The organism is Saccharothrix sp. S26 (assembly GCF_021390395.1).
In the GTDB taxonomy this organism is placed as follows: Bacteria; Actinomycetota; Actinomycetes; order Mycobacteriales; family Pseudonocardiaceae; genus Actinosynnema.
In genome coordinates this window covers 57,061-172,403 of record NZ_JAJUWT010000001.1, presented here as the reverse complement: position 1 = coordinate 172,403, position 115,343 = coordinate 57,061, and the positions used below count along the sequence as shown (strand labels likewise).

Annotated in this window: 89 protein-coding genes and 4 pseudogenes (2 of these 93 only partly in view); 37 read left to right on the top strand and 56 right to left on the bottom strand. The window is 69.4% G+C overall.

Features of this window, described 5'->3' with window-relative positions:
- Positions 1-777, bottom strand: partial view of a sensor histidine kinase gene (locus LZG04_RS00760; protein WP_233812293.1) — the 5' portion only. Its footprint begins 354 nt before the window's first position; 777 of the gene's 1,131 nt are visible here — the first part of the coding sequence; its start codon is at positions 775-777; the stop codon falls past the left edge of the window.
- 75 nt (positions 778-852) lie between these two features.
- Here LZG04_RS00760 and LZG04_RS00755 point away from each other — a divergent pair, with 75 nt between their 5' ends.
- Positions 853-1,524, top strand: a complete 672-nt coding sequence (locus tag LZG04_RS00755) for a dihydrofolate reductase family protein (protein ID WP_233812292.1) — start codon at positions 853-855, stop codon at positions 1,522-1,524.
- Here LZG04_RS00755 and LZG04_RS00750 read toward each other — a convergent pair.
- Together LZG04_RS00750 and LZG04_RS00745 are read right to left on the bottom strand one after the other, a co-directional pair.
- Positions 1,506-1,898 (bottom strand): DoxX family protein, encoded by a 393-nt coding sequence (locus LZG04_RS00750; RefSeq protein ID WP_233812291.1) that lies wholly within the window; start codon positions 1,896-1,898, stop codon positions 1,506-1,508. The genes LZG04_RS00755 and LZG04_RS00750 overlap by 19 nt on opposite strands.
- Positions 1,891-2,634 (bottom strand): CDP-alcohol phosphatidyltransferase family protein, encoded by a 744-nt coding sequence (locus LZG04_RS00745; protein WP_233812290.1) that lies wholly within the window; start codon positions 2,632-2,634, stop codon positions 1,891-1,893. The genes LZG04_RS00750 and LZG04_RS00745 overlap by 8 nt, the downstream gene beginning before the upstream one ends.
- 31 nt (positions 2,635-2,665) lie before the next feature.
- On the opposite strand from LZG04_RS00745, the gene LZG04_RS00740 reads away from it, so the two are divergent.
- Positions 2,666-3,634 carry a zinc-binding alcohol dehydrogenase gene (locus tag LZG04_RS00740; RefSeq protein WP_233812289.1) on the top strand — a complete coding sequence of 323 codons (969 nt, stop codon included), beginning with the start codon at positions 2,666-2,668 and terminating at the stop codon, positions 3,632-3,634.
- Entirely contained in the window at positions 3,621-4,304 is a 684-nt protein-coding gene (locus LZG04_RS00735; RefSeq protein WP_233812288.1) for a creatininase family protein, read from the top strand. The genes LZG04_RS00740 and LZG04_RS00735 overlap by 14 nt, the downstream gene beginning before the upstream one ends.
- Here LZG04_RS00735 and LZG04_RS00730 read toward each other — a convergent pair.
- The 4 genes from LZG04_RS00730 to LZG04_RS00715 are packed head-to-tail and all read right to left on the bottom strand — an operon-like array spanning position 4,233 to position 7,334.
- Entirely contained in the window at positions 4,233-5,165 is a 933-nt protein-coding gene (locus tag LZG04_RS00730) for a lysylphosphatidylglycerol synthase transmembrane domain-containing protein (RefSeq protein WP_233812287.1), read from the bottom strand. The two genes, LZG04_RS00735 and LZG04_RS00730, sit on opposite strands and share 72 nt — an antisense overlap.
- Positions 5,162-5,941, bottom strand: coding sequence for a class I SAM-dependent methyltransferase (locus tag LZG04_RS00725; protein WP_233812286.1), 780 nt, complete (start codon positions 5,939-5,941; stop codon positions 5,162-5,164). The genes LZG04_RS00730 and LZG04_RS00725 overlap by 4 nt, the downstream gene beginning before the upstream one ends.
- Positions 5,938-6,939, bottom strand: coding sequence for a glycosyltransferase family 4 protein (locus tag LZG04_RS00720; protein WP_233812285.1), 1,002 nt, complete (start codon positions 6,937-6,939; stop codon positions 5,938-5,940). Before LZG04_RS00720 ends, LZG04_RS00725 begins: the two co-directional genes overlap by 4 nt.
- Positions 6,936-7,334 carry a 6-carboxytetrahydropterin synthase gene (locus tag LZG04_RS00715; RefSeq protein WP_233812581.1) on the bottom strand — a complete coding sequence of 133 codons (399 nt, stop codon included), beginning with the start codon at positions 7,332-7,334 and terminating at the stop codon, positions 6,936-6,938. The genes LZG04_RS00720 and LZG04_RS00715 overlap by 4 nt, the downstream gene beginning before the upstream one ends.
- Positions 7,335-7,425: 91 nt before the next feature.
- Between LZG04_RS00715 and LZG04_RS00710 the strand changes: the two genes are divergently transcribed.
- The 3 genes from LZG04_RS00710 (at position 7,426) to LZG04_RS00700 (ending at position 10,870) form a co-directional block, all read left to right on the top strand.
- Positions 7,426-8,073: a GTP cyclohydrolase II gene (locus LZG04_RS00710; protein WP_233812284.1), complete on the top strand. Its 648-nt coding sequence runs from the start codon at positions 7,426-7,428 to the stop codon at positions 8,071-8,073.
- Positions 8,074-8,147: 74 nt separating this feature from the next.
- Positions 8,148-9,401, top strand: coding sequence for a hypothetical protein (locus LZG04_RS00705; protein WP_233812283.1), 1,254 nt, complete (start codon positions 8,148-8,150; stop codon positions 9,399-9,401).
- Positions 9,402-9,643: 242 nt separating this feature from the next.
- A complete protein-coding gene (locus LZG04_RS00700) occupies positions 9,644-10,870 on the top strand; it encodes a hypothetical protein (RefSeq protein ID WP_233812282.1) in 1,227 nt (408 codons plus the stop codon).
- 7 nt (positions 10,871-10,877) lie between these two features.
- Here LZG04_RS00700 and LZG04_RS00695 read toward each other — a convergent pair whose 3' ends face one another.
- The 4 genes from LZG04_RS00695 to LZG04_RS00680 are packed head-to-tail and all read right to left on the bottom strand — an operon-like array spanning position 10,878 to position 14,958.
- Positions 10,878-11,900 (bottom strand): LacI family DNA-binding transcriptional regulator, encoded by a 1,023-nt coding sequence (locus tag LZG04_RS00695; RefSeq protein WP_233812281.1) that lies wholly within the window; start codon positions 11,898-11,900, stop codon positions 10,878-10,880.
- A gap of 7 nt (positions 11,901-11,907) precedes the next feature.
- A complete protein-coding gene (locus tag LZG04_RS00690; RefSeq protein ID WP_233812280.1) occupies positions 11,908-12,741 on the bottom strand; it encodes a carbohydrate ABC transporter permease in 834 nt (277 codons plus the stop codon).
- A complete protein-coding gene (locus LZG04_RS00685; RefSeq protein WP_233812279.1) occupies positions 12,738-13,652 on the bottom strand; it encodes a carbohydrate ABC transporter permease in 915 nt (304 codons plus the stop codon). Before LZG04_RS00685 ends, LZG04_RS00690 begins: the two co-directional genes overlap by 4 nt.
- Before the next feature lie 19 nt (positions 13,653-13,671).
- Complete coding sequence (locus LZG04_RS00680) at positions 13,672-14,958, bottom strand: ABC transporter substrate-binding protein (RefSeq protein WP_233812278.1); 1,287 nt, start codon at positions 14,956-14,958, stop codon at positions 13,672-13,674.
- Between the two features lie 168 nt (positions 14,959-15,126).
- Between LZG04_RS00680 and LZG04_RS00675 the strand changes: the two genes are divergently transcribed.
- Positions 15,127-17,172, top strand: coding sequence for a beta-galactosidase (locus LZG04_RS00675; protein ID WP_233812277.1), 2,046 nt, complete (start codon positions 15,127-15,129; stop codon positions 17,170-17,172).
- 4 nt (positions 17,173-17,176) lie between these two features.
- Here the strand turns inward: LZG04_RS00675 and LZG04_RS00670 are convergent, their stop codons facing one another.
- Complete coding sequence (locus LZG04_RS00670; RefSeq protein ID WP_233812276.1) at positions 17,177-17,893, bottom strand: hypothetical protein; 717 nt, start codon at positions 17,891-17,893, stop codon at positions 17,177-17,179.
- 83 nt (positions 17,894-17,976) lie between these two features.
- Here LZG04_RS00670 and LZG04_RS00665 point away from each other — a divergent pair, with 83 nt between their 5' ends.
- Both LZG04_RS00665 and LZG04_RS00660 read left to right on the top strand, forming a co-directional pair.
- On the top strand, positions 17,977-18,300 hold the full coding sequence (locus LZG04_RS00665) for a PadR family transcriptional regulator (protein ID WP_233812275.1): 324 nt from the start codon (positions 17,977-17,979) through the stop codon (positions 18,298-18,300).
- On the top strand, positions 18,297-19,415 hold the full coding sequence (locus LZG04_RS00660; protein ID WP_233812274.1) for a hypothetical protein: 1,119 nt from the start codon (positions 18,297-18,299) through the stop codon (positions 19,413-19,415). Before LZG04_RS00665 ends, LZG04_RS00660 begins: the two co-directional genes overlap by 4 nt.
- A 16-nt stretch (positions 19,416-19,431) precedes the next feature.
- Here LZG04_RS00660 and LZG04_RS00655 read toward each other — a convergent pair whose 3' ends face one another.
- Positions 19,432-20,319, bottom strand: a complete 888-nt coding sequence (locus tag LZG04_RS00655; RefSeq protein ID WP_233812273.1) for a substrate-binding domain-containing protein — start codon at positions 20,317-20,319, stop codon at positions 19,432-19,434.
- Positions 20,320-20,505: 186 nt separating this feature from the next.
- On the opposite strand from LZG04_RS00655, the gene LZG04_RS00650 reads away from it, so the two are divergent.
- From LZG04_RS00650 to LZG04_RS00640, 3 genes are all read left to right on the top strand, one after another.
- Positions 20,506-20,877, top strand: a complete 372-nt coding sequence (locus LZG04_RS00650; RefSeq protein ID WP_233812272.1) for a YciI family protein — start codon at positions 20,506-20,508, stop codon at positions 20,875-20,877.
- Entirely contained in the window at positions 20,874-22,136 is a 1,263-nt protein-coding gene (locus LZG04_RS00645) for an RNA polymerase sigma factor (protein WP_233812271.1), read from the top strand. Before LZG04_RS00650 ends, LZG04_RS00645 begins: the two co-directional genes overlap by 4 nt.
- A gap of 70 nt (positions 22,137-22,206) precedes the next feature.
- Positions 22,207-22,899 (top strand): dihydrofolate reductase family protein, encoded by a 693-nt coding sequence (locus LZG04_RS00640; RefSeq protein WP_233812270.1) that lies wholly within the window; start codon positions 22,207-22,209, stop codon positions 22,897-22,899.
- 42 nt (positions 22,900-22,941) lie between these two features.
- Here LZG04_RS00640 and LZG04_RS00635 read toward each other — a convergent pair whose 3' ends face one another.
- A complete protein-coding gene (locus LZG04_RS00635; RefSeq protein ID WP_233812269.1) occupies positions 22,942-23,808 on the bottom strand; it encodes a helix-turn-helix domain-containing protein in 867 nt (288 codons plus the stop codon).
- 98 nt (positions 23,809-23,906) lie between these two features.
- On the opposite strand from LZG04_RS00635, the gene LZG04_RS00630 reads away from it, so the two are divergent.
- The gene (locus tag LZG04_RS00630; protein ID WP_233812268.1) at positions 23,907-24,671 is read left to right on the top strand and encodes an NAD(P)H-dependent oxidoreductase; all 765 of its coding nucleotides are present in this window, start codon (positions 23,907-23,909) and stop codon (positions 24,669-24,671) included.
- A 40-nt stretch (positions 24,672-24,711) separates the two neighbouring features.
- On the opposite strand, the gene LZG04_RS00625 is transcribed toward LZG04_RS00630, so the two are convergent.
- Positions 24,712-26,724, bottom strand: a complete 2,013-nt coding sequence (locus LZG04_RS00625) for a cellulose binding domain-containing protein (RefSeq protein ID WP_233812267.1) — start codon at positions 26,722-26,724, stop codon at positions 24,712-24,714.
- Between the two features lie 237 nt (positions 26,725-26,961).
- Positions 26,962-27,315 (bottom strand): helix-turn-helix domain-containing protein, encoded by a 354-nt coding sequence (locus LZG04_RS00620; RefSeq protein ID WP_233812266.1) that lies wholly within the window; start codon positions 27,313-27,315, stop codon positions 26,962-26,964.
- Positions 27,316-27,394: 79 nt separating this feature from the next.
- Between LZG04_RS00620 and LZG04_RS00615 the strand changes: the two genes are divergently transcribed.
- The gene (locus tag LZG04_RS00615; RefSeq protein WP_233812265.1) at positions 27,395-27,805 is read left to right on the top strand and encodes a RidA family protein; all 411 of its coding nucleotides are present in this window, start codon (positions 27,395-27,397) and stop codon (positions 27,803-27,805) included.
- Positions 27,806-27,847: 42 nt separating this feature from the next.
- Here LZG04_RS00615 and LZG04_RS42925 read toward each other — a convergent pair.
- Positions 27,848-27,997: pseudogene (locus LZG04_RS42925) on the bottom strand (response regulator transcription factor); the annotation flags it as partial.
- A 70-nt stretch (positions 27,998-28,067) separates the two neighbouring features.
- On the opposite strand from LZG04_RS42925, the gene LZG04_RS00610 reads away from it, so the two are divergent.
- Positions 28,068-28,406 carry a proprotein convertase P-domain-containing protein gene (locus LZG04_RS00610; protein ID WP_233812264.1) on the top strand — a complete coding sequence of 113 codons (339 nt, stop codon included), beginning with the start codon at positions 28,068-28,070 and terminating at the stop codon, positions 28,404-28,406.
- Here the strand turns inward: LZG04_RS00610 and LZG04_RS00605 are convergent.
- On the bottom strand, positions 28,403-29,326 hold the full coding sequence (locus tag LZG04_RS00605; protein WP_233812263.1) for a hypothetical protein: 924 nt from the start codon (positions 29,324-29,326) through the stop codon (positions 28,403-28,405). The two genes, LZG04_RS00610 and LZG04_RS00605, sit on opposite strands and share 4 nt — an antisense overlap.
- Positions 29,327-29,414: 88 nt before the next feature.
- Entirely contained in the window at positions 29,415-29,996 is a 582-nt protein-coding gene (locus LZG04_RS00600) for a hypothetical protein (RefSeq protein ID WP_233812262.1), read from the bottom strand.
- 150 nt (positions 29,997-30,146) lie between these two features.
- Between LZG04_RS00600 and LZG04_RS00595 the strand changes: the two genes are divergently transcribed.
- On the top strand, positions 30,147-33,095 hold the full coding sequence (locus tag LZG04_RS00595) for a tetratricopeptide repeat protein (protein WP_233812261.1): 2,949 nt from the start codon (positions 30,147-30,149) through the stop codon (positions 33,093-33,095).
- A gap of 46 nt (positions 33,096-33,141) precedes the next feature.
- On the opposite strand, the gene LZG04_RS00590 is transcribed toward LZG04_RS00595, so the two are convergent.
- Positions 33,142-34,359: a helix-turn-helix transcriptional regulator gene (locus LZG04_RS00590; protein ID WP_233812260.1), complete on the bottom strand. Its 1,218-nt coding sequence runs from the start codon at positions 34,357-34,359 to the stop codon at positions 33,142-33,144.
- A 110-nt stretch (positions 34,360-34,469) separates the two neighbouring features.
- Positions 34,470-34,649 carry a hypothetical protein gene (locus LZG04_RS00585; RefSeq protein WP_233812259.1) on the bottom strand — a complete coding sequence of 60 codons (180 nt, stop codon included), beginning with the start codon at positions 34,647-34,649 and terminating at the stop codon, positions 34,470-34,472.
- A gap of 246 nt (positions 34,650-34,895) precedes the next feature.
- On the opposite strand from LZG04_RS00585, the gene LZG04_RS00580 reads away from it, so the two are divergent.
- Positions 34,896-35,780 (top strand): toll/interleukin-1 receptor domain-containing protein, encoded by an 885-nt coding sequence (locus LZG04_RS00580; protein ID WP_233812258.1) that lies wholly within the window; start codon positions 34,896-34,898, stop codon positions 35,778-35,780.
- A gap of 47 nt (positions 35,781-35,827) precedes the next feature.
- Here LZG04_RS00580 and LZG04_RS00575 read toward each other — a convergent pair whose 3' ends face one another.
- The 9 genes from LZG04_RS00575 to LZG04_RS00535 all read right to left on the bottom strand — a co-directional run bounded on the left by LZG04_RS00575 (position 35,828) and on the right by LZG04_RS00535 (position 50,731).
- Complete coding sequence (locus tag LZG04_RS00575) at positions 35,828-38,917, bottom strand: ATP-binding protein (RefSeq protein ID WP_233812257.1); 3,090 nt, start codon at positions 38,915-38,917, stop codon at positions 35,828-35,830.
- On the bottom strand, positions 38,914-39,375 hold the full coding sequence (locus tag LZG04_RS00570) for a hypothetical protein (RefSeq protein ID WP_233812256.1): 462 nt from the start codon (positions 39,373-39,375) through the stop codon (positions 38,914-38,916). The genes LZG04_RS00575 and LZG04_RS00570 overlap by 4 nt, the downstream gene beginning before the upstream one ends.
- 158 nt (positions 39,376-39,533) lie before the next feature.
- The gene (locus LZG04_RS00565; protein WP_233812255.1) at positions 39,534-41,147 is read right to left on the bottom strand and encodes a KGGVGR-motif variant AAA ATPase; all 1,614 of its coding nucleotides are present in this window, start codon (positions 41,145-41,147) and stop codon (positions 39,534-39,536) included.
- Positions 41,147-41,737, bottom strand: a complete 591-nt coding sequence (locus LZG04_RS00560; RefSeq protein ID WP_233812254.1) for a TIR domain-containing protein — start codon at positions 41,735-41,737, stop codon at positions 41,147-41,149. Before LZG04_RS00560 ends, LZG04_RS00565 begins: the two co-directional genes overlap by 1 nt.
- 287 nt (positions 41,738-42,024) lie before the next feature.
- Positions 42,025-44,961 carry a type I restriction endonuclease subunit R gene (locus tag LZG04_RS00555; RefSeq protein WP_233812253.1) on the bottom strand — a complete coding sequence of 979 codons (2,937 nt, stop codon included), beginning with the start codon at positions 44,959-44,961 and terminating at the stop codon, positions 42,025-42,027.
- Positions 44,958-46,130: a restriction endonuclease subunit S gene (locus LZG04_RS00550; protein ID WP_233812252.1), complete on the bottom strand. Its 1,173-nt coding sequence runs from the start codon at positions 46,128-46,130 to the stop codon at positions 44,958-44,960. Before LZG04_RS00550 ends, LZG04_RS00555 begins: the two co-directional genes overlap by 4 nt.
- Entirely contained in the window at positions 46,127-47,626 is a 1,500-nt protein-coding gene (locus LZG04_RS00545; protein WP_233812251.1) for a class I SAM-dependent DNA methyltransferase, read from the bottom strand. Before LZG04_RS00545 ends, LZG04_RS00550 begins: the two co-directional genes overlap by 4 nt.
- Complete coding sequence (locus LZG04_RS00540; RefSeq protein ID WP_233812250.1) at positions 47,623-49,122, bottom strand: class I SAM-dependent DNA methyltransferase; 1,500 nt, start codon at positions 49,120-49,122, stop codon at positions 47,623-47,625. Before LZG04_RS00540 ends, LZG04_RS00545 begins: the two co-directional genes overlap by 4 nt.
- 247 nt (positions 49,123-49,369) lie before the next feature.
- Positions 49,370-50,731 (bottom strand): helicase-associated domain-containing protein, encoded by a 1,362-nt coding sequence (locus LZG04_RS00535; protein WP_233812249.1) that lies wholly within the window; start codon positions 50,729-50,731, stop codon positions 49,370-49,372.
- A gap of 280 nt (positions 50,732-51,011) precedes the next feature.
- Here LZG04_RS00535 and LZG04_RS00530 point away from each other — a divergent pair, with 280 nt between their 5' ends.
- The gene (locus LZG04_RS00530; protein WP_233812248.1) at positions 51,012-51,704 is read left to right on the top strand and encodes a hypothetical protein; all 693 of its coding nucleotides are present in this window, start codon (positions 51,012-51,014) and stop codon (positions 51,702-51,704) included.
- A gap of 218 nt (positions 51,705-51,922) precedes the next feature.
- On the opposite strand, the gene LZG04_RS00525 is transcribed toward LZG04_RS00530, so the two are convergent.
- The 4 genes from LZG04_RS00525 to LZG04_RS00510 form a co-directional block, all read right to left on the bottom strand.
- Positions 51,923-55,174, bottom strand: a complete 3,252-nt coding sequence (locus LZG04_RS00525; protein ID WP_233812247.1) for a helicase HerA domain-containing protein — start codon at positions 55,172-55,174, stop codon at positions 51,923-51,925.
- Positions 55,171-55,779, bottom strand: coding sequence for a hypothetical protein (locus LZG04_RS00520; RefSeq protein ID WP_233812246.1), 609 nt, complete (start codon positions 55,777-55,779; stop codon positions 55,171-55,173). Before LZG04_RS00520 ends, LZG04_RS00525 begins: the two co-directional genes overlap by 4 nt.
- Before the next feature lie 19 nt (positions 55,780-55,798).
- Entirely contained in the window at positions 55,799-56,707 is a 909-nt protein-coding gene (locus tag LZG04_RS00515; RefSeq protein WP_233812245.1) for a hypothetical protein, read from the bottom strand.
- Positions 56,708-56,820: 113 nt separating this feature from the next.
- Positions 56,821-57,336 (bottom strand): DUF4365 domain-containing protein, encoded by a 516-nt coding sequence (locus tag LZG04_RS00510; RefSeq protein ID WP_233812244.1) that lies wholly within the window; start codon positions 57,334-57,336, stop codon positions 56,821-56,823.
- Positions 57,337-57,677: 341 nt separating this feature from the next.
- Between LZG04_RS00510 and LZG04_RS00505 the strand changes: the two genes are divergently transcribed.
- Positions 57,678-58,040, top strand: coding sequence for a hypothetical protein (locus LZG04_RS00505; protein ID WP_233812243.1), 363 nt, complete (start codon positions 57,678-57,680; stop codon positions 58,038-58,040).
- A complete protein-coding gene (locus LZG04_RS00500; RefSeq protein ID WP_233812242.1) occupies positions 58,037-58,195 on the top strand; it encodes a hypothetical protein in 159 nt (52 codons plus the stop codon). Before LZG04_RS00505 ends, LZG04_RS00500 begins: the two co-directional genes overlap by 4 nt.
- A 677-nt stretch (positions 58,196-58,872) precedes the next feature.
- Here LZG04_RS00500 and LZG04_RS00495 read toward each other — a convergent pair.
- The 13 genes and pseudogenes from LZG04_RS00495 to LZG04_RS00440 all read right to left on the bottom strand — a co-directional run bounded on the left by LZG04_RS00495 (position 58,873) and on the right by LZG04_RS00440 (position 76,533).
- Complete coding sequence (locus LZG04_RS00495; RefSeq protein ID WP_233812241.1) at positions 58,873-59,211, bottom strand: hypothetical protein; 339 nt, start codon at positions 59,209-59,211, stop codon at positions 58,873-58,875.
- Entirely contained in the window at positions 59,208-60,485 is a 1,278-nt protein-coding gene (locus tag LZG04_RS00490) for a WXG100 family type VII secretion target (RefSeq protein ID WP_233812240.1), read from the bottom strand. Before LZG04_RS00490 ends, LZG04_RS00495 begins: the two co-directional genes overlap by 4 nt.
- Before the next feature lie 458 nt (positions 60,486-60,943).
- The gene (locus LZG04_RS00485; RefSeq protein WP_233812239.1) at positions 60,944-61,660 is read right to left on the bottom strand and encodes a hypothetical protein; all 717 of its coding nucleotides are present in this window, start codon (positions 61,658-61,660) and stop codon (positions 60,944-60,946) included.
- Between the two features lie 9 nt (positions 61,661-61,669).
- Positions 61,670-68,509 (bottom strand): RHS repeat-associated core domain-containing protein, encoded by a 6,840-nt coding sequence (locus LZG04_RS00480; protein ID WP_233812238.1) that lies wholly within the window; start codon positions 68,507-68,509, stop codon positions 61,670-61,672.
- Positions 68,510-68,560: 51 nt separating this feature from the next.
- On the bottom strand, positions 68,561-72,109 hold the full coding sequence (locus LZG04_RS00475; RefSeq protein ID WP_233812237.1) for a LamG-like jellyroll fold domain-containing protein: 3,549 nt from the start codon (positions 72,107-72,109) through the stop codon (positions 68,561-68,563).
- Between the two features lie 119 nt (positions 72,110-72,228).
- Positions 72,229-72,522, bottom strand: a pseudogene (locus tag LZG04_RS00470) (integrase core domain-containing protein); the annotation flags it as partial.
- A 6-nt stretch (positions 72,523-72,528) separates the two neighbouring features.
- A complete protein-coding gene (locus tag LZG04_RS00465) occupies positions 72,529-73,275 on the bottom strand; it encodes a transposase (RefSeq protein WP_233812236.1) in 747 nt (248 codons plus the stop codon).
- Positions 73,272-73,925, bottom strand: a complete 654-nt coding sequence (locus LZG04_RS42920; protein ID WP_374202779.1) for a transposase — start codon at positions 73,923-73,925, stop codon at positions 73,272-73,274. Before LZG04_RS42920 ends, LZG04_RS00465 begins: the two co-directional genes overlap by 4 nt.
- Positions 73,926-74,238: 313 nt before the next feature.
- Positions 74,239-74,462: pseudogene (locus LZG04_RS00460) on the bottom strand (IS481 family transposase); the annotation flags it as partial.
- Positions 74,463-74,861: 399 nt separating this feature from the next.
- Positions 74,862-75,185 carry a hypothetical protein gene (locus LZG04_RS00455; RefSeq protein ID WP_233812235.1) on the bottom strand — a complete coding sequence of 108 codons (324 nt, stop codon included), beginning with the start codon at positions 75,183-75,185 and terminating at the stop codon, positions 74,862-74,864.
- A gap of 16 nt (positions 75,186-75,201) precedes the next feature.
- Complete coding sequence (locus LZG04_RS00450) at positions 75,202-75,612, bottom strand: YbaB/EbfC family nucleoid-associated protein (RefSeq protein WP_233812234.1); 411 nt, start codon at positions 75,610-75,612, stop codon at positions 75,202-75,204.
- An 8-nt stretch (positions 75,613-75,620) separates the two neighbouring features.
- Positions 75,621-76,274 (bottom strand): WXG100 family type VII secretion target, encoded by a 654-nt coding sequence (locus LZG04_RS00445; protein WP_233812233.1) that lies wholly within the window; start codon positions 76,272-76,274, stop codon positions 75,621-75,623.
- 16 nt (positions 76,275-76,290) lie between these two features.
- Complete coding sequence (locus tag LZG04_RS00440) at positions 76,291-76,533, bottom strand: hypothetical protein (RefSeq protein ID WP_233812232.1); 243 nt, start codon at positions 76,531-76,533, stop codon at positions 76,291-76,293.
- A 1,244-nt stretch (positions 76,534-77,777) separates the two neighbouring features.
- Here LZG04_RS00440 and LZG04_RS00435 point away from each other — a divergent pair.
- From LZG04_RS00435 to LZG04_RS00420, 4 genes are read left to right on the top strand one after another with little or no spacing between them, the layout of a single operon-like run.
- On the top strand, positions 77,778-83,975 hold the full coding sequence (locus LZG04_RS00435; protein WP_233812231.1) for a protein kinase: 6,198 nt from the start codon (positions 77,778-77,780) through the stop codon (positions 83,973-83,975).
- Positions 83,976-83,998: 23 nt separating this feature from the next.
- On the top strand, positions 83,999-86,881 hold the full coding sequence (locus tag LZG04_RS00430) for a DEAD/DEAH box helicase (protein ID WP_233812230.1): 2,883 nt from the start codon (positions 83,999-84,001) through the stop codon (positions 86,879-86,881).
- Positions 86,881-91,011, top strand: a complete 4,131-nt coding sequence (locus LZG04_RS00425; protein ID WP_233812229.1) for an Eco57I restriction-modification methylase domain-containing protein — start codon at positions 86,881-86,883, stop codon at positions 91,009-91,011. The genes LZG04_RS00430 and LZG04_RS00425 overlap by 1 nt, the downstream gene beginning before the upstream one ends.
- Positions 91,012-91,017: 6 nt before the next feature.
- Complete coding sequence (locus tag LZG04_RS00420) at positions 91,018-93,159, top strand: DEAD/DEAH box helicase (RefSeq protein ID WP_233812228.1); 2,142 nt, start codon at positions 91,018-91,020, stop codon at positions 93,157-93,159.
- Here LZG04_RS00420 and LZG04_RS00415 read toward each other — a convergent pair.
- On the bottom strand, positions 93,156-94,808 hold the full coding sequence (locus tag LZG04_RS00415) for an N-6 DNA methylase (protein ID WP_233812227.1): 1,653 nt from the start codon (positions 94,806-94,808) through the stop codon (positions 93,156-93,158). The genes LZG04_RS00420 and LZG04_RS00415 overlap by 4 nt on opposite strands.
- Before the next feature lie 222 nt (positions 94,809-95,030).
- Here LZG04_RS00415 and LZG04_RS00410 point away from each other — a divergent pair, with 222 nt between their 5' ends.
- From LZG04_RS00410 to LZG04_RS00400, 3 genes are all read left to right on the top strand, one after another.
- Entirely contained in the window at positions 95,031-95,282 is a 252-nt protein-coding gene (locus LZG04_RS00410; RefSeq protein WP_233812226.1) for a hypothetical protein, read from the top strand.
- Positions 95,283-95,924: 642 nt separating this feature from the next.
- Complete coding sequence (fxlM, locus tag LZG04_RS00405) at positions 95,925-97,190, top strand: methyltransferase, FxLD system (RefSeq protein WP_308198892.1); 1,266 nt, start codon at positions 95,925-95,927, stop codon at positions 97,188-97,190.
- Positions 97,191-97,387: 197 nt separating this feature from the next.
- A complete protein-coding gene (locus tag LZG04_RS00400; RefSeq protein ID WP_233812224.1) occupies positions 97,388-97,573 on the top strand; it encodes a hypothetical protein in 186 nt (61 codons plus the stop codon).
- A gap of 20 nt (positions 97,574-97,593) precedes the next feature.
- On the opposite strand, the gene LZG04_RS00395 is transcribed toward LZG04_RS00400, so the two are convergent.
- From LZG04_RS00395 to LZG04_RS00380, 4 genes are read right to left on the bottom strand one after another with little or no spacing between them, the layout of a single operon-like run.
- Positions 97,594-98,088, bottom strand: coding sequence for an NUDIX hydrolase (locus LZG04_RS00395; RefSeq protein ID WP_233812223.1), 495 nt, complete (start codon positions 98,086-98,088; stop codon positions 97,594-97,596).
- 56 nt (positions 98,089-98,144) lie between these two features.
- Positions 98,145-98,987 carry an endonuclease/exonuclease/phosphatase family protein gene (locus LZG04_RS00390; protein WP_233812222.1) on the bottom strand — a complete coding sequence of 281 codons (843 nt, stop codon included), beginning with the start codon at positions 98,985-98,987 and terminating at the stop codon, positions 98,145-98,147.
- The gene (gene tmk / locus LZG04_RS00385; RefSeq protein ID WP_233812221.1) at positions 98,978-99,649 is read right to left on the bottom strand and encodes a dTMP kinase; all 672 of its coding nucleotides are present in this window, start codon (positions 99,647-99,649) and stop codon (positions 98,978-98,980) included. Before tmk ends, LZG04_RS00390 begins: the two co-directional genes overlap by 10 nt.
- Positions 99,646-100,761 (bottom strand): radical SAM protein, encoded by a 1,116-nt coding sequence (locus LZG04_RS00380; RefSeq protein WP_233812220.1) that lies wholly within the window; start codon positions 100,759-100,761, stop codon positions 99,646-99,648. Before LZG04_RS00380 ends, tmk begins: the two co-directional genes overlap by 4 nt.
- A gap of 183 nt (positions 100,762-100,944) precedes the next feature.
- On the opposite strand from LZG04_RS00380, the gene LZG04_RS00375 reads away from it, so the two are divergent.
- Positions 100,945-101,994: a LysR family transcriptional regulator gene (locus LZG04_RS00375; protein ID WP_233812219.1), complete on the top strand. Its 1,050-nt coding sequence runs from the start codon at positions 100,945-100,947 to the stop codon at positions 101,992-101,994.
- On the opposite strand, the gene LZG04_RS00370 is transcribed toward LZG04_RS00375, so the two are convergent.
- From LZG04_RS00370 to LZG04_RS00360, 3 genes are read right to left on the bottom strand one after another with little or no spacing between them, the layout of a single operon-like run.
- Positions 101,983-102,870: a lipopolysaccharide assembly protein LapB gene (locus tag LZG04_RS00370; protein ID WP_233812218.1), complete on the bottom strand. Its 888-nt coding sequence runs from the start codon at positions 102,868-102,870 to the stop codon at positions 101,983-101,985. The two genes, LZG04_RS00375 and LZG04_RS00370, sit on opposite strands and share 12 nt — an antisense overlap.
- The gene (locus LZG04_RS00365) at positions 102,867-103,115 is read right to left on the bottom strand and encodes a transcriptional regulator (protein ID WP_233812217.1); all 249 of its coding nucleotides are present in this window, start codon (positions 103,113-103,115) and stop codon (positions 102,867-102,869) included. Before LZG04_RS00365 ends, LZG04_RS00370 begins: the two co-directional genes overlap by 4 nt.
- Positions 103,116-103,147: 32 nt before the next feature.
- Positions 103,148-103,969, bottom strand: coding sequence for a helix-turn-helix transcriptional regulator (locus LZG04_RS00360; protein ID WP_233812216.1), 822 nt, complete (start codon positions 103,967-103,969; stop codon positions 103,148-103,150).
- A gap of 273 nt (positions 103,970-104,242) precedes the next feature.
- Here LZG04_RS00360 and LZG04_RS00355 point away from each other — a divergent pair, with 273 nt between their 5' ends.
- Positions 104,243-104,905, top strand: coding sequence for an HAD family hydrolase (locus LZG04_RS00355; protein WP_233812215.1), 663 nt, complete (start codon positions 104,243-104,245; stop codon positions 104,903-104,905).
- 1 nt (position 104,906) lies between these two features.
- Here the strand turns inward: LZG04_RS00355 and LZG04_RS00350 are convergent, their stop codons facing one another.
- Positions 104,907-106,076: a hypothetical protein gene (locus LZG04_RS00350; protein ID WP_233812214.1), complete on the bottom strand. Its 1,170-nt coding sequence runs from the start codon at positions 106,074-106,076 to the stop codon at positions 104,907-104,909.
- A 343-nt stretch (positions 106,077-106,419) separates the two neighbouring features.
- Here LZG04_RS00350 and LZG04_RS00345 point away from each other — a divergent pair, with 343 nt between their 5' ends.
- From LZG04_RS00345 to LZG04_RS00315, 8 genes and pseudogenes are all read left to right on the top strand, one after another.
- Positions 106,420-106,980, top strand: a complete 561-nt coding sequence (locus tag LZG04_RS00345; RefSeq protein ID WP_233812213.1) for a hypothetical protein — start codon at positions 106,420-106,422, stop codon at positions 106,978-106,980.
- A 124-nt stretch (positions 106,981-107,104) separates the two neighbouring features.
- Entirely contained in the window at positions 107,105-107,815 is a 711-nt protein-coding gene (locus LZG04_RS00340; RefSeq protein ID WP_233812212.1) for an SAF domain-containing protein, read from the top strand.
- Between the two features lie 381 nt (positions 107,816-108,196).
- Positions 108,197-109,009 (top strand): annotated as a pseudogene (locus LZG04_RS00335) (TRM11 family methyltransferase); the annotation flags it as partial.
- A complete protein-coding gene (locus tag LZG04_RS00330) occupies positions 109,006-110,475 on the top strand; it encodes a DNA cytosine methyltransferase (RefSeq protein WP_233812211.1) in 1,470 nt (489 codons plus the stop codon). The pseudogene LZG04_RS00335 and the gene LZG04_RS00330, both read left to right, overlap by 4 nt.
- A gap of 459 nt (positions 110,476-110,934) precedes the next feature.
- Complete coding sequence (locus LZG04_RS00325; RefSeq protein ID WP_233812210.1) at positions 110,935-112,143, top strand: site-specific integrase; 1,209 nt, start codon at positions 110,935-110,937, stop codon at positions 112,141-112,143.
- A 133-nt stretch (positions 112,144-112,276) separates the two neighbouring features.
- Positions 112,277-113,281 (top strand): hypothetical protein, encoded by a 1,005-nt coding sequence (locus tag LZG04_RS00320; RefSeq protein WP_233812209.1) that lies wholly within the window; start codon positions 112,277-112,279, stop codon positions 113,279-113,281.
- Between the two features lie 298 nt (positions 113,282-113,579).
- On the top strand, positions 113,580-113,708 hold the full coding sequence (locus LZG04_RS41410; RefSeq protein WP_267934418.1) for a hypothetical protein: 129 nt from the start codon (positions 113,580-113,582) through the stop codon (positions 113,706-113,708).
- 481 nt (positions 113,709-114,189) lie between these two features.
- A protein-coding gene (locus LZG04_RS00315) for a hypothetical protein (protein ID WP_233812208.1) crosses the window boundary here: on the top strand, positions 114,190-115,343 show its 5' portion. 58 nt of this gene lie beyond the right edge of the window; only the first 1,154 of its 1,212 coding nucleotides appear in the window; the start codon lies at positions 114,190-114,192; the stop codon falls past the right edge of the window.

The following is a 115,343-nucleotide window of genomic DNA, read 5'->3' as shown; positions in this document are numbered from 1 at the left end:
GGCGAGCTGTTCGAGGTCGGCGATGCGCGGGTTGGGCGCGAGGTCGGCCGATTCGCCCCGCCGCAGGACGCGCACCATCGCGCGCATCTCGGTGAGGGCGCGCGATGCCTCCGCCTCGATCAGGCGCAACGCGTCGGTCGCGGCGTCGGGCCGCGTCGCCGCCGTGGCGAGGCCCGCCTGGGCGCGGACCGCGATCGCGGACACGTGGTGGGCGACGGTGTCGTGCAGGTCGCGGGCCAGCCGTTCCCGTTCCAGCAGCTTGACCCGGTCGAGCTCGCGGGTGCGCAACCGGGACCGGTAGCGCATGGCCACGCCCAGGGCGGTGGCCGCGAGCAGCACGGCCAGCCCGCCGACGACGTCGGCGACGGCCAGGTCGCGCACCACCGCGGACAGGCACGCGCTGCCGACCGTGAGCCCCAGGCCGAGCACGGCTTCGCGCCCGGAACCCCACCTGACCACCGAGTACACCAGGATCAGCAGGAACGCGGTGGTGTAGGGCTCGCCGCGGTCGTGGCCGGTGACCAGCGAGACCACACCCGTGACGCCGAACGCGACGACGAGCACGAGCAGCGGCCTGGTCCGCCGCCACAGCACGGTGGGCACCAGGGCGATCACGACGACCGCCCAGAGCGGCCGCCACGGCAGGTCCGTCCGCAGGGCCGCTTCCAGCGCCGCCGCGGGCACCAGGACGCCCACGAGCGCCCAGTCCCGCCACACCCGCGCGGGCGGCTGCTGGGGCCGGGGCTCGGCCCACGTGGACCGGAGGACGTCCTGCACCCGCTGATGGTACGAGAGCGCGGCCCGCGCCGGATCGGCCCGAAGCACGCCGGCAGCCGTCGGTACGGTGGGTCCGTGACCCGCCCGTACGTCCTGCTCAGCGTGGCCGTCAGCGTGGACGGTTACATCGACGACCGCAGCGCGCAGCGGTTCCCGCTGTCCAACGCCGAGGACTTCGACCACGTCGACCAGGTGCGCGCGGAGTCCGGCGCGATCCTGGTCGGCGCGGCCACGATCCGCCGCGACAACCCGCGCCTGCTGGTCAACTGCGCGCGCCGCCGGGCCGACCGGGTGGCCCGGGGCCGCCCCGAGCACCCGGTGAAGGTCACCGTGACCGGCAGCGGCGACCTCGACCCGACGTCCGAGTTCTGGCACCGCGGCGGCGACAAGGTCGTCTACACCGCGGACTCCGGCCACCGGCGCGCGGTCGCGGCCGTCGGCGAGCTGGCGGACGTGGTGTCGCTGGGTCCGTCGGTCGACTTCGGCGCGTTGCTGGACGACCTCGGCGCGCGGGGCGTGGACCGGCTGATGGTGGAGGGCGGCGGCCGGGTCCACACCGCGTTCCTGTCCGCCGGGCTGGCCGACGAGATCCGCATGGCGGTCGCGCCGATGCTGATCGGGCAGGCCGCCGCGCCCCGGTTCGTCAACCCGGCGCGGTTCCCCGGCGGTCCGGCGCGCCGGTTCCACCTGGAGGACGTGACCAAGGTCGGCGACGTGGCCGTGCTGCGCTACTTCCCGAAGCGCTGAACCAACGCGCGAACCGTGTCACGACGGCCCCACGCGACCACGGCCGCCGGCGCGAGCAGCACCGCGGGCAGCACCGCGCCGTCGGAGTCGCCCAGCACGACCAGCTCCGTGAAGACCGCACCGGCCATCACGCCGACCAGGCCCAGCGCGGCGAGCCCGCACAGCCGGGGCACGAGCAGGCCCAGCGCGCCGGCCGCCTCCAGCACGCCGGTCACGTACCGCAGCCACTGGCCCGAGCCGATCCTGTCGAACTTGCCCACGAAGTCGTCGCCGAGCAGCGACACACCGCTGTAGGCGAAGTACGCGGCCAGCAGCACCTGCAACACCCACAGGGCGATGTTGCCGACGACGTTCGGGCGGGCTGCGTCAGCCATGGCCGACTCCTTCCGGTGCGGTGGGGGCGGTGCGCCACAACCAGGCGACGTCACGGCCGAACGACCAGGTCAGCGAGGCCAGCGCGAGTCCGACGAGGACGGTCGGGTGCGGCGGCAGGTCGGAGGTGGCCACGACCAGCGCGATCCCCTGCACGGCGGCCACCACCTTGCGCGCCTGGCTCGGTGGCAGCGCACCGCGCAGCCGCGGCACGACCCACGACGCCGCGACGAACGCGTACCGCAGCGCACCCATCACCATCACCCACGGCCCGAGGGTGACCGCCACGTGCACGCTCAGCACCAGGATCAGGAACGCGTCGACCTCCATGTCGAACCGCGCGCCCAACGCCGACGCCGTGCCGGTGCGGCGGGCCACCCGCCCGTCCACGAAGTCCAACGCCAGCGCCACGGTCGCGAGCACGACGAGCAGCGTGGTGTGGTGCCCGCCGTCGGCCACGAGCGCCGTGACGCCACCGACGAGCAGGCCCCTGGCCGACGTGACGCGATCGGCGGGCCCGAACGCGGACCGGGCCCGTCGCACCGCACCGCTGAGCAACGCCTGGTTGCCCACCGCGTACGCGATGCCCGCGAGCCAGCCCAGCGTGCCCAGCCCGACCGCGCACTCCAGGACGCCGAGGACGATCACCTGCACGCCGGCCCACGCGACGGTCTCGGTGCCGGCTTGCCGCTGAGCCCAGGGTGTCGGCGAGGTGGCGCTGTGGTGGAGTGTCGTCATCGTGCCCCTCGTCGGTCGGAGGTTGTAACAGGTGACACGCTCTGCGAGGGCCCTTTGGTTCACCTCGGCGGGAAAAAGTGAGATCCGCGCCGTGCCGCTGGCCGAGCCGGGGCCCGACGACGCGCTGGTGCGCACGCTGTACTCGGGGATCAGCCGGGGCACGGAGAGCCTGGTTCTGCGCGGCGGGGTGCCGGAAAGCCAGCACGAGGTGATGCGCGCGCCGTTCCAGGACGGGCGGTTCCCGTGGCCGGTGAAGTACGGCTACCTCAACGTCGGCGTGGTGGAGCGGGGGCCGCTGCTCGGTCGCACGGTGTTCTGCCTGTATCCACACCAGACGCACTACGTGGTGCCGGCCGACGCCGTCACGCCCGTGCCGGACACCGTGCCCGCCGCCCGCGCGGTGCTGGCGGGCACGGTGGAGACGGCGGTGAACGCGCTGTGGGACGCCAAGCCGTTGGTCGGCGACCGGGTCGCGGTCGTCGGCGGTGGGATGGTGGGGTGCGCCGTGGCCGCCCTGCTGGCCCGGTTCCCGGGCGTGCGGCCGCAACTCGTCGACACCGATCCGGCGCGTGCGGCGGTGGCCGACGCGCTGGGGATCCGGTTCGCGTCACCCGAGGAGGCGGAGGGCGGCTGCGACCTGGTCGTGCACGCGAGCGCGTCCGAGGAGGGGCTGTCCCGGTCGTTGGCGTTGCTCGCGCCGGAAGGGCAGGTGCTGGAGCTGAGCTGGTACGGCGACCGGCGGGTCGCGGTGCCGCTGGGCGAGTTCTTCCACTCGCGTCGGCTGCGGCTGCGCAGCAGCCAGGTGGGCGTGGTGGCGCGGCCGGACCGCACGTACCGCGAGCGGATGGCGTTGGCGCTGGACCTGCTCGCCGACCCGGTGTTCGACGCGCTGATCACGGGCGAGAGCCGGTTCGACGACCTGCCGTCGCTGCTGGCCGGTGGCGAGCTGCCGCCGCTGTGCCACCGCGTTGACTACGGTTCCGGGCATGTTCCTGCCTGACACCACCGAAGACGTGCGGGCGCGCGGGGCGACCGCGGCGGTGCTGCCGGTCGGCAGCCACGAGCAGCACGGCCCTCACCTGCCGTTGGCCACGGACACGATCGTCGCGTGCACGATCGCGCGGGCCGTCGCCGAGGCGCACCCGGTGCAGGTGCTGCCGCCGATCACGATCTCGTGCTCGCACGAGCACTCGGCCTGGCCGGGCACGGTGAGCATCTCGGCGCGCACGCTGTACTCGGTGGTGCGGGACGTGGCGGACTCGTTGCGCCGGTCGGGCGTGCCGCACCTGGTGCTGGTCAGCGGGCACGGCGGGAACTACGTGCTGGCGAACGTGGTGCAGGAGTCGGAGGGGATGGCGTTGTTCCCCGGCAGCGGCGACTGGGCCGCGGCACGGACCGCCGCCGGGCTGGAGACGACGTCCCGCGGCGACATGCACGCCGGTGAGCTGGAGACGTCCATCCTGCTGCACGCCCACCCGGAGCTGGTGCGGCCCGGGTACGAGGCGGGCGACCACCTGGCCGACGACCGGCCGCACCTGCTCACGCTGGGCCTGGGGGCGTACACGACGTCCGGGGTGGTGGGGCGGCCTTCGGCGGCGTCAGCCGACAAGGGCCGGGACGTGCTCGCGTCCCTGGTCGGGTCGTTCGGGCCGTACCTGGCGCTGTGGTGACGGCCGGAACAGGGTGATCGCGCCGGGCAGGCTGCCGACCAGCGCCAGGACGCCGTAGACGACACCGGTCGCGAGCCCCTGCGCGGCACCGAGCCCGGCCGCCCCGAACGCCACCGCGAGGAACGCCTCCCGCGGCCCGAAGCCGCCGACGTTCAGCGGGACGGCCATGACCAGCAGGGCGAGCACCACCAGCGGGACGAGCCGGGTGAGCGGCGCCTGCACGCCGGCCGCACGGGCCGCGACCACGAACAACGCCACGTGCCCGCCCAGCACCGCGACGGAGAGCAGGGTGACCTTCGGCAGGACGTCGAGGTTGACCAGGCCGGTGCGCGCGTCGGCCCACGTCGTCCGCGCCGCCCGGCGGACCTTCGCCGACCCGCAGGCCGCGAGGAGCACCAGCGCGAGCGCCGACAGCCCCCAGCCCGGCACCTCGACCGGCACGTTCCCGCTGATCAGCACGGCCATCCCGACGGCCACCAGCACCACCTGCCCGGCCGCCCGCTCGAACACCACCGCCCGCACCCCTCGGCCGACGTCCCCGACCTGCCGCCCGTGGCTGACGGCCCGGTGCACGTCCCCGAGGACGCCGGCGGGCAGGACGGCGTTGAGCAGCAGGCCGCGGTAGTAGTCGGCCACGGCGGTGCCCAGGGTGAGCGGCAACCCGAGCCGGCGAGCGATGAGGCACCACCGCCACGCGCAGGCCACCGTGGTCACCGCCCCGACGCCCAACGCCGCCGCCACGGCCCGCCCGTCCACCGCCCGCAGCCCGTCCAGGAACGCCTCGGCCCCCAACCGCCACCCCAAGACCGCCAGGATCGCGACCGCGCCACCGAGCCGCACCCAAGGCCCCAGCCGCCTCACCGCGGCACCGCCAAGAGGTCCGTGTGGTGGACCACCACACGAGGGCCGTTCTCCAGCTTCCGCCGCAGGTAGTCCGGTGCCTCGGCGGCCAGGCCGGGCTCCTGCTCCACCGCCGCCGCGACCCACCCGCGCAGCCACTCCCCCGCCAACGCGGCCTGGTCCGCGCCCAACCGCCACGGGCTGGGGCTCGTCGTCACCTCGGCACCCCGCCGTTCGAACGCCTCCACCGCGACCGCGACGGAGTCCGGCCCCAACAGGCGACGCCCGTCGACCACCCGCCGCTGGTGCGCGTTGAACGCCGCCTCGAACTCCGCGTCCGCCGGCTCCGCCGGGTCGAACTCCACCCGGCCCGCCACCGACAGCGTGAACAGCGCCGGGCACCCCGCGTCCGCGCAGGCGCCGACCAGCCCCTCGACCTCCTCCCGCGTCAGCAGGTCCAGCAGTGCCGACGCGGTGACCAGCGACGTCCCGGCCAGGTCCGCGCCGGTCAACCCGGTGACGTCACCCTCGTGGGTCTCGATCGTCACCCCGCTCACGGTCGCCGCCGCGATGCTGAGCAGCCGGGGGTCGCGGTCGTGCAGCACCCAGTGCTGCGGACCGCCCAGCCGGCCGGCGAGCCATCGTCCCAACGATCCCGTTCCACACCCGAGATCACGCACGACGAGGGGGTCGCGGTTCAGATCGATCTCCCGGAGCCGGTCGACCAGGTCGAGCGCGCGGGCCTCCGCGTCGGCCTTCTCGCGCAGGGACAGCCATTCCGGGGCGAAGGTGCTCATGGCCGCAGACTAGCCAGCACCTCGGCCAGGCCGGCCGCCGTTTCGTCCCATGTGGACAGCTCACGGCGACGTGCCGCGGCACGCCCGCGCAGCTCACGCCGCCACCCGTCGTCGGTCAGCCACCGCCGCAACGCCCCGCCGAACGCCGCCACGTCACCCGCCGGCAGCAGCACCCCGCCGTCACCCAACGCGTCCGGCACGGCGCTCGCCACCACGGGCACGCCGCGCGCCAACGCCTCGGTCACCACCATGCCGTACGTCTCGGCCAACGACGCCAGCACGAACAGGTCCGCCGTCGTGTACGCGCGCTCCAGCGCCGGACCACCCAGCGGCCCGGTCAGCTCGATGCGCGCACCCAGGCCGTGCCGGTCGATCAGCTCCTCCACAGGCCACCGCCGCGGCCCGACGAACGCGCACGTCCACGGCAGGTCGGCCACCGTCGCCAGGGCGCGCACCAGCACGTCGTGCCCCTTGCGCGGCGTCACGGAGGCCACGCAGAGCAGCCGTGACGCGCCGTCCGTGCCGGTCGCCGGCGGCGCGGGATCGGTACCCGGCACGACGACGTGGACGCGCGCGAGCCCGTGGTGCGCGGCCAGCCGCCGTGCCGCCGACGGGCTCGTGGCCACGACGGCGGCGACGGCGCGCAGGCACTCCCGTTCCGCCGCGTCCAACCGGGACGCCACCGCGGGCTCCAGACCGGTCTCCTCGGCCAACGGCAGGTGCACCAGGACCACCAGCCGCAACCGGTGGGCGTGCGGCACGACGAGCTCCGGCACACCGCACGCCACCAGCCCGTCGAGCACGACCACCGAGCCGTCCCGGACCCCGGCCAACGCCCGCCCCAACGCCGCGCGGTCGGCGGGCGCTGGCCTCGGCCACGCGCCGGGCACGACGATCTCCCGCACCCCGCCCGACGCCCGAATCACCCGCCGGTCGTAGGCGTTGCCGCCGCTGGGCGAGGCGGGGTCATCCACGGGCCGGACGAAGTGGACCGTCACAGCGCGCGTTCGTAGCTCGCCCAGGCGACGTGCGACTCGTGCAGCGTGACCTCGATGCCGGACAGGCCCCGCGCGCCCTCGCCGAGCGACCCGGCGTCCACGGCCTCCGCCAACTCGTCCGCGATGTGCTTGGCCAGGAACTCGGTGGAGGTGTTGACGCCCGCGAACTCCGGCACCTCGTCGAGGTTGCGGTAGTTGAGCTCGGCGAGCACGGCGCGCAACCGCTCGGTCGCCAGTCCGATGTCGACGACGATGTTGTCGGCGTCGAGGACGTCCCGTTTGAACCTCGCGTCCACCACGAACGTCGCCCCGTGCAGGCGTTGCGCCGGACCGAAGACCTCGCCGCGGAAGCTGTGGGCGACCATCACGTGATCGCGAACGGTGATGCTGAACAGGGTGACCTCCGCCGATCGTGCGAGCTACGGTGCAACTCCGGCCGAGCGTAGTGAACGCCCGGCCGGTGTCTGGGGTGGACGAAGGAGCCGGATGCGCGACGAGGCGTTCAACGACGACGAAGTGGCGGAGTCCGACCTGGTCACGCGCCGCGGCACGTTCCGCGCGGTCGCGTTCCGGGCCGACGGGCACGAGCACTTGGCGTTGGTCCACGGCCCGCTCGGGTCGCGGGAGGACGTGCTCGTGCGCGTGCACTCGGAGTGCATGACGGGCGACATCTTCGGCGCGATGCGCTGCGAGTGCGGCGACCAGCTGGACGCGGCGCTGGACCGGATCGTCGCCGAGGGCAGCGGCGTCCTGATCTACCTGCGCGGCCACGAGGGGCGCGGCATCGGCCTGGTCGCCAAGGTGCGCACGCACGTGCTGCAGGACGAGCAGGGCCTGGACACGCTCGACTCGGCGACCACGCTGGGCCTGCCGGTCGACGTCCGCGACTACACCGCGGCCGCGCGCGTCCTCAAGCACCTGCGCGTGGGGTCCGTGCGGCTGATGTCGAACAACCCCGACAAGATCACGGCGTTGGAGGCGGCGGGCATCGAGGTCACGGCCCGCGTCCCGCACCTGGCCCCGCCCAACCCGCACAACATCGGCTACCTCACCGCGAAGCGCGACCGGCTCGGCCACGACCTGCCGCAGGTCGACACCTTCGCCACCGACTTCCCCACCACCGCGGACCGCTGACGCGCGCACGCGGTGATCCACGCCTACGCGCACGGCCCGGTCCGGTCGCGTGGCGGAAGACCTAGGGTCGACGGGTGCCCATCTCATTCGACACGACCGGCCTCCACCAACACGACCGGACCACCTGGGTGAACCCCGCCACCGGCGACCAGGTCAGCCTCAGCTACTTCGACCTCGTGCCGGACCTGCCCGCGTCGTTGGACGACCTGCCGAAGCTGCGGCACGACCTGACCGTGGCGACCGGCGAGGTCGGCTGCCTGATCGAGGCGCACCCCGTGCGGCTCGGCGACGTGCCCGCGTTGTTCCAGGTCGTGAAGGTTCCGCTGCCGAACCAGCCGTCCGGGCAGGTTTTCATCGGCTCGTTCACCGTGCCCAAGGCCGAGTGCAGCGCCGTGCTCAAGCTCCAGGCGGCCGAGCGGGGCATGACCGGGATGCGGGAGGCCGTGCTGGTGGCGCAGCTCGGGTTCGACGGCTGGGTGATGCCGCACCCGTACGCGCCGGAGGTGCAGGGGCGGTTGCCGTTCCACAAGGGCGACGACCCCCGGTACGACCCGCAGTTCGCCGACCACCCGTTGTCCCGCGTTCGGGCGTGGGCGCACCACGTCATCCGCACCGCGCGCGTGGACCCGCGGTTCGCCGCGCTGCCGCCGTTCCCCGGACCGCCGGCCGCCGCCGCGCCCGCGGTGGGGTCGACGTTGACGACCGTGGTGCCCGGTCTGCCGGTCGGCGGCTACCTGCCCCTGTGGATCGACGACGAGTGCACGTTCTGGCGGATGACCGAGCCGGACGCGGTGCTGGGCAAGCTGGGCCTGGGCGTGCTCGCGCGCACGCCGTTGACCGACCGGCGGTTCCGCGACCTGGTCGCGCTGGACGCGGAGTCGTCCACGATCATGCTGCTCGACCGCTACCGGTCCGAGGACGGCGGCATCGCGAGCGAGGTGGCCGGGTTGACGCGCGTGACCGGCCTCGAAGCGCACGAGGCGTTGACCGCGGACACGCTGCTGGAGGCGTTCCGCTGGGTCGGCCGGGTCAGCGCGGCGGCGGCCGAGCGGGGTGAGCACGTCACCGTGGAGCCCGGCGCGCACACCGCGGACCTGGCTGAGCCGTACGTGTTGCTGGCCGTGGAGGAGCACGAGGGCCGGCCGGTCTCGATCGCCCGGACCGCCCCGACCCCGCCCGCCGGGACCCCGATGTGGCTGGGCCAGGCGTCGCTCACGGCGCCGGCGACCCGCGAGTCGATCGGGGCGGGCGGCCTGCTGGCCATGTACGCGATGAACACGTGGGGCGAACACCCCCTCCGCCTCTGCCTGACCTTCACCCCCCGCTGACCGGGGAGCCCGACTCCACCCCGCACGTCGGGCGCTCGCGGGCGGGCGTTTGGGTGAGGTGGGGGCGGCGTGAGACGCTGAGGGGACACAGCCCGCGTCCGGGCTGGTCACTCACGGTTCACGCATCCGGCCACCGGCATCGACCGGGCCAGCGGTGGACGCTTCGCGCACGGCACGCTCCACCGCTCTCACCCCGCGCCAAGCGGGTTCTCACGGCATCGACGTCCACACCACCGTGTGGCTTGCGCGGCCGTCCCGACTCACCCCCACGGGAGCACGCCATCAGCCTCTCCACTCCGCTGCCGCCCGCCGTCGGCGCGCCCCGCGCGCTCACCGACGTGTACGGGCCCGGCGTCGCCCTCTGCGCCCGCCCGGCCGTCGCCGACCCCCGGCACCGCACCACCGTCGACGCGCTGTCGGCCCGCCCGATCGCGGTGGCCGGCGACACCCCGGTCATCTGCAGCGCGGGCGGCACCGACCCGGCGCTGCTGGCGCAGCTGCGCGACGGCGGCCTGCCGGTCGGCGACGACCTGCGCGAGTTCCGCGACGAGGCCGGGTTCGCCGCCCGCGTCACCGAGGCCATGGCCGACGGCCTGTCGATCTCGATGGAGTACCCCCACCCGACCGCGCTGTGCCCCGACGAACGGGTGGTCAAGACCGCCCACCTGGTCGGCTACCTGAACAACAAGGCCACCATCAGCACGTTCGTGGCCCCGCGCTTCCACGCCCGCCGCAGCGTCGTCACGCGCGCCGAGCTCGCCGAGGCCACACCGGCGGAGAAGTCCTGGGTGCTCAAGGCCGCCACGAACGACGCGCACGGCGGCAGCCTCGACGTCTACCTGCACGAGGCGGGCGAGCGGGTCGCGTTGCCGGCGTTCACCGACCTGCTCGGCGAGTTCGTGGTCGAGGAGTACCTGTACCTGGCGCGCAACTGGGGCGTGCAGCTCTGCGTGGGCCCGGACGCCGTCGCCCGCCTGATCGCCGTCACCGAACAGCGCGTCGACGACGCCGGCGTGTACGTCGGCGGCCGGTTCGGGCTGGTCAGCGCGCCGCCGGCAGACCTGCTCGCGGAGTGCCTCGCGATCACCCAACGCGCCGCCGACGTCGGCTACCGCGGTCTGTGCAGCCTGGACTGCGCCGAGACGCTGGACGGACAACCGGTCATGCTCGACCTGAACTTCCGGATCACCAGCGGCTCGATCCCGCTGCTGGCGCTGCGGTCGGTCCGCCCCGACGCCCTCGACGGCTGCGCCGAGTCGGTGAAGCTGACCGCCGCCGCCCCGCTGGCCGAGCTGCTCGCCCACGTCCGCCCGGCCCTGAACGCGGGCGGCGTGCTCATCACCTCCGGCCACGACACCACCCGCACCGACAACCCCGTGGCGTTGAGCACCCTGCAACTGCTCGTCCACGGCGACGACCCGGACGACGTCACGGCCCGTCGCCGCGCGCTGGAGTCGTTCGGCCGCTGAACCGGCGTCACGTCGAGGCGCGCACGACCAGTTCGGTCGGCAGGATGGAGGCGGCGGGTGGTTCGCCCTGGATCTGCTCCAGCAGCAGGCGCACCATCTCGCGGGTGATGCGCTGGAACGGTTGGCGCACGGTGGTCAGCGCGGGGCGGGTGGAGGTGGCGATGCTGGAGTCGTCGAACCCGCCCACCGCCACGTCCTCGGGCACGCGGCGGCCGGAGTCGTGCAGCACGTTCAGCGCACCGGCGGCCATCAGGTCGGACGCGACGAACACCGCGTCCAGGTCCGGCGCACGGCCCAGCAGCGACGCCATCGCCGCCTCACCACCCGCACGGCTGTAGTCGCCGTGCGCGATCAGGTCCGGTGACGCGTCGGGACCGAGCACGTCCCGGTACCCGGCGAGCCGCTCGACGCCGCCGGGCGTGTCGGGCGGACCGGTGATGGTGGCGATCCGCCGACGCCCGCGCGACCGCAGGTGCTCGACCATCAGCCGCGCGCCCGAGCGGTCGTCGGCCGCCGCGTACGCCACCTGTCCCTCGTGCCCGATCGGCTTGCCGCAGGCCACGACCGGGATGCCCGAGTCGCGCAGCTCCTCCAACAGCGGGTTGCCGGTGTGCGACGACACCAGCAGCACCCCGTCGACGTGACCCGCGGCGATGAACCGGCTCGTGCGCTTGCGCTCCACCTCGGTGCTGGCGGTCATCAGCAGCACCGGCACGTCGAGCTCCGCCAGCTCCTGCGTGCAGCCCTGGAGCAGGATGCTGAAGTTCGGATCCTCGAACAGCCGCTGCTGCGGTTCGGTGAGCACGAACGCCACCGAGTGCGCGCGTTGCGTGACGAGGCTGCGCGCGGCCGGGTTGGCGACGTACCCGGTGGTCCGCACGGCCTTCAGCACGGCCTCCAACGCGGCGGGGCTGACGTTGCGCCCGCCGTTGAGCGCGCGCGACACCGTGCCGCGCGACACCCCCGCGGCGGCCGCCACGTCGTGGATGGTCGGCCGGTTCCGCGCCGCCTTGCTGCGCTCGACGCTCATGACTCCCTCATGCTTTCACCGCTCCGGAGAGCAAGTCGATGCGCCAGTATCGCTGCAACGTGAGGAACAGCGCGATCAGAGGCAGCACCGACACCAGCGCACCGGTGACGACCAGCGTGTACAGCGCGGGCGTGGTGTTGCCCTGCTTGAGCATCGTGTACAGGCCGAGCGTGACCGGGAACTTCCCGTCGTCACCCAGCATGATGTAGGGCAGCATGAAGTTGTTCCAGATCGACACGAACTGGAACAGGAACACCGTGACCAGGCCCGGGACCATCATGGGCAGCGCCACGGAGGTCAGGATGCGCAGCTCGCTCGCCCCGTCGGTGCGGGCCGCCTCGACCACGTCCTCGGGCACGGACGCGGCGGCGTAGACGCGGGCCAGGTAGATGCCGTACGGGCTGATCACACCCGGCACCAGCACCGACAGGTAGGTGTCGGTCAGGCCGACCTTCGACAGCAGCAGGTACTGCGGGATGGCCAGCACCACGGCGGGCACGAGCACGCCCGCGAGCAACCCGTTGAAGATCAACGCCCGGCCCCGGAACGAGTACTTGGCCAGCGCGTACCCGGTCACGCCGGACAACGCGGCCGACAGCAGCGCCCCCAGGCCCGCGTACAGGGCGGAGTTCGCCATCCACCGCCAGAACACGCCGTCGCGGTAGGAGCCGAGCTCGCCGAGGTTCGCCAACAGCGACGTCCCCACCGACAACGTCGTGGTGGAGAACAGCTCGCCGGTGCTCTTCGTCGCGGCGACCACCACCCACGCCACCGGGAACAGGCAGTACGCCGCACCCACGAGCAGCACGAACGTCGGCAGCCCGCCCAGGCGCGCCCTCACCGCTCACCCCCGAACGCCCGCGACCGCGTCACCCGCAGCAGCACGAACGACAGCGCGAACATCGCCGCGGCGATCAGCACGGACGTCGCGGCGGCGGAGTAGATGTCACCGCGGCCGAACGCGTCCTGGTAGACCTTCATCAACGGCGTCCAGGTGAGCGAGAGCGAGTTGGTCAGCGGCGCCAGCGTGGTCGGCTCCACGAACACCTGGAGCGTCGCGATGATCGAGAACAGCGACGTCAGCACCAGCGCGGGCGCGAGCAGCGGGATCTTGATCCGCACGGCGACCTGCCACGGCGTGCAGCCGTCGATGCGGGCGGCCTCGTACAGGTCGCGCGGGATCGACCGCAGCGCGGTGTAGAGGACGACCATGTTGTAGCCGACCCCGCCCCACACCGCGATGTTGGCCACCGCGAAGTAGATCCCGGCCGGTGACAGCAGGTTCACCCCGGGCAGCGACAACGCGTCCAGCAGCTGGTTGAGCGGGCTGGTGCCGGGCAGGTACAGGAACCCCCACAGCAGCGACGCGATCACGACGGGGATCGCGTAGGGCAGGAAGATCGCGATCCGGCTGAACCCGCGGGCGCGCACCCGGTCCTCGTCCAGCAGCAGCGCGAACACCAGGGCCAGGCCCAGCATCGTGGGCACGAGGATCGCGCCGTAGGCCACCACCCGCACCGCGCCCGCGCCGAGCTCCGCGTCGGTCAGGGCGCGCACGTAGTTGTCCAGGCCCACGAACACCTCGGACCGGCTGCCCCGGCCCAGCCCCAGCCCCTTGACCTCGGTGCGGAACAGGCTCAGGTACACCGTGTACGCGATCGGCAGCGCGAACACCAGCACGAACAACACCACCGCGGGCGCCACGAAGGCGTACGGCGCCAGCTTCGGCGCCGTGCCACCCCGCCCGGTCATCCGGGTCGACTCCACGAACTCAGCCGCCGACCTTGAAGCCGTTGGCCTTCATGTCGTCCACGGTCGCGCCCTGCATCTTCGCCAGCGCGGGCACCAGGTCGCCGCCGCCGCTGATCGCCTCGCCGATCGCGTTGCGGTACGCGGTGTAGGTGACGTTGACGTTCGGTCCCCAGGTGAAGCCGGAGGACGTGGCGGCGATCTCCGCGGCCTTGGTGTAGAAGTCCGGCTGGTTGGGGAAGAACGCGGGCGGGTTAGTCAGGGCCTCCTGCGCCGACGTGGCCGCCGGGTAGATGGCGCTCTGCGTGACCAGGCCCTCGACCGCGGCCGGGTCGGTGTTCAGCCACACCGCGAACTCGGTGGCCGCCTTCTGGTGCTTGGACCCCGCGGTCACGGCCGTGGTGGACCCGCCCCAGCTGCCGGTGCGCGGCTCGGCCGCGTCCCACTGCGGCATCGGGGCCATGGCCCACTTGCCCAGGGTGCTCTCCGCGTTGCCCTTGAGCACGCCGGGTGCCCACACCGCGCTCAGCCAACCGACCTGCGTGCCGTCGTTGAGCGCCTTGTTCCACTCGGGGGTGTACATCGGGGACTTGTCGATCGCGCCCTCGCGGATCAGCCCGCTCCAGTACTGCGCCACCTTCTTGGTGGCGGCGTCGTCCACGGTCACCTTCCAGGTGTCGCCGTCGACCGACCACCACGAGCCGCCCGCCTGCTGCACGAGGCCCGCGAACCAGCCGGGGTCGTTGGAGGAGAACGTGCCGAGGAACTTGTCCGGGGCCTTGGCCCGCAGGTCACGGGCGGTCTGCGCGTACTCGTCCCAGGTCGTGGGAACCTTGAGGCCGTACTCGGCGAACAGGTCGGCGCGGTAGTAGAACATCATCGGCCCGGAGTCCTGGGGCACGGCGTAGACGCCGCTGCCGCCCAGCGTCACCTGGTCCCAGACGCCCGGCGCGAACTTGTCCTTCGCGACCGCCGCGCCCTCGGAGATGTCGGCCACCACGTCGTTGCTGACCAGGGTCGGCAACGACTGGAACTCGACCTGCGCGAGGTCGGGCGGGTTGCCGCCCTTGGCGGCGGTGAGGAGCTTGGTCACCAGCTCGTCGCCCTGTGCCTGCTTGCTCACCACGACCTTGACGTCCGGGTGGCTCGCGTTCCACTTGTCGACGACCTTGTCGATGTCGGGCGCCCAGGCCCAGAAGGACAGTTCGACCGGCCCGTCGGTGGTCTGCTCGGTGCCGCCGCCGCAGCCGGCGAGCAGGGCGAGGCCGAGTCCGAGTGCCGCGGCCTTCTTCGCGATGTCGAGTCGCATGAGGTCTCCGGGGGTTCCGCGTCGCTGACGCCACTGCCAGCGAGAACCGCGCTGTGAACGTGCACAGTAGTTGTCCGTACGTCTTGCCTGTCAACCACTTGACACCCCGTCTTATCTGCACCGTAATCTGCGATCAGACCGTGCACGTTCACAGCCACTGGAGTGTTCATGACGTTTGTGGTGCCCCGCCAGGTCGACGAGCGGGCCGCGGCGGACCCGCTGGTGCCCCGGATGCCGGTGGGCGTGGACGGGCTCGTCTACGGCGGGGACTACAACCCCGAGCAGTGGCCGGAGGAGGTGTGGGTCGAGGACGTGGAACTGATGCGCCAGGCCGGGGTGAACCTGGTCAGCGTCGCCATCCACGCCTGGGCGCTGCTGGAGCCGCGGCCGGGCGAGTTCGACTTCGGCTGGCTGGACCGGCTGCTCGACCTGCTGCACGGCGCGGGCATCGCGGTCAACCTGGCCACGCCGACCGTCGTGCCACCCGCGTGGCTCTACCGCGCGCACCCCGAGATCCGGCCGGTCACCCGGGACGGCACGGTGCTGGAACGCGGGTCGCGCGCCACGTTCTGCCCCAGCTCGCCCGCGTACCGGCAGGCCGCCGCGACCATCACCCACCAGCTCGGCGCGCGGTACGGCGACCACGCGGCCGTGGCGATGTGGCACGTGCACAACGAGTACGGCGCGCCGGTCGGCGCGTGCTACTGCCCCGAGTCGGCCACCGCGTTCCGGCGCTGGCTGCGCGCCCGGCACGGCTCGCTCGACGCGCTCAACGAGGCGTGGGGCACCAGCTTCTGGGGCCAGCGCTACGGCGAGTGGGCCGAGATCGAGCCGCCGCGCGTGTCCGGCACGACCGGCAACCCCGCGCACGAGCTGGACTTCGCCCGGTTCTGCTCCGACGAGCTGCTGGCCTGCTACACCGCCGAGCGCGACATCCTGCGCGCCCACTCGTCCGCGCCGATCACCACGAACTTCATGACCACCAACTGCAAGTCGATCGACTACTGGCGCTGGGGCCGCGAGGTCGACGTGGTGGCCAACGACCACTACCTGACCGCCGAGGCCAGGCGCAACCACATCGACCTGGCCCTGTCGGCGGACCTGACCCGCGCGGTGGCGGGCGGGCGGCCGTGGATGCTGATGGAGCACTCCACCGGCGCGGTGAACTGGCAGCCGCGCAACCTCGCCAAGGGCCCCGGCGAGATGCGCCGCAACAGCCTGACCCACGTGGCGCGCGGCGCGGACGCGGTGATGTTCTTCCAGTGGCGCGCTTCCCGATTCGGCGCGGAGAAGTTCCACTCCGCGATGCTGCCCCACTCCGGCACGCGCAGCCGGGTGTGGCGGGAGGTCGTGCGACTGGGCGGCGACCTCGGCGCGTTGCACGAGGTGCGCGGCAGCCTGGTGCACGCCGACGTGGCGGTGCTGTGGGACTGGGAGTCGTGGTGGGCGCTGGAGCTGGACTGGCGGCCGTCGGTGGACCTGTCCTACCGGGAACGCGTCGGCGCGTTCTACGAGCAGCTCTGGGACGCCCGGCTCACCGTCGACTTCGTCGCACCGGAGGCCGACCTGAGCGCGTACCCGCTCGTCGTCGTGCCCTCGCTGTACCTGACGTCGACGGCGGCGGCCGGGGTGCTGCGCGACTACGTCGCCGGTGGCGGCACGCTCGTCGTCTCGTACTTCTCCGGCATCGTCGACGCCAACGACACCGTGCACCCGGGCGGGCACCCCGGCGCGCTGCGCGAGGTGCTCGGGCTGGAGGTCGAGGAGTTCCTGCCGTTGCGCGCCGGCGAGCGGGTGGCGCTGGACGGCGACGGCGAGCTGAGCGGCGACGTGTGGGCCGAGCACATCACGCCGGAGGGCGCGGAGGTCGTGCGCTCCTACCTGGACGGCCCGGCGGCGGGCGGCCCGGCGGTGACCAGGCACCGGCTCGGCGCGGGCCGCGCCTGGTACGTCTCGACCCGGCTGCGCGGCGCGGCGCTCGACCGGGTGCTGCGCGAGGCGTTCGCCGACGCGGGCGTGCGGGCGCGCGACGACCTGCCGCGTGACGTGGAGGTGGTGCGCCGGCGCAGCGCGCACGCCGACTACCTGTTCGTGGTCAACCACACCGACGCGGAGGTGCGCCTGGCCGCGTCCGGCACCGAGCTGCTCAGCGGCACGCGGTGCGAGTCGGAGCTGCGCGTGCCGGCGGGCGAGGCGGCCGTGCTCCGGTCCTGACCGGTCACCCGTCGACGTCACCCGGGCCGCGCACCCGGCCCGGGTCGGCGTCCAGCCACCGCTGCCACCTGACCCGCGTCACCCCGGCCTCCGGGTGCGCGGCGACGTCCAGCAGGAACCGCGCCCGCAGCCGGACTACCGGGTCGTCGTCGTCCAGCAAGGCGTGCATCCGCTGGTGGAACCGGTCGTCCGCGATGTGCCGGACCAGGCCCGCGTACCTCCAGTCCTTGCAGCGGTACGGGCGGCGGACCACGTCGGCGAGCAGGTCGGTCAGCTGCGGTCGGATCGCCTCCGGGACGCCGCGCTCGCCCAACGCGCGCAACACCGACTCCTTGCGGCCCCACGGGGACCACAGGTTGTTGTCCGGCGCGCGCCAGTCGTCCGGGTACCGCCCCTCCCACACCAGGTAGAGCAGCACGAACGGCGCGTGCCGCTCCCGCAGCTCGGGGTCGTCGTCGTGCAGCGAGCCGACCAGCTCGAAGATCGTCTGGCCGAGGTGGTAGCGGAACGCGGCCTGGGCCTGGTCCAGCTCGGCGGCCAGGTGCGGCTCGCGCGGCGCGGGTGACCCGGCCCGCCGCCACACGTCGTTCGACCAGTGCAGCGCCTGCCGCGCCCGTTCGACCAGCGCGCGGTGGCGTTCGAGGGCCTGGGCGCGCACGTCGTCGTCGCGCGAGGCCAGGCCCCACACCCACGAGGGGTCTCCCACGAACTCCGTCGCCACGGGCATGATCCTCGCACTACCCCTTCGTACGCGGTACTGCGCATTCCGTAGTACCATCCAACGCACACCACCGGGGAGGGCGCATGGACACCAGTCAGCTGCTCAAGGGGGTGCTGGACCTGGCCGTCCTTGCGGTGCTGCGCAAGGAGGACGGGTACGGCTACGACGTGCTGCGCAGGCTCCGCCAGGGCGGCCTGGACGACGTCGGCGACGCGTCGGTCTACGGCACCCTGCGCCGGCTCTACAACGCCGGCCTGCTCACGTCGTACGTCGTGCCCAGCGAAGAGGGACCGCACCGCAAGTACTACAGCCTCAACGAGCCGGGCCGAGAACGGCTGCTCGAGTCGGGCAAGACCTGGAAGTCGTTCGCGCGGACGCTGGACGACCTGTTGGGGGAGGGTGCATGAACACGCAGACGAACACCGAGGTCCAGCACTACCTGGACGGCATGCGCGACGCGCTGTCCGACCTGCCCGCCGCCGAGGTCGCCGAGATCATGGACGACGCCGGCGCGCACGTGGTCGAGGTCGCCGAGGAGATGGGCGACGAGTTCTCCCTGGCCGCGCTGATCGACCGGCTGGGCACGCCGCGCGCGTACGCCGAGGAGCTGCGCGTGGCGGCGGGCTACCCGTCCCCCTCCTCCCCCGCGGCCGCGACCGGCGGTGGGACGTCGTTCGTGGCGCGGCTGGCGTTCTGGAGCCTCGTGGCCGGCACGGTGGTGGCGTTCGGCTTCGGCTTCACCCGCGGCGACACCCTCGAAGCGACCGTGCTCGTGGGCCTGTGCACGGCGGCCGCGGCCCTGCTGGTGTTCCGCCAGGAAGGGCTGATGGCGGACATCGCGGCGCTGCCGGAGACCAAGGCGGTCAAGGACGCGCTGGCCCGTGCCGACCGGTCCGACGTGCAGAGGGCGTTCGCGTCCCTGCGCACCTTCCAGCCGGTGTGGTGGGTGGGCCGCGCGCTGCTCATCGCCGCGGGCGGCATCCTGGTGTACCGGCCGGCGTTCGGGTTCCTGGTGGCCCTGGCGCTGGCCGCGCTGTCGCTGGTGGCCGGCCCGAAGGCCAGGACGGACCGCCGTTGGCTGTGGGTGAGCCTGCCGTCCACCGGCTTCGCCCTGGGCGTGCTGCTGCTCATCCTCGGCACCCTGATGACGCGCTGGGACAGCTACCCGATCAGCAACTCGACCTCCTACAACGCCCCGCCACCGACCCCCGCCAACATCTACGTCTTCGACAAGGACGGCAAGCCGCTCACCGACGTCCACCTCTACGACGAAGACGGCCGCCCGCTCAACGCACCCTGGTACGGCTGCGACGGCGACAACCGCCACGACAACCGCTACCCACGCCCCCGCGTCGTCCACGACGAAACGGGCTGCCACGAAACCCCGGGCGTCCCCTTCACCGTCGTGATGCCGACCGTCCCGACCACCACCACCCCACCGACCACCACGTCCCAACCGACCGCCACCGAATCCCCCGCGCCGAGCACCACCCCGTCCGCCCCCGTGACGACCACGGGCTGACCGGACGGCCGCCCCGTCACGCCAGAGGCGGCGGGGCGGTCGAGGTGCGGATGACCAGGGTGGTGGCCAGTTCGACGCGGTCGGTCGGGGGGAGGTGGCCGGCGATCAGGTCGGTCAGCATCCGGCCCGCCTGCTCGCCCATGGCGGCCAGTGGTTGGCGGATCGTGGTGAGCGCCGGGGTGGCGCGGCGGGCGGCGGGCAGGTCGTCGAAGCCCACGACGCTGAGGTCGCGCGGTGTGGACAGGCCCGCCGCGCGGGCCGCTTCCAGGACGCCCAGGGCCTGGTCGTCGTTGGCCGCGAAGATCGCCGTCGGGCGGTGGGACAGGCGCAGCAGTTCCGCGGCCTCCCGGCGGCCGCCCTCGCGGGTGAAGTCGGCGTGCCGGACCAGCGCGGTGTCGAACGGCAGGCCCGCGCGGCGCAGGGCGAAGCGGTAGCCGTCCACGCGAGCACGGCTGCACAGCACGTCGGGTGGGCCGCCGACGACGGCGATCCGCCGGTGCCCCAGCGACAGCAGGTGCTTCACCGCCGTCACGCCGCCCGCGCGGTTGGTCGCGCCGACGCTGAGCAGGTCCGGCGCGGCCGCGTCGACCGGGTCGATGTGCACCAGCGGCACGCCGGCGCGCGCGAACACCCGCTCCTCGGCGACGCTGATCGGGCACGTCACCAGCAGCACGCCGGCGCGCCGGGCCCGCACCACGTCGACCGCCCACGACGTGCCGCGACCGGCCGCCGAGGACAGCACCACGTCCAGCCCCGAGTCGACCACCCCGCGCATGACCTCCATGGCCCAGGCGCTGTTCAGGGCGGGGAAGACCATCTCGACCAGCGGTGCGGGAGGGCGCGGCCGGTCGGTCCGCGGCCTGCTCACGCGGCACGTGCGTGCCAGGATCTCCAACCCGCTCACGGTTTCCGACACTATCGGAAATTCGGCGAAACACAACGAGGGCGCTGAACTGCAACGATTCACCAGTTCAGCACGATCTACACCGCGAGAAGCCACGCGAACGCAGCGAGCTTTCGAAAGATTTTCGAAAGCAGGCGACCAGCCGGCACAATCCCGCTGTCCGAACCGACCCACAGGAGGCCCGCGGTGAAGTACCTGATGTTGATCTACGGCAACGAGCGGGTGTGGAACAGCGTGGACGCGGAGCAGTTCGGGAAGCTCGTCGCCGAGGTGGACGCGTTCAACGCCGAGCTGCGCGAGTCCGGCGAGCTGGTCGAGTCCCGCGGCCTGGTGTCCCGCCCGCGGGCGGTGCGCGTGGTCGACGACGCGCCGGTCGTCACCGACGGGCCGTACCTGGAGGCCAAGGAGTACGTCGGCTCCTACTTCGTCGTCGACGTCGACAGCGAGGAACGGGCCGAGGAGATCGCGCGGTCGTACCCGGCCCTGCGCTACAGCCGGGGCCTGGGCGGCGGTCTCGAGGTGTGGCCGCTGATGGAGCAGGGCGGCGGCGACCTTTGACCACCGCCGAGCCGGTCGAGCACGTCCTGCGCGCGTTGACGCCGCGGGTGCTCGGCATCCTCGTCCGCCGGCACGGCGACTTCGCGCGGTGCGAGGACGCCGTGCAGGAAGCGCTGATCGACGCCGCCGCCGCGTGGTCACGCGACGGCGTCCCCGAACACCCCCTCGGCTGGCTCACCAAGGTCGCCGCACGCCGTTACGTCGACCTGGTGCGGTCCGACGCGGCACGGGAACGCCGGGAGCAGGCGCTGTTCGACGCCGTGCCGCGCGACGAGCTGCTCGCGCCGCCGCCGGACGCGGAGCCCGCCCGGGACGACCTGCTCGAGCTGCTGTTCCTGTGCTGCCACCCGGCGTTGACCCCACCGGCGCAGATGGCGTTGACGCTGCGGGCCGTCGCCGGGCTGACCACCACCGAGATCGCCGCCGCGTTCCTGGTGCCGGACAAGACCATGGGCCAGCGGATCTCGCGCGCCAAGCAGCGGCTGCTCCAGGCGGGCGCGCGCTTCGAGCTGCCGTCCCTGCCCGCCGAGCGGGACAAGGCGCTCACGGTCGTGCTGCACGTGCTGTACCTGCTGTTCAACGAGGGCTACAGCGCCAGCGCCGGCCCGCTGCTGCGCCGCCCGGACCTGACCGGGCAGGCGATCCGGTTGGCCCGTGAGCTGCACCAACGGCTGCCCGACTCGGGCGAGACGGCCGGCCTGCTCGCGTTGATGCTGCTGACCGAGGCACGCGGGGCGGCCCGCACCGGGGCCGACGGCATCCTGGTCCCGCTGGCCGAGCAGGACCGGTCGCTGTGGGACCGCACGCTGATCGTCGAGGGCACCGAGCTGGTGACGCGCAGCCTGGCGACCCACCCCGTCGGCCCCTACCAGGTGCAGGCGGCGATCGCGGCCGTGCACAGCGAGGCGGCCACGGCTCAGGACACCGACTGGCCGCAAGTCCTTGCGCTCTACGACGTGCTGGAACGGCTCGCGCCCAGCCCGGTCACCGCGTTGAACCGGGCCGTCGCGCTGGGCGAGGTGCGCGGTCCCCGTGCCGCCCTGGACGTCGTGGCCGAGCTGGAGCGGGGTGAGCTGGCCGGGCACCACCGGCTGCACGCCGTGCGCGCCCACCTGCTCGAACAGGCCGGTGACGCCGAGGCGGCCGGTGAGGCGTTCCGCCGGGCCGCGCGGCTGGCGGGCAACCTCGCCGAACAGCGGTTCCTCCTCCTGCGGGCCGCCCGCTGCACCTCGGCCAAAACTTCTTCCGCGACGACGTAGAAATCCCGTCGACGGCTCCGATCCCCTGCCGAGCGACCCCGTCGGGCGTCGCCGGGAGGAAGGAAGCGCCATGACCAAGGTGACCGCGCAGCTGTCGGTGTCCCTCGACGGCTTCTACGCCGGACCGCGCCACGAAGGCGACGGCGGCGACTGGCTCGCGTCCGAGGAGGCGGTCAAGTTCTTCCGCGTCACGCGCTGGGCGACCAACGCGATGGCGTGGCGCGAGCGGCAGGGCTTCGCGGGCGGCGAGCAGGACGTCAGCTCCGACGTCATCCGGGAGTCGTTCGAGGCCGCGGGCGCCTACGTGATGGGACGGCGGATGGCCGACGGCGGCGAGGTGCCGTGGGGCGAGGAGCCGCCGTTCCGCGCGCCCGTGTTCGTGGTGACCAACCGGCCGCGCGCGACGCTGGAGCGCAAGGGCGGCACCAGCTTCACCTACGTCACCGACGGCGTCGAGAGCGCCGTGGCGCGGGCGAAGGCCGCGGCGGGCGGCAAGGACGTCGCGGTGGCGGGCGGCGGCACGCTGGTCCGCCAGGTCATGGCCGCCGGCCTGCTGGACGAGCTGGAGCTGCACATCGCGCCCGTGGTCCTGGGCACCGGCCTGCGCCTGCTGGACGCCGACCTCGGCCTGGGCCGGAAGGAGGGCATCGAGCTGGTCCCGACGCGCGTCCTGCACGCGCCGGACGTCACCCACGTCCGCTACACCGTCAAGGGCCGCGCCCCGCTCGTGCTGGACGACCGGGGTCGCGGCGACGCCGGGTGAACCCTCACGACGACCGGGCTCGCCGCGAAGCCCGGTGAACCCTCACGCCGCCGCGAACGCGGCCAGCCGAGCGAGGGCGGCGGCCTCCTCGCTGCCCTCCTCGGCGCTGAACACGTGCACGACCACGCCCGTTTCACCGGGCGACGCGGGCACGTGCAGCGTCTCGTAGTCCAGGGTGAGTGTCCCGACCACCGGGTGCCGCACCCGCTTGGTCCCGGCCGCGCACATCACCACCTCGCCGCCCGCCCAGATGCGCCGGAACTCGGCGCTGCGCGCGGACAGCTCGGTGATCAGCGCGGTCAGGTCCGCGTCGTCGGGGTAGCGCCCGGCGGAGACCCGCAGCTGGCCGACCGCGTCCGCGGCCCGCGCGTCCCAGTCCGGGAACACCGACCGGGACGCCTCGTCGAGGAACAGGAACCGGGCGTTGTTGCGGTCACGGCGGCCCGGGTCGCCCAGCCCGCCGAACAGCTCCGCGCCCAGGTCGTTCCACGCCACCACGTCGAGGCGGTGGTTGGTCGCCAACGCCGGGAAGTCGCCGACCGCGGCCAGCACCCGGCGCAGCAACGGGCTGACGCGGGCCTGCGGCGCGGTACCGCGCCCGGCGGCGGCCAGGGTCGCGAGGTGCTGGCGCTCCGCCGCGTCGAGGTGGAGCGCACGGGCCAGCGCGTCGAGGACCTCGGCCGACGGTTGCGTGGCCCGTCCCTGCTCCAGTCGCACGTAGTAGTCCACGCTGATGCCCGCGAGCTGGGCCAGCTCCTCGCGGCGCAGCCCGCGCACCCGGCGGCGACGACCCGCGGCGAGCCCGACGTGCTCCGGCGTGACGCGGCCACGGCGGGCGCGGAGGAACCCGCCGAGCGCCCGCCCCGCATCACCGACACCGTTCCCGCTGAGCATGTCCACGCCGTCCATGCGATCAAGTATGCGTGGCCCTCGCGGTACCAGGATCGCCGTTCCGCCGGATGAACCGGGTGCTGGCTGCCGCGCCCGCACCGGGAGAACGTGACGGCATGAGCCGCAAGAAGATCCTCGTCGTGAGCGCCCACCCGGAACCGCGCTCGCTCACCGCCGCCCTGGCCGCCTTCGCGGTCGAGGAGCTGCGCGCCTCGGGGCACGAGGTGCGGGTGTCCGACCTCTACGCGATGAAGTGGAAGGCGACCGTGGACGCCGACGACTTCCCCGACCTCGCCGGCGACCGGCCGCTCGACGTCCTGCACGCGCAGGAACGGGCGACGCTGGCGGGCGCGCTGACCGCCGACGTGGTGGCCGAGCAGGAGAAGGTGCGCTGGGCGGACGCGCTGATCCTGCAGTTCCCGCTGTGGTGGTTCTCCGTGCCCGCGATCCTCAAGGGTTGGGTCGACCGCGTGTTCACCAACGGTTTCGCCTACGGCCCGGCCGTGCCGCCGCCCTACACGGAGGGTGCGCTGGGCGGACGGCGCGCGCTGCTGTCGGTGACGTTCGGCGCGCGGGAGTCGGCGTTCTCCGACCGGGGCGCGCACGGCCCGCTGGCGGACGTCCTCTTCCCGCTCCAGCACGGCCTGTTCTGGTTCACCGGCATGGCGGCCCTCGAACCGTTCGCCGTGCCCGGCACGGTCGACGTGCCCGCCGAGCGGTTCGAGGCGGCGAAGCGGGACTACCGGCGACGGCTGGCGGGCCTGTTCACCGACGACCCGGTCCCGTTCCGCCCGCTGAGCACCGACTACGACCACGACATGCGCCTGCTGCCCGGCCTGGAGCGGCCGGGCGCGGACGGGTTGGGCCTGCACGTCCGGTGAGGCCGCCCCCGGCCCACGCGCGGCAGGGGGCGGCGTCACGTCACCGGGTGGTGCAGAGCCTGCCGTTGAGGAAGTACTTGACCGGGTGCACGTTCGGTCCCTGGTAGGCGCCCACGAAGCCGGCCGTGGTCGACTCGCCGGGCGCGAGCGCCGCGGTGTTGGCGACGGTGACCCGGGTGCCGGTCTGCGACCAGGTGGCGTTCCAGCCGCTGGAGACCTGCTGCCAGGTGGTCGGCCACGTGTAGGTCAGCGTCCACCCGGCCAGCGGCCGCGTGCCGGTGTTGGTGACCTGGAGGTCGGCGACGAAGCCGTTGCCCCAGTTGGTGGTCTCCTTGTAGGTCACCGCGCACGTCGACGTGGCCGGGGTGCGGGTGGTGAAGGTCAGCGGCGGCGAGGACCACGAGACCTTGCCCGCGTTGTCACGGGCCACCACGTTCACCGTGTACTCCGTGCCGGGCACGAGGTTGGCCGCGGTGAACGTGGTCCCCGTGGTCTCGCCCCACTGCTCGGTGTGCGCGCCGACGGTCCGGTGCACCTCGTACTTCACGCCCGAGGGCGGCGCCGGCCACGACAGCGTGGCCGTGGTGTCGGTGACCGAGTCCGCGACCGGGCGCGCGGGCGCCGCCGGGCCACCCACCGAGCCGGCCGGCTTGAGCACGACGGTGGTGATCGAGTACGGCGGCAGCGTCACCGCGGCCGACGAGCCGGTGGACGTGGTGATGCCGGTGTCGCCGTTGCCGAAGCGGAGCACGGTCGCGTCGGCGGCGGCCGTGTAGCCCGCCAGCCGCAGGTCCACGGTCTTGGCCGCGTCCGGGTCCTGGTTGATCAGCATCACGGACAGGCCGCCGTCGGCGCGCCGCGCCGCGTGGCTGCGCACCAGCGGGTCGGTGGACGCGGCCCGGACGAGCTGGTCGCCCGGCCGGGCGAACTTCGACACCATCGAGATCGCGTGGTAGGGCGCGAACGGCGTGTTGAGCGGTGGCTGGCACACCGTGCCCTCGGCGTTGCAGTTGCCGCTGGAGAGCAGGCCGAAGTCGTCGTAGTCGGTGTGGCCCGCGATCTCGCGGACCTGGCCCATGCCGTTGTGGACGTTCCACCAGTCCACGTTGAACACGCCCTGGCCGATCATGGCCGCGTACGCGTCGGCGGCGAACAGCGCGCCCGGCTGGGTGTTGCGGCCGACCGACGTGTTCACCTCGGTCAGCGCGATGTCGAGGTCCTTGCCCGCCAGCCGGCGCGACTGCTCGCGCACCAGGGCGATCTGGTCCTTCACGTGGTCGGTCTTGGTCAGCACCTGCGCCGCGGTGTCACCGCTGGGGTACCAGTGGATGATGCCGAAGTCGACCACGGGACCGGCGATCGACAGCACGACGTCGTTCCACGACCCGGGGTCGCCCGCCGCCGTGATGGCGTCCGGCCACTCGCCGGGCGTGGTGAGCACCGCGCCGATCTTGATGGTGGGGTCGACCGCCTTCATCGCGGTGGCGTAATCGCGGACCAGGGTGGCGTAGTAGGTCGGGCTCTTGGACGGGTGGTTGTCGGCCTCCCAGCCGGAGCCGTAGTGCCCGTTGCCGTAGTTCTCGTTGCCGATCTCCCAGTACTTCACGCCGTAGCGCTTCTCCACGTTGGCGTACCGCACCCAGGCCGCCGCTTCCTCGGCCGTGCCGGTGCCGTAGTTGGCCGTGACGATCGCCTGCCCGCCCGCCCGGCGCACCCCGCTCATGAACGTGTCGAAGTCGGTGTTGGGCGCGACGTAGCCGCCGGGCGCGGTGTGGTCGGCCCAGTGGTAGATGTCCGAGTACGAGCCGCCGGGGTAGCGCATCGCCTTCACGCCCGCGTCCTTGAGCAGGTCGGCGACGGCGTCGCTGCCGAGGTGGGTGTCCCAGATGGCGTGGTTGACGCCGGCGGCGGCCTCGTGCACCACCTCCAGCCCGGCCCTGGTGTTGACCGTGACGGTGACCGGGGTGTCGGCCGCGCGTGCCGGTGAGGTCAGCACGACTTGGGCGGCCACGAGCGCGGCGAGTGCCGGGAGCACGACGAGACGCGGTCTCATAGGAGGTTTCCTTCATCGACGGTGATGATCTGGGAGCGCTCCCAATGTGCGGCGCACCAGTGACCTTGTCAATCACCGCGGCACGCCCGCCGGCGAACCTCGTACGACCGGCCTACGCCCGGCAGCCACTTCGCCCAACCGACCGTCCACCGGGGACTGTCGAACGCCGATTCGCGAAATCGTCGATCGCGATGGGGACCGTCCGAGGTGGACGTGCGGGGCCGATCGCCGCGGCCCTCACGCCTCCGCGTCGAACCGCGCCCGCGCCCGTTCGACGTCGGCCATGTTGTCGGTGCTCCACCGCAGCAGCGCGTCGATGAGGTCCTGCAACGTGGTGCCGAGCGGCGTGATGCGGTACTCGACGGCGATCGGCCGCGAGCTGGTGATCACGCGCTCGACCATCCCGTTGCGCTCCAGCCGGCGCAGCGTCGCAGTCAGGGACTTCTGGGTCACGACCGGGATCTCGCGGCGCAGCTCGTTGAAGCGCAACGGCCGGCCGCACAACTTGTCCAGCACTTGCAGCGACCACTTGTCGAGCACCTGGTCGAGCAGCTCGCGGTGCGGGGCGGTGATCTGGGCGGTTTCCTCCACGACACCTAGTCTCGTTGAAGTTCCCTCCGTGTACCAGGTAGACGTTGGATACCACCGACGACCAGCGTGAGGATCTCCCGTGACCGTGCAGTTGCTCAGCCCCGAGGGCATGTTCCAGCCCGTCCCCTACCACCACGTCTCGATCGCCACCGGCACGCGGCACGTGCACGTGGCCGGGCAGATCGCCCGTGACGCCGAGGGCAACCCGGTCGCGACCGGTGACCTGACCGGCCAGGTCGCCCAGGCCCTGCGCAACACCGCGCGCGGCCTGGCCGGGGCCGGGGCGGGCTTCGCCGACGTGGTGCGGCTCAGGTTCTACGTCACGGGGTGGCGCCCCGACCTGATGGACGCCTTCCTGGCGGGCATCGCCGGTGTCGCCGACGAGCTGGGCATCCCGCGGCCCTTCCCGCCCGCGTCGCTCATCGGCGTGGACTACCTGTTCGAGCCCGACGTGCTGGTCGAGGTGGAGGCCGACGCCCTGCTCGACTGACACGCCTCGACGTCGCGCATCGCGGTGCGCGAGGTGACGCCGAGCTTGCGCGACGTGCTTGTCGACCGTGCGCTGGGACAGGAACAACGCCTCGGCGATCCGCCGGTTGGTCAACCCGCGGCCGACCAGCGCGGCCACCTCGCGCTCGCGCGGGGACAACGCCTGCCCGTAGCCGCGCCTGCCCCGGCGCACCTCCCCGCGGTAGGCGCGCAACGCGCGTTCGCAGCGGCGGACGTCACGGGCCAGGCCGAGGTCCTGGTACGTGCTGATCGCGGCCGCCACCCGGTCGGCGGCGGTGGCCCGGTCGCCCGCCCGGTGGCAGTGGCGCGCGGACAGCTCCTCGGCCACGGCGGCTGCGTGCGGCCGCGGCAGGGCGGCGAACCGGCGGGCGGCGTCGTGGAACCGGTGTCCCGCCTCCTCGGCGGTGGCCGCCAGCTCACCCCGGCACAGCTCCAGCCCGGCCGCCGCCAGCGGCGCGTCCCGGCCCGCGATGCCCTCGGCGAACTCCGCCGAGCCGGCCAACGGCACCTGGCGGCTGCGGGTGCGTGACGCGGTCTCCAACGACACCGGCTACCTCAACAGCTGGGGCCTGACCTTCTAGGAGTCCGCCGGCTCGACCGCCCACCTCACCCCGTAGGCCAGTCCCGGGGTGAGGTGGCGGTACTCCACGTGGATCTCGCCGGCCTCGTCCACCGGGTGCGGGTCGCCCGATCCGGACACCTCGGCGACGTCGTGCGGGTACGCGCCGCGCAACGCCCACACGCGCGGCGGCGCGTCGGGTTCGAAGCGGACCCGCAGGTCGAGCAGGTCGCACGGCTGCCGCGGCACGTGCACGAGGTGCGACCGCGGCGCGTGCGCCGCCGGGAGCCGGTAGCGGATCGCGAAGTCGTGCACCCGGCCGCCGTCCACCGGCGTCGGCAGGGCCAGGGTCGGGGTGGCGCGGTCGACCAGCGTGCCGCCGTACAGCACCCGCACGTCGAGGTCGGGCCGGTGCAGCGGGAGCGGCGGGGTCAGCGCCAGCTCGCGCAGCCCGTCCCGGTCGGCGACCACCCGGTACCGCTCGATCACCTCGGGTCCGGGCCGGTCCAGGGTCAGCACGGTGTGCAGCTCGATCGTGCGCCAGCCGCCGCTCGGCCCGTCCGACCCCTCGCGCGGCACGTCGACGGCCAGCTCGGCGAGGTGGTTGATGGCCTCGTCGACCCGACGGCGGACCGTGCGCGGGTCGCGGTCCATCCGGATCGCCGCCCACTGCACCCGCTCCTGGTAGAGCGGCAACCGGGCCTCGTCCTCGATGGCGAACGCCGCGCGCGTGGCCAGGCGCAGGTCCTCCGGCAGCCGCCCGGCCAGCTCGTCGAGCCGCGCGGACACCTTCCGGCGGATCGCGCCCGGCGCGTCGCCCTCGGTCACCCCGCACGTGGCGCGCAAGGTCGGCCCGACCCGGTCACCGATCCGGCCGGCCAGCACGCCGCGTCCCTTGCGGAGCGACTTCAGCTCCCGGACCAGGTCCGCGTACGCGTTCATCGGCTCACCCCCGTCGATCTCCACGGTGCTTCCCGCGGTGCAGGGTGCGTGCGGCCAGTGGACCGCGCGTGGACGGATCGTGGATGGCCTACACGCGGTCGGGACGCCGGGCCGTGCGGGTCAGCGACACGGCCAGGGCGGTGCCCAGGCGGATGCCGTCCTCGCCGAGGAACACGCGGGACGTGCCGATGCGGTCGAGCGCGTCGCGGTCGACCGCGCCGAGGCCGTAGGCCACCACGGTGGGGTGCGCCGGCCAGGCGGGGTCGGCCAGCGCGGCGAACGCCTCGGGCCAGGTCGCCGGGTCGGTCGACCGGCCGTCGGAGGCGAAGAACACCACCGGTCGGTGCACCCGCAGGCGGTGTGCCTTGAGCGTGCGGACGTCGTCCGCGATCCGGGCGCGGACCAGCGTGAACGCGGGCCCGAAGTTGGTGCCGGTCGCGGGTGCGGCCGCGATCGGCTCGGTCAGCTCCACCGCGGGCCGCAGCGGTTGCAGCACGGTGGCCGCCGCGGCGAACCCGACCACGCAGACCCTGGTCCGCGCGGCGGCCGCCGGGTCGGCGTGCACCGCGCCGCGCAACTCGCGCAGGCCCGCGTTCACCTCGCCGAGGTGGTCGGTCATCGACAGCGACACGTCGCACACCACGTAGCACGGCAGCACGTCGGACACCATGCGGCTCCTCCCTCGCACACCTTTTGCGGACAGGGCGGAGCGTGGCCGGTGCTTGTCTACCGAAGGTGGATCCGAGGCGGATTCCGACACACGGACGGCCCCTTGTGCGACATCCGCCGTAGACGTGAAGCTCGCGAACCGGGAGGTAGCGTGGAATTTCGGATGCTGGGTCCGCTGGAGGCGTGGCACGGCGGTGTCCGGTTGCCGCTGGGGGACCAGCAGCAGCGGTTCGTCCTCGTGGTGCTCCTGCTGCACGCGAACAAACCGGTGTCCACCGAGAAGTTGACCGAGATCGTGTGGGGCGGCAACCTCGACCGCCGCAACCTGGTGCGCGGCTACATCAACAAGCTGCGCAAGGCGTTCCAGGGCGTGGCCGAGGTCTCGATCGAGACCACGCCGACCGGTTACCTGCTCCAGGTCGACGAGGACCGGATCGACACCGCCCGGTTCGCCCGGCTGCGCGCGGAGGCGACGAGCGCCGCGGACGCGGGCGACGAGCGGCGGGCGATCGGGCTGTTACGCGCGGCCGTCGACCTGTGGCGGGGTCGGTTCCTGGAGGACATCGACACCGACCGGGTCGGCGGCACCGAGGTGATGCACCCCGACGACGGCTACCTCGACGCGGTCGGTGACCTGGCCGAGCTGGAGCTGGACGCGGGCGACCACCGCTCGGCGCGGGACCGGCTGCGGCCGGTGGTGCGCGCCGACCCGGCCCGGCAGAAGCACGCCGAGCTGCTGATGCGGGCGCTGATCGCGGGCGGCGACCGGGTCGAGGCCATCCGCGTCTTCCACGCCACCAAGGCCGCGCTCGTCGAGGAGGGCCTGGAGCCGGGGCCGTGGCTGCGCAAGCTGGTCGCGCGGGCCGAGCGCGGCGAGCCGGTCAGCTCGCTGCCGTCGCGGCCGGGCGGGTTCACCGGTCGTGAGGCGGAGCTGGACGCGATCGAGGCGGTCGCCGCGACGCCGGGCGAGCGGCGCGCGGTGTGGGTCAGCGGCGCGCCGGGCGTGGGCAAGTCCGGGCTGGCGGTGGAGGCGGCGCACCGGCTGCGGGACCGTTTCCCGGACGGGCAACTCCTGGTTCGCCTCAACGGGTACACGCCCAACGTGTCGCCGACGACCGTGTCGGACGCGTTGACGCAGCTGCTGGTCGAGCTGGGCGTGCCGGCCGAGCAGATCCCGGCGTCGGTGAACCGGAAGTTCACGCTGTACCAGACGGAGCTGTACGGCACGCGGACGTTGGTGGTGCTGGACAACGCGCACTCGCCGGAGCAGGTGCGGTCGCTGCTGCCGGAGGAGCCGGGCTGCTTCGCGATCGTCACCAGCAGGCACGTGGGCGACCCCGACACCGGCGCGCACCTGCGGCTGCTGGAACTGCCGCCCGAGGACGCGTTCGCGCTGTTCCGCGCGCTGGCGGGTCCGCTGCGGCTGCGCGGGCGGTCGGCCGAGGTGGCCGGGGTGGTCAGGCGCTGCGCCTACATGCCGATGCAGATCCGGGTGGCGGCGGCGCTGTTCCGCAGGCACGACCAGTGGCCGTTGGAGCACCTGCTGCGGCAGTTGGAGGAGAACGGGCCGTGGCCCGCCGGCGTGGACGGCGGCGACGGCGCGGCGGTGCGGGTGTCCTACCTGCAACTCGACGCGGCGCAACGGGAGCTGTTCCGGCTGTTCGGCCACCTGCCGGGGCCCGACCTGGACGTGGCGGGCGCGGCGGCGCTGGCGGCCCGTGACGTCGCGGGCGTCCGCAAGGTGCTCGACGACCTGCACGAGGTGTGCCTGCTGGAGGAGGTGTCGCCCGACCGGTACCGGATGCTCGACCCGCTCAAGGAGTTCGCCGCGGCCGAGCCGTCGCCGACCACGCCGACCGAGCACGCGGACGCCCTGCTGCGGCTGCTCGACTTCTACCTGGTCGGCCTCACCGAGGCGGTGGGCGCGGCCTACCCGTTCGACCGCGCGCACCTGCCCGAGGTGCACCGCACGAGCCGGGTGGTGCCCACGTTCGGCGGCAAGCAGGAGGCGACCGCCTGGATCGCCGCCGAGCGGGACAACCTGGTCGCCGCGATCCGCTGCGCCGCCGAACGGGAGCTGCCCGGTCACGTGTGGCGGCTGGCGGTGCTGATCTGGCGGCACTTCCACACCACCAGCCGGTTCGAGGACTGGGTGGAGACGGTGGAGCTGGCCTGGGCGACCGTGCGCGCCCGACCGGGCGAGGAGCGCGGCCGCGCGCACGTGCTCCTCCGGCTGGCCACCGCCTACGACCGGCTCGGGCGGTTGGAGGAGGCGCTGGAGGTGGCGACCCGCGCGTTGTCGGTGTGGCAAGGGCTGGGTGACGTGCTCGGCGAGGCGGACACCGTGAACATGCTCGCGATCTCCTTGATGCAGCTCGGCAGGCACACCGAGGCGATCGAGCGCTTCGAGGCCGCGCTGGAGAAGTACGAGCGGTGTGGTGACCGGCGCGGCCAGGCGCACGCGTTGAGCATGCTCGGCGTGCTCAACGAGGAACGCGGGCACCTCGACCTGGCGCTGCGCCAGCACCGGGCCTGCGTGCCGATCCTGCGCGAGGTCGACCACCGGGAAGGGCTGGCGCACGCGTTGAACAACCTGGGCACGGTGCAGCAGCGGCTGGGCCTGTTCGACGAGGCGCTCGCCGCGCACCTGGAGGCGCACGACCTGGCCGTCGAGCTGGGTGACGACTGCCTGGCGGCCTACGCGCTGAATTACACCGGCAACGTGCACCGGTCGCAGGGCAGGCTGGCCGACGCCGTGCGCTGCCAGGAGCGGGCCAAGGCGGTGGCGGCGGAGGTGTCCAACACGGACCTGCGCACCCGCCTGTTCCTCGACCGCGCCGCGACCGCGCGGGCGGGCGGCGACCGGTCGGAGGCGTTGCGGGCCTTCCGCGCGGCGCTGGACCTGGCGACGGCGGCCGGGAACCGCGGGCACGGCGCCCGTGCCCACCACGGCGTGGCCCGGGCGTTGCACGCGTTGGGGCAGCACGGCGAGGCCGCCGGGCACTGGGCCGAGGCCGAGGCCGGGTTCGTCGCGCTCGGCCAGCCCGAGGCGGACGAGGTCCGCGCCGAGCACGCGAGCCTGACCTGCGCGTGCCGCTGACCTGACGCGTCGGGGTCCCGGTCACGGCGACCGGGACCCCGACGGGTCAGTACCGCTGCCGCAGCACGCGCCGCAGCTCGGGGTAGACCTCCCGCACGGCGCCGTGGTTGTGCCACCGGCCCAGCGTCCGGGACAGCTCCCGCAGGTCGGCCCGCACGGTCGCCGAGTCCACGTGCGCCACGTCGTCCAACGTGCCAGCCAGCGTCACGCAGCTCTGGTCGACCTCCCCGGCCAGCGCGAGGGCGAGCGAGCGCCGAGCCCCGAACCTGGCCCGCGACCGGCGTGACGTGGCGGGCAACCGGGACAGCTCCCGGTCCAGCACGGTCGCCGACTCCGCCGTGCGGCCGAGGTCGCACAGCGACCACCCCCTGGCCAGTTCGGCCGGGTCCGGCGCGGTCGTGCCGAGCACCGGGTACGCCTCGGAGTCCGCGGTGGGCTCGTCGAGCAGGTGGGCGGCACGGTCCAGGGCGCGGTCGAACGCGTCGCGGTCACCGCGCAGGGCGTGCCCCTGCGCTTCCCGGCGGGACGCCAGGCCCCGGGTCCGCCTGCTCGCCCGGTCGATCGCCTGCGCCTGCCGGGCCAGCTCGATCGTCGCGTCCGCGTCCTGCCGGTAGAGCGCGAGCCCGGCTTCCCGGACGAACGCGTAGCTCACGATCTCCCGGTCACCGCCCGCCCGCGCCAGCTCGGAGGCGTGCCGGGTCCACGACAGCGCGCGCTCCTCGTCACCCAGCTCCTGGTTCATCCACCCCGTGTACTCCGCGATCCGGGCGGCGAGCAGCAGCAGCCGTCCCCGGACCGGCTCGGGGTTCTCCAACGCGAGCGCGTGCACCGTCCGCAACAGCGCGACCAGCGGTTCGAGCACCACGACCGGGCTGGTCTGCATCCCGAGGGAGCGCAGGTGCTCGAACGACGTCCGCATCCCCGCCACCACCCGCTCGTCCGGCGCGGGCCGCGGTCCACCCGCGAGCGCCATCCCGAGCACCGTGCCCGCGACCAGCACCTGGCGGCGGTCGAGCGTGAGCCCGGCTTCCGCCGCCCGCTCGACGACCTGTTCGCGTGCCGCGCGGGCCGCCTCGATGAGGCTGCCGCCCGCGTCCAGCACGTTGTCGCACAGCCGCGCCATGGTCTCGTGCGGCAGCTTCAGGTCGTTCTCGATCTTGCTGAGATAACCTTTGCTGTAGTGCACGCGCTTGGCCAGCTGCCCTATCGACAGGCCGGCGGCGACGCGGCGTTCACGGAGTAATTCACCAAACGATCCGGTCACCTCGGGCCTCCTGGTCGGGGTTGACGTCGAGTACACCACCGCGCCCGATGCGGCGCAATCGCCCGGCCGCCCGCGGTAATTCCCGCGGGCGGCCGGGCGCATTCGTGCGGTCACCCGTACCACGGGTTGCCGTCGGGCCCGACGGTGACCGTGGTGGTCACGGGCGGCGGGCACTCCTCGAACGACGAGGCGGACGCCCCGCCACCTCCCGCGAACACCGCGACGACCGCGCCGAGCACGGCCAGCGACAAACCGGCCTTGGTCACGAAACTGAACCCGGACTTGGACATGGGAATACCTCCACAGGTATACCGGTGAATGTGATCGAGGGCTTTTTCCGAACCATTTCGCCCTGCCCCACAAATAATTCACCAGCAGGCTGCGGCCGACCAGGCGTTGCCCGTTTCCCAGCGGCCCGGGCAACGGGCGACGGCGGCGCATCCACTCCTCGTCCACTTCTTGTCGACACCGGCTGCCGATGCTGTGCGCGACAGACCGGGCCGGCACCGCGCCGGCGTGAACAGGGAGGTTCGGTTGTGAGCGAGTACGACGTCGCCGTGTCGTTCGCCGAGGAGCAGCGCTCCGCCGTCGAGGAGGTGGTCAGGGCGTTCCAGGAGCGCGGCCTGACCGTGCTGCACGGGCCGGAGCAGACCCACGAGTGGTGGGCGCACAAGGAGGGTGGCGACCTGCCGGACGCGCGGGTGCGGTTCTTCATCCCGTTCGTGTCGGGGGTGGACGACTTCACCACGGCCGCGCTGCGCGCCGTGAAGGCCGGGGACGAGCACGTGCTGCCGGTGCTGCTCGGCGACGTGACCGTGCCGTCGGACCTGCTGCACCCGCACGTGGCCTACGTGCGGGGCACGCGGCCGGACCAGCTCGCCGACGCGGTCGTCGGCCGGATCGAGGCGGCCGAGGCGGTCGGGTCGACCGGCGCGCTGGTCACCGACGTGGTGGCGAGGGTCAAGGGTGCCGTGCCGGTGCACGAGGAGCCGGTCGTGCCCGCCACGTTCAGCCGTTACGCGGAGCAGGACGCGACGCTGCGCTTCCTGGGCGAGCAGTTCGCCGCGGCGCTGCCGCGACTCCAGCGGCGCGGGTTCGTCGGCACCGCGCACGTCGGTGACGCGCGGATCGCCGTGCGGGTCGAGCGGGCGGGCGACACCGTGTACGCGTTGGACATCCAGCGCGGCGGGATCGGCGGCGACGAGACGGTGAACTTCGTGGTGGGCAAGCAGGAGGGCCAGGCGTTGACCAACGGCTGGGCCCGGCCGGTCTACGACACCGCCGCGGGCGCGGCCGTGCTGGAGGTGCACGACTTCTCGGTGCTCGGCGGCGGTGGCGCACCGCGGTCCTACCGCCGGGAGGACCTGTTCACCGCGCTGTGGGAGCGGATCGACGCGGTGCTCACCTCGACCGTGGCCTGACCGCGAAGACGAGCGCTCCCCACCCGACGCGGGTGGGGAGCGCTTCGTCACTGCCGGCCGTCACGTGCCCGTTCCAGCACTTCCTCCAGCCGCAGCGGGCTGGGCGGGTGGTGGCTCAGGCACAGCGGCGTCCGCATCCGGCGGAACCCGAAGGTCTCGCCGGTGACGTAGAACTGGCCGCGTTCCAGCCGGGAGATGTCGCCGACCGTGCTGCCCTTGGCGCGGGCCATGTCGGTCGCCGCGGCGATCTGCGCCGGGCTGTTGAGCCTGCCGAAGAACTGCGTGGTGGCGTTGCCGACGACCTGGTTGTGCACGCCCTTCGGGGCCTGGGTGGCGAACAGCAGGCCCAGGCCGTACTTGCGGGCCTGCGAGGCCAGCAGGATCGTGCTCTGCGTGCTGGCCGTCCACCCGCTCGACGGGGCGATCGTCTGCGCCTCGTCCATCACGACCAGCGCGCCGAGCGGCCGGTCGACCGCGGGGTTGCGCTTGACCCAGGCGAACACCTCGAGCTGGAGCTGGCTGACGAACCCCTGCTTCTGCTCCTCCGACGGCAGCCCGACGAAGCTGATCACCGAGATCCGCGCCCGCCTGCCCGGTGTCGGGGTGAGCAGCACGGCCGGGTCGGTCGGTTCGCCCGCGCCGCCGAGCAACGGGTCGTTGACCATCGCGGCGCGCAACGTCTCCGCCAGGTCCGCCGCCGTCGCACGGGCGGTGCTGAGCGTGCTCACCCCTTCCGGCAGGTCGGCCAGCAGGTCGATGAACGCCGCCAGGTCGCGCCCGTCCGTGCGCGCGTGGTGCGTCAGGGCCTCCCGCAACACCGCACGGCCGCGCACGGCGGACTTCGAGCTGCCGCCGACCCCGGCGTGCGGCACCAACCGGGCCACCGCCGCCTCGACCGACGCGAAGAACTCGTCGGCGTCCGCGCGCACCTCGGCGAAGTCCGGCAACGGGTGGAAGCTCAGGGGACGCCCACCGGCGCGACCGGGCGTCCACACCACCACCTCGGTGTTCTCCAGGTACTCGGCCGCCGTCGCCGCGTCACCGGGCAACCAGTCGGCCGGCGGCTCCGGCCACGCGTCACCCAGCCGGGCCAGGTCGTTGTTCGGGTCCAGCACGATCGCCGACACCCCCCGCAGGGCGCACTCCTCGACGATCCGCCGGAGCAGCACGGTCTTGCCGCTGCCGGAACCCGCGAACACCATGGCGTGCTTGCGCAACGACTCCAGCTCGATGCGGATCTCGCCGTTCAGGCCGAGCACGACCTCCGTCGGCGACGGCGGCGTGGCCACGACCGCTTCCCGCACCGGCGGCGGCCGCGTCTCCTGGTGCCCAGCCGCCGACCGCCCCGGGTTGGGCAGCACCTCCCGCAGGAACGTCGTCCGGCTGGCGGGCTTGCGCACCATCAGCCACGACAACAACTGGTGCGTCTGCGTGGACAACATCTCCTTCAACGCGCTGAACGTGCGCAGGTCGTCGTCGGAGATCTCGATCCGCCGACCGCCGGCCTGCTCCAGCTCGGCCAGCTCGGCCCGCGTCTTCGCCCCGTTCCACCCGCCGTTGCCGTTGCCGAGCAGCACCAGGTGCCGGTTCTGCGCCCCGAACCGCGCCGCGTCCCGCACCTTCCGCATCCGGTTCAACACCGACCGGCCGTGCGCGCTGGCGATGAGCCGGAACCCCCAGCGCTCGTCGGTGTCCAGTTCCTCGTCCAACGTGCGGAGCAACCGGGCGTGCAGGTCGCCACCGCCGTGCAACTGCTCGGCCTGCCACGCCATGTCGTCGTTGCCGACCTCGTTGATCCACGACTTGAGCCCGGCCAACAACAACCCCGGCATCACGTCGTCCTCGTTGTGCAACTTCAACTCGGCCGCCGTGACCTCCGCCTTCTCCCGCAACCTCTCGAATTGCGCGTCGAACTCCTGGAGGTAATCCGCCTCCACCTCGACCACCTCCACCGGCGGCCGCTCGGCGGGCTTCTCGTCGAACGACGCCAACTCCCTGATCTCACCGTGCAAACACGCCTCGGCGTGCGCGTGGATGCGCTTGAGCAGCACCCGAGGAGTCAGGGTGACCGCCCACCGCGCCGTCTCGAACGCGTCCGGGGACACCGGCCAGGTCGGGTGCGGCGGGGTGAACTCGATGCGTTGGTAGACCACGCCGAGCCACTTCTCGACCAGCGTCCGACCGACCGCCGGATCCGTGATCGAGCCCAGGAACGGGATCTCGGTGAATCGGTCGGCAACGGTGTCGCTCGCGATGTCGTGCAGCATCTTCCAGGTGTTGGGCAGGCACGCCACGACCGACAGCGTCCGCCTGGTCTTCTCGCGCAGCTTCATCAACCCGTCGGCGATGAGCGCGAGCTCCCCCTTCAGCTCCGCGTTCGTCACCTTCTCATCGGTCGCTTCGTGCCCGAGGTTGACCAGGGTGTCCAACTGGTCGACCGCGATGACGCACGGGCCGGTCAACGCCAGGACGCGCGAGATGTCCCGCACCAACGTCTGCGACGGCTTCGACCTGGGTGGCAGACCCCATTCCCGGCCCGCGTCCGCCAACCCCTGCAAGTAGGCCAAGCCGATGTCGGCGTGCTCGGACCCGTAGAGCACCAGCGCCCGGATCGTGTCCGCGCACTCGACCGCTATCCGGCCGTCCACCTCCCGCAGGTGGCCGAGGAAGACGGTCAGGTCGTGCGGCGTCAACGTCGTCTCGCCCTTGATCGCCGCCGCCACCGCCGCGGGCACGTCCGCCGCCTCGCACAACTGCCGCAGCAACACGGTGAGCTGGAACTCACCGTCGTCGGTGCTCCGGCGCAGCTCGCTGCGCATCGCCTCGGCGACGTCGTTCCAGAACTCGTACCCCGTGGTCAGCTCGACCAGGAAGAAGTAGCCGCCTTTGCGCTGCACCATGCGGCGGACCGAGCCCAGCAGGTGCGTCTTGCCGACCCCCTTGCGCCCCTGGAGCACCAGCCCGATGGGGCTTGGTCCGGTACTGGCGGCGGCGTTGGCGATACCGGCGCGGATCCGTTCCTCCGCCCTGGCGTGCAAGCCGTCCACGTGCGCCGGAGAGGTCTCCCAGACGTCGTCGGGCGTCTCGGCGAAGTTGAAGCGGAGGGTGGCCAGTGCCTTGCGCTGATGCTCGGTCATGATTCCTCGATCGCCACCAAGTGGTTGTCCTCGCCGGCCACGCGGATCGCGGCGGCGTGGTCGGCGTCGGTCAACACCTTGCGGTTGGAGTCGGGAGCCAGGTGGACCGTGCCGGTCTTCACCATCTCCAACAGGACCGCGTCGACCTCGTCCCTCTGCGCGCCGTTGAGCTTGGGCCGCAGCTTCGCCAACCTCACCCAGTCCTGCGGCTTGACCGACAGCTCCAGGTAGGCGGCCCGGATCACCGACTCGAGGTCGTCACCAGCCCGGAAGATGTCGGCGAGGCTAATCCCGTACCGCCGCAGGATCGGCGCGACCCCCCGCAACAACCCGAACACCTCTCGCACCAGGGCACCGGTCCCTGTCGGCGGCTCGACCGTGGCGATGGCGTTCTCGCACCAGCGAATCCCGTCGTCGGTGATCCGGTGCACGTAAGGCCTGGTCGTCGTGTCCGACACGAGAAGGCCGTCCTTGTTCAACCTGTCTCGTCCGTTCACCGATAGCTTCACATTACTCTGCGCGAGTTCCGTGTTCAGCACGTCCCGGTTGAGCCGCCGGATCATGAACAGCGCAGCTTGTTCTTGGACCCCGTACTTCTTCGGCATGGTGTCGCCTTTCAGTTGATGGATGCGTCGATCCGACGGTCGATCCGTTCGAGGAGGGTGGTGATGTCGGCCAGCAGTCCTTGGGACGCGATGACCCGACCGTCGTCCCCGTGCGACTTGGACAGCACGCCGAGGTCGACCGAGAAGTCCCGCAACGCCGTGAGGTCGCCGTTGTCGAGCGCGGTCGCCATGCCGTGCACGGTCTCCTCGACCAGCGACAACCGGCCGACGGACGGCAACCGGTCCGGCACGCCGCGCAGCGCGGACGCCGCGCTCCGCAGGGCATCGCGATCGGGATCGACCTCACCGGCGGGCGTGCTCGTGATCATGCCGTGCAGCTCCCGCGCCACCCCGGGCCCGAACTGCAGGTGACGCAGGTTCCGCAGGAAACCGGGCAGGTCGTCGGGATCCGTCCCACTGGTCAACACGCAGAACAACCGCCGCTGCCCACCGTCCGGCCCGATGGTGTGCCGCAGGAACCGCTCGACCTCGGTGACCTGCCACCGGCTCAACGCCTGGTCCACCACCAGGCACAGGTGCTCGGCCAACTCACTGGTCCTCTCAAGGATCTCCAAATCCCCCGACGACGACCGCTCGACCCGCACCCCGAACCCCCGCAACTCCTCCACCAACCGATCGGCAACCTGCAACGCCGACCGCGGACTGGACACCAACAGGTCCAACTCGAAGTCCCGCCGCCGGTCCCGCGCCGACGCCACGTAAGCGTCCCGGTTGTCGTAGAGCACGTCGGTGCGGTCGAACTGCTGCGCGATCACCGCGGCCACCGTCTCCAGCGCGAACGACACCTGGCCCGCCGCAGGCGGACGTTCCTGCAAAACCGACAACTGCTCGCCGAAGCTCCAGAACGGGATGTACGGCAGCGTGAGGTGCCGCAGCATCTGGTCTTCCGCCACGTTCTTGACCAGCCAGTTGCGGAACAACGGCCCTACGACTTCCACGCACTTGCGCCGCCACTCCTCGGCCCGCTCGTACTCCACCGACTCGTCGAGCCGGGACAGGATCGGGAGCACGAGATGCCGCGGCCGGTCGTAGGGCATGCGGTCGCGCGCGTTGTCGGCCCGCCGCACGACGTCCAAGATGTCCTTGAGGTTCTGCTCGTTGGCGGTGAACAGGACGGCCAGGCGGTCGGGCAGTTGCGCGGTGCAGATGCCGGCGATGTCCGACACGCCGGTCCTGCTGTCGATCAGCACGAAGTCGTAATTCTCGGTCCACTGCGCCCGGCAGCGCTCCAGGAACTCGGCGAACCCCCGCCGGTAGAGGTCTTCCCAGTCGATGCGCTGCATCCGGTCCGTGTACGAGTCGTCGTCACGGCCCGCAGCCAGCAGCGCGAGCGTGTTGCCCTCGACATCGAGCCGCACGGCGTGCTGCTGCGGGCTCTCCGCTCCGGCGAGGAAATCCTGGGCGAGGTCGATGACCCCGCCCTCGGGCTGCTCGGGCATCACCGGCTTGAAGTAGTGGTGCAGGCCAGGCGCTTCGAGATCCCAGTCGACTGCGAGCACCCGGTAGCCCCACCGGGCCAGCAGCACGGCGATGTTGGCCAGCGTGAAGCTCCGCCCGACACCGCCCTTGTAGGAGTAGAAGGTGATGACGGTCCCTGTGGTCATCAGAACCTCGGCAGGGGAGGTGTCGGGGCGAGCACGGGGTCGGGTGGGTCCACGTCCGGCCAGTCGGCTTGCCAGGGAGGCACCTGCTGCGCCAGCGCCACGAGGTCGGCGGCCAACTCGTTCACCGCGTGGTGGAACCGCACGAATTCGGAGGTCTGCTGGTAGACCGGGTCCGGGTAGGCGAATTCCTTGAAGTTCACCCAACCTCGGTGCTTGCCCTCGGGCGGGAAGTTGTCCGAGTCCGAGTACAGGATGGGATAGATGAGCCCTTGAGGTCGATCCAAGCCGGCCAGACCCAGCACCCGTTCCCTTTCCAGCATGTTGTGCCATTCCGCCAGGCACCACGGTGACGCGAAGTACTGCGGGTTCAGGAGCTGGATCATGATCTTGCTGCGCTTCAGGGCGTGCCTCAGGCTGGAGGGCCAGTGCACCGCACGCGGCATCTCCTTGTCGACGTAGATTCTCGGCGTCGGCGCGAACTGGTCGGCCAGACAATCCTTCAGCTTTCGCAGGAAGTGGTTCATCAACCATTGCTGCACAGTGCCCCGACGGGCGTAGCTGATGAAGAAATCGAACTCGTAGCCGGACACGCGGCAAATGATAGGCACGCCGCCGGCGTCAAAAACAGACAAAAAAGTGGCCAGTTCTCCCTGTACGGGCCAAAAAGTGGACAAACACCGGCCCGCCCGCCCCACCACTTGCCGGCGATCAACGAGCCAACCGCCGCGCGCGCCCCTACCCGCCCGCCGTCATGATGTGGAGGACGTCACCGCTGCACTGCCACAACGGTCAAGATCGTCGCGACACCGAGCAGTCCGCCACGCAGAACGGCTACCGCATCGAGAACGAAGCCACCTGCGTGACTCGACGGCGCCGCTCAGTAATGTTCGCGTATGTAGCCGAGTGCGCGCTCGAAGACGTCATTGTCACGGATCTTGAACTTGATGTAGAGCGTCTTGCGCAGGGCTTGCTGAACCTGACGATCGCCGTCGCGGGTGTTCTGCCAGCCGTCGAAGCGGACGGTGCGGATGACCTCGTCGACTTCGTTGACCACCTTCTCGACGATGATCGGAGTGTCGTCGTTCTTGAGGGACTCGAACAACTCGGTGAGCGAGGCCTTACCGCGTTCCTCCGGCAGCACCTCGGCAGACACCTTCTCCGCAGCGACGGTGTCACGGGCCAGTTCGAAGAGTTCTTTGAGGAATTCCAGGCTGGCCTGCTGGGCGTTCGCGTACTTCTCGCGGAGCGCGTTGAGTCGCTTGCCGAGTTCGATGAAGGTCGGGTTGCCGACGTGCTTCGAGATCCGGATGGTGATCCACTTCTCGACTTCGACCGGATCCACGTCCTTTCGCGTGCCGGTCATGAGGTCTTCGATGACGTGCGCATCGAGGACGATGGTGTCCAGGTCGGTCCGCGGTACTTCGACGGTGACGTGCTCGTTGATGAGCGCCAGGGTCTTGGCCCCGAGGGTGTGCCAGACCAACCGGCCGGCGACGTCGCTCGGGCGGACCGATTCGTAGACGTCGGTGAGCCACCGGTAGTCGGCTTCGTGCTCACGCAGGATCGGATCCGGGCTGAGCGTCTCCCACAGTTGTGCCACAACGCTGTAGGCCGCAGCGAACGCGTCCTTGGCCTCGTCGCCCGCGATGGCGGTCTGGGCTTGGATGAGCCCCTCGTAGCCGCCCGCCGTGCGGTCGACACCGGGGAAGAACGCCAGCGCCGCCTGGATCGCCGGTGCCAACTGCCCGCGGAGTACGGCGATGTTGCTGATGACCTGCTGCACGCTTTTGTCGTCGAACGCGAATGCCTTGGCGACGTCGTCGAAGATGCCGAGGTAATCGACGATCAGGCCGTGCGTCTTGAGCGGCGGGTAGACCCGGTTGGTACGGGTGATCGCTTGGAGCAGGTTGTGTTCCTTGAGTGGCTTGTCGAGGTACTGCGCATACAGGATGGGCGCGTCGAAGCCGGTGAGCAGTTTGGCCGTGACGATGATGATTTTGAGCGGATCAGCCGGGTCGTTGAAGCGGGCGGTGATCCGTTCAAGCTCTTCGCGGTCCGGGGTGTGCTTCTCCTTCCACTCCTGCGGATCACGCGCGTCGCGGCTCATTACCACTATCGAGGCGTCCGGGCCGAGCAGGGCATCCAGCTCTGCCTTATACGCGACGCAGGTGGGCTTGTCGTAGACGACGACCTGGGCTTTGAGTCCCTGCGGCTCGACCTTGGTCCGGAAGTGTTCGGCGATGTCGGCGGCGATCTCGCGCACCCGCTCAGGCGTCTTGATCAACGCCTCGATCGAGGCGGCATTCCTGGACAGCTTGATCTTGTCGGCTTCGGAGAGCTGGTGTTGTGCGGTCAGCTCCTCGAAGGCCGTGTTGATCCCGTCTTCGTCGAGGTGGATGTCCGACAGACGTGGCTCGAAGTGCAGCGGTAGGGTCGCGCCGTCGCGGATGGCGTCCTGGAAGGTGTAGCGCGACAGGTAGCCGCCCTCGTCATCCTCTGAGCCGAACCACAGGAAGGTGTTGCGGTCACGGCGGTTGACCGGTGTGCCGGTCAAGCCGAACAGAAACGCGTTCGGCAGCGCGGTGCGCATCTTGCGGCCGAAGTCGCCCTCCTGGGAGCGGTGTGCCTCATCGACCATCAGAATGATGTTGCTTCGGTCGTCGAGCACACCGGGCGCCTCGCCGAACTTGTGCACCGTCGTGATGATCACCTTGCGGGCACCGGAGCCGAGTAACTCTTGCAGCTCCTTGCGGCTGTCGGTGGAGACCAGGTTCGGCACGTCCGAAGCGTTGAACGTCGCGGTGATCTGGGTGTCGAGGTCGATGCGGTCGACCACGATCAGTACGGTCGGGTTGGACAGCCCGGCGGTGGCACGCAGTTTCTGGGCGGTGAACACCATCAGCAGCGACTTGCCCGAGCCCTGGAAGTGCCAGATCAGACCCTGTTTGACCCGGCCGTGCAGCACTCGCTCGACGATGGCGTTCGTAGCCTGGAGCTGCTGGAACCGGGCAATGATCTTGATCTTCCGGTGGTTCTTGTCGGTGGCGAATAACGTGAAGAACCGCAGGAAGTCCAGCACCGCCGGTGCGGTGAGGACACCTTCGACGGCCTCCCGCACCGATGCCAGACCAACCCGCACCGGCGCAGAACCTTCGCCCTCCTCACGCCACGGCCCCCACAGCTCGACCGGCATGCCGACCGAGCCGTAACGGAAATCCTTGCCCTCGGTCGCGAAGTTCAGCACGTTCGGCACGAAGAACGCCGGAACGTTGACTTCGTAGTCCTCGTTGATCTGCGCCGCCGCGTCGATCCAGGTGTAGGCCGGTCGTACCGGCGACTTCGCTTCACCCACCACCAGAGGAAAGCCGTTGCACCACAGCACCAGGTCGAACCGCCGCTCCACCCGGCCGACCCCGTAGGTGACCTCAGTGGACACGATCCAATGGTTTGCGCTCGGATCGGCACCGTTCTCGAAATCGATTAAGCGCACAGTCGTGTGCGCGCCATCCGGCCCGAACGGCATGGACTTCTGGCCGGTCAGCCAGGCAGCAAACTCCTCGTTCGCGACCACGGGGTTCGGCGAATGCCGCGCTGAGACGATCACCGCCTGAAGCTTGTGGATCACTTCGTCCGCCAACCGCGGGTCGGCCGCGATCTCCGGGTTCATCCGGATGAGGGCTGCCCTGACCTGGGCCTCCAGCATCACCTCATCGGTCCGTCTCGGTAACGCGCTCCCCGGCACGAACTGGAGATCGACCGACGCGACGAGGTCGCGCACGAAATCCCGCACGGTGTTGGCCTCGTTGAAGGTCATGCCGCGTCCTCGAAGATCTTGGTCAAGAGACCACTCTTCAGCGCGCCGATCTCCGCAACGGTCTTCTCCGTCGAGCCAAGAGCAGTGTCAAAGCTGGAGACCTTCTCAAGGAGGTGCTCCTGTTGGTCCATCGAGGCAAGAGGAAACAGCATCGTCGCCAACGACCTCCGGTTGATCTTGACCATGCTCGTGGCACTTCCTGCCGCCGTCCGTCGCATGTGCGCCCGGCCGTGCGAACTCGATAGGACCGCCGCAACGAACTCCGGACGAACGTCCTCCACAAGGTGGACCCGCATCATCGTGTCGGGGAAGGAGACGTCATCGCGCTCCTCATCGAAGATGCCGACCCGCCCTACGGCGTCGATCGTGTTCGCGCGAGAAATCAGCAAATCGCCGTGGACAAGGCGGGCAGACCGGAGTTCCGTGCTGTCGAGGACGTTCTTGAACTGCCCAGGCCGGTAGCCATCTGGCCCCAGCGCCGCAAGTGACAGGACGTAGTGGCCGGTGTGCTCATCAACCGGCGGCGCGGACCATCCGCTCTCAGGTGCGCGGGCCCACATCTTGGCGAACGGCACCGTCGCCTGACCCAACAGGCGGGTGACGGCTTCTGAGAGCCACGCCGATCGCGCCGCGGAGATCGCCGCGCGTTCAGCCGTCACTGCTGAGCGGTGCGATTCAACGGACCAGAGGAGGGCGGCCAGACGTTTCTGTTCGTCAAGGGGCGGGAGGTCGAACTCGTACTTCGCGAGGTCACGCCAATTCGTCCGGGGTGACAGCGAGCCGGCCGAGGTTCCGACGGCGTGGTGGTAGAAGCCGTCGCTCTGCACGAGGAATGGCAGGAACTCAGGCAGGAGTTTGTCCTCGTCAGCCTGGAACACCAGGATGTCCCCGGAGGTGATCGCGCTGAACTCGGCGTACGCGGCCTTGCGCTGGTAGGCACGACGCTTGCCGAAGAGCGTCTGGCGAGGCTCCACACGGCGGGTGAAAGTGGCATTGTCGTCGATGCTGCCCCATCGGGTGATCTTGAGCTCACCTGGATCGAGGTGCTCCATCGCGACGATGCGCTCGATGCCCACGACTTCGGGATCGTTCACGGAGACGTTGACGTTCGCGGCGACATCACCGAGCGACACCCGCTTCCACGTCGTCTTGTCGAGGTGGAGGCTCACGACGCCACCTCCTGGCGCAGGAGGGAAAGAACGTCTGCGATGGCCGCGTCCGCCACGGCCGCTGACGCGCGCCATGCCTCGACTGCATGGTCCACACTGAGGATCTCGCCGCCCGCAGGAGCAGTCGAGTTCGTCACATACAGCGGAATCGCCAGGTTGTAGCCCTTGTCCGCGATCTGGTCGAGGCTTGCGACAGCGGAGAAGCCATCGTCCTCGTCGAAGTCCTCGTACACTTTAAGGATTTTCTGCTGGTGTCGCTCACGCAGAAATGACTGCGCCTGCTCGCGAGCGACCTCGTTGACGGCGTTGATGAACAACACCTTGCCGCGCTGGCCGGCCGGTTTGTCGGCTCGGAGCGTGATGACGACGGCTTCCATCGGCGAGTTGTAGAACAAGCCGGCGCCCAGGCCGAGCACGGCTTCGAGCAGGTCGGATTTCACCAACTCTGCGCGTAGCACCGCCTCCTCGCGCCGGAACAGGACACCGTGCGGGAAGAGGATCGCTGCTCGGCCGGTCTCCGGATCGAGGCTCTTGGCGATGTGTTGGAAGAATGCGTAGTCGGCACGACCCTGGGGTGGGGCTCCCCACATGTTCCGGCCGTAGGCGTCCTTGACGAAGGCCGCGCGGTTCCAGGACTTGATCGAATAGGGAGGGTTGGCGAGGACCACGTCGAAGGTGCGCAGCTCGCCGCGTCGGTTGAGGAAGGCGGGCCTGGCCAAGGTGTCGCCGTGGGCGATGTGGCCGTCGGCGATGCCGTGCAGGAACAGGTTCATCCGGGCGATGGCTGACGTGCCGTAGTTCAGCTCTTGACCGTAGAGCTTGAGGTTGCGCCACTCTTTGCCCTGGCGACGGAGCTCGGCAACGGTGGAGATGAGCATGCCACCCGTGCCGCAGGTCGGGTCGTAGACGCTCTCGCCGGGCTGAGGCTTGAGCATCATCGTCATCAGGTGCACGAGGGTGCGGTTGGTGTAGAACTCCTGGGCGGTGTGGCCGGAGTCGTCCGCGAACTTCTTGATCAGGTACTCGTAGCCCTGACCGAGTTCGTCCTCCGGCAGGTTCGCCACGGAGAGTGTCTTGGTGGAGAAGTGCTCGACCAGGTCGTTGAGGGTCGCATCGGGCAGCAGGTTCTTGTTGCCCCAGTCGCCATCGCCGAACACGCCGGGCAGGGTGTCCGGGTTCGCCTTCTCGATGGCGCGCATCGCGGCGAGGATCGCGGTGCCGACGTTCCGGGTGACTGCGCGGATGTCGTCCCAGTGGGCTCCGTCAGGGATGGCGAAGCGGTGGTTCTCCGGGAGGTCGGCGAGCTCCTCATCGTCGTAGATCTTGAGGGCTGCGGCGTGTTCTTCGTCGTAGACGTCGGACAGTCGCTTGAGGAACACCAGAGGAAAGATGAACTGCTTGTAGTCCCCGGCATCGATCAGACCGCGCAGGAGCACGGCCGCGCCCCACAGGTACGACTCCAACTCGCGCTGGGTGATGCGCTCGGTCGTGGTCATGCCGACATCCCCCACTTCGCCAGCTCGATCTCCAACACCGCAAGAGTCTCGCGGGCGGCGGCATGGGCGGACTCCAAGTCGGCCAACGCCTGTTCCACGGTGATCCGCTCGCCGGTGTCGACCCGCTCGACGTAGAGCGGGATGTTGAGGTTGTAGCCGTTGGCGTCGATCTCGGTGAGCGAGGCTACAGCGGCAAGCCCTGGTTCGTCGTCGAACGACCGGTAGGCCTTCAGCAGGGTTTCGGCGTGCTCCGGCTCGAGGGTGTTCTGGTTGCGTCCTCGTTTGAACAGCTTCTCGCCGTTGATGAACAGCACCTTGCCCCGACGATCGTCGTCCTTCCGCTTGCGCAGGATCAGCACCGATGCGGCAAGCCCCGTTCCGTAGAACAGGTTGGGTGCAAGACCGATGACCGCCTCGATCAGGTCGGCCTTGAGCACGTGTTCACGGATACGTCCCTCGGCGCCCTGGCGGAACAGCGCGCCTTGCGGCAGAACGACCGCGATCCGTCCGCTTCGGGGCAGTGCCGAGGTGACCATGTGCTGCACCCACGCCCAGTCGGCGTACCCCTTCGGCGGAACGCCGCCGAGTTCGTTGCGTCCCCACCGGTCGGACGCCCAGGCGTCCTCCCCCCACTTCTTCAGCGAGAACGGCGGGTTGGCGATCACGCAGTCGAAGCGGGCAAGGCGCGGCCCGTCGAAAAAGGCCGGTGAACGCAGCGTGTCATCCCGTGCGATCTGGAAATCCTCGACGCCGTGCAACAGCAGGTTCATCCGGGCGATCGCCGAAGTCGCGAGCACCTTCTCCTGACCGTAGAGCCGGCCCCACAGGGTTTGCGGCCTGCCGCCGGCGGCTTTCACGTGCTCGATGACCTCGATCAGCATGCCGCCCGTGCCGCAGGCCGGGTCGTACACCGTCTCGCCCTCCTGCGGGTCGAGGATGTTCACGAGCAGGGACACGACCGAGCGAGGGGTGTAGTACTCGCCAGCCTTCTTGTTCGACTGGTCGGCGAACCGTTTGATCAAGTACTCGTACGCCTGGCCGAACACGTCCGGTGCGACTGATGCGCTGGAGAGGCTCTTGCTGGAGAAGTGCTCGACGAGGTCCCGCAGCTTGGCGTCCGGCAGCTTTTCCTTGTTGGTCCACGCGGCATTGCCGAAAATGCCGTATAGCACATCGGGGTTGGCCTTTTCGATCGCGCGGAACGCGGTTACCAGTGCCTGCCCGATGTTTTCCGTTCGGGCGCGGATATCGTCCCACAGGCTGCCCTGTGGAATGCGGAAACGGTGGTTCTCGGTGAATGAGGCGTATTCGTGGTCCCCGTCGGACTCGGCGAGCGCGGACTCATACTCCTCGACGTAAACGTCGCTGATCCGCTTGAAGAACATCAACGGGAAGATGTAAGCCTTGAAGTCGGCCTGATCGATGCTCCCCCGCAGCAGGTCGGCGGCCCGAGCGAGATACTGCTCCAGCTCGGTGAGACTCATCGGCAGGGGCAACGCCTCACCCCTGCCGGCACCAACACGGACTACCACGATGCGGCACCGCTCCTCAACTCCGCGCGAAAGGCGTGCCCAGCTGTCGAGCAACGCCGACGGCGACCAGCGCCGCGCCCGCCAAGGGTAGTAGACGCGCTGACACAGCGAACTTCCCGCGCATGCGAGAGTTTTCGATCATCCGCTCCTCGGCGAAGATCGCAAGGCGGCGGAATCGAGCCCGTCCAACGAACGCACGACCCCACCCGTGTCAGAGCCGAGCTCCGCGGCCTCCGGACGGGATGACGTGCCCCAGCTGGAGCAGGGCCTTGCGGAACTTCAGCTCCTGGTCCGGCCGCACGGCGAGGTGGCGGTCACCGATCGGACGGCACAGCCCGCGCAAGGCGCGGTCACGGGTGATCAACGCGGCGAGCGCGGGATCGGCGCACTCGATCACGCGGAGGTGACCGAGATCCGTCAGCTGCGAGCTCCGCCGCTCGACGTCCGCGACCAGCACCCGCAACCCGTCGGGCAGGTCGTGCTCGGTCCGCTCGGCGACGAAGTCGACGAACTCTCCGAGGTCGCGGCCGTTGTCCAGCGCCACGAGCAGGCCGGCCGCCGACACCGTCCAGACGCGGTCGGCGGTCTGCTCGGCGTGGGCGGACAGGACGAGCCGGTCCGCGACGCCGATGTCGCCCATCGCAACGATGTCGAGGTTGGGCAGCACCTTCAGCGGCCTGGTCCGAGCGGTCTTGGGCTCAGCCGGTTGGTACGTGTCGGCCAAACCGAGTGCGTAAGCGCCCAACGCGGTGAGCCTGACCGCCACGAGCCCGTCGTAGCGGCTCAACGCGTCCAGGTCGTCACCGCCCCAGTTGTCGACGTAGTCCTCGCGCGCACCGCGCGGGTCGACGTAGTCGAGGTCGATCAACCCGGGGGTGCCCGCGTACTCGAACAACACGGCCGGCGTGTAGCGACCTTCGAGCAGTTCCCAGTCGTGGTGGCCGTCGTAGCCGAGGCTGCCGTACTCCGGGTCGACGAGGTAGAGCTTCCACAACGCCGTCTCCGTGCGGGCGATGGTGGGACTCAGGTTGCCCCGCCGCATCGAGGCGAACAGGAAGTCCACGTCGACCCACTTGTCCGGTGGGCAGGTCGCCAACGCCGCAGCAACCACCTGCCGCCGCGTCTTGGCCGAGGTGAGCACGTTGCGGGCCTGCTGCCCCTTGATGTGCTCGACCCGACTGGACTCATCGATCACCGCGTGGGTGAGCCAACGCCGCCACAGCACCCGGATGACCTCCACGGACGGATTGCCCAGCGCCGCACGGCCCTTCGGGGTCAACCGGAGGCGGGTGCCGTCAAGCGAAGCGAGGCCACCGGCCTGGAGCAGCAACGGCCAAGCGAACGCCGCAATGGGCTCCTCAGCGTAAAAATCGCCGCGCACCAAATGCGCGCCGACAGTGCGCACGGTCGCAGCCAACGGACGCCCGGTCTTGTCACTGCACCTCAGCTCCCCTGCCGCGCACAGCTCGAGCACGGCGCGCAGGTTGGCCAGCGCCTCCTCCTCAGTGAACCGCACCTGCTCCGGCGAGTGGTCCACCGCGTTCACGTACCCCTCTTCATCGAAGTCGATCATGAGGTTCCCACATTTGCCGACCGGACTCGCACGAGGCTCGACAACCACGAGCACCGCTCACCATCGTGGAACCAGTCCGCAGCGGGCTTGCTGTTCCTATGCTGCCGTTACGACATGTCCGGAGGTGCGTGAGTGGTCACGGGTGACGATGGTTGAGCGATCACGTCCAGTCGACACGTCCGAGCGGCTGGATGGCCCGGCCTCCCGAGCCGATCCTTCGCGGGCCTTACCGAGGGCCGTCGACCTGGTCAGAGCACTCATCGGGGTCGACATCCGGACCGTGTCCGGCAAGTCGAACACCATCCTGGCCGTGCGAGGCGACAACGTCATCGTGAGCACGGAACGATCGCCACAGGGCGAACCCGTCCCGGTGAGCGCCGTGCAGAAGGGTCTGAACCTGCTCGCCACCCAGGGCTCGGTACGGGTAACCCCCGGGAAACTGGGTTATCGAAGTTCGTTCGTGGGCGCCGTCCTGGCGGTTCTACCCGGAGCGCGGTTCACCGGCAGACCTACCGTGGTGGTGCTCGACGAACCGCCGACCACCGACCACCACAACGGCCGGGTGGACTCGACCGCCCAGGTGAAGATCAGGCTGGAACAGGGTCGATTACGCAGCCTGCTCGTCGGCGGCCGGACATCCGCGCGGTGCGCCCTGTGCGGCGATCTGTTCCCACCGGACTTCCTCGTCGCCGCCCACATCAAGAAGCGGGCCGCGTGCAGTGATGACGAACGCCGTGACCTCGACAACGTAGCGATGCTGGCCTGCACGTTCGGCTGCGACGCGCTCTACGAATCCGGCTGGATCACCGTCGACGACAACGGGTACGTACGGACACGACCACCGGACGAAGTCCCGCAAGGCGGCATGCGCGACCGTCTCAGCCACTTGAGGGGGCGCCCCTGCACTGCCTACACACCTTCATCGGCACCCTACTTCGAGTGGCACCGCAGGACGATCTTCGAGGCTGTTTGACGGTCTGTATCGCAAGCAGATCTCGGCGATCCTCGCCTCACTCGGAACGCGGCCGGGCCTGGAACTCGTCATCCCACGCATCGATCGCCGTCACCAGGTCAGGCGGTGCACCGAACTCGACCACGATCCGCTCGGCAGAGCAGTTGTCGGCGATCGCCTCTCCTGCAACGCAGACCCGGAATGGGAAGCACCCCACTCCGGTGCCACGCGGATCGAGGTCAGTCGGTCCATTGGCCATCCTTCAGCTTTTGACCCGGTCCAGACCCGCCTCCGTCCCCCGCTTCTCTCGCCGATGCCTGCGCCCGCGACAGAACCTCCTCCTCGGCCAACGCCGTGGGTGGGTGGTGGCTCAGGCATATCGGCACCTGGACCTTCGACAGCCCGGTTCCCTCGGTGGCGCCGTAGAACTGACCGGCGGGCAGGCGGGAGACGTCGTCGATGCGGCCGCCCTTGGCCCGCGCTAGGTCGCTTGCCGCCTGGATCTGGACGGGTGCGTTGAGCAGGCCGAAGAACTGGGTCGCCGCGTTGCCCGAAACCACGTTGTGCAGCGCCTTGGGGGCTTGTGTCGCGTAGACCATGCCCAGCCCGTACTTGCGCGCCTGGGACGCCAGGGTCAGCGTGCTCTGGGTGGAGGCGGTCGTGGTGCGCGAGGACACGAACGTCTGCGCCTCGTCCAGCACGAAGAGCCCACCGAGCGGGCGGTCTCTGGCGGGGTTGCGCTTGATCCACGAGAACAGGGCGAGCTGGAGCTGGTTGACGAAAGTCTGCCGCTGGTCGTCGTTGGGCAGGCCGATGCAACTGATCACCGACACCCTGGCCCGCTTGCCGGCCGGAGGGGTGAGCAGCACGCCGGGGTCGAGCCGTTCCCCCGCCCCGCCGAACACCGGATCGTTGATCATCTCGGCGTTGAGGCCGTCGGCCATGTCGGCGGCGAGGCGCGGGGCGTCCCGCACCGTGCTGACCCCGGGGGGCAGGTCGGCCAGGAACGCCAGGAAGTCCACCAGCTCACCGCCCCCGCCGCGGACGAAGTGCGTCAGGGCCTGGGTGAGGACCGCTCGGCCGGTGCTGGCCTTGCGCCCACCGAGGTTGATGCGAGGCACCAATCCGGCCACGGCCGCGTCGATCGCGGTGCGGAACTCGTCCGGGTCGTCGGGTTCGCGGTCGAAGCCGGGCAGCGGGTCGAGGGTGAGCGGCCTACCGGCCTCGCGCCGGGGCGTCCAGACCACCACGTCGGTGTCGCGCAGGTAGCGGTCGGCGCGCTCGGCGTCGCCGGGTTCCCAGAGAGCGGGCGGGGAGGGCCACGGATCGCCCAGCCGGGCGAGGTCGTTGTTGGTGTCGATGAGGATCGAGGAGACCCCTTGCAGTGCGACCTCCTCGACCAGGCGGCGCAGCAGCACGGTCTTGCCCGAGCCGCTGCCGGCGAAAACGACGGTGTGCTTGCGCAGCAGGGCGAGCGGGACGGTGAACGGCGTGCCGGTCACAACGCCGGTGCCCAGGCGCACGCTTGGCTCGTCGATGGCGGGTTCCGGTGCTGTCACGGTGGGGTCCTCCGGCGCGTCAGTCACCTCCTCCGACGAGGTGGCGGGCTGGTCGGCGGTGACGTCGGACAGCGTGCCGCTGACCCCCGGCCACTCCGGCGCCGGGTCCGGGTCGTCGTGACGGACCTGCGGCACGGACGTTGTCGCGAAGTGGTCGAGGTCGGCCAGCGCTCTCGTCAGCAGCTGCGAGGAGGTCGCGGGGCGGCGGCTGAGCAGCCACGGCAGGAATCCCGACGGTGACTGGTCGCGCATCTTCTCCAGGGCGGTGAACAGACGCAGGTCGCTTTCGGCGATCGGCAGGGCCAGGCCCCCGTCGGCGCGGAACGCCTCCAGCGCCGACGTGGTGGCGGGCCCGCCGGAGAAGGCCGTGTTGCGCAGCACGACCAGGTGGCGCTTGTCGTCGCCCCGGCGGAGTTCCGCTTCCAACTGGGCGGACTTGAGCCGCGCCAGCACGGCACGGGGGTGGGTGTGGGCGATGGCGCGGAAGCTCCAGTGGACCTCGCCCTCCCCGGCCTCGTCGACCGTGAGGCGCAGCCGGGCGTGCAGGGGCGGGTTGCCGCCGCGTGAGGCGTCGACGGTCAGCGGCGGGCCGTCGGCGCCTCGTTCGAGCACGAAGCAGTGCAGCGCGGCACCGAGCAGGGCCTGCATGCGCTCGTCCTCCCGCTGATGGTCCAGGGGAGCGAGGATGTCGGCGGTGTCGCGCAAACGGGCGAACAGGGCGTCGAGCTCGTCCGCTTCCCGTGGCCCCGCGGTCGGCCGGCCTGCGGGCTCGGCCGTGGCGGCGGTGAAGTCCCGCAGCTCCTCGACGGTGTCGTGGATGAGGCACCAGCGGATGTGCTCGTCCACGCGTTGCAGGAGCCGTCGAGGCGTCCAGTGGGCCACGTCCCGCCCGGCGAACGCCGACGGGTGGACGGGCCAGGTGGCGTGCGGCGGCGTGAAGCCGATCTCACCGTAGAGACCGGCCAGGTGCCGCTCCACGATGGCGCCGGCCACGGCCGCGTTGGGCATGGCGGTGCGCAGGTCGAGCACGCGGAACCTGTCGGCCGCGGAGTTGACGGCGTGGTGCTCGATGAGGTCCCACGAGCGCGGCAGGCAGGCCACCACCACGATGGTGCGCCTGGTCTCCTCACGCACCCGCATGAGCCCGTCGGCCAGGCGGTCGACCAGGGCTTCCTCCCCCGGCGAGTCCGCGGCCTGGGTGATGACGCTGTCGACCTGGTCGACGGCCATGACGACCGGACCGACCAGGGCGAAGATCTTGGACAGGTCGCCGAGCAGCAGCTGCGGCGACCGGGACGCAGTGCGGAACCCCCACTCCACCCGGTCGGCGGCCTCCACGCCCTCGGGCAGGACGAGGTAGGCGTTGCCCGCTTCCCACGCCTTGCCTTTCGCGCGGTACAGGACCAATGCCCGCAGGGTGTCCTGGCACTCGACGGCGACCTGCGCGTCGAGGGAACGCAGGCCGTCGAGCAGCGCCTCGACGTCCTGCCTGCGCACCGGAAGGGTGCCGGTGAGGCGCATGCCCGTTTCCCGGTCCTGGCCGGTGAGGCGGGCGAGTTCACCGAGCAGTCGGCCCAGCTGCCCGCCTTGGCGGTCGAGCAGGCCACCGACCACGCCGTGCACCGCACCCTCCCAGAACGAGTGGCGGTCCAGGAGCTTGAGCAGGAAGAACGACCCGCCCCGCGCCTGCACGTGCTGCCTGAGCCAGCCGAGCATGTGCGTCTTGCCCACGCCGCGTTCACCCCGCAGCACGATGCCCATGGGGCTGGCCTGCGGACGTCGTCCGGCCGCTGCGACGGCCTGGCTGATGCCGTCGACCGCATGCGCGTGCAAACCGTCGACGTGGTGGTGCATGGGACTCCAGATGTCGTCCGGTGTCACCGCCCAGCCGAACTGCACCGACGACAGCGCGTTCCGCTGCTCCTCGTTCACCCGGCCGCCTCGATCGCCAGTGTGTGGCGAGGGCTGCCGCCGAGCACCAACGCGGCCTGCCTGTCCTGCTCGGTGAGGTATTTCTGGTCGGCTTCGGCCCTCAGGTGGACGTCGGGGCGGTCCGCCAGGGCCGTCAGCGCCCGGTCGAGCCGATCGGTCGGCACGTCGTCGAGGTGTTCGCGCAGCACGCGGAGGGGCACCGAGTCGCCGGGACGCGGAGCCAGCACCCGGTAGGCGGTTTCGACCCGGTGACCCAGGTCCGGGGTGAAGAGCCCGCCGAGGGTGCCACCGGTGACCTCCAAGTGGCGTCGCAGACCGGCCAGCAGCACGTAGAGGGCTCCACCGGCGTAGCCGGCCCGGGCAGGCCGCGGGGCGGACAGCTCGGCCTGGCACCGCACGGCGCCTTCATCGGTGAGGTCGTGCACGTAGGCGCGGCCGACTTTGGTGCTGATCACCAGCCCGAGATCGTTGAGGTGGCGGCGGCAATCGCCGTCGAGGGTGAAGCCGGCCAGTTCCCGCAGTTCGGCGTTGGTCAACTCGCGGGCCTCCGCCATCAGCACGAGCAGTGCGGCGCGCTCGCGCATGGTCAGCCGTTCCTCGGGCATCCCGTTTCCGTTCCCGCGGTCATCCGCGTCCTCGATCGACGACGGTGAAGCCGCCCGGCTCCACCACGATGCCTTGCTTGGCGCCGGTGCTCTCGACGTCGCCCTCCGCTCGGACGGTGAGTCCGGCGGTGTGCGCCTCGACGGCAAGGAGGTAGGTCTGTCGGTCGTCGACCCGCACGCGGACGGCACGTTCCCGACCGGTTGGTCGCCCGTCGAGCGTGAAAGGCCCCCGGATCGTAACCACACGGCGTGGACCGTCCAGGGCCAAACGCGTCACCCGGCCCTGGACGGCGCCCCGGGCCGCGGCCGGAACGGCTTTCTCCCGACGTGCGCGGACGTTCGCGCCGAAGTTCCGGGGAAAGCGCAGGGAGGTGTCCCGCCGATCGGCGGGTAACGCGGCGGCCCAGTGGAAGACGAGGTCGAACGGCGACCCGCGATGCTCACCAGCGAGGTCCGCCAGAGCCGAGGAAACGTCGTCCACGAGGTGGTCGACCGTTCGCGGATCGGCGGCCAGGGCTGCGTTCGACGTGCGCAGCAAGCGCATCGTGGTCGCGCGGCCGAACCGCGGCGCGGCATCATGGTGGACGGGGATGAACAGGTCGAAACCGAAGCCCTCGTCCGCGGTGGACAAGGAGGTCCGCTCAACCAGTCGACCAGGTGTCCGGGCATCGGTGTCGGGCAGGTCGTCAGCCACCGCGCGGGCACAGGTGGCGACCAGGTCCCTCACAGCCCGCACCGCCCGCAGACCCGCGCCGAGGGGAACCGTGGCGAACTCGGGCAGGGTGACGCGGTAGGACACCACGTCGGACTCCGGCAGCACCATGTCCCGGGCCACGGAACGTGGAGCGCGCCCCTCGGCGTCTGCGACGCAGACGAGCAGGTCGCGCAACCGCGCCCGCGCGTCGGCGGTGTCGTCGCCCGGCGGCACCAGGACGTCGAACTCGTCGCGGGTCCAGATCTCGGCACCGCGCCAGTGCCCGGTGATACCCCACCCCTTGGCCGTGAGGTAGTCGACGACCTGGTCGACGCGCGGGAAGGTCGTCACGTGGCCGCCGGCAGGAGCGCGCTGCGGGTGACGAGGTCACGCAGGCTGCTCGCCGTGAGGACGTTGCCCAAGGGCACTTCGACCTTGGTGCGTCGACGACGGTCGGGGGCCTCGATCGGGAGGCGGTCCCGCAGGGACACGTAGTAGCCGATGTGGCGCAACAGCAAGCCGGAGGTGCTGAGGTCGGCGTAGAGATCCGCGCGCGGCGGCACGTGGACGACGAACAGGTAGCGCGGGACGAGGAACCCCTCGCCCGCCAGCTTGGTGAACTGCCTCTCGTCCAGCCCTCGGAAGTCGATCACACCGTGCCGCGGGTTCACCGTGGAGACGGTCTTGATCTGCACGTCGATCCGGGGCGAGAACCCACGCGGAGTACGACCCGGCATCTTGATACAAAGGTCGACCCCGTCGAGGTCGACGTCGTCCTCGGACCAGACGAGGCCCGCGCTGGAAGCGAGCACCCGGATGTAGTCGGCGCCGAACTTCCCCTGGTGGTTGCGCGCGTCGAGCACGGTTCACCTTTCGAGTGAGTCGTGTTCTGAACGGACTGCCGTCGTACTGTACGCGCCGGCCCCGATCGGGCGACGCTCGATTGGAGCGGGCGCTTCCCATCAGGCAATCCCGAAACATTCCTCCGCAATTTTGCGGACCGGTTGCTGGAGGGAGAAGTCTTCGACGGACTGGGCCGAAGTCGCCCGCACGACATGCCACCCCACCAGGAGTCGGCCCGAAAGCCGTGATGGTGACGCGGGCCCTCGGCCACCGTCCACCACTCGGCGCTACCCTCACGTCACCCCGGCCGCGCCGGAAGGACTCGACCGCGTGGAACGCCTCCAACCCGAGGGGACGACGAGTGGCGAAGCCCAAGGCGCGCGTGACCGGCCGGTGGCGGATCGTGGAGATGGACCAGTGGGACCAGGACGCCATCGACCTCATCGAGCCCGGATTCATCGAATTCACTCGAGACGGCACCGGCGAGTTCGGCTTCATAGCCGTCCGCGGCGAGATGGACTGCCGCTGGAGCGAACGCGACGGCCGGCCCTTCACCGAGTTCACCTGGGAGGGTAACGACGAGATGGACCAGGCCAGCGGGCGCGGCTGGGCCGTCCTCGCCGAGGACGACACGCTCATCGGGCACCTGTTCTTCCACCTCGGAGAGGACTCCGGCTTCCGCGCGACACCGTTCCCCGGGACCGGAGTGCAAGGCGGGCGTTGAACGAGTGCCGGCACTACGAGTTCGTCGCCCTGGACCAGCCGCTCGACGCGAAGGCGCAGGCCGAGGTCCGCGCCCTGTCCACCCGCGCGCGGATCGCCGCCACCTGTTCCGTCAACGAGTACGAGTGCGGTGACTTCCGCGGCAACCCGAACTGACGGGTGGAACACCACCACGACGCCCACCTCCACCTCGCCAACCGGGGAACCCGACGCCTCCTGCTGCGCCTACCGCGCACCCTGCTCGACCCGGACGCGGTCAAGCCTTATCTCCTCGACGAGCAGGTCGAAGCCTGGACAACGAACACACCTCGTCCTCGACCTGCACAACCACGACGAGACCGGCGACTGGGACTACGAATCGCAGGAAGCACTGTCCGCCGAAAACCTCACGACCGCGTCCGCCTTTCCGCAGCGGAATTCGGCCCGATCCGATGAGGGCCGTGAAGCTCGTCGAGCAACTCTGCGCCCGCTTCGAGGTCGAGCCCGTCCTCCGAATCCAGGGCAGCGCCTCCTCCACCGACCACGGCTGCGTAGCCCGCCGAGTCGACCCGTCACGCCGCAGTCACACCCCGGACGCACGAACCGCACCACATCAACGAACTGCACCCAACACCTGCCAATACATGCCAACTGCGGCGAAGTGCAGCCAACAAGCCTGAGCCGCACTCTGACAGTGCTGTTCCAAAGCGCCCTGACCAGCACAAATAAAGAACCAGCACGTCAGTCGGCGCAGTTCATCGCCGTTCGAAGCCGTCGCACGTCGTTCAGCTCTTGCGTCTGCTCCAGATTTGCTCCACACACCGCAGTGTGAACAGAGGCAACAGGTGCCGGCCTCAACCGCCGAACACGCGCCCCCCACGCGCGGTGCGGAACTCAGTTCGCACACGCAGCGCCGCGGCCAACCGCTCGGCCATCCGCTCACCGCGCTCGTGCCACGCCGCCGTGGTCGCCTCGTCGGGGAAGCCCGAGCTCTCCGGGTCGCTGCGGTTGTACACGGCCTGGAACTCGTCGTCCCACGCGTCGATCGCCTTCACCAAGTCCGCAGGTGCACCGAACTCCGCCACGAGTCGCTCGGCAGAGCAGTTGTCGGCGATCACCTCGTCCGCAGTACGGACCCAGAAGGGGAAGCACTCCCACTCCGGCGCCACTCGGACCGAGATCAGTCGGCTCATTCTCCCCACCCTCGGTAGTTCGGATCCGCCTCCGCACGCGGGTCATGTCGCGCGTCCTTGAACGGTGTGGTCGCACTGCGGATGTTCGCGCCGACGATGAAGCCGTTGTCGCCCACCGACACCGTGATGTAGTGCGTCCGGCCACCGTACTGGACCTCGAAAATCGGTCGTCCGGGCGGCTTGCCCTGACAGTAGCCCGTGTACTTGCCTTCGGTGGCAGCTCGGTGCACCACCTCGGCGATCTCGTCCTCAGGGATCCCTGCGGCGGTGAACTCGTCCTTGTGCTTCATCACGTGCGCAAGGCCGGACTCCTTGTTGGTACGAGGATTGACCCCTCCCTCCTCCAGGAAGACGATCTTCCCGTTGGGGTCCCTGCCGATTTCGACGACCATGTCCGGGGATATCTTCACGCCGTTATCCTGAGCTTCGGCGATGAGTTCCTGCTTCTCCTGCTCCCGACGCTGCCGCTCGACCTCGCGCGGATCCTCGTGCTGCGGATCCGGGTCCTTCCGACGAAGCCTGTCGACCAACTCCTTGAGCTTGCGCCAGGCCATGCGCAGCACCTCGGCGAGCCCGTCGAGCCGTTTGGCCACGTTGGAAATGGTCTTGAACAGCTTGCGCACCACGTCCGCGATCTTGGCGGCGTACTTGGCGACCAAGCTGGTGGCCTGCATCGCCACCACCGGCGCCGCGGCACCACCCGTGACAAGAAGTTCCAGCCCCCAGACCACGAGCCTGCCGACCGCGTCCGCGATCAGGTCTCGCACGAACTCCCGCACCGCCGCCACGACCTCACCCATGATTGTGACCACGGCCCCCACACCGCTGCACACCCTCGACGCACCACGCAGCGCGTCGACCACTCCTCCGGCACGCGCCCGATACGCGTCACCCGCAGCACCGCGCCACCCGGCAGTGCGATCATGCGACGTGGTCTCCAGATCCCCGGCCGCCCGCTCGACCCCTTCGCTGATGTTCTGCCAGGTCTGCGCATAGGCACGGATGACCGGCGGTGTCCCGGCCAGGTCGTTCAACATGTCCTGCAACGGCTGAACGTGCTCGATCAACCACCCGACCCCGTAGGACGCCAGCGTGCCCACCGGGTCCATGTAAACACCGAGCGCTTCAAGCCCTGCACCGACGATCCCCAGGCCCGCCTCGACCCAATCCCCGTTGTTGATCCCATCCAACGCGGCCTGCCCCGCCTCCAACAGACCGATCCCGGTGATCGCGGTGGTGTCGTCCTCCGGTTTCGCGACGAACGGGTTGTTCACCCGTCCCCCAACCGGCCGAACCGGTCGACGTTGTCTGACTCGACCTGTTCGTAGAGCGTCGTGGATCTACGTAGAGTGCGGTCAGGAGGGTGTTCAGTTCTGTCGTCACAAACGGATTTTGAACACCCTTCGTCCGTCGCGGGCCACCGCCCCAGACTTACGCATTACTCGTCTAGCCTCGTTCGATACGGTCCTCGCCGACGTCTGTATTGAGGTCGCGAAATTTCCCCCTCGTTGTCTGCCAGCCAACACCTGACGTCGAACGGTTCGTCGGGACCATCGAACACGAAGCCACCGACCTCCTGCTCAGCCCAGGACGACCAGACCGACCGCTCGCACAGCCGGGCCACGCCTCACATACGGCGCCGACCAGTCAGGCGGCCTGATCAACGCATACGAACCCACAGCCGCCCGACCTGAAGGTCAGCCTCGTGACCGAATCCTGACACCCCGCGAATTCAAAGTACGTCAGCCAACTTAGATTGCACGGAGCTGACCAACTCATCGCTCGTAGCCCAAATACGGACATACGCCGGAAGACCGAGGAGCATTCGGGACCACGTAGAACACGCGTAGACCGCAGAATCTTCATTGGCGAACCATTCTAGATTTTCCCCGGAGGCCTCCGAAATTGCATCGAATGAGTCACCAAGAGAGCTACGGACTCGAGAAACGAAATCGACGTCACCACTCTTCGAAGAATCGTAAAAGATCTCCGTCGCCGGCATTGATGTAGCTACGGAGGCGAACATCGCGTCGCACTCGATCACCGAGTCAAGGCTGGAAAATTCTCGCACGGAGACGTCATCGAAACCGATCAGCACACCACCGTCGAGACTGATCGAAGCGCCTGCCGGGCTCATCGAAGCCACAGCGTAATCTATTTCAATAGGACCATCAGCATCTTCCGGATCACACATCGGAGAGAAAATGACCGGGCTGTCGAACAGCCCACTTCGGTACGCAAGCCCTCCCCATCGCTGCTGTACATGCTCTACCAGCGAAACGACATCGTCGTACTGCCCTGGCCCGAAAACGTCGATCAGGCGACGTCGCAATGCGTCGCCGGTCAAGCCGACGTCGTAAGCTTTCTTTTCAGCATGTGCGCCAAGAAAATCGATGGCCCGCTCAGACAGAACTCCGGGGTCATCCAAAATGAAGCCGCACAACTCCATAGTCGTCTCTCACATTCCGAACTCAGCCAAGAACCGCTGACAACTGGGACACGGGGCCATAACTTGTTTGTGCAACGCCGCGCCGATCCTTTTTGATTTGATCCCCATTGTTGTCACCGACACCGGAGCAGCCCCCAACTCCACGACTCGCGCTACCCCGCTCACCTCACTGCATCCCGAATGGGCATGACCACAAGCTTCCAATGCCGCGCGAACTTCCCCCGGAACGATGCCAAGAGCTCCCGCCCGACTGTGTACGGCTACCAGCAAGCCGGAGGGCCGTACACCCACGGTCTCACTCACGGTGCCAGGCCGCTGACGTCGATGTGTGGACTCGGAGATGGCGTCCACCATGTCCTCCAATCGCTCCACGGCACCGTCGCTGCAGTTGTGGACGAGGAAGTCCTCATCGTCAGCCGCAACGTAGTAGGTGTGGACGCTTTCGACAGTAAGGTCGTGCACCGGCTCGAAGCGAGCGTACCGCTCGACTTTCGTGACGACAGGGGAGGTATGGTCCGTTGACGTCAGCACTTGGCCAGGTTTTAGATCGCCAATGTTGACGAACCGACCCTCAGTAGCTACCCAGATGGGGTGCCAGGACGTGGCGTCGACCGTGCCCATGGTGCCGTCGTCGGCGGTGACGGTGAGGCGGGTCATGTCGTCTTCGTCGGTGTGGACGATGGTGGCGACGACGGAGCGGTCGGTGGTGTGGCCGGTGACGGGGTCGGTGGCTTTCACCTTGTCGCCGATCTCGACTTCGGAGATCGGTTTGGTCGAGCCGTCGGCCATCAGGACCAGGGTCGTGGCCACGAAGCTGTGCAGCGCACAACTCCCGCCGCCCTTCGAGGTCAGCTTCTGGAACTGTTCGGTGGCGGCGCGGGAGACGTCGTCGGCGATGGACTGGACACGGCGCAGGACGCCCTTGGCCTTGTCGACGATCGAGGCGAGGCGGTTGACGGCCTTGACGGCGTTGTAGCCGGCTTCGAGGATCTTGCCGACCTTGCCCCAGGGGACCAGGCCGGCGACGAGACCGCCGCACGCCCAGATGTCACCCTTGGAGAAGCAGTCGACGATGTCGTTCCAGCCCGAGATTTCCTTGAGAACCTCCCAGGCGACCTCTTTGATCACGTCCCACTTCGTCTTGTGGGCGTCGGCCAGAGCCTTCTGGTAGTCCTCCCAGGAGATGCCCTCCGAGGCCAGGCCGTTCCTCAGCGCACTTTCGTTGTTCCGGTTCGCCTGCTGCCACGCCCGCTCGCGCTGTTGGTAGACCCGCTTCTCCTCCTCCCAACGCGGCCCCTGGATGCTCTTTTCCTTGCCACCGCACAGCACACCATCAGGGCCGCAGTTGTTGATGAGCAGGCCGGTCGGGTCGCTGAAGGTAACAGGGCTGTTGTTGGCGTAGGCGTAGCCGTTGAGCTGCTGCGGATCGTTGTTGTCGATCACCGGGTCGGCGGACAGGAAACGGCCCGACGACTGGTCGTACAGGCGTGCGCCGACCTGGGTCAGGCCCGACTCGTCGTTGCGGCCGCCGACGAAGCCGAGACGGTCCGGCCATTCGGGTGGCGCGGTACCGCGCGAAGCCCCGAAGGGCGTCTGACGGCGCTGCGTGACGGTCTGGGCGTTGTCGTTGGCCACGGAGAGCTGGTTGGTGCCCTGGTGGTCGGGGATCAACCACTTCAGCCCGGAGATGCTGTTGCGCACCGCCACCGTCTGGCCACCGTGGGAGTACCAGCGGGTCCAGGACGGAGTGGACGTGCCGTTCTCCAGGCGGATCTCCTGACCGAACGCGTACAGGGTGGTGGCCGACGGCTCGCGGCTGATCAGGCGGTCGCCGTCGGCGTCGTAGACATAGGTCGACTTGTCGGTGCCGTCCGGGTTGGCGACGCTGGAGACGCGGCCTTCGGCGTCGTAGTCGAGGACCTGGGTGTCGCCGCCGATGGTGCGCGACTTCGTGCGGCCGGTCTTGTCGTAGGTGAACGTGTCGAGCGCGTCGCCGTTGGGGCCCTTCGTGGTCACCGACAGGGCGGTGTGCGGTTGCGGAGCGCCGAGGATCGGGTAGTCGGTGGTGCGGGTGATGTCGCCGGCTGTGGTGTGTTGGGTTTCGGTGCGGCGGTTGCCGGTCTTGTCGAAGGTCCACGAGTGCCAGTACGGCGCGGCGCCGCCCAGGGCGGTGGTGGACTTGATGGCGGCGCAGTCGCCGGTGGCCGGGGTCCAGGCGTCGGTCATCCGGCGCAGGTGGTCGTAGGCGAAGCACTGCGTGTCGGCGACACGCCCCTCGGGGGTGTCGGCGATTTTCTTGATGTTGCCGGCGGGGTCGTAGCTGTAGGCGCGGTCGGCGAGCTCGGGTTCGGTGGTGGTCTCGCGCTCGACCACCGTGCGTTCCGGGCGTCGGGTGCCGACCTCGTAGAAGTTGGTGACCGCGAGGTTCTTGGCGGTGTCGGCACTGCTGCCGTACTGCAGGCGCAGCACTTCGCCGAAGCTGGAGTAGCCGGTGGCGGAAACGTAGACCTCTTGGCCGGACTGGGTCGATTCGAGCTGGCCGTTGGCGGTGTTGTAGTACGACCCGACCGACTCCGACGGGACGATCACCTTGCCGCCCGAGCTGACCGTCGAGTAGGTGATCGACTTCGGTTTGCCGTTGTAGGTGTAGTCCTGCTTCACCTCGTACGTCGCCGGCAGCACGCCCGGTGAAGCGGGCACCACAAGCTTCTGGCCCTTGGGACGTCCGGCGGCGTCGTAGCCGGTGACGTACTTGTGATAGACCAGGTTGTCCACGAACCGGCGTGCCGACTTGAGCATGCCGATGCCGCCGGCTGCGGTGTCGTACTCCCACGAGGCGAGTTTGGGGCCGGTCAGGGAGTCCTGGTGCTTGGCGATCAGCCGACCGAGGTCGTCGTAGGCGTTGGCGACGGTGCGGTTCTCGGCGTCGGTGGAGGACAGGACCTGGCCCGCGGCGTCGTAGGCCAGGGTGCTGCGGCCGGTGTCGGGGTCGTTGGTCTCGACCAGGCGGCCACGCAGGTCGTAGGTGTACGACCAGGTGTTGCCGTCGGGGTCGGTGACGGCTTTGAGCAGGCCGGCCGCGTTGTAGGTGTACTTGGTGGCGTCGTGAGGGCTGTCGGGGCCGTTGGTGTGCTGCCACTTCTCGGTCGTCCGGCCCTGGGCGTCGTTGATCAGGGTGGTGGCGGTCCCGCCGGGCGGCGGGGTGGTCTTCACCCGGTCGCCGCCGTAGGAGGTGGTGGTGTGCCACTGGTTCTGGCCGAACTTGCGGTAGGTCGCCTTGGTCGACCGCGCCATGCCGTCGTACTCGGTGACGGTCTGGTTGGGCACTTCGTTGTCGAAGACGCCCGCGAGGGTGCCACCGGCGGGCGCGGTGTTGTTCCAGTAGACGCCGTTGGTCTTGTACGGCAGGCCGCGCGAGTCGTAGAACGTGTCGGTGATCTGACGCCCGCCGTCCGGGCCGGGGGACGGGATCTGGGTCTGCCGTTCACGCAGCAGGCCGTCGTAGAGGGTGTAGACGGACAGGTACTGGCCGTTGTCCTGCAACTGCTTGGAGACGACGACGCTGGTCTTGTCGTTGTTGTACTGGTACTCGAACATCGCGTTCGCCGGAGCCGTCGCCTTGTCGAAGCCGGGCGTCCAGGCGGCGGTCAGGCGACCGAGTGCGTCGTAGGCGAGGTCGGCGCGGCGGTTGTTGGCGTCGACCGAGGCGACCGAGAGACCCCAGGCAGGCTCCAGGTACTCCTGGCTGACGTGACCGAGCGGGTTGGTGCTGGTCAGCTGCTTGAGCGGACCGGTGGTCGGTGTGTACGCGGTAGTGGTCTTCTTACCGCGTGCGTCGTAGACGTCCAGGGGTCGGCCGTAGGCGTCGTAGGTGGCCTGCGAGGCGGTCACCCACGTCTGGCCGGAGGCGTCCCACTTGTCCAACACCTCGACCTTGGTGATCAGCCCGCGAGTCGGTGCCACCCCGTGGGCCTGGCCGTCGTAGTACGACCGGACGAGCGACTGGATGGTGGCCGGTGACGCTTCGACCTCGCACGTGCCCACCACGGTCTCCACCTGCGAGGCCAGGGTGAGCAACAACGCGCCCTCGTTGCGGGCGAACCTGCTGCGGGTGCAGGTCTCGTCACCGGTGACGGCCTCATCGCCGAGGTCCTCGGTCACCTCGACGATGCCCTCGGCGGTGAAGGCGAGCTTGTTGACCTTCGTGCGCCGCCAGGAGCCGTTCTCCAGCAGCGTGCGGCCGCGGACGGAGGCGGTGCCGGTGACGAACGCCTTGTTGCCCGCCGCGTCGGAGGCGGTCGGGGTCTCGGGCAGGTACGGGTCGTTGACCGACGCCGACACCATCACGCCGTCGTTGTACTGGCGGGTCTCGCGGACGAACCCGCGCAGCCGCGGCACGTCCGGGATCGCCGGGCCTTCCGAGGCGGTGATGTCGGCGGTGCGCACGCCGTCGGGCAACCCGTCGCCGTTGGTGTCACCGGGCTGCCGGTCGCCCTGCATGCCGCGGCCGTAGACGACCTCCGTCTTGGACCGCTTCTCCTGCGGGTTGCCCTTGATCGTGGCGACCTTTTCGTAACCACGCCACTGCGACCAGGTGCGGCGGACCGGTTCGCTGAACTCGGCCTCGTCGAAGTGCCACGCAGCCTTCTCGTCGTACTCGTAGTCGGTCTGGATGGGCGTGGACGCGCCGGTGCGGTCGTTGTCGACGATCCGGGTGACCACGTACTTGTGAAACCAGTGCAGCTGCGGCTCCATCGCACCGTCCGGCGTCCACCACGACGGGTAGCAGCGCAAGGTGTTCGCCTCGGGCGACACGGGCATCCGCGTACCCACCGCGCAGTCCGGATCGCTGTACTTGACGGAGGTATGGCCGCCCGCCTCGTTGGTGATCCCCGTGACCCGGAAGCGGGTCAGCGGCAGGTAGTTGTCGGTGCTCGTGTCGATGCGATTGTCCATCGCGGTGTGCGCGAACACTGTCGGCGGCGTCGCCACGCTGCCGCCCACCAGACCGGTGTGTGTCACGGACTTGAGGTTCAACGCGGGTGCCGTGCCGTCACCGGTGTTGAGAAACTGGTGCTCCAACGACCACGAGTCGACGTCCTGGAACGTGGACGCGCCGTTCGCGACCCGCGTCACGACCTTCGTCAAACGCTTGCGCGTGAAGAACGACGGCGTCAACCGGTGCGTGCACGACTCACCCACCGCGCACACCTGGTCGAACGGCACGTCCGGCCAGTGCCCGGCGGTCGAGGCGTTCAACTGCGCCGGATCGCACGTGATCGCGTCCTTGGGCAGGCAGCGCTCGGCGGCCTCGAAGCTCACCTTCGCGCCGGGGTGCGCGAACACGTCGTCGCTGCGCAACCCGTACTCGACCCGGTCCAGCCACCCGCCGCGCACGTAGTCCGTGCCCTTGTTGGCGTCACCGTTGCGGCCGTAGCGGTTGAACTCCCGGTTGTAGTAGTAGGTCGTCACGTCGCCGTGCGGGTCGACCGAGTAGTCCAGGTTCCACCGGTACGCCTGCTGGCACCACGACGCGTCGAACGTCCCGCTGTTGCACTCCTCGTTGGCGTGGTTGCCGTACACCGGCACGGTCCACGCCGACTGCGTCTCCGGCTTGCCGTCCGTCCAGCCCGGCAGGCGGTTCATCCCCAGGAAGTACTGGGTCCCGTCGGTCGTCGTGACCTTCCAGTGCTCACCGTTGTTGTCACCGTTGACCGCACCGAACAGCCGCTCGATGCGCGCGCCGTCCTCGGACTCCGCCCGCCACTGGTCCGTACCCGGAATGTTGATCAGCTTCCCGGACACGCCGACCAGGCTGATCGTCGCGTTGTGCGTCGCCCAGCACTGGTCACCGGTCTTGGTCTGCCCGTTGTTCCCGCCCAGGTCGAGGCTGCACGGCTTGTACTGGCGCTCGATGAACCCGGCCGGCGCGAGGTCCCAGCCGTCACCGGCCCACGACGCCTGGTTGTTCGTCGACGACGTCCGCCCGTCCAGGCTCTGCGCCGAGTACCCCAACGACAACTTCGGCGCCGCGCCACCGATCGCCGGCGGCACCCGCATCGGCAGGCCGTAGGTGAAGTCACCCGACGAGCCGCCCGCGCTCCACGACCCGGCCGGGGCCAACGACGTCGCACCATACGTACCCGCCGTGCTCGCCGACGCGGCCACCGCGGCGAACACCACCGGCTCCGACGACGTCAACGTCGTCCTGCCGGACAGCACCCCGGCCGCGGTGTTGTTCGCGGCGCCCGCCACGGGCGTGGCCACCTGGCACTCGGTCTTGTCCGGTGTCGTCGCCGCGCACGCGGGCAGGCTGACCAGCCGCAACCGGGCGGCGTAGTCGCCACCGAACGCCGACGCGAACGACGAGTAGTCGAACGTCACCGCCAACGGCTTGTCCTTCACCCCGCCGGCATCCGCAAGGCTGAACACCACCCCGCTGGACCCGGCCTTGCGGTCGTGCACCCGCACCCGCACCTTGCCCGCCGCGGCCTGACGTGCGCTCGCCTCCTGGGGCAGCCCCACCGCGACCGGTGTGCCCACGGCCCGGATGGGCCGGCCCGTCGCGCGAGCCGCGGCCTGTGCCGGCGTGCCGCCCTCGGCCGCGAAGTCCACCTCGGCAGTCGTGGCAGCGGGCCAGGAAGCCTGCGCCGGAGCGGTCACCACGTGGTTCTTCGCCGGATCCTCCGGCACCGCCTCGACCGGCACCGCCCTGGTCGGGATCGATCGCTCCAACTGCAGCGACACCCTCCACGCCTGGGTCGAGGCCATCGCCACGGCCTGCCCGGTCGAGGCGGTCAACACCAGCACGACACCGAACGCGGCGGCCTTCCGGGCCAGCTTCCGCACGGCAGCACTCACAACAGGGCCTCTCGTGACGTCTCGGATCGAACCGGTGGCTCAGAAGTGCCTGGTGGACTCGTACACACTGCGGATCTGCTCGCTGGTGAGAACACCGGAGTAGACGCGGGCGTCGTCCACTGCGCCCTGCCACACGTCCGCTTTCTGCGAGCCCCAAAGGCCACGGCCGAGCCACAGCGGACCGGAGCCGTTCCACCCCGTGACGCCGCTGCCGTCGGTCGTGCCGGAGAAGTTGACGGTCTGCCTGTCGCCGTTGACGTACAACGCGATCCGACCGCTCACCGCGTCATACGTGCCCGTCAGGTGCACCCACTGACCCGTGACGATCGCGTTGTCCGACAGGGCGACCCACCACATCGAGGTGGCCGGGCCCTGCGTCATGAGGAACGCCCACTGCCGGTTCTCCGGGCGGTACTGGAGCATGAACGGCGAGTACTGCGCGTCGCCCAGGCTGACCGCCGCACGCGCGGCCTGGTCGTTGTCCAACCGCACCCACGCCGACACCGTGTACGACCGGTCCGTGCGCAGGTTCACCGGCCGGGAAGCGGTGACCTGACCCGAGCCGGACGTGTCGAACTGCAACCACTCGTCCTCGCCGGTGCGCGGCCGGTCCGGGTCGTCCGGGTCGTCCGGCGTGCCCGCCCAGGTCGCACCCCCGCTGATCGTGGCCTGCTGACCGGACACCGACTCCCGCGTGGTGGTCCCGGTCCGCTCGTCCAACCCGAGTCGGGCCCGCAGCACCGCCCGGTTCGCGTCCTCCGCCGCGTCCTCGGCCGTCACCACCCGGTCCCACACCCGCACCGAGTCGATCGCACCCGGGAAGTGGTTCGACGCCTCACCCGCGGACTTCGCCCGACCGACCACGAGACTGCCACTCGGGTTCCACAGCTGCGCGGTCGTCGTGCCCTCCGGCTTGCCATCGACGTACAGCGTCAACGCCTTGCTGTTCGGCTCGTAGGTCGCGAGCAGGTGCGTCCACACACCGACCTGAGGCGGAGCGGCCGACGTCACCCTCGCGTACGACGCCGGTCCGTCCGCGTCGTCGCTCGGCGTGGTGATCGCCCAGCGGTCCGCGTTGACGGCGTACTGCAGGTAGAACGAGCTCGCTCGGTTGCCGTCCTGGCTGACCAGCGTGGCGTAGGAACCCTTGCTGTTCAGCTTCGCCCACGCGGACACCGAGAACGCCCGCGACGTGTCCACCACCGTGGAGGCCGACGCGGCGAAGCCACCGTTGAGCGTCAACGCGTTGCCGTCGTACCCCGCAGCGAACGACGCGGCACCGGACAACGCGAGCGGACGATTCCCTCCGCTGCTGTCGGCCGCAACCGTGCCCGACGTCTCGTCGAACGCCCATACCGCCTTGGGCAGTGCCTTCCCGGCGACGTGGAACGTGTAACTCGTGTTCTGCGGCGACGGGTTGTTCGCGCGGTCGAACGCACGGACGTGCAGCACGTTCGTACCGACCAGCGTCGGCGTGATCGGCACCGTCACCGACCCGTCGGCCGAGGTGACGTCGACAACGTTCGTCATGGCCGTGTCGTTGTTCAACGACCACCCGTACTTGCGGACGTCCGTCCTCCCGTCCGCTGGGAGAACGGGAGTGAACGTGAACGTGCCGGTCTTTCCCACACTGCCGTGGTTGAAGCCCGAACCCGGGTAGTCGACAGACGAGACCGCGGGCGCGTTCGGCGGCGTGGTGTCCACTTCGAACTCGCAGGCCGCCGACGAGGGACTGGTCAGCTGACCGTCATGGCTCACGACCTGCCACGTGTACACAGCGCCTTCGGCAAGGATGCCCGGTGGCAACGTCCACTCGCTGTAGGCACCCGAGCCGACCTCCGTGCCACCGAACAACCGCCCATCCCACACCGCACCCGGTCCTACACCGGTGAGCAGCCGGTACTCGCCATACACGTTGCTGGCGTCCGGATCGCTCACCCGTGCGCGCAGGCGGGGTGTGAAGGTGGCAACCGACGGCCGGGCAGCCCCCGTGGCGCAGGGCATCGCATGGTCCGGCGTCGACCCCTCCATGCCCAGGTCGGTCGGGGTGTTCGGGTAACTGTTGTACTTCACCACCAGGTACGGGTTGAGGTCGAACCGCCGCCAGGAGGCGTCGAGGTCGTTCTCGTTCACCGCCTTCAGCACGAACGTCGTCCATGCCCACGAACCGGACGCCGCGGCCCGGATGGCACCGACCGCCTCGAAATCCACGTTGCCGTCCGTGGGGCAGTTCCCCGGGTTGTTGCGTACATTGGTGCTCGACTGGAACTCGCCCCAGCTGGTCTGGTTGTTCCACGTCGTGTTGGCGTCGATCCAGCCGGCCAACCGCAGCTCGGTCGCCGAAGGCGCGCACGAGTACGTGTTGATCACTCTCGCGTGCAGGGCGGCGGTGTGGATGTACTTGCCGATGAGAGGCTCGGTGTTCATCTGCAGGTAGGACCGGGACCTCGAGTTCTTCGTGGCACCGCTGCCCAGCGTCCAGGGATTGACGAAGCCGACCTTCAGATCGCTCAACGCACCGCCGGTGGCATCGAAGTTCCTGGCATTCGGCCACTCCTCCTGCACTACGGCGTGGTGCACCTTGCCGCAGTTGCCACAGCTGTAGCTCGGGTCGAGCACCACGGGATACGTCGTCGCCGGATCGTCGAGGAATCCCTGGTCCGGCGTGATCGCCAAAGCCTCGGGCGTGACCTCGACCTCCATCGCGGCCTGCCGATCACCCGGCACCGACTCACCCACATGCTCACGCGGCCCGTCACCGGAGGAATCCCACATCTGCGACGCGTCACCGACGAACACCGGCTTGCCCGCACCGTCCCTCACCACCAGGTCGCCTGCCCCAGGGACCGAACCGTGCTCCACCCGCACGTCCTCCGCGTGCGTCGGGAACGTGACCGTGTCCAGGGCCGGGTTACGCCCCGCCTCCGGCGTCTTGATCACCAACAGCTCGCTGAAACCCTCCAGGTGCGCCTCGACCCGCAAGTCGACGTCCGGCAGCACGTTCGGGTAGGTCAGCGTCGCCCCGTCCACCACCGGCTCGGGCAACTCGCCGTCCCACCGCAAACCGACCTCATGACCGCCCTGCGCGACCTTGGCCAGCGGACGCGCCTCGGCAGCCGTGCCGCCCGGCGAGAACGCGACCTCCACCGTGGACGCCTTCGGCGCGAACGAACCGTCCGCCCTGCGCTCCAACGTCAGGTCGACCGGCACCCACCCGTCACCCCGCCGCACCCGCACCGGCTGCACGTGCTGCGTGAACGTCATCGTGCCGTCCGGGTTCGCCCGCACCTCGTCGGTCTCCGTGGTGGCCGACTCCACCACCACCGACTCCCCGCTCTGAGCTGCATACCGGGCAGCAGTCGCCTCATCCGGTGCGGACCTCGGCACCTCCGCCCCCGTGACTTCCGGCTGAGCCACTGCCCCAGGCGGCACCGCCACAACACCGGCCACGACCGCGAGGACGAGCGCCAGACCAAAAGTGCGCAGAGTCGAACCCCGCGCGTGCACGCGCGAACTCATAAAAGATGCCCCCCGGCTCGCGCTCCCCGCGCGATCTGTGCTGAGTCCCCCGACCCGAGGAGGAATCATGACGGTTCAACCAACCTCGGCACAGCAGCCGAACGGCTCAATGACCGACGATCATCCCTGTGATCAGCACCTCACCCGAACAGCCCTCCTACCAGCCACGATCGTCACCACGCGTGCTGCTAGCTGTATGAGGCCATGACGTTGGTGACGCCGGTGTGGAGCCGGGTGGCTGGTGGTCGGTTTCCGGCGGCGGTGTGGGGGCGATGGTAGTTGTAGTGCACGTTCCAGACCGTCAGGGCGTCGGCGCGGTGTTGTTCGCTGGTCCAGGCGTGGGCGTAGAGGAATTCCTCGCCCAGGATGCGCTGGTAGCGCTCGACCTTGCCGTTGTGGCGTGGGGTGTAGGCCCTGATGCGCTGGTCGCGGACTGCGAGCAGCGCCTTGGCGAAGTCGTGGGCGCGGTGGCAGGAGCCGTTGAGTTCCTAACGGATGTCAAGTGGTTGGCGCGCCCGTAGGGTGGGGGTGGACGGGCCGGTCGATGGAGCGCGTTGCGACTCCTTGTTTCGTCGGCCCGTCCCTGGTGCGGGGTGTGTTGTGCGACGTGCGGTGCGGAGTTCGGCGGAGATGGTGTAGCGCTGGGCGATGATGTGCCGGGCTTGTTGCGGGGTCACCGGTGTGCCGTCGGTGTCTGTGAGGTGGTAGTGCTTGCCGCGGCGCAGGCAGGCGGCGATGCGGGTGAGCAGTGTGGTCGCGACGTGGCAAAGGGCCGAGTTGTGGTGTTTGCCGGCCTCGGTCATCAGGCGGTGGTATTTCGCCGCGAGCGAGGGGTCGCTGCGGCGGGCTTGGTCGGCGGCCATGAACAGTGCTTCGCGCAGGCATGCGTCACCGGATTTGGTGGGGCCGCCGTGTCGTGCGCTCTGGCCGGAGGAGTCCAGTTTGGGGACCAGGCCGCTGAAGGAGCGGATCGCGGCCAGCGAGGTGAACCGGTGCGGGTCGCCGAGGCGTCCCAGGATCTGTGCGGCCAGGACCGGGCCGACGCCGGGGACCGAGCGCAGGATCCCGTCGGGGTCGGCCTTGGTCAGCAGCGCGGCGATGCGGTCCTCGAGTTCTTTGATCTCTTCGGTCAGCCGCAGTGCCAGTCGCGCCTCGATCGCGATGTCGTCGGCCAGTTCCGGGTAGTCCAGCTCCTCGGACCACAACCGGAGGGTCTCTCGCGCCGCGGTGATCACCTGGTCCGCCTTGTCCTCGCCCCAGCTGCCGCGGGAGTGGCGGGCCAGGAACCGACCCAGGCGTGCCCTGCCCAGGCGGATGACCTGGTGCGGGTCGGCGTAGTGCGCCAGAAACCGCAGCGGGGTCTTGTTGGCCAGGTCGGCGCCCAGCGCGGCGTGCCAGCCCGGCCCGAGCAGTTCCAGCAGGGCGTCGAGCCTGGCAAGAATGCTCGTGCGGCGTTTGACCAGGTTGGAGCGCAGTTTGACCGCCCGGCACAGCGCGTCGCCGGGGCCGAGTCCGGTCGCGGTGTGCAGGCCCTCCGGGTGCAGCAGCGGGACGCGGGCCAGGATCCTGGGAGTCCAGCCGGTCGGACTTGGTGTGCCTGGCGTAGTAGGTCCGGCAGGTCGGCCGACTGCTCAGGCGGCACCAGCACGACGACCGCTCCCCGGCGACGGAACCAGGCCGCCAACGGCACCCACGCATTGCGCGTCGGTTCCATGACCACCGTGACCGACGACGGCTCGGTGCCCTCGGGCAGCATGGCCCGCAACCGCTCCAGGTCCTCGACGGTGGTGCGGAACCTGCGCCCCGACCACAGGTATCGGCCCGTCGTATCGGCCAGACTGGCCTGGTGGGCGGCCCGGCAGGCGACATCGATGCCCAACCGCATCTCCAACGAGGTGGCTCCCTTCCGCTCGGCGAACACGATCCGGCACGCAAGGCCATCACCAGGGCCGGCGCCCGTACCGGACATTCACCAACAGGGATCCACACGGCTCGGGCGTTACCCGAACCGCTGGTCACCGGGTTCCCAACAGGACGCGCACCACTCGGCGAAGGCCCCGCTCACCCCAACGGTCAACAGGCAAGGGGTGAACACCCCAGTCGGTCACGTAGCGGTGGTGAGCGGGCGCCGGAGCTCCGGATTCTCATGCGACCGGCCGCGCCGCACCAGCCTCCGGGAACACACACCAAGCTTGAATGTCGGTAACGACGCGGTGGATGTGGCCGATGCCGTGTGCGGCGAGAAACGCCCTGGCCCGGTGCAGGAATGCGATCGCGGTGACTGCCTTCTCGTCGGGCAGTGCCTCGGTGTAGGCCAGGCGGAGAACCCGTCGACCGCGGAGTGCAGGTAGGTGTAGCTGCGGCCGGTACCGGCATTCTTGGCGCGTTCGACCTGTTTGGCCTGGTCGCTGTCCCTGCCGTGACGTCGAGCAGCACGGCGGGTTCCTCGCTGAGCGGCAGGACGACCTAGCGTCAAGGCTCAAGGCCCCGTACACAAATCGGGTTCAGCGAGCCGTCCGCAGTGCGCTCAGCCATGCCGATCACGGCACACCGCGGGAAACCGTCGAACGCATCGTCGCAGTGGCAGACGACTACGGGCTCAGCATTCCCGAACCACCAGTCCCGCTGCCGCCTGCGAATCTGGAAGACATCTACCTGGTCTGCTGGATGGCGGTGGTGCCTGCTCCCGAAGTTACGTCCATGCATCAGTGAGGACTGGCGAGCTGCGACGCCCGTGGCAGGAGTCTTGTCACGGGCGTCGATCAGCGCACCTCCACCAGCCGGCTTCCTCAGTGGACCGCCGAAGCAGCTGTTCCCGCTTTCAACGCCGTTGGGCAGCACGGGCACGCCGCGCGGTGATGACGACCGTGACGAGGCTGAGCGCCATGCCGACCACGGCGAACAGCACGCTGGCGACAGCCGGTGTGATCGGCAGCTCCACGGTCACCTCACCGCTTCGGCAAACAACGGCCGGTGTTGCGTCGAGACGCAGCTCGGCCACTGCCTGGGCCGACGCCAGTTGCCTTGCTGCATCGCTCTCGCACCACTGGTAGGTCGACGCGATCTGAGCGAAGCCGAGTGCCGCGACCCCAAGAAGGATTGCGAAGACCAGGGCGCACGCCACCGCGAGGCCGCGGTCGTTCATGAGTGGTCGTGACATGTCAGCGCAGGTGACTCCGGTTCTCGAACCACTCATCGTCATCAGGGCGAGGTGCGGTGCGGCGCCGGTCAACCGGCGGCGGCTCGGGAGCAGCAGTGACGTGCTGCTTCAACGCCAGCGCGTCGTCGAGTTCACGCGCGAGGTCGGCCATGGTGAAGTCGAGCACCTCGGCAGCCCGCTTGGCCGCCTCGTGCGCCGCCATGAGCTCCTCGGTCAGCCAGGGCTCTCCACCTTCATAAAGGGTGTTGGGGGCGATGTGCACGCGGACGAGCTTGCCCATCATGTCGACCCACACCGTGACCGCACCGCTGGGTGACACACCCTTGTACTGGCTGAACAGCGCTTTCTCCGGATCGCGCCTGATCTTGGCGAAACGTTCCTGCGCCTGCGCGACCATCTCCTGCGGGTCCACGTCCCCTCCTAGGGCTGGAGCTTGCCCAGTGACTCCATCGCCTTGGCGGCGTCCGCGGACGCCTCGGCGCACTTGGCGATCTGCTCGTCGGCCTTGAATTTCTGCGAATGCCACCACGCGGCCAAGCCCACCAGGACGCCGAGGATCCCCAGGATCAGTCCCACGACGGCGCCGATCCCGGTCAGACCGACGATGATGCCCGCGATGACACCGATGATCCCGACCACGAACCCGATGGCACTCCAGATGTTGTTCCACATGTCCGAGGCCTTGAACTCGAAGCCGTCGGCGAGGTCGACCAGTGCCTGACCGACGTCGTGAGCGGGCTTGCGCATCTCACCCAGCGCCTGCTTCATTCGGTTGATGCGCTCGGTGTAGGCGTTGCTCGCTTCACCGGTCCATGCCGAAGCCTGGTTGGCCGCCGTCTCCAAGCCCTTGACGCAGCCGTCGATCGCTTTGCCGAGTTGATCCGCCCCGTCTGACTGCCCGGCGCCCCACACGTCTCGCCCGATCCGGCGGAACGACTCCGGGTCGATGTCCCTGATCACCCTCAAGGTGGCTTGGATGGACGGCAGACCCGGAGCGTGCCGGGCCGCGAACCCGTCGATCTCCCCCGCGTCCGACAGCAACGAGTCCGTGATCACGGTCTGCAGAAAGCCCACGTGCGCCTCCCTCTGGTCATTCCGGGTAGATCCCGCGCAGCCCTTCGCCGATGAGCTTCTCGGCTCCCACGTACTCCTGCTGCGTCCGATGGACGCCGTCGATCGCCGTCTCGATCGTGGTGTGGACCCGGTTGATGAAGTCCTGCACGGCCTGACTTGTCCGGGCGTAGTCCTGGTCGACGAACTTCGTCAACGCCAGGATCACCTCGTCAACGGTCTCCTCGACGTTCTCGTGCGGGCTCACGGACTGCACCGTCATGCTGCCCTCGAGGCTTGCCTTGGCTCGGAAGTCCTGTAACCCCAACGCCTCCCCAGCCGCTCTGAGACTGGCCTTCAACTGGTCGAACTCGCCCGGATCGAGCGCATAGCCCCGACCAGGAGTCCCCATCTTCGTCACCCCCTGCTACCGCCTTGTGTCGCAATGTAGCAGCACCCACTACCGCAGCTACTGAAAACGAACAAACGGGCGCCCGTGTCCATCACACGACAGCGAAGCCGCTAAGGAGTCACACCGGTGCCGAACATGACGGCGGCCACGGCGACCGAAAGGGTTCCAGGCAGATCCACCCAGCCGGGTTAGTGAGAGCTGGAGCACACAGCTGACAACATTTCGTGCGGACCGACCGCCTGCTCCAAATTTGCTCCAGCTCGGCCACTGCAGTCCACAGTGGAGAAAAAACAAGATCGCCCGCAACCTGCATTACCGCAGGTCAGCGGGCGATTCGTATACTGTATCAAGTTGTGGAGCTGAGGGGACTCGAACCCCTGACCCTCACACTGCCAGTGTGGCGAGCAAAACGCCCTTCACGCTGCAACGATTACAAAACCGCTGGTCATCGCGGTTCCATTCACCGTCGTTCAGAGCAGCATAGCGCCGTTCGACGCACATGAACTCTCCGGATTTTCTCCAGCACTAGCTGGTGTGAGAGCCAACCCTAACCTGGTTCGCGGAGTCGGGCGTGAGCGCGGTTGGTCGCTCGCACCCGGCACATGTCACCGGCAGCGCCGATCCACCCGGCCGCGTGTTCCCGGGACGTCGTCTCCAACTGTCCGGCGGCTCGTTCCACGCCTCCGCCGATGTTTTGCCAGGCCTGCGCGTCGGCACGGATCTCCGGAACCTTCCTGGCGAGGTCGTTCAGCATGTCCTGCAACGGCTGAGGTGCTCGATCAACCAGCCGACCCCTGTAAGTCGCCGGCACCCCGACGCCGGTGACCGCGGGGGTGCCGTCCTATGGCGTTGCGACGAACGGGTTGTTCCCCACACCCGACCTGCCGTCGCGACAGAGTAGCGCTCGCGTGGCGGATCGCTTCGTCGTCGCCGTGTGCGTGCAGGTCGCTATAAGGTTCTCTGTTGACATCGCCAACAGATTAAAGGGTACACGCAGCATGACTCCCGTGTACCCTTGTTACGGGCGGGAGCACCTCGACGATGTGGAGCGTGTGCGCCGTATTCACAGCCGGCGGGCATGGGAGGGTAGGAAGGTGACGTCGAGGACGAAGGTCGTGGCTGGCCGGTTCCGGCTGACAGCTGCGATCGGCAAGGGCAACATGGGCGAGGTGTACCGCGCCGAAGACTTGGCGAGCGCGGGCCGAGACGCCGTCGCCGTGAAGCTCATCCTGCGCGGCCTGTCGGGCACTCTGCTCGACCCCGACTTCGACGAGAAAGCAATTCTACGGTTCGAGCGCGAAGTCCGGATCATGCGCAGGCTCGATCACCCCAACATCCCGCGCCTGGTGGCAGGCGGCGTCGACCGCTTGCCCTATCTGGCGATGGAACTGTTGGACGGGCGCACTCTCCGCGACCTCATCGCCGAGCATCCACAGTTGCCGATCCCTTGGGTTGCGGCAATCGGCGCGCAGATGGCCGACGGGCTCTCGGCGGCGCACGCGGAGAATGTCGTTCACCGCGATTTGAAGCCGGCAAACGTCATGCTCGTCCAGGGCGGCGGGGTGAAGGTCCTCGATTTCGGCATGGGCCGGATCATCGATGACGCCGAGGGTGCGAAGCTGACCAGCAGCGGTGTCACGGTCGGCACCGCCCGCTATATGGCACCCGAGCAGTTCGAGGCCGCCTCAGTCACCCAGGCCGCCGATCTCTACGCGCTGGGCTGCGTTCTGTTCGAGCTGCTGAGCGGTGTTCCGCCGTTTCACCGCGAGTCAGCGCACGAGCTCGGCGAGAAGCACCTGAAGCAAGCACCTCCGTCGATAAAGCTCCTGCGCTCGGACACGCCGGAGGCAATGGCGCTGCTGATCGAGAAGTTGTTGGCGAAGAGCCCGGCCAGTCGCCCGGCCGACGCCGTCGCCGTGCGGGAGATGTTACTGCCGCTCGCGGTGGTGGGCGAGGGGGTTCCGGGCTGGGACTCACTCGACCCGGTCGCTTGGGTCGCGGCGAGGCGCGAAGCGGGGCGGGAGGACCCGGTGACCGCCTTCGGTGCGCCGGCGTCGACATCCGGGATGGACGTCTTCACGGTGCACGAAAAGCTCATCGCCGACTATCGGGCGTTCACCGAGGGCGGGACGATCATCCGTGACGAAGAGATCGCCGAGTTCGTCCGGCAGGATATGGACAGCAAGTCCCAGTGGCCCGATCCCTGGTTGTCGTTGAACCCGTTCTTCGCTTCCGGTGGCACGATGCTCGAACTGGCCGGCGGTGGGGTGCTGCACAGCGAATGCGCGCGGATCTTCCAGACCGGCAAGACCGAGGGCGGCACCGTGTGCGACGGCCGTCCCCTGACCCTGCACCGTCACCAACGTGAGGCGATCGACGTCGCGGCGGCGGGCGAGTCCTACGTGCTGACCACGGGAACCGGCTCCGGCAAGTCCCTCTCCTACATCATCCCGATCGTCGACCGAGTGCTCAAGGAACGAGCCGAGGAGGGGCGCTCCGCGCGCAAGCGGGTCCGCGCGATCATCGTCTACCCGATGAACGCCCTGGCCAACAGCCAGCTCAAGGAGCTCGACAAGTTCCTTCTCGACGGCTACGGCAAAGGTCACGAGCCGGTCACCTACGCGCGCTACACCGGCCAGGAGACCGACGAACGCCGCAAAGAGATCCGCGACAACCCTCCGGACATCCTGCTGACCAACTACGTCATGCTGGAGTTGATGCTAACCCGGCCGGACGACCGGAAATCCCTGATCAAAATGGCGAAGGGGCTGCGGTTCCTGGTCTTCGACGAGTTGCACACCTACCGTGGCCGGCAGGGCGCTGACGTCGCGCTGCTGATTCGCCGGGTTCGCGACGCCTGCGAAGCCGACCGGCTGCAGTGCATCGGCACCTCCGCCACCATGTCCAGCGAGGACACGTTCGAAGACCAGCGGAACGTGGTCGCCGAGGTGGCCACGATGCTCTTCGGCGACGAAGTGCGTCCGGATAATGTCATCGGAGAGACGCTCGTGCGCGCCACCGACGCCGGAGACGGCACCGTGCCGGTGGAACGACTCCAGGCGGGCGGGCCGCCACGTGCGTACGCGGACCTCGTGACCGATCCCCTCGCTTGTTGGATCGAAACGCGCTTCGGACTGCGAACGGACGCCACCGGGCGGCTGGTCCGGCAGAAGCCCGCCAAGATCGAGGATGCTGCCCGTGAGCTCGCTGAAGCCGGTGGGCTCACCGTGCGTGCCTGCAAGGAAGCGATCCAGAGCACCCTCAAAGCAGGCTCGGAAGCACGGCATCCCGTCACCGACCGTCCACTGTTCGCGTTTCGGCTGCACCAATTCTTGTCTAAGGGCGACACTGTCTACGTCACGCTCGAAGACAAGGCGTCACGCCACCTGACTCGCGATTACCAGCGCGTTTTGCCCGGCTCGGATGGCAAGATTCTGCTGCCGCTTGCTTTCTGCCGTGAGTGTGGCCAGGAGTACCTGACCGTGTGGCGGACCGTCAAGGACGGCGTCGTCCGCTACGAACCCAGGCGGGACACCGCGGCGACCGGTGGACGCGCGGGCGACGGCTACCTCTACCTCGATGCGGACAAGCCCTGGCCCAACACCACGGAAGAGGCGATCGACGGTCGTCGGCTGCCCGAGTCCTGGCTCGAAACCGGCGAACACGGCGACGAACGCGTGCGCGAGTCGTATCGGCCCCGGCTCCCGGTCGCCGTCAGCGTCGATCCTTACGGCGACGAGGTGGCGGGTGGGCTCGCCGTCGCGTTCATCCCGGCGCCGTTCCTGTTCTGCCTGCACTGCTCGGTCAGCTACGAGCAGACCCGCGGTAAGGATTTTGCCAAGTTGGCCACTTTGGACCAGGAGGGGCGATCGTCGGCCACGTCGCTGGTGTCCGCGTCGATCGTGCGCTCGCTCAAGGCTGTTCCGGAGGAAGCGCTCAGCAAGAAGGCGCGCAAGCTGTTGACCTTCGTCGACAATCGTCAGGACGCGTCGCTGCAAGCCGGTCACTTCAACGACTTCGTGCAGATCACGCAGCTGCGCAGTGCGCTGTACCGCGCGGTCGTGGCTGCGGGGAAGGAGGGCATCCGACACGAGGAGCTGGCGTCGCGGGTCGCTGGTGCGCTGGGACTCGTTCCCGCCGACTACGCGAAAGGCGCCGACAAGCTCGCTCCGGCGTTGCGCAGCCGTGCCGCCAAGACGTTGCAGGACGTCATCGCCTTCCGGCTCTACCTCGATCTCCAGCGCGGCTGGCGGGTCACCATGCCGAACCTGGAACAGACCGGCCTGCTCGAGATCCGGTACGAGGGCCTCGACTGGCTCACCGGCTCGGACGAGCAGTGGGTCGACACTCACCCGAGCATCCGTGACACCGAGCCGGACCGCCGGGCGGAGATCCTCCGGACCCTGCTCGACCACCTGCGCCGCAACCTCGCCATCGACGTGCAGTACTTCCGCGAGGACTTCGACTCCCTCCAGCGCGCCAGCGAGGAGCGCCTCGTCGACCCCTGGGTGCTGTCGACCAGCGACCAACCGCAGGTGGGAACGGCCTTCCCGGGCAGTTCCCGCCCAGGGATGAGCCGGTCGAGCTTGTTCGTGTCCGGTCGCGGGAAGTTCGGCAAGTACCTCCGTCGCGAGCACTTCAAGGGCCTGTCGACCGACGACGCCGCGACGGTGATCGAGCAACTGCTGGAGCTGCTCGCCGAAGCCGGGCTCGTCGACCGGGTCGAGGTCGCTCCCCAACGTTCCGGGCGGTTCCGACGGAGCTCGGGCTCGGACGCCACCGGTTACCGCGTTGCGGCGCGGACCCTGGTGTGGCAGGCCGGCACCGGCGAGACCGGTTCTCACGACCCGCTGACCCGCACCTATGCCAGCGGGGACGGTCCTCGGGTCAACACGTTCTTCCGCGACCTCTACCGGGAGGCCGGCAGCGCGCTCAGCGGTCTGTCCGCCCGGGAGCACACCGCGCAGGTCGACCCGGAAACCCGCGAGCAGCGGGAGGAGGCGTTCCGCAGCGGCGACCTGAAGCTGCTCTACTGCTCGCCGACGATGGAACTCGGCGTCGACATCTCCGAGCTGAACGCGGTGATGCTGCGCAACGTCCCGCCGACTCCCGCCAACTACGCGCAGCGCAGCGGCCGGGCGGGCCGATCGGGCCAGCCCGCGCTCGTCACCACGTACTGCGCCACCGGCAACAGTCACGACCAGTACTACTTCCGCCGGTCCGACCGGATGGTCGCCGGTATCATCACCCGGCCCCGGCTGGACCTGACCAACGAGGACCTGGTGCGCTCGCACGTGCACGCCATCTGGCTGGCGGAGTCGGGTCTGAAGTTGGGGCGGGCCATCCCCGACATCATCGACATCGGCTACCACGAGGACACCCGGCTGCCCGATCCCCCCTTGCGGCTGTACGACCACATCGACGCGGGTCGCCGTGAACCGCAGGCACAACGGCGCACGGTCGAGGCGGCCCACCGGGTGCTCGGCCAGATGCGATCCGAGTTCGCCGACACCTCATGGTGGCATCCGCAGTGGATCGAGGAGACCGTCCGTGCCGCCGGTGAGCGGTTCAACGCGGCGTTCGACCGGTGGCGACAGCTGTTCAAGGCCGCTCTGGTCGATCAAGCCGAGCAGAACCGCCGGGTCCTCGACCACACGCTGTCCAAACGCGACCACGACATCGCCAGTGCCCGACGGCGTGAGGCGGAGACCCAGCTCAACCTGCTCAAGAACGACACCGCCGACAGCAAGTCGGTGCTGTCGGACTTCAACCCCTACCGCTACCTCGCCAGCGAAGGGTTCTTGCCGGGCTACTCGTTCCCCCGTCTGCCCCTCGCCGCCTACGTGCCCGCGTCGGGTCGCCGCTACGGCGATGGTGACTACCTCCAGCGCCCGCGTTTCCTGGCCATCCGCGAGTTCGGCCCAGGGGCGCTGATCTACCACGAAGGGAGCCGTTACCAGGTCACCCGTATCCAGCTGACACCCGACGCAAGCGGCGACCTGGTCACCACGAGCGCCAAGCGCTGCGGTGCATGCGGCTACCACCACGACGTCGGGGAATCGGCCAGCCGCTGCCAGATGTGTAACGAGCCGCTGCGGGAGAACACGACCGGCCTCTTGCAGTTGCACACCGTCTACACCCGCAAGCGTGAACGGATCTCCTCGGACGAGGAGGAGCGGCGGCGGGCCGGTTTCCGCCTCGTGACGTCCTACCGCTTCCACGACCACGGCGCCCGCCCAGGCCGGAGGGACGCCCTGGTCTCGGATGCCGACGGCCTGATCGCGAAGGTGAGCTACGGGGACTCGGCGACAGTGCGGATCACCAATGTTGGCCGGGTGCGCGCGCGGGAGGACGAACCACCGGGCTTCTGGCTCGACCCGGCGGACGGCCGCTGGCTCAACGAACGCGAAGCGGGCGAAGCGTCGGGGGATTCCAGCGAGCTACCGGTGGTCGACGGCAACGGCAACGACAAACGTCACAAGAAGCGAGTCATCCCCTACGTCGAGGACCGCCGCAACGTGCTGGTCGTCAAGCTCGCGGACCCGCTTGACGAGCCGGTCGCGCTGTCCCTGATGTACGCGCTGGAGCGCGGCATCGAGGCCGAGTTCGAGCTGGAGGACTCGGAACTGACCAGCGAATTGCTCCCGCCCGACGAAGGTCCCCGCGACCGGTTCCTGTTCACTGAAGCGGCGGAAGGTGGTGCGGGCGTGCTGCGCCTGCTGCAATCAGACCCCGACGCACTCCGGCGAGCCGCGGCCAGGGCGCTGGAGATCTGTCACTTCGATTCGGACGGCACAGACCTCGGTGGCCCGCACCCGGACCGGCGCTGCGCACGTGGTTGCTATGAGTGCCTGCTCACGTACGGCAACCAAGGCAGCCACGGGTTGATCGACCGCCATTCCGTGCGCGCGCTGCTCCTGCGACTTGCCAGGGCTCGTGCGGAGACGACGGGCCTGGGTGAGTCCCGCACCGAGCAGTTGGACCGGTTGTCGACGCAATCGGAAACCGGGCTGGAAAAGCGGCTGATCGCCTGGCTCAAGGAGAACGGCCTGCGGCTTCCCGACGAGGCGCAGCCGTTCATCGCCGAGGCGCTTGCCCGTCCCGACTACGTCTACCGGTTGCCCGGCGTGAACGTGGCCGTGTTCGTCGACGGACCCGTTCACCAGTACGCCGAGGTCGCGCAGCGCGACGCGGAGGCCGCGAGTCGTCTCGAGGACGCGGGCTGGGATGTTGTGCGTTTCCCCCATGATGGTGACTGGTCCGCCATCGTAAGTGAGTGCGAGCGCTACTTCGGGCGCGTTGCGGGCGTTTGACGACGGAAGAGAACATCACATAGATGAGCAACTACACTGTTGGCTCGCTCGTTTCCGCGCGTGGCCGTGACTGGGTGGTACTGCCGGAAAGCGCCGACGACATGTTGGTCCTGCGGCCGCTCGGTGGCTCGGACGACGATGTCGCTGCCGTCTTCCCGGCTTTCGAGGATGTCCGGTCCGCCGAGTTCCCTCCACCTTCTCCCGACGACCTGGGCGATGACCTGGCGGCCGGGATGCTGCGCTCCGCCCTGCGGATCGGCTTCCGGTCAGGTGCGGGTCCCTTCCGCTCGCTCGCCGGAATCGCGGTCGAGCCCCGTGCGTACCAGCTCGTGCCGCTGATGATGGCCCTGCGGCAGAAGACGGTGCGCATGCTGATCTCCGATGATGTCGGGATCGGCAAGACCGTCGAAGCCGGGCTGATCGCGAGCGAGCTGCTCGCCCAGGGCAGCGCGCGCAAGCTGGCCGTGCTGTGCTCGCCCGCGCTGGCCGAGCAGTGGCAGCAGGAGCTGCGCACCAAGTTCGGCATCGACGCCGAACTGGTCCTCGCCTCGACCGTGTCCAAGCTGGAGCGCAAGCTCGACCTCGGTCAGTCGCTGTTCGACCGGCATCCGCACGTGGTGGTCTCCACCGACTTCATCAAGTCGACCCGCCACCGCGACGACTTCGTCAAGCACTGCCCCGACCTGGTCATCGTGGACGAGGCGCATACCTGTGTCACCGCCGACGAGACGTCCTCGGCGCAGAGCCAGCTCCGCTACGAGCTCCTCCAACGGATCGCGGGCGACCCCGATCGCCACCTCCTCCTGGTGACGGCGACACCGCACAGCGGCAAGGAGAGCGCGTTCCGCGCCCTCCTTGGTCTGGTCAAGCCGGAGCTGGCCACGGCGGAACTCGACACCGACGCGGGAAGACGCCTGCTGGCGGGCCACTTCGTCCAGCGCAAGCGAGCCGATGTGCGACAGTTCCTCTCCACCCGGGACGGGCTGGCCGACGACAGCCTGCGTGAGGACACCGCGTTCCCGGCGGACCGCGAGTTCAAGGACGAGACCTACTCGCTGTCCCCTGCCTACCGGGCCCTGCTCGACGACGCCATCGCCTACGCCGGGGAACGGGTCAGCGCCGCGGGTGACCGCGGCAAGCGGGAGGCACGCATCGCCTGGTGGTCCGCGATCGCGCTGCTGCGCTCCATGGTCTCCTCACCGCGTGCCGCGGCGCAGACGTTGCGGACCCGCTCGGCGGCGGCCACGGCGTCGACCGCGCAGGAAGCCGATCTGCTCGGCGCACCCCTGACCAGGGACTCCGCTGACAGCGACGCGCTGGAAGGGCTCGACGTGGCTCCCGGCGCCGAGCTGGACGAGCCGGGGGTGCGGCTGGGGGAACTTGCCGACCGGGCGGCGGCGCTGGAAGGCCCGGAGGAGGACTGGAAGCTCGCGGCCCTGGTCAAGCACCTGAAGGCATTGCTGAGCAAGGGCTATCACCCGATCGTGTTCTGCCGCTACATCCCGACCGCCGAGTACGTGGCCGACCACCTCGCGGAGACGCTGGGCAAGAAGACCTTCGTCCGCGCGGTGACCGGAACGCTGTCCCCGCAACAGCGCATCCAGCGGATCGAGGAGCTGGCCGAGCAATCGCGGGAGACCGCCGGGGCCAAGCGGGTCCTGATCGCTACCGACTGCCTGTCCGAGGGGGTGAACCTCCAACACCACTTCGACGCCGTCGTCCACTACGACCTGGCCTGGAACCCGACCCGGCACGACCAGCGCGAAGGGCGCGTCGACCGCTACGGCCAGAAGACCGACGTCGTCCGAGTCATCACCCTGTACGGCAGCGACAACGGCATCGACGGCAAGGTGCTGGAGGTCCTGATCAAGAAGCACCGGCAGATCAAGAAGGACCTGGGCATCTCGGTCTCGGTGCCCGACGAGATGTCGTCCGGGGTGACCGACGCGGTCGTAGAGTGGCTGTTGCTGCGTGACCGACGTCCCGAGCAGGCAAGTCTGTTCGAAATGGAGACGGTGCGTGAACGGTCTGCCGCCGTCGAGGCGCAGTGGCAGTCCGCGGCCGAGCGGGAGAAGGCGTCCCGGTCCCGATTCGCCCAGCGGACGATCAGGCCGGAAGAGGTCGCCAAGGAGGTGGCGGCCGTCCGGGACGCGCTGGGCCGCGCGAGCGAGGTCCGCGGCTTCGTCCGGCAGGCGCTCGGCGCGCTCGACGCCGTGCTCCGTCCCGACGGCGACGACTTCACCGCTGACGTGTCCGGCACGCCAGCGGGGCTGCGGGACGCGCTCGCCCCGGTGGTCGGAGGTGACCTGGACAAGCCGGTCGCGTTCCGCGCCACTGCCGCGGTCGCCCGGGGTGAAGCGGCCCTCGTGCGCACCGATCCGGTGGTGGGCGCGCTCGCCGGGTACGTCCTCAACTCGGCCTTCGACGAGAAGGCATCCGGCCCGCGGCCGGCTCGTCGGTGCGGGGTGATCCGGACGACGAGCGTCCAGACCAGGACGACACTCCTGATCGTCCGCTACAGGTTCCACCTCACGCTGCCGTCCCGATCGGGGGAACGGCAGTTAGTCGCCGAAGACGCCCGTCTGCTCGCCTTCGAGGGCGCCCCGGCGAATGCCCGTTGGCTTCCCGCGCACGACGCTCGGAAACTACTGGAAGTAACGGCCGACGAGAACACCGATCCGGCGTTCGGCAAGCGCACCATGGCCCGGGTGCTCGACGGACTACCGGAAACGACCGCTCACTTGGCCTCTTTCGGCGATGAACTCGCCGCCGAGTTGCTCGCCTCGCACCGCCGGGTCCGCAGCGCTTCCGGTGAGATCGTCCGCGGTGTGCAGGTGACGGCGCAGAAGCCGGCCGACGTCCTCGGCGCCTACGTCTACCTGCCGGTCACTGGAGGAGCAGCCTGATGTCCGCCGTCACCCGCAACCAGGTCTTCCCCGCCGTCGACACCATCGGCGGACTGCTGCCCGCGGACATGCTCCTGCGGATCTCCGAGGGCAAGGACGTTAGGGGATGCGCGCCCGCCGACTACCGTGTGCTCGGATCGCGGTCGGTGCGTGACGACGCGGAGCGCCACTGGGACTACCTCAAGGGCGTCTGGACCGAGCTGCGTGAGCACCTGCCCGCCGCCCCGGAACAGGACGCACCGGCCGATCCGACCGGCCGGGCGACCGTGGAGTGGTTGTTGCCGCTGTTCGCCGAGCTCGGCTTCGGTGAGCTGACCGCTCTCGGTGCCTCCGGCATCACCGCCGACGACGGCGGCAAGACCTTCGCCATCAGCCACCGCTGGAACCAGGTCCCCATCCACCTCGCGCCCTGGCAGTCCACATTGGACAAGCGGCCGGGTGGTCCGGGCACGGTTCCGCCGCAGTCGTTGGTCCAGGAGTGCCTGAACCGGAGCGACGCCCACCTCTGGGGCGTGCTCACCAACGGCAGGCAACTGCGGCTGCTGCGGGACTCCAGCGCGCTGGCCACGGCCTCCTACGTTGAGTTCGACCTCGAAGCCATCTTCGACGGCGAGCTGTTCAGCGAGTTCGTGCTGCTGTACCGACTGCTGCACGTCTCACGCTTCGCCGTGGCGGAGGGCGCTCCGGCCGCCTCGTGCTGGCTGGAGAAGTGGCGCCTCGACGCGATCACGTCGGGCACCCGGGCTCTCGACCAGCTCCGGGACGGGGTCCAACAGGCCATCACGACGTTGGGCACTGGCTTCCTCCGCCATCCGGCCAACACCGACCTGCGTGCGAACGTCGACGTCACCGCACTCCACAACGGGTTGCTGCGGCTGGTGTACCGGCTGCTGTTCGTCTTCGTCGCCGAGGACCGGGGCGTGCTGCACGCGCCGAAGGCCTCCGAGCAGGCCCGGGAACGCTACGCCGCCTACTTCTCCACGGCGAGGCTGCGCGCTCACGCGAGAAGACGTCGTGGCACCGCCCACGACGACCTCTACCAGGCGCTGCGCATCGTCCTGGCTGCGCTCGGAGACGAGGACGGCCGCCCCGAACTGGGGCTGCCCGGCCTCGGCGGCATCTTCGACCCGACACCGGCCGACGTGGTGCTCGACGGTCTCGCGTGCTCGAACGAATACCTCCTGACGGCGGTCCGGCACCTCGCGCAGGTGCGCGACGTCGGCTCGCGAAGGGTCAGGGCGGTGGACTACCGGCACCTGGACGCCGAGGAACTCGGGTCCATCTACGAGTCACTGCTGGAACTCGTCCCGCGGCACAGTGCGGTGGACCGCACTTTCGAGCTGGTCGAGCTGGCGGGCAACACCCGCAAGACGACCGGCTCCTACTACACGCCGTCATCGTTGATCGAATGCCTGCTCGACGCCACCCTGGACCCGGTCATCGACGACGCGGTCAAGCGGGGCGAGCAGGCGGCTTCAGCCGCTGGTCAGGCCGATCCAGCCGACGCAATCGTGGATGAGCTGCTGTCGCTGACGGTGTGTGACCCCGCCTGCGGTTCGGGGCACTTCCTGGTCGCCGCCGCCCGCCGGATCGCCAAGCGTGTCGCCGCAGTACGCGAGCGCAACCCGGAGCCTGTCACGGAAGCGGTGCGCGAGGCGCTGCACGAGGTCATCACGCGCTGCGTGTACGGCGTCGACCTCAACCCGATGGCGGTCGAGCTGGCGAAGGTGTCGCTGTGGCTGGAAGCCCTCGTGCCGGGCAAGCCGCTGGACTTCCTCGACGCCCACATCAAGTGCGGCAACGCCCTGCTAGGCACCACACCGGCGCTGCTGCGGCGAGGTGTCCCGGACAGCGCGTTCATCGCCACCGAGGGCGACGACAAGAAGTTCGCCAAGATGCTGGAGAAGGTCAACGCCGAGGAGCGCGAGGGCCGGCTCACCCTCTTCGACATCGAGGAAGTCCCGGTGAAGGTCACCAACGCCGCCTTCGCCGCCAGCGTCCGGCGAATCACCGGGAAGTCCTCCGGCAAGCTCCAGGAGGTGCGGCGGAAGGCTGCGGCGTACACGTCGTGGACGGGAACGCCGGAGTACGTCGACGCCCTGCACCTCGCGGACGCCTGGTGCGCCGCGTTCATGTGGATCAAGGACGCGGACCGGCCACGAGCCGTCACCGAGAAGGTTTTCCGAGCGCTGGAGGACCCGACGGCCGAGGGCGCGTCGCCGGAGACCCACGACGAGATCCGCCGGCTGCGCGACCAGTACCGGTTCTTCCACTGGCATTTGGAGTTCCCGGAAATCTTCGCTGCCGACGCGGGTGAAGACACGTCCGCGACCGGCTGGCGGGGCGGTTTCAGTTGCGTCCTCGGCAATCCGCCGTGGGACAGTGTCGAGCTGAAGGAACAGGAGTTCTTCGCTCAGCGCTCGCCCGAGATCGCCGCCGTGGGCAAGGCGGACTCCCGGAAGAAGCTGATCGCGGCGCTGCGGGACGACCCGGACACGCTGCCGTTGTTCACCGCCTACGCCGACGCCAAGCGAGCGGTCTACGCCGAGAGCCACTTCCTGCGGCGATCGGGCCGCGTTCCGCTCACGGGCAAGGGGAACCTCAACACCTACGCGGTGTTCTCGGAGACCGTGCGCATCCTGACCGGCGACCACGGCCGGGCCGGTGTCATCGTGCCGACCGGGATCGCCACCGACGCCAGGACCCAGTACTTCTTCAAGGACTTGGTGCTGCGCGGCTCGCTCGCGGCCTTGTACGACTTCGAGAACGCCGCGCCACTGTTCCCCAACGTTCATCGCTCGTTCAAGTTCTGCGTGCTCTCGCTCGCAGGGCAGGCGCTTCGTGAACCGGCCGCTAAGTTCGCGTTCTTCCTCCACGACCCGGCCGAGTTGGACGAGGCCGACAAGGCGTTTACCTTGTCACCGGAAGAGATCACCCTGCTCAACCCCAACACGGGTACGTGCCCGATCTTCCGCTCCCGCCGCGACGCCGAAATCACCCTCGGCATCTACCGCCGCGTCCCCATCCTCGTTAAGGAACCAGACGAACATGGCCAAGGCGGCAGCAACCCCTGGAATGTGTCGTTCCTGAGGATGTTCGACATGTCTCATGATGCACGGTTCTTCCGCACCCGGGCCGAGTTGGAGCAGGAAGGCTGGAAGCTGTCCGGGAACGTCTTCACCAAGCGTACGCAGCGCATGCTCCCGCTGTACGAGGCGAAGATGGTCGACTTCTTCAATCATCGAGCCGCGGATGTCGTGAAGAGTGATACTGCACTCAATCGCCAGAACCAGCCCAAGTATTTGACGGACGAAGAGCTTCGAGATCCAGTTCGTTGCGCGCAACCGGCAACCTGGGCGCCTGAAGATGACGTCCAGCTAGGCAAGTTGGGCAAGGGCGGCCGAGCTGCGATAGAGCGCGGTTCCATTAGCCGCCTAGCGGAGAGGAATTGGCATCGCGGCTGGATCACGGGGTGGAGGGATGTCACATCGTCCACCAATGAACGGACGTCGGTGCCATCGATCATCCCACTCTGTGCGGTTGGAAACAAGTTTCCATTGATGTTTCCGCAAGTCGTGCCCGTGCAGGCTGTAGCGCTTGTCGCTTGCCAATCTTCAATGGTTTTCGATTTCGTGAGTCGCCAGAAAATTGGCGGCGTGGCGATGAATTTTTTCATCTGGAATCAATTGCCTACCCTTTCTCCTGTAATGCTTTACAGGCAGTCAGAGTGGGTGTCAGAGCGAGTAAAGGAGCTTTCCTTCACCGCCTTCGATATGTCTCCGCTGGCCAGGGATCTCGGTGACGACAAGTTGCCCTTCGTTTGGAATGAAGATCGACGGGTTGTCATTCGGGCCGAGTTGGATGCGCTTTTCTTCCACCTCTACGGGATCGAGCGTAACGACGTCGACTACATCCTTGACACTTTCCCGATCGTCAAGCGCAAGGACGAAGCGAAGTACGGCACCTACCGCACCAAGGATCTGATCCTCGCCGAATACGACCGCATGGCCGCAGCCGGCGTCAGCCTCACCACCCCGCTCGTCGACGGTGAGAACTACACCTCCACACTCACCCCGCCGCCGGGGCACGGCCCGCGTCATCCTGCCCGAGACGACCAGCCGACGGAGTAGCCGACGATGCCGCAGCTCGCGTTCGCCAACAGCTTTTGGGAGACCTACGACCAACTGGACAAGCAGGTCAGGGCCGGGGTGCGCAAGGCAATGGCCAAGTTTCAGCAGCTCCCCATCGCCGAGCTGTACGCGGACAAGGGGCTGCACCTGGAATCCGTCGACAAGGCTCGTGACCCGCGGATGCGCACCATCCGGGTTACCGACTTCTGGCGCGGTGTCGTGCTGGCGCCTGACGACGGCAGCGACATCTTCCTGCTGCTCAACGTCGTCCCGCACGACGACGCCTACACCTGGGCCGCGAAACGGCTCTACACCGTGAACACGGCCACGCGAGCGCTCGAAGTCCGCAACGTTGTCGCTATCGAGCAGTTGACGCCACCCTTGGAACAAGCTGCCGCGAGCGCGCCCGTGCTGCTGTTCGCGAAGCACTCCGACACGGTGCTGCGTGACCTCGGCATCGACGACCAGGTACTCCGCGCGGCGCGGGCGATCAGCGATCGGGCGCAGTTGGAGGCGTTCGGCAGTCTGCTGCCGGAGGATCAGTTCGAGGTGCTGCAATACCTCGCCGAAGGGTTCTCGCCCGAGGAGGTCTACCGGGACGTGGTCGCCGAACGCAGGCCCGTCGGCGAACCGTCCGAGGCGGACGACAGCCTGGCGAGGGCGATCACCCACACCAGCACGCGCATCACGCTGGTGACCAGTCCCGACGAACTGGCCGAAATCCTGGACAAGCCGTTCGCGGCCTGGCGGGTGTTCCTGCACCCGTCACAGCGTCGAGTGGCCTACCGCGTTTCCTACAACGGCTCCGCGCAGGTGACCGGTGGCCCAGGCACGGGCAAGACGGTGGTCGCGCTGCACCGGGTGAAACACCTGCTGTCCCGTTCCCCGGACCGCCGAGTGCTGCTCACCACCTACACCAACGCCCTCGCTCGGGCGTTGCGCGACAACCTGGCGTTGCTGCTCGACAACGAGGAGCAGCTCGCCCGGGTGCACGTCACGACCGTCGACGCCTTCGCGAACCGCGTCGTCCGCGACCACGTCGGGCGTGCGCTGTCTCCCATCTCCGACAACGACGAACGGCAGATGTGGCGACGTCTTCGCAGGCAACGGAACCTGCCGTGGACCGAGCAGTTCCTCACGAGCGAGTTCCGACACGTCGTGCTCGCCCAAAACGTGCGAACCAAGAACGAGTACCTCGAAGTGGAGCGTCGGGGCCGTGGATCCTCGCTGCGCGCCGCACAGCGGGAGCAGATCTGGGCGGCTGTCGAGGCGTTCATGGCCGAGTTGCGCGCTGCGGGCAAGACCACCCATCTCCAAATCTGCGCCGAAGCCGCGGACATCCTGAACGGCGGCAGCGATCACCGCTTCGACCACGTGGTCGTCGACGAGGCCCAGGACTTGCACCCGGCTCAGTGGCGGGTGCTCCGCGCCGCCGTCAAGGCTGGGCCCGACGACCTCTTCATCACCGGCGACCCGCACCAGCGGATCTACGACTCCCGGGTTTCGCTGCGCGCTGTCGGCATCTCGGTCACCGGCCGGAGCAGCCGGCTGCGGATCAACTACCGCAGCACCGCCGAGATCCTCGCCTGGTCGACCAGGGTCCTGGACGGTTCCGCCGTGGGTGAGCTGAGCGGCGACGGCACCGACAGCCTGGTTGGCTACCGGTCCCTGCTGCACGGCGGTCGGCCTCGGCTGTCCGGATTCCCGACCGAGCAGGCCGAGGTGGTGGCGCTGGCAGGGTTGGTGCGCGAATGGATCGAGCAGGGTGTTCCGGCCGGCGACATCGCCGTGTGCGCCCGGTTCAACCTGACGCTCGACAAGGTCTTCGATCAGCTCATCGTCGAAGGGATTCCGGCGGTACGCGTGAAGGACCAGCCGGGCGCCGACGTCGAAGGAGTCCGACTGGCCACCATGCACTCGATGAAGGGACTGGAGTTCCGGTGCGTGGCGGTGGCCGGCGTGACCGACAAGGCCATGCCCTTCGTGAAGGAGGTGACGCCGGTCGACGTCGACCCGCAGCAGCACGAGAGCGACCTGCTCAAACAGCGGTGCCTGCTCTTCGTCGCGTGCACCAGGGCTCGGGAAGCCCTTGCGGTCACGTGGAGCGGCGCCGCCAGCCCGTTTCTGCCCTCCACCGCGAACCGCTAGTCGGCGTTGTCCGGCCCGGGGAGCAGGGACCCGCGAGCCAGCCCGTCGCGAGCCAGCTCGGCTGCGCGCCGAGCCCACCGCGCGAGTTCGGCCACGGACTCCTCGAACTCGTCGAGGCGACGGAACGCCGCGCCGTAAGCGCGTTGGTCGGCGATGCTCATCTGGGGGATCCGCGCACCGCGGACGTCCACGCGGAACGTGCCGCTACCACTGGTGGCACGTTTGGTGTTCGCGGCACTTCGCACGAACCCCGTCAGGTAGTCGGTGTCGAGCCGATCGCTGGTGGCGGTGACGGCGTCCCCCGAAACCTCGACGAGTCCCGCCCTGGCCAGATCCGCGATCCTCACCGCCGCGCCCTCCAGCGAACCAGGTCCCGCCGCGACGATCGGCAGCAGGTGCCTGAGCTCCGCCAGTCGTGCGACCACCGCCGCCCGAGCGGCTTCGTAGTCGGCCAGGTGGTCGGTCCGCGCCGCCGTCACGTAGCGGGCCGGGGTCAGGTCGACCTCCTCGTCGAGCAGGTCGATGGCGGGCACGTCGACCACGTGCGCCGCGTCCGGTTCAAAAGTGCCGTCCGGGTCGTGGTCGGTGAGGTCGATCATGCGGACGTGGCCGCCGGGAACGTCCGCGTCGGCCGGCCGCGCCAACGTCCAGAGCTGCACCGGCTGCTGATGGGACGCGACCATGCCGCCCGGCAGCGCGACGACCTGGGTGAGCGCGCCGCGGCGGACGAGCTCGGCCCGGATTCGGCGGCCAGCCTTGCGGTAGGCGACCGAGGCGGGCATGACGACGATCGCCCGGCCGCCCGGCGCGACGTGGGCGTAGCAGTGCTGGAGCCAAGCCAGTTCGCTTTCCGCGCGGGTCGGAACGCCGAACTCCCAACGCTGGTCCAGCAGGAGTTCGTCGCGTCCCCAGTCGCTGACGTTCACCGGTGTCTCGCAGACCACGAGATCCGCGCGAAGGTCCGGCCACTGGTCATTGCGAAGTGAATCCCCGACCCTGACCGCGACTTCGGGGCCGCCGCCAAGCGACGCGCGGAGCCCGGCAAGGCGCGCCGCAGCCGGATCCACATCCTGCCCGATCAGCGAAACCTCGCCGGCTCCCCGGCATGCGAACAGCAACGACCCGACCCCACAGGCGGGATCGAACACCGTTCCCCTTACCGGACCGGCGAACCGGCGCACGGCGGTGACCAAGCGCGGCGTGGACATCGGCTCCGAGCCGGCCCGTCCGGGAGACGCGAGCGCCCTTGTCAGCAATGCATCGACGACCTCGGCCGGTGAACTCTCCTGGGCCAGGTCGAGCACCTGCGCGCGGGTCCCCGGTTCGAGGCCGCTTGAGCTTCCGGTCGCGAGCGCGTCGGCGACATCGGCGAGGGCATCGATGAGGTCGTCGCCGTACTGGGCGCGCAGCGCCTGCCAGAGGAGGACTTCGGATGAAGGACCGTCGTCTGCCTTTCCTTGGCGGCTCAGCCACGACTCGACATCAGGCAACGCGAATCGCGCGGTGCGGCCAGCCCCGCTCGCGGGGGCGGGGAAGTCCGGATACCGCTTCCGCCAGTTGGACACCGCAGCCCGCGTCACGTTGGCTAGCTTGGCGATCTCGGATGCGGTCACCAGTGACCTGGTCCGATCTGCGAAGTCCGCGTTCACCTGACGATCGTATACGTCACCCCCGTCACATCTGCTGTGGTTCACGTTGACATTGCCAACATGTGGCCAGCCTGAAAGTCGACAAATTTCGACGACTCTGATCCCCGCGCTGCAACGATCCGGTGGGGCGGTTGCTGCATGCCGTCGAAGCGCCGTTGCGCTCGGAGTCCTGCGGAAGGTCTCCGTCGAGGACCCGTCCGGTCGATCTCGGCCGGTGAACTGGTGGGTCGGCTCGACGATGAGCTATACGCGCTCAATGAACGGCTCGGCAAAGGCACGTCCGCCAGCTGGCCAGTTACCACATCGGTCTCCTCAAAGGAAGGTCTCGACCTACTCGCAGGCGACCCGGACGCCGTGAATGCGATGGCGACGACGTGGAGCAACATCGCCAAGCGCATGCGGGAGACCTCCGAGAAGCACTCCGACACGCTCGACACGCTGAGCGGTTCCCAGGGCGTGGCGATCGACGGCTAACGCAAGGCCGTGCAGGACTTCTCCACCGTGGTCACGGGTGGCGCTAGCCACGCCACCTCCGCCGCCCAGGCCATGACGGTGGCCGCATCGGCCATCGATGTCGTGCGCGGCGCGGTCCGGGCGCCATCGCGACGTTCATGTCCAACGCGATCATCAAGTTCGCGGCGGCGACCGCGCTACGCATGGGCACCGGCGACCCCCGGCTGGACAACGCCGGTGACGTGCTCGAACAAGAGGTCTCCCTCGGGCCCGGCCAGCCGGAGGTCGGCCTTCCGAACTACCCCAAATCCTCGGCAACGCGGCGGTCCAGGAGTGGAGCGACCAGACCCACCGCGAGGCCGATGCCCAGCGGCGTTCCCCCCACCTCCCGGACCACGGCGACATCGGTTGCGAAGGACGCAAGTTCCAGCGGTGAGGACCCGGCAAGACAGCCACGGGCACCACCACACCACTTGATAACACGGAGTCACCACACGAGTACGGTCGACAGCCACAGGCGACCAAGGCACGAACTCGCCGACCACGACCGTGCAACCGCAAGGAGTGCCAGCCCATGAGGGCCCACAGGATCGACCACCCGACGACACCGCAGGCCGGCTCGCAGGTGACGGTGCGGTCCCACCACGTGCAGGCGGCGCGCCGATGACAATGCCCGACGACACCGCCGCGAATCCGGACAACCTGCGCCGAGGAATGCTCGACGAACTGTGGGCACTCAAGGCGTTGCACACCCACGCGGTGGCCCAGGCGTTCGCCGCGGTCCCACGACACCTGTTCGCCCCGGAGGCCACACCGGAGCAGGCGTATGCGGCCAACAAGTCCGTGGTGACCAAACGCGGCCCTGACGGTGCGGCGTTGAGCAGCGTCTCCGCGCCCGCGATCCAGGCGGCGATGCTGGAGCAAGCCGACCTGCGTCCCGGGATGCGGGTGCTGGAGATCGGCTCCGGCGGCTACAACGCCGCGCTGATCGCCGAGATCGTCGGCCCGACCGGGTACGTGGTGTCGGTCGACATCGACGGCGATGTCGTCGAACGCGCCCGGCGCCTGCTGACCGAGGCCGGTTACCCGGCGGTGCGGGTAGTGCATGGCGACGCCGAGCACCCCATCGCCGACGAGGAACGGTTCGACCGCATCATCGTCACCGTCGGTGCCTGGGATCTGCCGCCCGCGTGGCGGGAGCAGCTGGTCGAGGGCGGCCGGATCGTGGTGCCGCTGCTGATGCGCGGGACCACCCGCACCGTGGCGCTGGACGAGGTCGAAGGCATCCTGGTGGATCGTGACCACCAGCGGGCCGGGTTCGTGGCGATGCAGGGCTTGGGTGCGCACGAGGAGACGTTCCTGTCCCTCGTCGAGGGGGAGCAGGTCGGCCTGCGCATCGATGGCCCGGCCGACACCAATCCGGTGGCGCTGGCCGACGCGCTGCTCGGTGGCCGGACTGAGGCGTGGTCGGGGGTCGAGGTCGGCGGTACGGAGCCGTTCGACGACCTGGACCTGTTCCTGGCCACCCGGCCCGGCCGGTTCGGACTGCTCCAGGCGCTGAAGCCCGCCGTCGACGCCAAGTTGGTGAGCGGCTGGGCGCAATGGGGTGCGCCCACGCGTTACAGCGACACCGGCTTCGCCTACCGGGTCACCCGCCGCGTTCCCGACACCGACCGCGCCGAGTTCGGCGTCTTCGCCCACGGCCCCGACGCCGCGCAGCTGGCGGACCAGGTCGTGGCCGACATCCGCACCTGGGACCGGGAACACCGCCACAGCGAGCATCGCGCCCACATCACGGTTTACCCCGCCGCGATCCCGGACGAGGCGCTGCCCTCGGGGTTCGTCATGGACCGCCGCCACACCCGCGTGGTCGTCACCTGGTCCACCAGCGCTGACCACGCAGAACACACCACCGCGACACGCGGCTGAAGAAAGGGGGAACCGGCATGACAACCATGCTCGTCATGGAATCGAACGCTTGTGCGATGACCGTAGAGCGGTTCTTCCCCGACCGCCGTGTGCCTGCCTGTGAGGTGTGGGTGGGTCGTCGGTGATCGAGGGGCACGAGTACGAGCGGTTGGTCGATCGGTTCCGGCACCTGGTGGCGCCCTTGCCGAGCTTGCGGAGTGGACAGCCGCTGGAACACCTACCTCGTCCGCTACTTCGAGGTGATGGACAAGGACCGACTGCTCGCCCTCGTCGCGCTGTTGGAGGTCGTGCCACCGGACGGGCCGGCGCACCGGGCCGCGGTCGCGTTCCTGACCTCCCTCCGGCTCGGTGACGAACCCGAGTCCACACCTCGACGGTCGTAGGTGGGGCACCTGGTGGGTGCTCAGCCGGTGAGGACGAGCGGCGTGGTGGGGAGGTGGCCGTCGAGGACTTGCCACAGCAGATCGGGGAGTTCGGCGGGGAGGAGTTTGTCGGTGCAGTCGGTGAGGTCGTCGAGGGTGCGCCAGCGGCGTTCGATGAGGCCGACTTTCTCGTTCTCGGTCGGTTTGAGCGGGACCTGGGGTGTGGTCGTGGTGGTGCGGGCGAGGTAGACGTGGTCGATGCGGTGGTGCTGTCGGCCGCGGTAGTGGAAGCGGCTTTCGCGGATCCAGAGTTGGGGGCCCAGGGTGATGTTGTGGATGCCGGTTTCCTCGGCGAGTTCGCGGCGGGCCGCGTCGGTGGGGGTTTCGTCGGGGTCGAGGCCGCCGCCGGGTAGTTCCCACCAGTGGTGGTCGGGTTGGTCGGGGTCGCGGGCGTGGATGAGCAGGACCCGGTCGGCGGGGTCGAGCAGGAGTACGCGGGCGCCGATGCGTGGGGTGGTGCTGGTGGTGCCGGCCATCCGTGCGGTGTCCCTCGAGGGTGTGGCGGTCGGGGCATCGGTGGCCGGCGGGGCGGCTAGAAGAGGGTGAATTCGGGTTCGTCGTGCTGGGTGGCCACCGTGGTGGGGTCGGACGTTAGCAGCCTGGTGGCGGGGGTGAGGTTCAAGGTGACGGCGAGTCCGGAGTGGTCGGTGAGCCGGGTGCCGTCTGCCTGCGGTGTGCGGGTGTCGTGGACGTAGGCGCAGGTCAGGAGCTGGTCGGCCAGGTCGGGGGTGGCGTGGGCGTGGTCGTAGCGGTAGCCGAGTTCGGGGCGGCGGGCCCAGCTGTGGTCGATCCGGTCGGGGTGGTGATGGCGGTAGAGGTCGAGCAGGCCGTGGCGGCGGGTGAGGTCGCGGTAGAAGTCGTATTCGAACGGCGCGAACTGGCCCCGGTGGGGTGGTTGGTGGTCGGGTTCGATGACGTTCAGGTCACCCAGCAGTAGGACCGGTGTGTCGGTGCGGGTGGTGTCGAGGGCGGCTTGGAAGCCGGCGATCCAGCGTTTTTTGCGTTCGGTCTTGTCCAGGGTGGCGTCGCGGGAGGGCACGTAGGCGCCGAGGATGCGGAGGGGGCCGTGGTCAGTGTGGGTGACGACGCCGGTCGCTCGGGCCGGGAGGTAGTCGAGGTGGTCGGTGAGCGGGTCGGGGCGGGTGGCCGTTTTGCTGACGATGAGGACGCCGAGTTCGCCGTCGGCGTGGTGGGGCAGGGTCACCGCGTAGCCGGCCGCGGTGAAGGTGTCGGCCAGGTGCTTCGTGCCCGGGGTGGCTTTGGTCTCGGTGAGGACGAAGACGTCCTCGGGGCGGTCGGCGAGCCAGGCAAGTTGGCGTCGGGCGCGGTCGAGGGAGGGGGCGCCGAGGTTGAGGGTGAGCAGGCTCAGGGGCATGCCGGGTTCTCCTCCGTGATCCCGTCGATCGGATAGGTGGGGGCGGGTGGTCGGATGAGGTCGACGATCTGGTCGGCGATCTCGTAGGGGTGGGCCGTGGTCGTGTCGAGGGTGGTGACGGGCCATCCTCGTTCGCGGAGGTAGGTCGCGGCGCGGTGGTAGCCGAGGGACTCGTGGGTGCTGCTGTCGGTGGTGCGTTCGAAGCGGCTGTGTGCGCCGCGGCTGTGCAGTCGGTGTGCGATGACGTCGGGGTCGGCGTTGAGGATGACGGCGAGGTCGGGTCGGTAGACGCTGTCGTTGAGGTGCCAGACGGTGTCGAAGGTGAGGCCGTCGAGCCCTTGCAGGACCAATGAGGAGGGCACGTACCGGTCGCTGACCACGATCCTGCTGTCGGCGAGGGCGGGCAGGATTTCGGCGGCGAGCTGGTGTAGGCGGTCGCCCGCGCAGAGGTTGGCCAGCGCGAGTCCGCGGTAGGTGTCGGTGCCGTGGCGGATGAGCTCGCCCAGCGGGGTGCGTGACGGCTGGGTCGTGCCGTGGACGGTGGCGCCCGTGGCGGTGAGGAGTTCGATCACGCGGGCCGTGGTGGTGGACTTGCCGACACCGCCGGGGCCGTCGATGGTGATCAGCGTTCCGGGCAGTCGCCGGGCTTCGGTGGTGGTCATGCGGGCGTCAGCGGCAGCAGCCGACGGCCTTGCGTGGGAACCGGGACCGGGCATTGATCGGTATCGACCTGGCCGATGCGGCCTCCGTTGGCGATCACGGCAGCGGGGCAGCCCTTGCCGCAGCCGTCGTTGAGTGAGCATGCGCCGCAGGTGGGGTTGTCACCGACGCGGTAGCGGTCGTGGAAGCGGTAGTCGTCCAGGCGGGCGGCGAGATCGGCGTCGGTGAAGATGTTACCCACGATGAACTCGGTGTCGGCGTGTTGCGAGGCCGGGGTTCGGGCGGCGAAGACGAGGTAGGGGCAGACGGTCACCTCGCCGGGGGTGAACACGTACAGGATGGTGCCGGCCTCGCAGCCCGACAGCGGCCTGCCCTCGGTGTTGGGGAAGCGGATGTGGGCGATGTCCAGGTCCGGCCCGTCGAACCCGATGGTCTGTTCGAAGATTTCTTGCATGTGCATCGTGGTCTTGGCCAACGCACGCTGGGACTTCACGCCGCGGCCCATGCTGCCCAGCGGGTTGAGCAGCACGTAGCGGGCGCCGTGCTCGCGGGCGAACGCGCACAACTCCGCGTACTCCTCGTTGCGCGCCAACGTGTTGGGCGTGCACAGCAGGCCCTGGAGCAGGTGCGCCTCGGCGAGTTTCCGCACCGTGGCGACGGTGACCTCGAACGAGGCACGGTCGCCACGGAAACGTCCGTGGGACTCGGCGGCGAACCCGTCCAGCGACACGTTGCAGTGCACCCCGCCGACTTCCGCCAGTTCCGCGATCCGGTCGTCGTCGAGGGTGGTGGCGTTGGTGCAGATCCCGACCTGCATACCCGCGTCGTGGAAGGCACGCACGATCTCCATGAAGTCGGGGTGCAGCGTCGGTTCGCCGCCGGTCAGCGTCACGCGGGTGACCCGGCATTGCGCGAGTCGGGGGATCACCTTGTCGAGGACTTCCACCAGCGGCATGTGCTTGCCGACCTTCGTGGCCGAGACGAAGCAGTGCGCGCAGTGCAGGTTGCAGTCCTCGTTGATCTGCACCAGCGCCTTGCGGTGCGGTGCGTCGACCGTGGTCCGGAAGTAACACGACGCGGCCCGGTCTGGGCCGACGATGCTGCGGGCGCTCATGGCTCACCTCTCCACATCCCAGGCGACACGCGAGGACGTGCAAGCCTGAATAGATGTTCGGTCGAACAGTAATTGGTCTTAAGGTGTCCTGGTGGACATATTCGGGACAGTTCCGTTGTCATGGCGCGCAGTGACAACCCAGTTGTCCGAGCGGACAGCGAAGGCCATGAACAGGAGCGACCGGTGACCGAGCCTGCGGGCTCCGAGCACGACGCGGCGTTGCTCGCCGAGTTGTTGAACCTTCCGCCCCACGTGCTCGACATCAGCCTCGACCAACTGCGCACGCTCGCCATCGTCAAGATCACCGGCAGCGCGCAGCGTGCCGCCAAGGCCCTCGGGCGTGAGCAGTCCAGCGTGCAGAAGCAGCTGGACAACCTTAACGGGACCGCGGTCCGCCTGGTCGGCGAAGCGCTGGTGCTTAAGCAAGGGCGCGGCAAGGACCACGCCTTCACACCTTCGGGTGAAGAGGTCGTCGATCTCGCGGTCGAGCAGTTGCGCGGCTGGGGCGAGAGGTTGCACCACACCCGGCGCCGCGTCGGCTCCACCATCTCCGTCGGCACCACCGAATTCACGGTGCAGTTCCTCGGCACCATCTGGCCCGCCCTGCGCGCGGAGTTCGAGAGCCGGGGCGTCCAGCTCAAGATCGAGCACGTCCGCACCCGAGACCTGTGGGCCCGGCTGGACGCCAAGCACGTCGACGTTGTCCTCGGCAGTCTCGCCACCGAGTACGACCGGCCCGTGACCCTGGACTACGACTTCATCGAATGGCACCGCGAACGCGTCGCGCTGCTCACCAACCTCAACCCCCGTGAATTGCCCGACAAGCCCGTCTCGTCGGAGACCTTGAGAGCCTTGCCGCTGCTGGTGCCCTCCGCAGGCCTGCTCGCGCAGTTCCTCGGCCGCTGGTACGGACCCGACTACCGAGGCGCCCTCAACGTCGTCGCCGACATCGACTCCCTGAACTACGGCCTCACGCTGCTCGACACGGAACTGCTCCACGGCTGCATGCTCACCACCGAACGAGTCGCCCACGCGGCCGTGACCGGCAAGCTGCCCGGCACCAACCTCCGTAACATCGCCTTGGCGCACGACTACGTGCCCGACCTCCAGATCGTGACGGGCATTTTCGCTCGCCCAGGCGAACGCGACCGCTACGCGCACGATCACCCCCTTAACCTCCTCTGGACCGCCTTCACGAAAGCGACGCCCGCACGACCGACGTCATCTCCTTGACGGGTCCGGACCATCGCGACCCGGTGATCCGACCGTGTGGGTCCGTGTAATCAGGCCGTGGTCGCGAACGACCAGGGGCGGGGTGGCGGCGTCATGCTGCTGATTCACCGGGGGCCGGGATTCGAGGTCGGTGCGCAGGTCGCGTACCCGTTGTGCCGCCGTGTCGTCGGTCCCGATGAGCAGCGCAAGCGCGCGGTTGAACTCTCTGTGGGCCTGGGCGGGGTTGCCGGTTAGCCATAGCGCCCGACCGAGTTCGGGCAGGCATCGCGCGCGTCCGGAGCGATCAGCCAGGTCCCCGAACAGCTTGTCCGCCCGAGACAGGTAGTTGATCGCGGATCCGTGCCGACCGACCTCGATCATCAACGTGCCTAGGTGGACCAGGGCGTCGGCGGTACCGGCCTGGTGCTCGTGCAGCAGGTAGGTCTCCAGGATCTCGTCGGCGCACCCGACGACCTTGTGCAGCCGGCCCTGGGCGCGATAGGTCGTGGCCAGGTCCAGCAGGGCTTCCGCGGTGGCGCCGGGGTCGTCGTCACGGTGTCGCCGGACCGCGAGTTCTCGCATGCCGTGCAGGGCGGCGAGGCGCAGCTGGTCTTGTGCGCGCAAGGTGCGGGCGGCGCGGCGGAATGCCGCCGCCAACAGCAGGGACGTCGGCAGTGCAGTCAGCATCCGGGCTCCGACATCGCTCAACCGGCGGATGAAGTCCTGGTCCGCGCCGGGTGGGACAACGGGCCAGATCTCGGCCAGCAGGCTGGTCGCGGTCTCCGGCTCATCCAGCACGCCGTGCAGCGTCGCGAGTACCCGATCGGCATCGAAGCCGTGGTCGAGCGCGGCCAGCTCGCGGCGCAGTCGGGAGGCTGCGTGCCTCGGAGCGTTCACTTCGATGTCCTACTCGGGCCGGGGACCACCTCGAACAGGTCCTCGAACCGCATCGGGGCCAACGCCGTCAGCGCACCGGCGATGAACCGTGGTCCCGGTTGCAGCTCACCGGATCGGACCCGGGTGACAGTGGAGCGGTTCACTCCGAACGCCGTCGCGGCGCTGTAGTCGGAGCGGTAACCGGACAAAAACAGGGCCTTGGCGAAGGTCTCGGCCCGCAGCCTGATGGTGGGCGAGGAGGACATGGTTCTCTGGTGTCCGGCGTCGGGCGGCATCGTCACTGGGCTTCGCGGTCGTAGCGGTCGGCCCAGCTGGCGAAGAGGTCGTGGGATCGTGCGGGGCTCAGGGCCAGGGAGGCCAGCCGCCGCATCCTGGCTTGGTAGCGCGTGACGGCGATCGGATCGTCGTGGAACACAGTTGCGGCGTCAGTTTCGGCGTAGGCCAAGGGCGTTATCGGGGCGTCGAACGTGAGCAGCGTGGCCTGGTTCCGGATGACGGCGTCGGAGGACTGCGACATCGGGACCACCCTGGGCGTGAACTTGTCCCACCCGCACATCAGGGCCAAGTGCAGCAGTTGGTCGCGCATGACTGCCGGGTCGCCGACCGTGGTGCGCAAGGCGGCCTCGTGGACGAACACCGTCATCTCCGGACCATGGCCCTGTTGGTGCAGAACGTTCTGCCTCGTCATCCGGGCAAGCGTCACTGTCCGGTCACCAGTTAGTGCGTAGGCGTAGTCCTCGGTCTGAACGAGGCTGGGCACGGTGAGGGGCTCGTAGGTGGTGATGGTCAGGGCGAGTCGTTCATGCAGGGTGAGTGCGGTCAAGACGTCAGGGACCTGGTCGTGGAAGCGCAGGAAGCTGCCGTTGTCCGGTTCGCTGGCAATGGCCAGGATCCGGTCGCGGGTGGCTTTGTCCGCACCCAAGCGACCGATGAGGGTGGCGATTTCCCATGAGGTCGTGCCCCGGCTCCCGGTCTCCAGTTTGCTCAACTTGGCCAGTGACCAGCCCATGCCCTCGGCCGTATTCGCCGCCGACATGCGAGCGCGATGGCGGACACGGCGTAGTTCCTCGCCGAGTTCGCGGCTGTGGGCGTTGCTCAACCGTGGAGCGGTCCTCCTGCCATCGGTTTCCGGTGGCTGCGTGGCCGGGTGGGGTGCGGTGGGCGTGTTCACATGCTCTCCCGTACGGGGTGAGACCGGGACGGGATGAAGTTGACCATCGGGGCCGCGTCCGAGGCACCGGCCAGGAGCCCTCCATCGCCCCTCCAACACCCCACCGGCTCCAACATCCGTGCGTGCTGACAGCCCTGGGCGGCGCGACTCACGGGGTGTCGGGCACGATGCCGGTACCGGAATCTGAAGGAGGACTGGAGAGTGGCGAAGATCGAAGCGGTCTTCTTCGACGTGGGGGAGATCCTGGTCGACGAGACGCGTGAGTACGGGACGTGGGCGGACTGGCTCGGCGTTCCCCGCCACACTTTCTCCGCCGTCTTCGGCGCGATCATCGCCCAGGGTAAGGATTACCGCGAGACGTTCCAGGTCTTTAGGCCGGGCTTCGACCTGACCGAGGAACGCGAGCGCCGTGCCGCGGCCGGGCAGCCGGAGACCTTCGGCGAGGACAACCTGTACGCCGATGCCCGGCCTTGCTTCGAGCAGCTCCGGGAAGCCGGGTTGCGTGTGGGTCTGGCGGGCAACCAGACCAGTCGTGCGGAGCGCATCTTGAAGGCGCTGGACCTACCGGTCGACGTGATCGGCACCTCCGACAGCTGGGGCGTGGAGAAGCCCTCGCCCGCCTTCTTCGACCGCGTGGTCCGTGAGGCGGGCGTTGCCGCGGAGTCGGTGCTCTACGTCGGCGATCGGCTGGACAACGACATCCGGCCAGCGCAACAGGCGGGCATCGCCACCGCGCTGATCCGCCGTGGCCCTTGGGGGCACATCCTGCGGATGCCGGAGGTGGAGGACCGGTGCCTGTTCACGCTCGACGGCCTGGCCACCCTCCCCGCGCGGGTGGCCGAGCACAACGCCCAGGCCGGGTGAATCACACCGCGGTCAGCGAGCGAACCCGCTCGTCCAGCTCGGCCGCGTAGGGGGTGTGGCGCAACGCCTGCCGAACGGCCGGAACGCGCTTGAGAGCGGTGGCGTAGAAGTCGCGACCGAGCACGTCACACGCCTCGCCGGCCGTGGCGAACGCCTGATCGGCATCGCCGGGAGCCTGTGCGACGGCCAGGTCGAACAGCAGCACGGCCCGTTGACGCTCGGCGCCATCGGCCAAGCCGTCCAAGGCGTCTCGCAACCGGTCTGCGGCGGCGTGGTGCTGGCCCGCCAAGAGCAGGGCGTTGCCGGCGAATCCGGCGAGCCTGGAGGCGTCGAAGAAGTCCAGCCACACGGGGTCGGTGCCGCTGCTGCCCAGCGCGTCCTCGGCGGACCTAATCCGGGCCACGCCGGTCTGAGGCTGTCCTGTGCGCGCCGATATCTCACCGTCGACGCAGTGCAACCACGACCGCAGCAGCGGCCCCGCGTCATACCGCGCATGGGCGTGAGCCGCGTCCAAGAACGCTCGGGCGGGCTGTTCCTGCTGCGCGAAGCCCGGCACGAACGCGCGGTGCGCGAGCACCGCCACAGCCAGGCTGTGGTCCCGCGACACCTCGACCGCGTCCTGTGCCAACCGGAAGAACAGCTCGGCGACGTCGTCCCGCGCGAGGTCGAAGAACATCAGCCGCGCGGCAAGCAGCGCACATTCGGCCACCGCGCCACCGAGCACGGGCAGCAGCACGTCGGCCGCAGACGCGTCCTTCATCATGGCCTCGCCGAGCTGCGCATGAGCGACCACCGACGGCAGCAGGGTGCTGGCCGGGCTGGTCCAGTAGAGATCACGGTGCGACGCGGCGATCGCCCGGTAGGCGTCGACCGAGCGACGGTCCAGCTTCGTACGTCGGGGACCGGCCAAGGCTTCCATGTCCTCCGGGAGCATGGTCCCGTGCGCCAGCAGTGGGGCGACGCTGGCACCGAGCAGCCCTTTCAGGAAGAGCTTCCGCCCGAACTCGCCCTCGACACCAAGCATGATCGACGTCACCTTCCTCACGATGGCCTCGAGGAAATCGTCCCGCACGATCCCGTGCGGCGCGACGGCCGACGCCGGGCGCAGCGCGCGCTCGTTCGGGGACAGCAGACCCAACTCGTCGGCAGCCATGCCGAACACCAGCACCAAGTGCTTGCGGTACCGCGGCTCGGGCGTGCGGTCTCCGGACTCCCATCGACGCACCACCTCGTCGTCCAGGCCGGGTACTGCCTCGCCAGCAGCCTGCATACTGCGCTTGATCTGTTCGGCGAGTTCGTCACGACTCCAACCCCGCTGCAGCCAGGCACCGGTGCCCGTATGCGAGCTCGGGGCTGGAAACAGCCAAAGGCCGCAACCAGGTTCGAACCCGGATCGCCCGACTGGCGCCGATCAAGCTTCAGGCGATGGAGAGGACCCCTTCGCGGAGTGCAGCTACAGGCCAGTCGACTACCAAGCACCGGGTGAGCAACCGAGGGAGCCAGGTGGTTGGTTCATGGTCGTGTGTTCGCCGGACGGTAAGGACCCACTGACCCACGGACCGATCTGGGTGCCTGGCGGTAGTGCTGAACCGGCGCTGTCACCGGAGCAGCTGGCCGCCATCGCGCGCAACCGCTTGCGGCTGCCATCGGTGGCGATCTCGGCCAACCCCGGCGAGGTACAGCTGGTCAACCTGCCGACGTGGTTGTGGTTGAGCGGTGGTTGGCAGGAGGTGTCGGCGAACGCATCGGTTCCGGGTGTGTCGGTGACAGCGATTGCCACCCCGACGTCAGTGACGTGGGAGATGGGTGACGGTGTCACCGTCACCTGCACCGGCGCCGGAACGCCTTACAAGGCGGGCGCAGATCCCAAGGCGCCGTCGCCGGATTGCGGCCACGTCTACCGCCGCTCGTCAGCGAACCAACCCGGGCAGGCGTACCTGGTGACGGCGACTGTGCACTGGACGGTGACCTGGTCCGGTGCGGGTCAGGGCGGGACGTTCCCGGACTTGACCACGACGGGCAACGCGACCTTCCGCGTAGCGGAGTCGCATGCGCTCAACAACGGCGGCGGCTGACCGGCGCCACTGCCTCCTGGCGAGGCATCTCCGCATAGCCCACAAGCGATGACCACCTGTTCCGCTCGCTGACCATCCTCTGGCGACGCGGCGCACTACCCGCATGCCTTTTGGAGGTACCGGCGTGAGCACCGACACCACGATCCGGCCCGACACCGACCGAGCCACGAGCACGGCCAACGGCCTCTGGGTCAACGACGGCAAGAAGCCCTTCTCCTCGCGGTTGCGCACCACAGGGCGCCGCCGCAGCGTTCCGTACCTGCTGCTCGGCGTGCTGCTCGTCCTGGCCTGTGTGGGCGGCTTCGTGCTGATCTCGCTGAACTCGGGAGATCGGCAGGCCGTGCTCGCGCTGGCCCGCGGTGTGCCGGTGGGGCACGTTCTGACCACGCAGGACCTGCGGCAGGTCAACGTCGCGGTCGACCCTGGTGTCGCCGTCGTCGGCGCGGACCAGGCGGCCACCGTGGTCGGCAGGCCGATGGCCACCAGCCTGTCGGCCGGGGCGCTGCTCACCCCGGACGCCGTCGGCGGCGCCGCGCTCCCGACGAGCGGGCAGGCCCTCGCCGCCTTGGCGCTCAAACCTGGCCAGTTCCCCGCGGAAGTCGGACCGGGAGCGCGGGTGTCGGTGGTGTTCGTTCCCGGCCAGACCGGAACCGCGACCAGTCCGCCCGCCGATGGCGGCACGGTTTGGCCCGCGGTGGTGACCAGCGTGACCACCCCGGCGAGCGACCAGAACACCGTCGTGTCGGTGCATCTGTCCGAGTCCGCCGCCCGCCAGGTCGCCGCGGTGCCGGCCGGCCAGTTGTCGATCGTGATGCTCTCCGCTGGAGGTCGCTGATGTTGATCTCGGTCCTGTCCCTGAAAGGCTCACCGGGCGCCACCACGCTGGCCGTGGCCTTGGCCGCCCGCTGGCCCGCTCCGGCACGCGCACTGGTGGTCGAGGCCGATCCCTCCGGTGGCGATCTCGGCTTGCGATTCTCCCTGTCCTCGACACCGGGCCTGGTGAGCCTCGCCGCCGCCGCACGCCGCGGCGGCGACGCCGACCTGGTGTGGCGGCACACACAGCAGCTTCCCGGCGGCCTGCCGGTGATCTGCGCCCCGCCCGATGCCGACCAGGCCCGCGCGGCACTGTCGGCCTTGGCTCCGGACCCGACCAGTGGGCTCGGGGTGCTGCGTGTGGCGGCCAACCAGCCGGGCACGGTGGTCATCGTCGACTGCGGACCTGGTCCTCGACCCGATGTGCGGTATCGGCACCACCCTCGTCGAAGCCCTGCACGCCGGGCGCCGCGCGGTCGGGGTCGAGTACGAGCCGCACTGGGTCGACGTCGCCCGCGCCAACCTCGCGCTCGCCCGCGACGCCGGGGTACGGCACGAGGGCCACGTGTTCCACGGCGACGCCCGCCAGATCGCGTCGCTGCTACCGTCCGAGTACGTCGGCCAGGCGGCGCTGGTCGTCACCTCTCCGCCCTACGGTCCGTCGACCCACGGCCAGGTGTCCGCGGTGCCGGGCGTCGGGGTGCAGAAGTACCACCACCTCTACGGCAACACCCTCGACCGCGGGAACCTCGCCAACATCGGCCACCACCGGCTGCTCGCCGGGTTCACCCGCATCCTCGCCGGACTCAATACCTACCTGCGGCCAGGCGGGCACATCGCCATCACGATCCGACCCTGGCGCGAGCACGCCGAACTCATCGACCTGCCCTCCCAGATCCTGGCCTGCGGCCTGCACGCCGGCCTGATCCCCGTCGAGCGCTGCGTCGCACTGCTGGCGCGCGCGGCCGAGACCGACCTCATCGCGCGCGGCAGCTTCTTCCAACGCGACTTCATCCGCAAACAGCGCGAAGCCAGACTGCCGCTGCACCTCATCGCACATGAGGACGTACTGGTTTTCCGCACGGCGTTGCGCCGGTCGGCGGGTTCAGGAATCTCGACGGACCGCCGCGATTCGCGACGCTTCCTCACCGACCGAGCGCGACACACCGGGAACCCGAAGGAGCACTCGGGCGTGCCGGAGAGCTGGGCGGCATGACCACCCTGCCACACCGCACCCGAGTTCGGTCGGGGCGCGAGTCCGTCCCCGCCCTCGTCGCCGTCACCACGACGGCGGCGGGGGCGGTGCGGGCGGCCACCCGACAGTCGTCCAGTGGCATGAGGCGTCCGGGACCGGTCGTCGGCTCGCTCTGCACCGGCTACGGCGGCCTGGACCTCGGCGTGCTGGCCGCGCTCGGCGGAGGACGCGTCGCCTGGGTCGCCGACCCCGACCCGCACATCACCCAGATCCTCGCCGCCCGGATGCCGGGCAGCCCCAACCTCGGCGACATCCGCACCATCGACTGGACCACGGTTGAGCCGGTCGAGGTGCTCACCGCCGGGTTCCCCTGCCAGGACATCTCCGCCGCCGGCAAGCGCGCGGGCATCGACAAAGGCGAACGCAGTGGACTCTGGACCGACATCATGGCGGCCGTTCGCGTACTACGACCCGCGCTGTTCGTCGTGGAGAACGTCGCCGCGCTTCGCTGGCGCAACGGAGGGCTCCACCGTGTACTCGGCGACCTGGCCGAAGCGGGGTATGACGCGCTCTGGAGTAGCGTCCGCGCCGCCGACGTCGGAGCCGCACACCGCCGCGAGCGGGTGTTCCTGCTCGCCTGGCCGCGCTTGCTCCGAGACGGCCGGGGAGGTGGAGACACCAGTGATGCCGACTGCGCACGACGGCTCGTCCAACGGCATCAGTGGTACCGGCGGGCGGGGCGGCCCGTCGCTGTCGGCCCGGCTCCGGCTGTTGCCGACGCCGACGGCCTCGGACGCGAAGAACTGCACACACCGGACACAGAGTGGGGATCCGTCGCTGCCCGACGAGGTTCGGCTGCTGCCGACCCCGCGAGCCTCGGACACCGGAACGGCAGGGCGCAAGGCTGGAGCGGGGTTTCGGCCGCCGCTGTCGCAGCAGGTGCTCCCGCTGGTGGAACCGGAGGCGTTGTTGCCGACGCCGCGCGCTACGGACGGGACGAAGGGCTGCCCGGCGCAGCGGGGCAGCAAGGGCGATCTGATGTTGCCCTCGGCGGTCATCCGCCTGCTCGTCTCGCCGGCCGCCACCCAGACCGACGAGACCGGAGCCGACGGCACCTCGTAGCGGTACCCGACCCGGACGGCGGGCCGGCATCCAGGTCGGTTTCGGCGGCGGTGAACTGGAGTGTCTACGAGGCCGCGATCCGTCGCTGGGAGGCGGTGCTCGACCGCCCGGCGCCGCACCCGACCCAGCCAGGCAACCACGGCCGACCGGTACTCGCGCCCGCCTTCGTCGAGCACCTCATGGGTCTGCCGAGCGGGTGGGTGACCGGCTTGTCCCTGCCCCGCACCGCGCAGTTGCGGGCGTTGGGCAACGGCGTGGTTCCGCAGCAGGCCGCCCACGCGGTGTCCCTGCTGCTGGCCGACCTCGCCGCACTTCTCCACACCGACCACCACACCGAGATCAGGCAGGAGAGGGCTGCGGCATGACCACGAGAAACCCGGTAGCGCCCGATCATTCGAACGACGAGGAAGAAGTCCTTCGTTCAGGCACCCGAGACGGATCAGCGGAGCTGTGTCGGGACATGACCCTACGGTCCCCGCAGCTGCACACCCCGGCCGAGGCTGCCGTCATCCTGACGGTCAAGGAGTCCTGGCTCCGCCGGCAAGCCGGCCTCCGACGAGTTCCCTGCACTTTTCTCGGCAAGCATCTCCGCTTCTCCGATGCCGATCTTCGCGCGATCGTCGAGGCAGGCACGCGACCCGCACGACCACAAAGCAAGCGCACCTACAGGCGATGAGAAAGGCCCTCCTGGACAGCGGCCACAGCGACGGATCGAGCCCTACAAACACTACATAAGTTTCTACCCGAGAACCCTTGCCCTTTCCCCGCTATGGAGCGTCCATGCTGCTGTCGCATTCGTGACCCCACACCATCGGAGGGCAATCATGGCTTGGGTAGAGAGAAGCGGAAAACGGTTTTGGCGAGTCCGCTACTTCAAAGATGACGGCAGCATCGGCTCCGTCACCGGCTTCACCACGAAGTCCTCGGCAGATAACCACGCCGAGGACATGGAATCCGCACAGCGCAAGGGAATCATCACCGAACCCGAGGCCGACACCCCCATCGCGCTGGCCGATTGGGCCGAGACGTGGCTGGAAAGCCTGGACGTCGACCTCCGCACAGAGGAGAACTACCGCAGCAAACTACGCCGCCACATCCTGCCCCGCTGGGGCGGCTTCGCCTTGGCCGAAATCTCCAACTTCAAGGTCCACGCCTGGGCGAAAACCCTGCGGCAGGGCGGACTCGCCGACGTCACGGTCTCCGACACGATCAAAGTCCTCTCGCTCATGCTCGCCGACGCGGCCGACGAAACCGACTCGACCGGGCGCAAGCTGCTCGCGGCGAACCCCATCCGACCGCACCGGCGTGGTCGTGGACGCCGCACCCGCCGCCAACCGGAGAAGGTCTGGGCGATGCCCAAGGAAGTCATCCTGATCGCAGACCAAGTCGCCGCCAACTACGACGCCGGAGGCGGCCTGCTGATCCTCACCGCCGCATGGAGCGGCGCCCGCTGGGGCGAGCTGATCGGCCTGCAACGCCGCAACCTGCATCTCGACGACGGCTGCTTCGTCGTCGACCCCGACATCGGCACACTGCACGAGTCGAGCTCAGGCAAGCTGTGGCTCGGCCCACCGAAAACCCCCGAGTCGGCACGCACCGTCACACTGCCGGAGTTCCTGCTACCGCTGCTGCGGCAACACCTGGACACCTACGACCACCCTCATGTGTTCGTCACCCCCGGCGGCGACCTGCACCGCCGCAGCAACTTCGCCCGCCGCGCCATGCGACCCGCCGCCGACGGGAACCACACCGTCCGGCAACCCCGCGTGCGCACCCGCCCCATCAAGCCGGGGCTGACCTTCCACGGCCTACGACACAGCCACAAAACCTGGATGATCGCCGACGCCATGCCCGAAGTCGCGCAATCCCGCCGACTCGGCCACAAGCTCCCCGACAAGATCCAGGAGACCTACTCCCACGTCGCGGTCGAAGTCGAACAACGGCTGATGACCGCGCTGCAAAAGCGATGGACCGACGCGATCGCCGAACTCGGCGACCAAGAGACCGACGGCAGCTGGCGCACCGCCGCCTGAGCACCGCGTTCTCCTTCTCCGGTGCGATGCAGGGACGACTCTGCTAGCGTCGCCCTTGCGCCACGGGGTCTGCGGAAGCACCCGGACCACCAGCGCGGACCCTGACCTTCGTTGACAGGCCTGTCGTCGGCACGTGCCGACGACAGGCCTGATCGACCTGCGCAATCCGGAGAACACCGTGCCGCTCGACGACCCGCACTACGAGGCGTTCCTGCCACACCACACTGCCAGCAAGCACCGCGTCATGGCCATCACCCGCAGCCCCGGCCACACCCAACTCCACGCTCTGGCCACCGTCTCCGACGCCATCACCGCACGACGCCTGGCCGACGCACTCAACTCACGCCTGCTCGGCCGACGCAACCACACCGAACGACTCGACGCCGCGTTGGAAGGCATGCCCGACAGCGTCGTCGCCGCCATCCGGCAACTACCGATCGACCCGGTCGAGGTCGCCCAATGGGGCCGGCCGCCCCTGGCACACCGGGTCTACGGCGATCCCATCGACGGCATCCTCCTGTTCCCCACCACCGCCTGCACACCGGGCAAATGCGCCAGTTGCCAGGACTGCGCCAACGACTGCCAGAACTGCGCATTCTGCGAAGAGACAGGGTGTGAGGACTGCATCCCGCCCGACCTGACTCCACGTACCGCCCACCTCCTGGCCACCGCGGGTTCGGTACTCGCAGACGAGTACTTCGACCATGCCGAACACATCAGCGACCGCAACGCGTCCGCCGACGAACTCCAACTCATGCCCGCGATCATGCGCGAGCAACCGGCCGAGTTCGTCCGCCGCATGGCCCGAGCGTTCGACGACCTGGTCGACGACCTGCACGACGGAATCGAACCACGCCCCCACGACATGGCCGAGCAGATCGCCTTGGACCTGATCATCCACGACGCCGAAGCCATGCACACCGACACCGACATGCTGAACGAACTCGATCACGGCCTGCCGGACACACCGTACGACTACGACTTCGACGTCCTCTACGACCTACTGTTCGAGGACACCGACCACATCGGCTACCTGTCCTCCAAGCACGCGCCTGCTACACCCGGAGAGCTGGAGTACCTGTTCGAACGGTTCTACTCACTGGAAGAACGCGATCCGAATCGCGGCTTTCGACGCTGAAACGACAGTACCTCCAGCGCGACGAGTCGATCTACCGTGATGCGCGGCACTCTGCGGTCGAGAACCCACGGTAGCGGAATACAGGCCATTGCTGGAGTAGCCGCATTTTTGCGGACTGAGCGCGAATAGCGATCGCTACGCTCTACGGTGAGGTGATCAGAGTTGCCCGGCCCCAGCGGCACCACGTACCCTTTTCGAGACTACGCCAATTGCAAGGGAATTTCATGAGTCGCACCAGGGAAGCTGATCTAGTGACCCAGTTCAAGAAACGGTTGGGAAATCCCTGCTGCACGGAGCGGTGAAGTGCGTCGTCCCCAACGAGGTCGAGCGCTTGAAGGCGCTCGTCGCCGACCTGTACGACCGGGACGAGGAACTCGGCGCGTTCTTCCACCGAGAGGTGGCCCGGCGACTGCCGTCGACCGGCTGACCCACGTCGTGAACGAGCACGCCGCACGCGGTGACGATGAGTCCCGCAACGAGCTGAGCGGATCCGCAGACGACGTGGTGCTCGGCCGTGACGTGAGCGGGGACGTGCACTTCCACCGCACTGGACTGACTCCACGCCGGTGTCGCGCCAACCGCCCGCCGACGTCCAGGGGTTTCGTCAACCACTCCGAAGGCCTCACCCCTGCTCACGCAACTGTCGGCCGAGGCCGCGAAGCACGTCCGGCGCCACTTCTCCACCTGACGCACACCCACCCGCAGCTCAGCGGCGATCACCTCGGTCTTCTCGCCTTCGGCGATGCGCGCACCGGCCTGCAACCGGTCCGCTCCCGCGTTGGCTGTTCGCGGGGCGTCAACCAATCACCTTGCGAGCACCTCATCCACCCGGCATACCGCAATGATCAAGCGCCTGCACGAGGCCAGTTCAACCAATCAATACGAATTAGACTCTGTATAGTGAGGCTGTGGTGGACGAGCAGTTTGGACTGGATGCAGTAGCAGCCGAGCAGGCCGTCGTTTCTGTATTTGAGCAGATTGTCGCTGTCCTGGCACGCAAGGCAGATGCAGCGATCGATGATGCGACCCTATTCCAACTGGCGGATACGCTGTTTGCCGCCTTTGCCCGCGCGGGTGAGGACGGTCTGACAGTTGAACAGATCAAGGCGGCATGCGCCGCCTTCCCGGACGACGTAATCGAGAACCGCCTGGGCGTCCTGCGGAAGCTCGGCGCGATACAGCCTGCGTTTGATAGGCCCTACCAGCGTGAGTACCGGGCCTCGTTCACTAGCTATGTGTCAATGCTGTTCGTCCAGCGGATGCTGGCCCGCGGGGGTCAGTCAGAGTTACACCAACTCCTAACGATGGAGAAGACCAGGCTGGAGGGCGGGCAGGGTACCGCCGAGGAAGCCCTTGAGGTTGTCGTCGGGGTAACCACGGCGCTGCGGCTCCTGGTCGCCGAGCTCGTGGCGCTGACCATCGGCGGCACCGTGGAAGCGCTGCGGGAGCGCGCCCCACTGCTGTGGAACGCGAAGTCGCTGATCGACCAGGCGTCTGCGGTCCATGAGATCCTGCTGAAGTTCTGGCCGGAGCTCAGCCGCTTGTGCGGGGAACTGCGCTCGGCGATCGCCGCCTACGGAGATGCCTCGACGAACGCGTCGGCGCGCTTGATAGCCGCAGCGGGAACTTCACGGGCGCTGAACCTGCTGCCGCCCGAGATGTGGAAGCGCTTCGCGCGGCGAGCGACTGTGGGCGAGCTCGCGGCAGTTCTGGCCGATCAGGTCTTTGACGCACCTTCCCCATGGCACGACGTCGCCGACCTGGCGGAGGCCGCTGTGGGGAGGTCGCAGCCGACCAGCGGCCGCTCGACACCGCCGCGTTCCCGGGTTCCCGATGGTGATGAGCGGCCCTCGCAAGAGTGGTCCGACGCGGAGGCTGAGCGACTGACGGGAATCGCCGAAGAGGTCCTTAGCGGCGGAGACTCTGTTGCGGTCGAGCAACTGCTGTCGGACACGGACTGGGTGACGGCACGCCGCGTATTGGCCGACCTGGTCGCCGCGAGCAACAATGACCGACTCGGCTACCGGCTGACGTGGTCCGGCCCGGTCCAGGTACGGCCAGG

What these genes read in the sequence shown, in the direction of transcription:
- LZG04_RS00535 (WP_233812249.1), bottom strand. Translation starts at nt 50,731, where the DNA reads ATGATCGACTTCGATGAAGAGGGGTACGTGAACGCGGTGGACCACTCG.
- LZG04_RS00430 (WP_233812230.1), top strand. Translation starts at nt 83,999, where the DNA reads ATGAGCAACTACACTGTTGGCTCGCTCGTTTCCGCGCGTGGCCGTGAC.
- LZG04_RS00330 (WP_233812211.1), top strand. Translation starts at nt 109,006, where the DNA reads ATGACCACCCTGCCACACCGCACCCGAGTTCGGTCGGGGCGCGAGTCC.
- LZG04_RS00725 (WP_233812286.1), bottom strand. Translation starts at nt 5,941, where the DNA reads ATGAGCACCTTCGCCCCGGAATGGCTGTCCCTGCGCGAGAAGGCCGAC.
- LZG04_RS00455 (WP_233812235.1), bottom strand. Translation starts at nt 75,185, where the DNA reads ATGAACGACCGCGGCCTCGCGGTGGCGTGCGCCCTGGTCTTCGCAATC.
- LZG04_RS00390 (WP_233812222.1), bottom strand. Translation starts at nt 98,987, where the DNA reads ATGCCCCTGAGCCTGCTCACCCTCAACCTCGGCGCCCCCTCCCTCGAC.
- LZG04_RS00495 (WP_233812241.1), bottom strand. Translation starts at nt 59,211, where the DNA reads ATGAGCCGACTGATCTCGGTCCGAGTGGCGCCGGAGTGGGAGTGCTTC.
- LZG04_RS00585 (WP_233812259.1), bottom strand. Translation starts at nt 34,649, where the DNA reads ATGTCCAAGTCCGGGTTCAGTTTCGTGACCAAGGCCGGTTTGTCGCTG.
- LZG04_RS42920 (WP_374202779.1), bottom strand. Translation starts at nt 73,925, where the DNA reads ATGCGGTTGGGCATCGATGTCGCCTGCCGGGCCGCCCACCAGGCCAGT.
- LZG04_RS00420 (WP_233812228.1), top strand. Translation starts at nt 91,018, where the DNA reads ATGCCGCAGCTCGCGTTCGCCAACAGCTTTTGGGAGACCTACGACCAA.
- LZG04_RS00625 (WP_233812267.1), bottom strand. Translation starts at nt 26,724, where the DNA reads ATGAGACCGCGTCTCGTCGTGCTCCCGGCACTCGCCGCGCTCGTGGCC.
- LZG04_RS00685 (WP_233812279.1), bottom strand. Translation starts at nt 13,652, where the DNA reads ATGACCGGGCGGGGTGGCACGGCGCCGAAGCTGGCGCCGTACGCCTTC.
- LZG04_RS00750 (WP_233812291.1), bottom strand. Translation starts at nt 1,898, where the DNA reads ATGGCTGACGCAGCCCGCCCGAACGTCGTCGGCAACATCGCCCTGTGG.
- LZG04_RS00555 (WP_233812253.1), bottom strand. Translation starts at nt 44,961, where the DNA reads ATGACCTTCAACGAGGCCAACACCGTGCGGGATTTCGTGCGCGACCTC.
- LZG04_RS00565 (WP_233812255.1), bottom strand. Translation starts at nt 41,147, where the DNA reads ATGACCACAGGGACCGTCATCACCTTCTACTCCTACAAGGGCGGTGTC.
- tmk (WP_233812221.1), bottom strand. Translation starts at nt 99,649, where the DNA reads ATGACCACCACCGAAGCCCGGCGACTGCCCGGAACGCTGATCACCATC.
- LZG04_RS00475 (WP_233812237.1), bottom strand. Translation starts at nt 72,109, where the DNA reads ATGATTCCTCCTCGGGTCGGGGGACTCAGCACAGATCGCGCGGGGAGC.
- LZG04_RS00605 (WP_233812263.1), bottom strand. Translation starts at nt 29,326, where the DNA reads ATGAACGCGTACGCGGACCTGGTCCGGGAGCTGAAGTCGCTCCGCAAG.
- LZG04_RS00665 (WP_233812275.1), top strand. Translation starts at nt 17,977, where the DNA reads ATGGACACCAGTCAGCTGCTCAAGGGGGTGCTGGACCTGGCCGTCCTT.
- LZG04_RS00710 (WP_233812284.1), top strand. Translation starts at nt 7,426, where the DNA reads ATGCGCGACGAGGCGTTCAACGACGACGAAGTGGCGGAGTCCGACCTG.
- LZG04_RS00675 (WP_233812277.1), top strand. Translation starts at nt 15,127, where the DNA reads ATGACGTTTGTGGTGCCCCGCCAGGTCGACGAGCGGGCCGCGGCGGAC.
- LZG04_RS00345 (WP_233812213.1), top strand. Translation starts at nt 106,420, where the DNA reads ATGGTCGTGTGTTCGCCGGACGGTAAGGACCCACTGACCCACGGACCG.
- LZG04_RS00630 (WP_233812268.1), top strand. Translation starts at nt 23,907, where the DNA reads ATGAGCCGCAAGAAGATCCTCGTCGTGAGCGCCCACCCGGAACCGCGC.
- LZG04_RS00575 (WP_233812257.1), bottom strand. Translation starts at nt 38,917, where the DNA reads ATGACCGAGCATCAGCGCAAGGCACTGGCCACCCTCCGCTTCAACTTC.
- LZG04_RS00635 (WP_233812269.1), bottom strand. Translation starts at nt 23,808, where the DNA reads ATGGACGGCGTGGACATGCTCAGCGGGAACGGTGTCGGTGATGCGGGG.
- fxlM (WP_308198892.1), top strand. Translation starts at nt 95,925, where the DNA reads ATGACAATGCCCGACGACACCGCCGCGAATCCGGACAACCTGCGCCGA.
- LZG04_RS00640 (WP_233812270.1), top strand. Translation starts at nt 22,207, where the DNA reads ATGACCAAGGTGACCGCGCAGCTGTCGGTGTCCCTCGACGGCTTCTAC.
- LZG04_RS00325 (WP_233812210.1), top strand. Translation starts at nt 110,935, where the DNA reads ATGGCTTGGGTAGAGAGAAGCGGAAAACGGTTTTGGCGAGTCCGCTAC.
- LZG04_RS00600 (WP_233812262.1), bottom strand. Translation starts at nt 29,996, where the DNA reads ATGGTGTCCGACGTGCTGCCGTGCTACGTGGTGTGCGACGTGTCGCTG.
- LZG04_RS00745 (WP_233812290.1), bottom strand. Translation starts at nt 2,634, where the DNA reads ATGACGACACTCCACCACAGCGCCACCTCGCCGACACCCTGGGCTCAG.
- LZG04_RS00520 (WP_233812246.1), bottom strand. Translation starts at nt 55,779, where the DNA reads ATGCCCGAGGAACGGCTGACCATGCGCGAGCGCGCCGCACTGCTCGTG.
- LZG04_RS00660 (WP_233812274.1), top strand. Translation starts at nt 18,297, where the DNA reads ATGAACACGCAGACGAACACCGAGGTCCAGCACTACCTGGACGGCATG.
- LZG04_RS00395 (WP_233812223.1), bottom strand. Translation starts at nt 98,088, where the DNA reads ATGGCCGGCACCACCAGCACCACCCCACGCATCGGCGCCCGCGTACTC.
- LZG04_RS00380 (WP_233812220.1), bottom strand. Translation starts at nt 100,761, where the DNA reads ATGAGCGCCCGCAGCATCGTCGGCCCAGACCGGGCCGCGTCGTGTTAC.
- LZG04_RS00485 (WP_233812239.1), bottom strand. Translation starts at nt 61,660, where the DNA reads ATGGAGTTGTGCGGCTTCATTTTGGATGACCCCGGAGTTCTGTCTGAG.
- LZG04_RS00695 (WP_233812281.1), bottom strand. Translation starts at nt 11,900, where the DNA reads ATGAGCGTCGAGCGCAGCAAGGCGGCGCGGAACCGGCCGACCATCCAC.
- LZG04_RS00680 (WP_233812278.1), bottom strand. Translation starts at nt 14,958, where the DNA reads ATGCGACTCGACATCGCGAAGAAGGCCGCGGCACTCGGACTCGGCCTC.
- LZG04_RS00440 (WP_233812232.1), bottom strand. Translation starts at nt 76,533, where the DNA reads ATGACGGTGCAGTCCGTGAGCCCGCACGAGAACGTCGAGGAGACCGTT.
- LZG04_RS00425 (WP_233812229.1), top strand. Translation starts at nt 86,881, where the DNA reads ATGTCCGCCGTCACCCGCAACCAGGTCTTCCCCGCCGTCGACACCATC.
- LZG04_RS00545 (WP_233812251.1), bottom strand. Translation starts at nt 47,626, where the DNA reads ATGACCACGACCGAGCGCATCACCCAGCGCGAGTTGGAGTCGTACCTG.
- LZG04_RS00735 (WP_233812288.1), top strand. Translation starts at nt 3,621, where the DNA reads ATGTTCCTGCCTGACACCACCGAAGACGTGCGGGCGCGCGGGGCGACC.
- LZG04_RS00365 (WP_233812217.1), bottom strand. Translation starts at nt 103,115, where the DNA reads ATGTCCTCCTCGCCCACCATCAGGCTGCGGGCCGAGACCTTCGCCAAG.